The following is a 114,234-nucleotide window of genomic DNA, read 5'->3' on the forward strand; positions in this document are numbered from 1 at the left end:
CTTGTCGATGACCGACCCGATGACCGGGGCGCTGAACCGCCGTGCTTTCAGTATCAGCCTGAAGCAGCAACACAGCATGGCGCAGCGTGGCATGCCTTATGCGCTCTGTGTGCTGGATGTAGACCACTTCAAGCAGATTAACGACCGGCTGGGCCACGCTGCCGGTGACGCTGCCATTGTGCACCTGGTGACGGTATTGCGCAGCGTGTTGCGCGAGCAGGACCTGCTTTGCCGCGCAGGCGGCGAGGAGTTTTGCATACTGCTGCCGGATACCACTGAACACGGTGCAACCGCGGTGGCCAACCGGCTGCGCATCGCGCTGGAGCAAACGCCTTTTGTGTGGGCAGAGACACGTTGGCCGCTTACTGCCAGCTTTGGTCTGGCGGTGTTTACACCGGGCAGCGACGACCCGGAAACGCTGCTACAGCGTGCCGACCGTGCTGTTTATCACGCCAAGGAGCGTGGCCGGAACCAGGTGGTATTACTGTAGTGGCCAGCGCGGCACCATGAAAAAGCCCCCGGCTAGCGGGGGCGTGGCTGCGTTGCTAGGCTGGCTTAGAAGGCAAACTGTTCGTCTTCCAGCGACATCAACGGTTTGGCACCGCCTTTGATGGTGGCTTTCAGGCTTTCTACCTCGGGCAGTAGCTTGGCAAAGTAGAAGCGTGCCGTGGCGATCTTGGCCTTGTAGAAGTCGTCGCTGGCACTGTCCAGCTTGGTATAAGCCACTTCAGCCATGCGTGCCCACAGCCAGGCGTAGGTCAGGTGGCCTACCAGGCGCAGGTAGTCGGTGGCGGCGGCGCCGGCTTCGTCACGGTCTTTCATGGCAGCCATGCCGATGCCCATGGTGACATCACCAACGTCTTTCAGTAGCTTGGCCAGTGGGCCTACGAACTCGGCCAGCTGGGCATTGCCCTCGTTAGCCTGGCAGAACTTGTGGATCTGCTTGGTAAACTTGCGCAGCTTCTGGCCTTGATCCAGCAGCACTTTGCGGCCCAGCAGGTCGATGGCCTGGATGCCGTTGGTGCCTTCGTAAATCTGCGAGATACGGCAGTCGCGTACCAGTTGCTCCATGCCCCATTCGCGGATGAAGCCGTGGCCGCCGAATACCTGCATGCCCAGGTTGGCCGCAGTGTAGCCGTTGTCGGTCATGAAGGCCTTGGCTACCGGGGTCAGCAGGGCTACCAGGTCTGCGGCTTCGGCGCGGGCGTCGGCGTCCGGGTGTTTCTCTTCGATATCCAGCTGCAGCGCCAGCAGGGCGGCCAGGGCGCGGCCTGCTTCGGTGTAGGCTTTTTGCGTCAGCAGCATACGGCGTACGTCCGGATGCACGATGATGGGGTCGGCGGCTTTTTCCGGGAACTTGGCACCGGCCATGGCGCGCATTTGCAGGCGATCGCGGGCGTAGGTCAGCGCGCCCTGGAACGAGGCTTCGCCAATGCCCAGGCCTTGCATGCCGCAACCCAGGCGGGCGGCGTTCATCATGGTGAACATGCAGGCCAAGCCTTTGTTCGGCTCGCCAATCAGATAGCCTTTGGCGTCGTCCAGGTTGATCACGGCAGTGGCGTTGGCCTTGATGCCCATCTTGTGTTCCAGGCTGCCGCAGTACACGGTGTTGCGGCTACCGTCGGCGTGGAATTTGGGCACGATGAACAGCGAGATGCCTTTGACGTCTTTCGGGGCATCCGGCAGGCGCGCCAGCACCAGGTGGATGATGTTGTCGGACATGTCATGCTCGCCGGCCGAGATGAAGATCTTGGTACCGGTTATGTTGTAGCTGCCGTCCCCATTGGGCTCTGCCTTGGTTTTCAGCAAGCCCAGGTCGGTGCCGCAGTGCGGCTCGGTCAGGCACATGGTGCCGGTCCAGCTGCCGTCTACCAGGTGTGGCAGATAGGTTGCTTTCTGCTCGTCGGTACCGTGGGCGTGGATGGCGGAATACGCACCGTGCGACAGACCCGGGTACATCGACCAGGCGACGTTGGCCGAACATTGCATCTCGATGATGGGGAAAGACAGTGTCTTGGGCATGCCCTGGCCACCGTAGGCCGGGTCACAGTCCAGTGCGGTAAAGCCCAGCTCGCAGAACTGCTTGTAGGCTTCCTTGAAGCCTACCGGGGTGGTAACCGACTTGGTGGCCGGGTCGAAGTTGCAGCCTTCTTCATCGGCCTGGCGGTTCAGCGGCGCCAGCTCGTTTTCGCAGAATTGCGCCGCGGCTTCCAGATAAGAGCTGAAGATATCCTGGGTGGCTTCTTCGTAGCCAGGCAGGCCGGGCAACACTTCCTGAACTTTGATCAGCTCGTTCAGGACAAAGTCGAAATCGCGCAGGGGAGCTTTGTAGCTAGGCATGTCGTATCTCCAGTGTTGTCGCAGCCCGCTGGCGGTGCTGCATCCTCGTGTTGGCCGCTTCTGGCCTGTTAGTGTCTTACTGCCACATTCGGGCAAGTGAGGGTGATTATAGAAGCAGTTCAAACGCTTGTTTTAATTTTTTCGGACTTTTTTATTACGCCAGGAAAAAACATGAAAACAGATAAGCCATGTCAAAACTGAAACGCTGGGTGCAGGACAAGATGCAGCACATTCACGGCTGGGTGCAGCAGCCTGGCATGGCGTGGCTGCAGCCTTATCTGGACAGGGATGAGCTGTGGTATGTACAGCGGCGCAAGGTGGCGGGTGCGGTAGCCGTGGGGATGTTTGCCGGCCTGATGCCGGGGCCTACCCAGATGCTCGCCGCGGGCATGCTGGCGTTGTATTTTCGCACCAATCTGCCGCTCGCCTTGTTGTGTACCCTTTATACCAACCCCTTGACCTATCTGCCGCTTTACTTCGTGGCCTACCGTTTGGGCAGGCTCTTACTCGGGCAGACTGACACCGTTACAATGCCTGTCATACCGGATGGGTCGTGGCATGACATCACGGTCTGGGGGCCGCAGCTGCAGGCTTGGCTAGCCGATTACGGCCAGCCTTTGCTGCTGGGCGTGCCGGCCCTGGGTTTGTTGCTGGCGGCCTGCGGCTATGTGCTGGTTATGGTGCTGTGGCGTGCGGCCGTGGCGTGGCAATGGCGTAACAGAAAGAAAACTAGTGGATCTCACCGAAAAGCAGCTCGATAGCGAACAGGTTTTTGAAGGGCGTTTCCTGAAGGTGCGGCGCGACACGGTAAGCCTGCCGGACGGCAAGCAAGCGTATCGCGAGTTTATCCGCCACCCGGGCGCCGTGGCCGTGCTGGCACTGAGTGACAATAACGAGCTGGTGCTGGAGCGCCAGTTCCGCTACCCGGCAGGGCAGGATTTCGTCGAGATTCCGGCCGGTAAAATTGACCCGCAGGAAGACCCGGCCGACACCGCCAAACGCGAGCTGTGGGAAGAAACCGGTTTTATCGCAACGCAATGGCGTTATCTTGGCAAAGCCTACCCGTGTATCGGTTATGCTGACGAGGTGATTCATTACTATCTGGCCACCGGTTTGACGCAAACCCCGCGCCAGCTGGACGAAGGCGAGTTTCTGGAGGTGATGTTGCTGCCCGCCAAAGAAGCGCAAGCCATGTCGCTGGATGGCCGCATTACCGATAGCAAAACCCTGGTCGGCCTGCACTGGTTGGCCGCGTGGCAACAAGGAACCCTGTCAGGTGAAGCCATTTGACACCCACTATCACGACCGCCGCGTAGGCAGGCGCCTGCGCATGGGCTGCCGTGCCAAGATGAAATCGCTGCATACCGGGGAGACGCACTATGGCGAGTGCGTGGACCTGTCGGTAGACGGCATGGCCATACGCTGCATGTATGTGCCGCAGCATGGTGAACGCCTGGAGGTTGTCGTGATTGTGCCGGGTGTGGGCAATATGCCGATGAAGCCACTGGAGGCGGTGGTAGAAGTGCGGCGCTGCAACGAAGTGGAGCGTGGCAAATTGTACGAGATCGGCACGCGTATTCTGGATCGCAAGCCATGACGGGATAATTTGGCAGTAAAAAGCACAAGGCCGGCATCATGCCGGCCTTGTGCTTTTGTGGGGTTGGCGCAAGCAGGGTGGCAGAAAATTAATCTATAAGTTTTTGATATTTAATAGAGTATTGTTTTTTTGATTTTTGCTATGGAATGCCCACTTTGAGCTGATGGCTTTTGTGTATTGGTTTTTGCATAACGATAGTTTTAGATTTTGTACTTGCCTTTTTTTTGCTGTGCTATACCCAAACAAAGAACAGGTTTTCCGCGTCAGCAGACTAATAGGCAAGGGGAAGCAGGGTGCTCCGCACCATGGCGACTTGCTTGCCTCTAACAGGAGGGTCACGCCATGAGCCCGGACATCTTCAGCCACTACGCATCCCGCTACGATCGCACCCGCGAAGAAGAATTCACCATCCAGGAGTACCTGGATATCTGCAAGCGCGAGCCCCTGGCCTACGCCAGTGCGGCGGAACGCATGCTGATGGCCATCGGCGAGCCGGAGGTCATCGACACCCGCCACGATACCCGCCTGTCGCGCATCTTCAGTAACAAGATGATCCGCGTCTACCCGGCCTTCCGCGAGTTTTACGGGATGGAAGAGGTTATCGAGCAAGTAGTGGCCTACTTCCGCCACGCCGCCCAGGGCCTGGAAGAGAAAAAACAGATTCTCTACCTGCTGGGCCCGGTGGGTGGCGGCAAATCGTCCATTGCCGAAAAGCTCAAGGAGCTCACCGAACGCGTGCCGTTCTACGCCATCAAGGGCAGCCCGGTGAACGAGTCACCGCTGGGTCTGTTCAACTTTGAGGAAGACGGCCCTATTCTGGAAGACCAATACGGCATTCCGCGCCGCTACCTGCGCGCCATCCCCAGCCCGTGGGCGGTAAAACGGCTGCACGAGTTTAATGGCGACATCAGCCAGTTCCGGGTGGTGAAACGTTACCCGTCGGTGCTGAAGCAAGTGGGCGTGGCCAAGACCGAGCCGGGCGACGAAAACAACCAGGACATCTCCAGCCTGGTGGGCAAGGTGGACATCCGCAAACTGGAAAGCTACGCCCAGGACGACCCGGACGCCTACAGCTACAGCGGTGGCCTGTGCCTGGCCAACCAGGGCCTGCTGGAATTCGTGGAAATGTTCAAGGCGCCGATCAAGGTGCTGCACCCGCTGCTGACCGCCACCCAGGAAGGCAACTTCAAGGGTACCGAAGGTTTTGGCGCCATTCCGTTTGACGGCATCGTGCTGGCGCACAGCAACGAGAGCGAATGGAAGCAGTTCCGCAACAACAAGAACAACGAGGCCTTCCTCGACCGTATTTATATCGTGAAGGTGCCGTACTGCCTGCGCGTGTCGGACGAGATCAAGATCTACGACAAGCTGGTGCGCAACTCTTCGCTGGGTGGTGCGCCGTGCGCACCGGGCACGCTGAAGATGATGGCGCAGTTTGCCGTGCTGTCGCGGCTGAAAGACCCGGAAAACTCCAGCCTGTACAGCAAGATGCTGGTGTACGACGGTGACAACCTGAAAGACACCGACCCGAAGGCCAAGTCGCACCAGGAATACCGCGACTTTGCCGGCGTGGACGAGGGCATGAACGGCCTGTCTACCCGCTTTGCCTACAAGATCCTGTCCAAGGTGTTCAACTTCGACCACACCGAGGTCGCGGCCAACCCGGTACACCTGATGTACGTGCTGGAGCAGCAAGTAGAGCGCGAGCAGTTTCCGGCAGAGCAGGAGCAGAAATACCTGACCTTCCTGAAAGAGTATCTGGCGCCCAAGTACGTGGAGTTCATCGGCAAGGAAATCCAGACCGCCTACCTGGAAAGCTATAGCGAATACGGCCAGAACATTTTTGACCGCTACGTGACCTTTGCCGACTTCTGGATCCAGGATCAGGAATACCGCGACCCGGACACCGGCGAGAACTTCGACCGTACCTCGCTGAACGCCGAACTGGAGAAAATCGAAAAGCCGGCAGGCATCTCCAATCCGAAAGACTTCCGCAACGAGATCGTGAACTTTGTGCTGCGTGCCCGCGCCAACAATGCCGGCAATAACCCGGCCTGGACCAGCTACGAGAAGCTGCGCACCGTGATCGAGAAAAAAATGTTCTCGAACACCGAAGAGTTGCTGCCGGTGATCAGCTTTAATGCCAAAGCCAGCGCCGACGAGGCCAAAAAGCACGAAGACTTTGTCAACCGCATGGTCACCAAGGGTTACACGCCCAAGCAGGTACGCCTGCTGTGCGAATGGTATCTGCGGGTGCGCAAGTCATCCTGAGCAGTACGCGGCACCAGGTTGGCCGCAGCGTTGCGGCCAACCTGTCACCGTGACCACACGGCTAGGAGGCAAGCATGTCGCACATTATCGACAGAAGACTGAACGGCAAGAACAAATCCGCCGTCAACCGCGAGCGCTTTTTGCGCCGTTTCAAAGCCCAGATCAAGGAAGCCGTCGGCAAGGCCATCAAGGGGCGCAGCATCACCGACATTGAAAGCGGCGAGAACGTATCCATCCCGGTGAAGGACATCTCGGAACCGTCGTTCCACCACGGCCGCGGTGGCGTGGGCGAACACGTGCACCCCGGCAACGAAGAATTTGTGCAGGGCGACCGTATCAAGCGCCCCCAGGGCGGCGGTGGCGGCGGCGGGGGGGGCAAAGCCAGTAATGAAGGCGAGGGGGAAGACGACTTTGCCTTCCAGCTGTCGCGCGAAGAATTCATGAACGTGTTTTTCGAAGACCTGGCGCTGCCCAATCTGGTGAAAACCCAGTTGATGGGCATCGAGGAAATGAAACCGGTGCGCGCCGGCTACACCAACGATGGCACGCCGGCCAATATCAGCATCGTGCGCAGCCTGCGCGGTGCCCTGGCGCGGCGCGTGGCGATGGCGGCGCCCACGCTGGCGCGCCTGCGCGAAGCCGAAGAAGACCTGGACACGCTGCTGGAGTCGGACGACGACAACGCGCTGGAAGTGCGCGAGCGCCGTCGGCATATCCATGCGCTGCGCGAAAAGATCAACCACATCCCGTTCATCGACCCGTTCGACCTGCGCTACAACAACCGCGTCAAGCAGCCCAAACCCACCAGCAAGGCGGTGATGTTCTGCCTGATGGACGTGTCCGGCTCCATGGACGAGGGCAAGAAGGATATGGCCAAGCGCTTTTTCATCCTGTTGTACCTGTTCTTGCAGCGCAATTACGAGAAGATCGAAGTGGTGTTCATCCGCCACCACACCAGCGCGGTAGAAGTGAACGAGCACGACTTCTTTCACTCGCGCGAGTCGGGCGGTACCGTAGTGTCGTCGGCGCTGAACCTGATGGCCGATATCGTGAAGAAACGCTATGCCAACAGCGAATGGAACATCTACGCCGCCCAGGCGTCCGACGGGGATAACTGGGATAGTGATTCGGCCAACTGCGGCAAGATCCTGCAGGAGAACATCCTGCCGTGGTGCCAGTACTACGCGTACATCGAAATCACCGAGGGCGAGCCGCAAAACCTGTGGTACGAGTACCTGCGCGTGGCCGAGCAGCACAAGCACTTCGCCATGCAGAAAATCCGCTCGCCGGCTGATATCTATCCGGTTTTCCGCGAACTGTTCAAGCGGCAGCCGGCCACCCGCTAGGGTTGGCCGCAGGCACAGCAGCAGGAGGGCAGCATCATGACAGCTATCTCCACCGGGTCCGAATGGACCTTCGACCTGATTGACGAATACGACAAAGCCATCCGCGACATTGCGGTGAACGAGTTCCAGCTGGACTGCTACCCCAACCAGCTGGAGGTGATTACCGCCGAGCAGATGATGGATGCCTACTCGTCGGTAGGCATGCCGGTGAACTACCACCACTGGAGCTTTGGCAAGCACTTTGTCAGCACCGAAAAGAGCTACAAGCGCGGCCAGATGGGGCTGGCGTATGAAATCGTGATCAACTCCAACCCCTGCATCGCCTACCTGATGGAAGAAAACTCCATGACGATGCAGGCGCTGGTGATCGCGCACGCCGCCTACGGCCACAACAGCTTCTTCAAGGGCAACTACCTGTTCCGCACCTGGACCGACGCCAGCGCCATCATCGATTACCTGGTGTTTGCCCGGCAGTACATCAGCCGCTGCGAAGAGCGCTACGGCATCGACGCGGTGGAGGAGCTGCTGGATAGCTGCCACGCGCTGATGAACTACGGCGTAGACCGCTACAAGCGGCCGCAAAAACTGTCGCTGGCCGAAGAACAAGCCCGCCTGCACGAACGCGAAGCCTATCTGCAGACGCAGGTCAACGACCTGTGGCGCACCATTCCGCGCCGCGAGCGCGACGACAGCGCCAAGGCCGCGCCGCGCTTTCCGGCCGAGCCGCAGGAAAACCTGCTGTACTTCATCGAGAAGTCGGCGCCGCTGCTGGAACCGTGGCAGCGCGAGATCATCCGCATTGTGCGCAAGGTGGCGCAGTACTTCTACCCGCAGCGCCAGACCCAGGTGATGAACGAGGGCTGGGCCACCTTCTGGCACTACACCTTGCTGAACCGCCTGTACGAGAAGGGCATGGTGACCGACGGCTTCATGATGGAGTTCCTGCAAAGCCACACCAATGTGGTGTACCAGCCGCCGGTTACCGCGCGCTGGTACAACGGCATCAACCCGTACGCGCTGGGTTTTGCCATGTACCAGGACATCAAGCGCATCTGCGAGGCACCTACCGACGAAGACCGCGAGTGGTTCCCCGATATCGCCGGCACGCCGTGGCGCCCGGTGCTGGAGTTTGCGATGAAGAACTTCAAGGACGAAAGCTTCATCTCGCAATACCTGTCGCCCAAGCTGATCCGTGACTTCCGCCTGTTTGCCATTCGCGATGACGACCGCGACGACAAGCTGGAAGTGGCCGCCATCCACGACGAGCGCGGCTACCGCCGTATCCGCCAGATGCTGTCCGAGCAGTACAACCTGGGCTCGCGCGAGCCGAACATCCAGGTGTGGAACGTCAACCTGCGCGGCGACCGCAGCCTCACGTTGCGCCACAGCATGCACAACCGCAAGCCATTGGAGGCCGGCAGTGCGCAGGAGGTACTCAAACACGTAAGCCGGCTATGGGGCTTTGACGTGAAGCTGGAGAGCGTGGACGCCGACGGCAGTATTACCCAGACCTTCAGCTGCAAGCCGGATGTGTCGGCCATGGCCTGAATCCATCGGCCACAGGGTTGGCCGCACAGCCTGGGTTAACGCAAGCGCACCGTGAAAGGTGCGCTTTTTCTATTGTTACGACTTTAAAATCACAGAGGCGCTACCGGCTTGGCCTGTTTCTTGCCAGTAAACAGGCATGACCACGCATACCGAAGCCACCCACACCCCGCCGCAAGCCGTGGTGACTGTCCGCCGCGACTATAACCGCTGGGTGGCCAGCGAAACGCTGGAAGACTACGCGCTGCGTTTTACCCCGCAGCGCTTCCGGCGCTGGTCGGCATGGCGGGTGGCCAATACCGCGGTGGGCGGCGCCGCGTCGTTTCTGGTGCTGGAGGCGGTGGGCGCCACCATGATGGTGGAGGCGGGTTTCCTGAATGCCTTCCTGGCTATTCTGGCTACCGGCCTGATTATCTTTCTGGCCGGCCTGCCCATCAGCCTGTACGCCGCCCGCTATGGCGTGGATATGGACTTGCTTACCCGTGGTGCCGGCTTCGGCTATATCGGCTCCACCATTACCTCGCTGATTTACGCCTCGTTCACCTTTATCTTTTTTGCGCTGGAAGCGGCCATCATGGCCTATGCACTAGAGCTGGGCTTTGGCATCCCGCCGCAGTGGGGCTACCTGCTATGTGCGCTGGTGGTGCTGCCACTGGTCACGCATGGGGTCACTGCCATCAGCCGCTTGCAGGTATGGACGCAGCCACTGTGGCTGTGTTTGCTGGTGTTGCCCTATGTTTTCGTGTTGTGGCACGAGCCGCAGGCGCTGGCCGGCTTGTGGCGCTACGCCGGTGCAAGCCATGCACCGCAGGCGTTTGACCTGCATCTGTTTGGTGCGGCGCTGACGGTGGGCATCGCACTGATTACCCAGATGGGCGAGCAGGCCGACTACTTGCGCTTCATGCCGCCACGCACCGCGGCCAACCGTCGGCAGTGGCTGCTGGCGGTGATGGTGGGCGGGCCGGGCTGGGTGTTGCCTGGCGTACTGAAAATGCTGGGCGGCGCGCTGCTGGCCTGGCTGGCGCTGCGCAACGGCGTGGCGGCCGAGCGTGCGGTGGACCCGAACCAGATGTACCTCATCGGCTTTGCCCACGTCTTTGATAACACCACGCTGGCCGTAGCCGCCACCACGCTGTTCGTGCTGGTGTCGCAGCTGAAAATCAACGTTACCAATGCCTACGCCGGTTCGCTGGCGTGGTCCAATTTCTTTTCGCGCCTGACCCACAGCCACCCCGGCCGCGTGGTGTGGGTGGTGTTCAACCTGGCCATTGCCCTGCTGCTGATGGAGCTGGAAGTGTTCCACGCCCTGGGTCAGGTGCTGGGGCTGTATTCCAATATCGCCATCTCGTGGATCATGGCCGTGGTGGCAGACTTGGTCGTGAGCAAGCCGCTGGGCTTGAGCCCCAAGGGTATCGAGTTCAAGCGCAGCTATCTGTACGACATCAACCCGGTGGGTGTGGGGGCCATGGCTTTGGCATCTTTGCTGTCCATTGCCACCCATGTCGGCGTGTTTGGCGAGCACTGGCAGCCGCTGGCGCCCTTTGTGGCCATGAGCGTGGCATTTGTTAGTGCCCCGCTGATTGCCTGGCTCACCGGCGGGCGCTACTACAGCGCGCGACCAACCTTGGTCGCCAGCGCCAGCCAGTACCGCTGCGTGGTATGCGAGCGCGATTACGAAGCGGAAGACATGGCACCGTGCCCGGCCTACCAGGGCATGATCTGCTCGCTGTGCTGCACGCTGGACGTACGCTGTGGCGATGCCTGCAAGCCGCAGGCGAGGTTGGCCGCACAGTGGTCGGCGCTATTGCATTACCTGTTGCCGCGGGCCTTGCAGCCGTATCTGGCGCACGGGCTGGGGCATTACCTGCTGCTGATGACCAGCATAGGCAGCGTGCTGCTGCTGATACTGGGCTTGCTGTACTACATCGAATGGCAGGGCGCGCTGCAAGGCGGCTATGCAGCCTGGCTGCCGCAGCTGTTCTGGCGGCTGTTTGCCGTACTGTTGCTGGTGAGCGGCGTGGTGGCGTGGTGGATGGTACTCACCGCCAAAAGCCGCGAGGTGGCGCAGCTGGAATCCAACCGCCAGACCGCGCGCCTATTGGCCGAAATCGAGTCGCACCGGCTTACCGACGAGCAACTCAAGCGCGCGCGCGAGGCGGCCGAGCAAGCCAACCAGGCCAAGAGCCGCTACGTGTCTGCCATCAGCCACGAGCTGCGCACCCCGCTGAACAGCATTCTGGGCTATGCGCAGATTCTGGATGGCGACGCCGAGATCCCGCCGTCGCGCCGCCAGGCCATCGAGGTGATACGCCGCAGCGGTGACCACCTGCTGTCGGTGATCGAAGGCAGTATGGATATTGCCCGTATCGAAAGCGGCAAGCTGCAGCTGGCAACCCGCGCCATGGATTTCGACGCGTTTCTCAGCCAGCTGGTGGCCATGTTCGAGCTGCAAGCGCGTAACAAGGGGCTGGATTTTCATTACGAACCCGCCGCCCACCTGCCGCAGGTGGTGCGCGCCGACGAAAAGCGCCTGCGCCAGATATTGATCAACCTGCTGGGTAATGCGGTGAAGTTTACCCGCCGTGGCAGTGTGCGCTTTGCCCTGCAATACCGTGGCGAAATGGCCACTTTCGAGGTGATGGACACCGGGCCGGGGATTGCCGAGGGGGAACTGCTGCGCATTTTCGAGCCGTTCGAGCGCGGCAGTAGCAGCGGCGCCGGCGGCAACGGCCTGGGGCTCACCATCAGCAAGATGCTCACCGACCTGATGGGCGGCGAGCTCACCGTACGCAGCACGCCGGGGCAGGGCAGCCATTTCACCGTGCGCCTGTTTTTGCCGCACGTGCACGCGGCGCTGGCCGAGCGCGAGCTGCCGCGGCGCAACCGGGTGGGTTATGTGGGCGTGCGCCAGCGCATCCTGCTGGTGGACAACGAAGCCATCGACCGTGAAATGCTGGCCAGCGTGCTGGAGGGGCTGGGCTTTGAGGTGGCACAGGCGGCCAGCGGCTACGACTGCCTGGCCATGGTTGGCCGCTTCCAGCCGCATCTGGTGTTCATGGACCTGGCCATGCCGGGCATAGACGGCTGGGAAACGCTGCGCCGCCTGCGCCAGAGCGGCAGCACCGCGCAGTTGGCCGTGATTTCTGCCAATGCTTTTGATAAGGGGCAGGACAACGATGCCGGTATTGCCAGCGAAGATTTCATCCTCAAACCGATACGGGTAGAAGAACTTCTGGACTGGATAGGGCACAAGCTGGGGCTGGCGTGGGTCATTGGGCAGCCCGCCGCCGCGCCGCCGTCGCCGCTACCCGCCGTACACGAGCTGGTGTTGCCCCCGGCCGCCGAGCTGGCCGGCCTGCTGGAAGCGGTGGAGCTGGGCTATGTGCGCGGCCTGCGTAGCGAGCTGGCCAGGTTGGCCGCACTGGATACCGCGTATGCCGAGTTTGCCCGCGTGGCTGGCGAGCATGTGCGCCAGTTCCAGTTTGAAGCCCTGCGCGAGCTGCTGCACCACGGTTTACAGCCGGAGAATAAAGCATGATTACCCCACACCAGCAGCACGTGGTGCTGATCGTAGACGACCAGCCGGACAACCTTACCCTGCTGCACGACGCCCTGGACGACGCTGGCTACACCGTATTGGTGGCTACCGATGGCGAAGCTGCCTTGCAGCGTGCGCGGCTGTCCTTGCCCGATGTCATCCTGCTGGATGCGGTCATGCCGGGGCTGGATGGCTTCGAGGTGGCACGCCGCCTGAAAGCCGCGTTTGCCACCCGTGCCATCCCCATCGTGTTCATGACGGGCCTGACCGAAAGCGAGCACGTGGTCGCCGCCTTTGCCGCAGGCGGCGCCGACTATGTCACCAAGCCGCTGCGCCCGCCCGAGGTGCTGGTGCGCATCGCCGCCCATATCCAGAACGCACGCCAGATGACGCAGGCCAGCAGCGCACTGGATGCCTTTGGCCAGGCCACGGTGGCCATCGCCGCGCGCAGTGGCAGGCTGGTGTGGCAAACCGCGCTGGCCCGGCGTCTGATCGAGCATTATTTTGGCGCGGGCGACCAGGCCCCGCCGGCTTTGCTGGCCTGGACCCAGGCGGCGCAGGCCGCCAGGCTGGCCGGCACCGAGCAACCGGCCCTGTTGCTGGCACAGCAAGGGCGGCGACTGCTGGCCAGTTTTCACGACCAGACGGGCGACGAAGAGTGGCTGGTGGTGCTGCGCGAAGAAAACGATGAAGCCAGCATCAAGACGCTGATGGGGGCCTTCCGCCTGACCCAGCGCGAGGCCGAGGTGTTGCACTGGCTGAGCCTGGGCAAGACCAATCGCGATATCGCCGACATTCTGGGCATGAGCCCGCGCACGGTGAACAAGCACCTGGAGCACGTATTCGACAAGCTGGCTGTCGAAACGCGCACCGCGGCGGCCAGCCTGGCACTAGGCAAGCTGCGCGGCAGTACGGCGTAGTGCGGGGTAGCTAGGGCCTGTTTACGCTATTTTTGATACGGCGGCGCTTGTCAGTCGGTGGCAATGCGCGAAAAACCGGGCGCAGCAGGGCGATCCCTGCCTGCATGGTTTGACAAAGCCTAGTCCAGCGCCAGGCGGCTGGCCAGAAAATCGCGCAGCGCCACGGCCAGGGGGGTAGGCGTGTCGTTGGCCGCCAGGGCGACCAGGGTGAGCGACGGGCATTCCCAGTAGGGTAGTACGGCAACCAGCCGGCCACTACGTACCGCTTCCTGCGTCAGCTGTTTGGGCAGCATGGCGATACCCACGCCTTGCTCCGCCAGTGTACGCATCAGGCCCAGATCATTCAGGCCAACTCGCCCGCCAAGCAAGGGCTGTTGTGGCTTGCCCGCCTGGCGCAGTGTCCATTGCCCCTGCCCGCGCTGGTGCAGACAGTCGTGTGTGGCCAGCTCGGCGGGTGCCAGGGGGGCCATATGCCTTGCCAGATAGGCCGGCGCGGCAAACAGGCCCTGTGTGAGGGTGGCGAGTGCCCACACCTGCCGGCCGGCGGGGCGGCTGCTGCCCTGGCGGATGGTCAGGTCTGGCTGGCAATCGCCTTGCTCGTCTACTGTGCTGTTCAAGTCCAGATCCAGCGTGATATCCGGGTGCAGCCGAGTGAATTCCGCCAGCAGCGGGCCTACCCATAGCACGGCGATATCAGGCGCTATCCGTACGTGCAGTTTCCCCGCCGCCATGGCTTGCTGGCTTTGCAGTAGCGACTCTGCCTGTCTTGCCTCGTCCACCAGTACCGCGCAGCGCTCGAAAAAAGGCCGCGCGCATTCGCTTAGCGCCACGCGGCGCGTGGTGCGCTCCAGCAAGCGCACGCCCAGGCGTTTTTCCATGGCGGCAATACGGCGCGACAGGGTCGCACCGGGCATGTCCAGCAGCTGTGCGGCACGGTGAAAGCTGCCTGTGCGCACCACCTCGACAAACAGAACCATATCGTCCAGAGAGGGAGTGTGGTGAAACTGTCTCTTTTCTTTCATATATGGATAATTTATCTAACTTTGTTCTTTAAATGCAAGAATCGCTTTCACGCACACTGGCCGCAAAACAGCGGATGACTTCCGGAGGAAATATGAAAGCGATCCGAATCTTTGCCTACGGTGGCCCCGAAGTCCTGCAACTGACCGATGTACCCATACCGGACTGCGGCCCTGGCGACCTGCTGGTGCGCGTCGTGGCTGCCGGTATCAACCCGCTGGACTGGAAGCTGCGAGCCGGTGCCATGGCGGGCACGCTGGACAAACCCCTGCCATTTACCCCGGGGCTGGATGCCGCAGGCGTGGTAGTGGCCCTGGGTGGCCGGGTACAAGGCTTTTCGCTGGAGGACCGCGTATGTTTTTACGCTAATACCGTGCAAGACGGTACCTATGCCGAATACGTTGTGGTGCCCGCGACACAGGCGGCATGTATTCCGCCCGGGCTATCGTTTGTCGATGCGGCAGCACTGCCCACACCGGGGCAGGCAGCCTGGACTGCGCTGGTAGACATGGCGCGCCTCCAGCCTGGCAACAGCGTGCTGATACATGGTGCTGCGGGGGCGGTAGGCGGGGTAGCGGTACAGCTGGCCAAGCAGCTTGGTGCCTATGTCGTGGCGATGGCGAGTGCCAACCGTACTGCACGCGTAAAAGCATTAGGCGCTGATGAGGTACTGGATTATCGCGATGGCCGCGCCGCCTTGCCATTGCGAGGCATGGATGTGGTGCTGGATACCATTGGTGGCGAAGTACAGGACGCTTCATGGTGCACCCTGCAGGCCGGGGGGCTGTTACTGGCCACCAGCATGGCGCCCTCGCAGGAGCGTGCGCAGCAGGCAGGCGTGCGTGCCGGGTTGGTCATGACCCAGCCACGTGGCAATGTGTTGGCCACTTTGCTGGCATGCCAGCTACGTGTTGAGGTCGCTCGTACCTTGCCCATGGCTGATGCGGCCGAGGCGCATCGCCTGGGGGAATGGGGGCTGGCGGGGGGCAAGATGGTGCTGCTGATGCCACCGCGGGTGTTGTGAAGCAAGCTGGTCCATTGCCCCACGATGAGGCTGCCACCGGGCTGCCAGGCAGCCATATGCCTATTTGCCGGCCTGTCCGGCTAGCCAAGCAAAAGCCCCCTTAACAACAGGGGGCTTTTGCTTGGCCAATTATGCCTTGGGGAGGCGTGGCCGGTTCGCGGCACATGGCGGCTCAGTAGCGTAGCCGGCGCCATAGTGCCAGCGCCAGCAGGGACGGTACGGTAAAAACCAGCAGAAAGGTGGGTAGCTCCTCCATCAGGCTATGGCCGGCATCTTGTACCCCGGCCCACATATCGTCGGAGGTGATCAGTAGCCAGAGCGGCACAAAATACAAGGCTGCCTGCGTCTGGCTGGTGATGCCGGTAAAACGGGCTAGTAGTTGGCCGCACAGTAGCAAAACCATCCCGCCTGCTATCACCAAAATGGTATGCATGATGTCTCCTTTATTCATGTATGCAACCGTATTGCTGTTGGATAGTACGGTGTTGGATAGTTTCTTTAAAAACAGATATTTATAGATTTTATGGCGAGGTGGTGTCATGCGCGTGTGCATGACGGCACGGTGGTGATGGGTTTATGTTGCATTGCAGCGTGTACGCTATTTGACGTATTCCTGCGTAGCGGGTAGTACCGTAATCTGGCCCTGCACTGCAACAAAACCAACTGTCCATCAGGGAGCTTTGCCATGACCACTCGCCGTCTCGTTCTGAAGTCTTCTGTTCTCACGCTATCGCTGCTGGCCGCTGGTTTCAGCGCGCAGGCTCATGCCGCCGACACCATCAAGGTGGGGGTGCTGCACTCGCTGTCCGGCACCATGGCCATTTCGGAAACCTCGCTCAAGGACATGGCGCTGTTCGCCATCGACGAAATCAACGCCAAGGGCGGCGTGCTGGGCAAGAAGCTGGAGCCGGTGGTGGTAGACCCGGCGTCCAACTGGCCGCTGTTTGCCGAAAAGGCGCGCCAGCTGCTGACCCGCGACAAGGTAGCCGTCACCTTCGGCTGTTGGACCTCGGTATCGCGCAAGTCGGTACTGCCGGTATACGAAGAGCTAAACGGCCTGCTGTTCTACCCGGTGCAGTACGAGGGTGAAGAGCTGTCGCCCAATGTGTTCTACACCGGCGCCGCGCCGAACCAGCAAGCCATCCCGGCGGTGGAATACCTGATGAGCAAGGAAGGCGGGGCCGCCAAGCGCTACTTCCTGCTGGGTACCGACTACGTGTACCCGCGCACCACCAACAAGATCCTGCGTGCCTTCCTCAAATCCAAAGGCGTGAAAGATAGCGACATCCAGGAGGTGTACACCCCGTTCGGCCACAGCGATTACCAGACCATTGTCGGCAACATCAAGAAGTTTGCCGCCGGTGGCAAGACCGCCGTTATCTCCACCATCAACGGCGACTCCAACGTGCCGTTCTACAAGGAACTGGGCAACCAGGGCCTGAAAGCCACCGACGTGCCGGTGGTGGCGTTCTCGGTGGGTGAAGAAGAGCTCAAGGGTATCGACACCAAGCCGCTGCTGGGCCACCTGGCCGCCTGGAACTACTTCATGAGCGTGAAGAACCCGGTGAACAGCAAGTGGATCGCCGCCTACAAGGCCTGGGCTGCCAAGAAGGGCATGAGCGGCGCCGACAAGCTGGTGACCAACGACCCGATGGAAGCCACCTACGTGGGCATCAATATGTGGGCCGAGGCGGTGAAGAAAGCCGGCACCACCGACGTAGCCGCCGTCAGCAAGGCCATGGCCGGCATCAGCTTCAAGGCGCCGTCCGGCTACACGCTGAAGATGGACGAGAAAAACCACCACCTGCACAAGCCGGTGATGATCGGCGAAGTACAGCCCAACGGCCAGTTCTCGGTGGTATGGAAAACCAAAGGCCCGATCCGCGCCCAGCCGTGGAGCCCGTTCATCCCCGGCAACGACAAAAAGCCGGACACCCCGGTGAAAACCAAGTCCTGATCGCCGTAGCTGCTGGCTGGCCACTGCCACTGGCCGGTTGCCAGCCAGGCTGCGGTATTTCCCGGGCTGCCCAGTGCAGCCCGTTTTTTTGCAAGGACCCCCACCATGAACAAGCTCAAGTACCTGATGGCCATACTGGCATGCAGCCTGCTGTGGGCACCGGCTTTTGCCGCCAGCCCCGCCGCCGAGCTGGCGGCTGCCGACCCGGCAGGCCGCGCCGAGTTGATCGCCAGCTGGGCCGCCAACCCCACCGCTGCGCACTCCGCAGCGGTGGCGGCGCTGGAAGAAGGCCGCCTGCTGGCCGACCCGGACGCTACCCGTTTCTTTGTGCAGCAAGGTGAATTGTGGCTGGACGCCGACAGCGGCCAGCCGGTAGACAGCGTGCCCGATGGCACCGACAGCGTGCCGCTGAATAACAGCGTGCGCAGCGCGCTGCAAACCTTCCACGCCGCCAGCGGGCTGAACGCGCTGGATAGCGGCGGACGGCTGAACGCCGTCAAGGCCATCCAGGACGCGGCCAACCCTGCGCTGTTGCCACTGCTGCAAAAGCGGCTGCAGATCGAAACCGACGACAGCGTGCGCGACGCGCTGCGTCTGGCTGCTGCCACGCTGCAACTGGGCGGGCCGTCCACCGCCGACAAGTTGGCCGCCATTGCCGTGCTGGGTGAAGCCAGCGACCCCGGCCTGCTGACGCTGCTGCAGCCGCTGGCGGACAACCCGCAAGAAAACGCCGACGTGCGCCGCGCTGCCGGCGACGCCATCGCCAGCATCAAGGCCACGCAGTTTGGCTACAACCTCATCGGCCACCTGTTCAGCGGTATCAGCCTGGGCTCCATCCTGCTGTTGGCCGCGCTGGGGCTGGCCATTACCTACGGCCTGCTGGGCGTCATCAATATGGCGCACGGCGAGATGCTGATGCTGGGCGCCTATACCACCTGGCTGATGCAGAACCTGTTCCGCAGCCAGTGGCCGGCGGCGTTCGATTACTACCTGCTGGCGGCATTGCCGGCGGCCTTCGTCGTCACCGCTGCGGTAGGCATGCTGCTGGAGCGGCTGGTGATCCGCCACCTGTACGGCCGCCCGCTGGAAACGCTGCTCGCCACCTGGGGTATCAGCCTGATGCTGATGCAGGCGGTACGCGTGGCGTTTGGCGCGCAAAACGTGGAGGTGGCCAACCCGGCGTGGCTGTCCGGCGGCATTGCGCTGTCCACCACGCTGACACTGCCGTACAACCGGCTGGCCATCATCGCTTTTGTGGCCAGCGTGCTGGTGCTGACCTGGCTGCTGCTGAACCGTACCCGGCTGGGCCTGTTCGTGCGCGCTGTTACCCAGAACCGCCGCATGGCCGACAGCGTGGGCGTGCCCACCGGCCGCGTGGACATGCTGGCCTTTGGCCTGGGTTCCGGCATTGCCGGGCTGGGCGGCGTGGCGCTGAGCCAGATCGGCAACGTGGGGCCGGACCTAGGCCAGGGCTACATCATCGACAGCTTCATGGTGGTGGTGCTGGGCGGGGTAGGGCAGCTGGCCGGTACCGTGGCCGGTGCGCTGGGCCTGGGCATGCTGGCCAAGGTGATCGAGCCGTCGCTGGGTGCCGTGCTGGCCAAGATCCTGATCCTGGTGTTCATCATCCTGTTTATCCAGAAGCGTCCGCAGGGCTTGTTTGCCCTGAAGGGCCGCGTGCTTGACTGAGGCCTGCCATGTCACAACCTTACTCTCTCAAGTTGGCCGCAGCGGCCGGGCCGCGTGCCACCACACTGGGCCTGGGCCTGCTGCTGGGCTTGCTGCTGCTGTTGCCGCTGGGGCACTGGGCGCTGCCGGAAGGCCATGCACTGCACGTGTCGGCGTACACGCTCACCCTCACCGGCAAGATCCTGTGCTACGCCATCGTGGCGCTGGCCATGGACCTAGTGTGGGGCTACACTGGCCTGCTCAGCCTGGGTCACGGCCTGTTCTTTGCGCTGGGCGGTTACGGCATGGGCATGTACCTGATGCGCCAGATCGGCCGTGACGGCAATTACCAGAGCGACCTGCCCGATTTCATGGTGTTCCTGGACTGGAAAGAACTGCCGTGGTTCTGGCAGGGCAGCGAGCACTTTGCCTGGGCGCTGCTGGTGATCGTGCTGGTGCCGGGCCTGCTGGCGCTGGTGTTCGGCTGGCTGGCGTTCCGCTCGCGCATCAAGGGCGTGTACTTCTCCATCATGACCCAAGCGCTGACCTTTGCCGCCATGTTGCTGTTCTTCCGCAACGAAACCGGCTTTGGCGGCAACAACGGCTTTACCGACTTCAAGCGCATCCTCGGTTTCGGCATTGCCGAGCCAGCTACTCGCGCCGTGCTGTTTGCTGCCACCGTGCTGCTGCTGGCGCTGGCCTTGTGGGGCGCGTTCTGGCTGGTGCACAGCAAGTTCGGCCGCATCCTCACCGCCATCCGCGATGCCGAAAGCCGGCTGATGTTCTGCGGCTACAACCCGCTGTACTACAAGCTGGCGATCTGGGTGCTGTCGGCAGTGTTGTGCGCGCTGGCCGGTGCCTTGTACGTGCCGCAGGTGGGCATCATCAACCCCAGCGAAATGTCGCCGGGCAACTCCATCGAAATCGCCATCTGGGTGGCGCTGGGCGGGCGCGGCACGCTGGTCGGCCCGGTGCTGGGTGCTGCCATCGTCAACGGCGCCAAGAGCTGGTTCACGGTGGCGTTTCCCGAGTACTGGCTGTTCTTCCTGGGCTTTCTGTTTATCGCTGCCACGCTGCTGTTGCCCAACGGCGTGCTGGGCCTGCTGCGCAAGAAAGGGGACCGCTAATGTCGGCCGCATCTACTACCCAAAGCCAGCGTGAAAACTGGGAAGGCGAGGCCCGTGGCCTGGCGCACCCGGTAGACGGCAAGCTGGACACCCGCCACGGCGCCATCCTGTACCTGGACGACGTGACCGTCAGCTTTGACGGCTTCCGTGCGCTGAACAAACTGACGCTGGACATCGGCGTGGGCGAGCTGCGCTGCATCATCGGCCCCAATGGCGCCGGCAAGACCACCATGATGGACGTCATCACCGGCAAGACCCGCCCCGATAGCGGCAGCGTGTTTTTTGGCCAGACCATCGACCTCACGCGCCATACCGAGCCGGAAATCGCCCAGCTGGGCATCGGCCGCAAGTTCCAGAAACCCACCGTGTTCGAGGCGATGAGCGTGCACGACAACCTGGCGCTGGCGCTGGCCGGCAATAAATCGGTATGGGCCAGCCTGCGCTCGCGGCTCACCGGTACACAGCGCGACCGCATTGGCGAGCTGCTGGCCACCATCCGCCTCACCGACCAGCACCAGCGCCAGGCTGGCCTGCTGTCGCACGGCCAGAAGCAGTGGCTGGAAATCGGCATGCTGCTGGCGCAGGAGCCGCAACTCTTGCTGCTGGACGAGCCGGTGGCCGGCATGACCGACGCCGAGACCGAAAAAACCGCCGAGCTGCTGCTGACGCTGAAAGGCCAGCACTCGCTGATGGTGGTGGAGCACGACATGGACTTTGTCGGCAGCATCGCGCAGAAGGTAACGGTATTGGCCGAAGGCAGCGTGCTGGCTGAGGGCAGCCTGGCGCAGGTGCAGGCCGACGAGCGGGTAATCGAAGTGTATCTGGGGCGCTGAATCATGCTGAAAGTGGACAAACTCAACCAGTTTTACGGCGGCAGCCACATCCTGCGCGACGTGGCGTTCGAGGCGCCGGTTGGCGAGGTCACCTGCATCCTGGGCCGCAACGGCGTGGGCAAGAGCACGCTGCTGCGCTGCCTGATGGGGCAGATCGCCGCCAAGAGCGGCGCGGTAGCGTGGCAGGGCGAGGACATCCAGCGCCTGGCGCCGCACCAGCGCGTGGCGCGCGGCATGGCCTACGTGCCGCAGGGGCGCGAGATCTTTGCCCGGCTCACGGTGGAAGAAAACCTGAAGATGGGGCTGGCGCGCTTTGGCGGCCGCCAGGGGCGCGAGATTCCGGCCAGCGTGTACGAGATGTTTCCGGTGCTGCACGACATGAAGCACCGCCGCGGCGGCGACTTGTCCGGCGGCCAGCAGCAACAGCTGGCCATCGGTCGTGCGCTGGTCAGCCAGCCCAGCCTGCTGATTCTGGACGAGCCGACCGAGGGCATCCAGCCGTCCATCATCAAGGACATCGGCGCCGTGATCAAAAGGTTGGCCGCACGCGGCGACATGGCCATCTTGCTGGTAGAGCAGTACTACGACTTTGCCGAGGCGCTGGCCGACCGCTACGTGGTGATGTCGCGCGGCGAGGTGATCAAGGCCGGGCAGGGCAAGGCCATGCCGCAGGACGGCGTGCGCGAGTTGCTGGCGATCTAGTGCCTCACCCGCCCCGTGTCATGCACTGGCACGGGGCTTGCAATACCGTTATCGATTCGACTTTCCCCCAACCTGCCCGATGAAACCCGACGCTGTTGCCGCGCTGCTTCCCCCGTCCCTGCTGCAAGGCTGGCCTGCCAGCCTGCAGCTGGCTTACGCCCGCGACGGCGCCCGCACCATTCCGGTGCTGCGCCGCCATAGCGGCCCGCTACGGGTGCAGAAGCACTTTATCGGTGCCGACGGCAGCTGTGAACACATCATCGTGCACCCGCCGGGTGGCGTGGCCGGCGGCGATAGCCTGACGCTGGACATCGCGCTGCAGGCCGGCTGCGAGGTACTGCTCACCAGCCCCGGTGCCGCCAAGTGGTACGACGGCTTTGGCCGACAGGCGCGGCAGCACATCAGCATCCGCCAGGCTAGCGGCAGCGTACTGGCGTGGCTGCCGCAGGAAACCATCCTGTTCGATGGTGCCGACGTGCGTTTTGCCAGCTGCGCCCAACTGGCCGGCGATGCCCGCCTGCTGTGGGGCGACGTAGTGTGCCTGGGTCGCCCTGCGGCCAACCTTTTGTACCACTGCGGCTGCTGGCGCCAGCAGGCCGACATCTACCGCGACGGTCGCTTGATCTACAGCGAGCGCACCGTGCTGCCGGCCGACAGCCACCTGCTGCACTCGCCGGTGGGCCTGGCGGGCCATAGCGTAGTGGCCACGCTGTTGTGGGCCGGGCCGGCGCTGCCGGCCGAATTGCACGACGCGGTACTGGCGCTGCCGCTGGCCGGCCAGGCCGCCGCCAGCCAGCTGGACGACGTGTGGCTGGCGCGCTTTGTCGGCGACGGTGCCGAGGCGGCGCTGGCCTGGCTGCGCGCCGCGCGCCACCTGATCCACCCCTTTACCCACGGCCGCCCGGCGCACGCACCGCGCATCTGGGCTACCTGATACCGAGGCAATACAACCATGGAACTGACCCCCCGCGAGAAGGACAAGCTGCTGATCTTTACCGCCGCCTTGCTGGCCGAACGCCGCCGCGCGCGCGGCCTGAAGCTGAACTACCCCGAGGCGGTAGCCTTTATCAGCGCCGCCATCATGGAAGGGGCGCGCGACGGCCAGAGCGTAGCCGCGCTGATGCACTACGGCACCACGCTGCTAACCCGCCACGACGTGATGGACGGCATACCGGAGATGATTCCGGATATCCAGGTAGAAGCTACCTTTCCCGACGGCACCAAGCTGGTGACCGTGCATCAACCCATTGTTTAGGAGCCGCCATGATTCCAGGGGAAACACTCGCCGCTGCCGGCGAGATCGAGCTCAACGTTGGCCGCGCCACGCTGACGCTAACCGTGGCCAATAGCGGCGACCGCCCGGTGCAGGTGGGCTCGCACTACCACTTTGCCGAGGTCAACAACGCGCTGCTGTTCGACCGCGACGCGGCGCGCGGCTTCCGGCTGAACATCGCGGCCGGCACCGCCGTGCGTTTCGAGCCGGGCCAGACGCGCACCGTGGAACTGGTGGCGCTGGCGGGTTTGCGCCGTGTGTACGGCTTTCAGGGCAAGGTAATGGGGGCATTATGAAAATCAGCAGACAGGCATACGCCGAGATGTTCGGCCCCACCACCGGCGACCGCGTGCGGCTGGCCGACACCGGCTTGCTGGCCGAGGTGGAGCACGATTACACCGTGTACGGTGAAGAGGTGAAATTCGGCGGTGGCAAGGTCATCCGTGACGGCATGGGCCAGAGCCAGGCACTGGCGGCCGAGGTGGCCGACACGGTGCTGACCAACGCGCTGATCCTGGACCACTGGGGCATCGTGAAGGCCGATATTGCGCTGAAAAACGGCCGCATCGCCGCCATCGGCAAGGCCGGCAACCCGGACATTCAGCCTGGCGTGGACATCGTGATCGGCGCCTCCACCGAGATCATCGCCGCCGAGGGCATGATCGTCACTGCTGGCGGCATCGACACCCACATCCACTTCATCTGCCCGCAGCAGATCGACGAAGCGCTGATGTCCGGCGTCACCACCATGATTGGCGGCGGCACCGGCCCGGCCACCGGCACCAATGCCACCACCTGCACGCCGGGGCCGTGGCATATGGCGCAGATGCTGAAAGCGGCCGAGGCGTTTCCGATGAACCTAGGCTTTACCGGCAAGGGCAACGCCAGCCTGCCGGAGCCGCTGCGCGAACAGGTACGCGCCGGCGCCATCGGCCTGAAGCTGCACGAAGACTGGGGCACCACGCCGGCCGCCATCGACAACTGCCTGAGCGTGGCCGACGAGATGGACGTGCAGGTGGCCATCCATACCGACACGCTGAACGAAGGCGGCTTTATCGAGGCCACGCTGGCGGCGTTCAAGGGCCGCACCATCCACACCTACCATACCGAAGGCGCCGGCGGCGGCCACGCGCCGGACATCATCAAGGCCTGCGGCCAACGTAACGTACTGCCCAGCTCCACCAACCCGACGCGGCCGTTTACCGTCAACACCATCGACGAGCACCTGGACATGCTGATGGTGTGCCATCACCTGGACCCGGCCATCGCCGAAGACGTGGCCTTTGCCGAAAGCCGCATCCGCCGCGAAACCATCGCCGCCGAAGACATCCTGCACGACCTGGGTGCCTTCGCCATGATGTCGTCCGACAGCCAGGCCATGGGCCGCGTCGGCGAAACCATCCTGCGCTGCTGGCAAACCGCCGACAAGATGAAGCAGCAGCGCGGCCCGCTGCCGGGCGACGGCCCCAGCAACGACAACGCCCGCATCAAACGCTACCTGGCCAAGTACACCATCAACCCGGCCATCACCCACGGCATTGCCCACGAGGTAGGCAGCGTGGAGGTGGGCAAGCTGGCCGACCTGGTGATCTGGCGGCCGGCGTTCTTTGGCGTGAAGCCCAGCCTGATCCTGAAGGGCGGCATCATCGCCGCCGCCGCGATGGGCGACGCCAACGCCAGCATCCCCACGCCGCAGCCGGTGCACTACCGGCCGATGTTCGGTGCCTACGGCGGCGCCATTGCCGCCGGCAGCGTCACCTTTGTGTCGCAGGCGGCGCTGGCCGCCGGCGTGGGCGAGGCGCTGGGGCTGAAAAAGCGGCTGGTGGCGGTGCAGGGCTGCCGCAGCGTGCAGAAAACCGACCTCATCCACAACGACTACCTGCCGGTGATCGAGGTGGACCCGCAAAACTACCAGGTCCGTGCCGACGGCGAATTGCTGTGGTGCGAGCCGGCCAGTGTGCTGCCTATGGCGCAGCGTTACTTTCTGTTCTAGGAGCCCAGCATGCTGGTATTGCGACAACACGCCAGCGGCGGCACGCCTGCCGACCAGCTGGTGCTGGATTTTGACCGACGCTGCAAGACGCGGCTGCTTACCCGCAGCGCCGCCGGCGAAGAGGTAGGCGTGATGCTGCCGCCGGGCAGCCCGCCGCTGCGCGATGGCGACTTGCTGCAGGCCGACGACGGCCGCTGCGTGCGCGTGGTAGCCGCCGCCGAGCCGCTGCTGCACGTGGCCTGCCACGACGCGGTAACGCTGGCGCGCGCGGCCTACCACCTGGGTAACCGCCACGTGAAAGTGGAAGTCGGCGCCGGCTGGCTGCGCCTGCTGCAGGACGACGTGCTGGCCGACATGCTGCAGCAGATGGGCCTGCAGGTGGAAAGGTTGGCCGCAGGCTTTTCGCCGGAGCACGGCGCCTACGGTGGCGGCCATCACCATTCGCACGGCCAGGAAGCGGCGTTCCACTACGCGCCGAAAATCCACCAGTTCGAGGGCCAGCCATGAGCAGCACCGCCACCCGCCTGCAGCTGCTGCGCCTGGCCAGCCCCGGCTTGCCCATTGGCGGCTACAGCTACTCGCAGGGCATGGAAACCGCGCTCGACCTGAGCCTGGTACACGACGAAACCACGGCGCGCCACTGGCTGGCCGACCTGCTGGCCGGCCCGCTGTCACAATTTGATGGCGCCATGTTGGCCGCCTGCTGCCGCGCGGCGGCAATCGGCGACATGGCCGCGTTGCAACGCCTTAACGCGCAGCTGCTGGCCAGCCGCGATAGCCGCGAGCAAGTACTGGAAAGCACGCAGATGGGCTACTCGCTACGCCAGCTGCTGCTGGGCCTGCCCGAAGGCGGCGACGCTGCCCTGTGGCCGGCCGGCGAGGCGCTGAGCCTGCCGGTGGCGTGGGCCTTGGCCGCCCGCTGCCTGCAATTGCCGGGCGAGCAGGCGCTGGAAGCCTGGCTGTGGGGCTGGCTGGAGAACCAGATCATGGTGCTGATGAAGGCCATGCCGATGGGGCAGAGCGCCGGCCAGCGCCTGATCTCCAGCCTGCTGCCGGAGCTCGCCGCCGCCGCCGCCCGTGCCTGGCAGCTGCCGGAAGACGACATCAGCAATTTCGCCCCCCTGTACGCCTGGGTGGCACAGAAACACGAAACCCAATACAGCCGGTTGTTCCGGTCTTGATCAAAAGAGGACACAGCATGAAACAGGCAGCATTACGCGTCGGCATCGGCGGCCCGGTGGGCTCCGGCAAGACCCACCTTACCTGGGCGCTGTGCACGGCGCTGCGCGACAAATACAACGTGGCGGCGGTTACCAACGACATCTACACCCAGGAAGACGCGCAGTTTCTGGTGCGCAACGAAGCGCTGGCGCCAGACCGCATCATCGGCGTGGAAACCGGCGGCTGCCCGCACACCGCCATCCGCGAAGACGCCTCTATCAACCTGGAAGCCGTGGCGAGGCTGAATGCCCGCCACCCTGGCCTGGACGTTATCTTCATCGAAAGCGGCGGCGACAACCTGGCGGCTACCTTCAGCCCCGAGCTGTCCGACCTCACGCTGTACGTGATCGACGTGTCCGCCGGCGACAAGATCCCGCGCAAAGGCGGCCCCGGCATCTGCAAGAGCGACCTGCTGGTGATCAACAAGATCGACCTGGCGCCGCTGGTAGGCGCCTCGCTGGAGGTGATGGACCGCGACGCCAGCAAGATGCGCGGCGAGCGGCCGTTCATCTTCTCCAATCTCAAAAGCGGCCACGGCCTGGCCGACATCATCCGTTTCATCGAAGAAAAAGGCATGCTCACCCTGAATGCCGAAGGAGCCCATCATGCGTAAACCCCTGCTATTTATCCTGTTGGCCGCTGCGGCCAACGTGGCGCAAGCCCACACCGGCCACGGCGCTGACGGTTTTGTCCACGGCTTTGGCCACCCGTTCTCCGGCCTGGACCACCTGCTGGCCATGTTCGCCGTCGGCCTGTGGTCGGCGCAGCTGGGTGGCCACGCGCGCTGGCAAGGCCCGGCGCTGTTCGTGCTGATGCTGGCTGCCGGTGCGGCGCTGGGCGTAGCCGGTATCGCTCTGCCGTGGCTGGAAAGCGGCATCGCACTGTCGGTATTGCTTAGCGGCTTGCTGGTGGCCGCGCTGGCGCGCCCGCCACGCCTATTGGCCATGGCCGCCATCGCCGGCTTTGCGCTGTACCACGGTGTGGCCCACGGCCAGGAAATGCCGGCCGACGCCAGCGGCGCCGCCTACGCCGCCGGCTTCATGCTGGCCAGCGCGCTGCTGCACATTGCTGGCGTGGCAGTCGGCCAGGGCACGCTGCGCAGCGCCATGCTGCTGCGCGCGCTAGGCGCCGCCATCGCCGCCTCGGGCGCACTGCTGTTGGTGGGCACGCTGTAGCAGCCCTGCGGCCAACGTGACGCGTAGTGGGTCGTATCGCGAGCAGGTTAGGTCGATGCCCGAGTCCGGTCTACGCGCAGCGGTAACAACAAGGGCAAGCCTGCGGGCTTGCCATTTTTTTATGGCATGGGGGTATGATGAACGATCTGATGATGTTGGCTGGTGTTGAGCCTAGCGCAGCCCAACATGTGTCGCCTTGTGCGGAAAGGGCAAGGTAGTGTTTGCGTAGGGTGCTGTCAGTGGAGCACCCGGGGATAGAGGGAGCCTAAGGACCGGCTTACATTGATGCTGGAGACAGTTCCAGATATGGCTATCTCTTCTACGAGCTAAAAACTAGACAGTATTTTTATCAATATATTGTATGTAAAATATCAATGGGAGGGTGTGGTTTGAAAAAAAGAAAATCTGCTATTCTTTTTGGGAATGGTTTGAATAGAGTGTCTCCTAATTCTATTAGTTGGGATAAGCTTTTGAATAAAATAAAAGGCGAAGACCATTTTGATGATAATGGCCTCCCAAATACAATGGTGTATGAGAGAATATATCTTGGTAGGAGCAAGGCTAATGATGAGATGTCTATTAAAAAAGGAATTGCATCGGCGCTGAAAGAAGGCTTTGTTGCACAAATCAGCCGTAGGTCGAACTACCCCAATCCCCAGACGGATTTATCCCATACGGACCGTTTGCGGCGTGCCCAGTGCTGTGAAGCGATTCAGAATCGCTGCACAGATTTGAAGCTCCGCTACTTGCCGGTCAAAGTCCCGTGACTTAACCCGATCTGCCAGCAATTTGAAACAGTGCATCTTCGTTTCGACCAAGCTGCGGCGATGGTAGCCACTCCACTTTTTCCAGAGCGCGCGCCCCAGATACTTCACCGCTCGTAGCGACTCATTGCGAGCCTGATTGCCCCGTAAATTCCCTTTCCAGAATTGGCCATTTCGACGTGGGGGAATGATGGCTGCCGCCCCACGCTCTGCAATCGCTGCGTAACATAGGCGTGTGTCGTACGCCCCATCCGTGGTGACGGTTACCAGTCCCTCTCCCGCCGGAATTTGCGATAGCAGCTCTGGCAGCATCGTGGCATCTCCAGTGCGATTGTCGGTCACTTCCATTGCCCGGATTTCCAGCGTTTGCGCATCTATGCCCAGATGCAGCTTGCGCCATTGGCGGCGGTAATCAGCGCCATGCTTTTTCACCTTCCACTCGCCTTCACCCATCATCTTGATGCCGGTGCTATCCACCAAGAGATGCAGACAACCTTGCTTTTTCTGTACCGGGATGCGGACTTGCAGGTCTTTCTGGCGGCGGGAAAGCGTGCTGAAGTCGGGGACGGCCCAGTCAAGGCCAGCCAGGCGCAACATACTTTCGACCATACCTGTGGCTTGCCGTAGCGCCAGGCCAAAGAGGCATTTGATGGTGAGACAGAACTGGATGGCAGCATCAGAAAAAGTTAGCTGCCGTCCCCGCCTGCCGGTAGCCGGTGCCAACCAGTTCATGCCTTTGTCGAGCCAGAGAAGGAGCTGCCCTCGTTGCTTGAGGGACTGGTTGTATGACTGCCAGTTGATGGTTTGGTACTTGGGAGGAAGGGGCTTGCTCATGCGGTCATTCTACCGGACGGACGCAAGCACTGATTTGTGCAACAAAGCCGATTTTAGTGAGACAGACTTGTGGTGGATAATAAATAAGCGCGCCAGAATTGGCATGGAAATAGATCTTATTAATTCAATATATTTTCACGCAAAAGAAGGTGAGTGTCAAAACAAAATGGAATTGTTGTCGAGTTTTGGTGTGGAAGTTAAACCGTATGAATTGATAAATAACAATTATCACGAAATGTATGATAAAATGCTGGATGGTATACGTGTGATGATTGGCGAGTAGCTCGGCTAAGCCAACGGCGCAGCCGGGAATGGTGTGGTGCAAAGCAATTGAGTGATATTGCCACTGGGTATGATGCAAGATGCGGCTATGCCCTATCCGGGCTACGCCCTAAATCACGCTCAGCAGTAACCACGCCAAGTTTATGGCGCCATTTCCCATGAAATGAAAAAAGCCAGCCCTCGGGCTGGCTTTTGCGTAGTGCAGGGTGGCTTAGCGCAGGCCCAGCACGTCTTGCATGTCGAACAGGCCATGCGGCTTGGCGGCCAGCCAGCCGGCGGCGCGTACGGCGCCGTTGGCGAAGGTGGCGCGGCTGCTGGCTTTGTGGGTGATTTCCACGCGTTCGCCCAGGGCGGCAAACAGCACGGTGTGATCGCCCACCACGTCGCCGGCGCGCACGGTGGCGAAGCCGATGGTGCCGGGGTCGCGTTCGCCGGTAACACCTTCACGGCCGTATACGGCGCAGTCTTTCAGGTCGCGGCCCAGCGCGTTGGCTACCACTTCACCCATGCGCAGCGCGGTGCCGGACGGGGCGTCTACCTTGAAGCGGTGGTGCGCTTCGGTGATTTCGATGTCGTAGCCTTCGTTCAGCACGCGGGCGGCCATGTCCAACAGCTTGAAGGTAAGGTTGACGCCCACGCTGAAGTTGGCCGCAAACACGATGCCGATGTGCTCGCTGGCGGCCTGGATGGCGGCTTTGCCGGCGTCGTCGAAACCGGTGGTGCCGATGATCATCTGCACCTTGTGCTGCACGCAGGCCGCCAGGTATTGCAGGGTGGCTTCCGGGCGGGTGAAGTCGATCACCACGTGGGCGCCGTCCAGCGCGGCGGTGAAGTCGCTGCTGATCTTCACGCCGGTGTCACGGCCCATGAACAGGCCGGCGTCCTGGCCGATGAACGGCGATTCGGCGCGGTCGATGGCGGCGTGCAGGCGGGCGCCGGGGGCGGCAAGGACGGATTCGATCAGCGTGCGGCCCATGCGGCCTGCGGCGCCAACGATGACAATGTTCAAGGTGCTCATGCTTTATCTTTGTCCGGCATTAGGGTTGGTGTTATCCAGTGTCGGGCGCAGGGCAGGGAAGGCCTGGCCTTCGATACGGCTGACGACATCCTTGTCAAAGTAGACGGTCAGGCGCTTTTCTTCGGTAGGTTTGCCCTGGCGTTCAATGCGGTAGGCGTAGTCCCAGCGGTCGCCGTGAAAAATATCGGCCAGCAGCGGGGTGCCCAGCAGAAATTTTACCTGGGGGCGGGTCATGCCGGTTTTGACGCGGGAAACGGCATCTTCCGTTACATAATTGCCTTGTTGCACGTCCATACGGTGTGCGGTCAGCCAGGTCGTAGGGTTAAACGAGCTGCAGGCAGACAGGAACAGGACTGCAATAAGGGGGAAAGACTTGAGCATCATAGCCATGGCGCCAGGGTCACTGTTGGGGAATCGGTGAAAAGGTTTTATCATACTGTAAGACCGCCAACCACGATATACATACACCACATGAACAAAGCCAGCCATTTGAAGGGGATCGGCCTGAAAGCCACCGGTCCGCGCCTGCGTATTCTCGACCTGTTCGAGACCAGCGACGATCGGCATATGTCGGCTGAAGACGTCTACAAGAAGCTGATCTCCGAAGACGCCGATATCGGCCTGGCCACCATCTACCGCGTGCTGACGCAGTTCGAGCAGGCGGGCATTCTGATTCGCCATCATTTCGAGTCGGGCAAAGCGGTATACGAGCTGAACCAGGGCGGCCACCACGACCATATGGTGTGCTACCGCTGCGGCAAGGTAACCGAATTTTTCGACCCGGAAATCGAGGCGCTGCAAAACCGCATTGCCGAGCAGCACGGCTTCAAGATCAAGGATCACTCGCTCTACCTCTACGGCGAGTGCAGCGACTGCGCAAACTGCGAGCCTAAATACTTCAAACGATGATCCCGGTACTGGGTACCGCCCATGCCTTTCCGCCGGTAAGCCGTGCGCTGGCAGAGCCCGATGGCCTGCTGGCGGCGGGCGGCGACTTGTCGGCTGACCGCTTGCTGGCGGCCTATCGCAGTGCTGTCTTCCCCTGGTTTTCTCCCGGCGACCCCATCTTGTGGTGGTCGCCATCGCAGCGCATGGTGCTGGAGCCGGAGCGGGTGCGCGTTACCCGCTCGCTGGCCAAGGTGCTGCGTAACCGCGCTTACCACATCACCATCAATCAGGCTTTTGAGCCTGTGATGCGGGCCTGTGCCGCGCCACGCGGTGGCCAGGCCGGTACCTGGATTACCGACGAGATGGTGGCAGCCTATAGCGAGCTGCACCGCCAGGGCTACGCGCATTCTTACGAGTGCTGGCAAGATGGCCAGCTGACCGGCGGGCTGTACGGGGTAGCCGTTGGCCGCATGTTTTACGGCGAGTCCATGTTCCACCGCGCCACCGACGCGTCCAAGATTACCTTTGTCAGTATGGCGCGGCATTTGCATCGCCACGGTTTTGCCATGGTGGATTGCCAGATGTTTACGCCGCACCTGGAAAGCCTGGGCGCGCAGCTGATTTCGCGTGGCGAATTTATTGCTAGACTGGAAAAAGCCATCCATCTACCGCAGCCACCAGGCATGTGGGAGGACGAATTCCGCAATGAGCCACCGCGATGACGCGATTGCCGTTGTGCATTTCTATGCCACGGCACCTTACCCTTGCAGCTATCTGGAAGGCCACCAGGCCCGCTCCCAGGTGGCTATTCCTGCTGATGCGATAGACAGCAGCGTGTACTCGCGCCTGGTGGGCCTGGGTTTTCGCCGCAGTGGCCACTTCACCTATCGCCCGTATTGCGATGACTGCCGTGCCTGTGTGCCGGTGCGCCTGGCTGCCGCCGAGTTCTGCCCCAGCCGTAGCCAGCGCCGTGCTGCCAAGGCGCATGGCCACCTGTCTACCCGCATTTTGCCGCTGGCGTTTTCCGACGAGCACTACCAGCTGTACTACCGTTACCAGCACGCCCGCCACGACGGCGGCGGCATGTCGGACGACGACCCGGTGCAGTACGCCGAATTCATCCTGAAAAGCCGGGTGGATAGCTGGCTGGTGGAGTTTCGCGAAGACGGCGTGCTGCGCATGGTGAGCCTGATCGACCGGCTGGATGATGGCCTGTCCGCGGTGTACACCTTTTTCGACCCCGATGTGCCCGGTGCATCCTACGGTGTGTACAACGTGCTGTGGCAGGTGGAGCAAGCCCGTCAGCTGGGCTTGCCTTATGTGTATCTGGGCTACTGGATCAAGGCGTCGCCCAAGATGGTGTACAAGCAGCATTACAAGCCATTGCAGATGCTGGATAACGGGCGCTGGGTGCCGTTTCGTGACGATGTGTGCTGACGCAACAAAGGTTGGCCGCATAAACAGCAAGGCCCGGCATAGCCGGGCCTTGTGCTTTGCAGCTGCGCCGCTTACTTGCGCTGCAGCGCGTCGGCGCACTCGCTGATCAGCCCCGGGCCGCGGTAGATCAGGCCGGAGTACAGCTGCACCAGCGTGGCGCCGGCGTCGATCTTCTCGCGTGCATCGTCACCGCACAGGATACCGCCCACGCCGATGATGGGCAGGGCGCCGTCCAGCGCGCGCGCCAGGTTGCGGATCAGCGCTGTGGAGCGTTCGCGTACCGGTGCGCCGGACAGGCCGCCCGCTTCGCCGGCCAGCGCGTGGCCGGCGATTTCGCTGCGCGATAGCGTGGTGTTGGTGGCGATCACCGCGTCCAGGCGGTGCTGGGTCAGCAGGCGGGCGATGTCCTCGGTCTGCTCGGCGTCCAGGTCGGGGGCGATTTTCACCGCCAGCGGCACGTAGCGGCCGTACTGGTCGGCCAGGCGCGACTGGCGGTTTTTCAGCGCGCCCAGCAGGTCGGATAGCTCGTCGGCTTGCTGCAGCTGGCGCAGGTTCTTGGTGTTGGGCGAGGAAATATTCACCGTCACGTAGCTGGCGCACTCGTATACGCGGTCCAGGCAGGTCAGGTAGTCGTCTTTGGCGTTTTCGATCGGGGTGGCGGCGTTCTTGCCGATGTTGATGCCCAGAATGCCCTTGAAGCGGCTGTGGCGTACGTTCTCCAGCAGCACGTCTACGCCTTTGTTGTTAAAGCCCATGCGGTTGATGATGCCCTGGTGCTCGGGCACGCGGAACAGGCGCGGCTTTGGGTTGCCGTCTTGCGGGCGCGGGGTGATGGTGCCGATTTCGATGAAACCGAAGCCCAGCGCCGCCAGCGCGTCGATGTGGTCGCCGTTCTTGTCCAGGCCGGCGGCCAGGCCCACCGGGTTCGGGAAAGTCAGACCCATGGCTTTTACCGGGTTGCGGCCAACCTTGCGGGCAATGAGGCCGGTGAGCTGCAACTGGTGGGCGGTATCCAGCATTTTCAGTGTGGTTTCGTGGGCAGACTCGGCATCGGTGCGGAACAGCAAGGGGCGTAGCAGGGGGTAAAGCATAGGGTCTCCGTGGGCGAAAAAACGCCCGGCATTATAACCGGGCGGGGGTGTTTTGGGGCTGCGCCGTGCGCGGGGCTGTGGCGTGGCCGGCGACAAGCCCTAGACGATCTGGCACGCCTCGTCAAAGCCCAGGCGCGGCGAGCGCGGGTAGACCTTGGTGGCGTCGCCGTAGCCCAGGTTGATCAGGAAGTTGGCTTTGACATTGCCTTGCGGGAAGAAGGCGGCTTCCACGGCGGCGGCGTCAAAGCCGGACATCGGGCCGCAGTCCAGCCCCAGTGCGCGGGCGGCCATGATCAGGTAAGCTCCTTGCAGGCTGCTGTTGCGAAAAGCGGTAGCCTGGATGGCGGCGTCGTTGCCGGCAAACCAGCTGCGGGCGTCGGCGTGCGGGAACAGCTTGGGCAGCTGGTCGTAGAACTGCATGTCCATGCCCACGATCACGCATACCGGCGCGGTCATGGTTTTTTCCACATTGCCTTCCATCAGGCAGGGTTTCAGCTTGGCCTTGGCGGCTTCTGACTGCACGAATACAAAACGGGCCGGGCTGCAGTTGGCGCTGGTAGGGGCCATCTTCAGCAGGTCGTACAGCTGGTGCAGGGTGCTGTCGCTGATGGCGCGGTCTTGCCAGGCATTGTGGCTGCGCGCGTTGCTGAACAGTTGTTCCAGGGCAGATTGGCTGATGTGCGTTGTCATGGCGTGTTGTCTCCGTGCTGTAGGTCTTGTCGGGGGCTTACTGCGGTATTTTTACCTCGATGCCGCCAGGCAGGCTGCCCTGGTCAATCGTGGTATTGGAAATAATGGTAATGGCCACGCGGCGGTTTTGCGCGCGCCCTTCCGGGGTATCGTTGTCGGCGCTAGGTTTGGTTTCACCGCGGCCAACGGCTACCAGGCGCTCGGGTGCAATGCCGTTTTCCATGAACAGGCGCACGATGCTGCCGGCGCGGGCGGCAGACAGCTCCCAGTTGGACGGGAAGAAGGCGTTGCGGATCGGCGTGTTGTCGGTAAAGCCTTCTACTTGTACCTGGTTGTCTACCGTGGCCAGCTGGCGCGCTACGTCGGCCAGCAGCGCGGGCGAGGTGCCGTTGGGGGCAGCCTGGCCAGCCGGGAACAGCGCGGTGTCCTTGATCTCGATGTGCACGCCTTCGTCGTCCTGGCGCATCGACAGCTGGCCGCCCTGAATCAGCGGCGCCAGGCTCTTGGCCAGGCCGCTGGACAGCGTTTCCAGCTTGCGCCGCTCTTTCATGCGCGCTTCGCTCTTGATGGCGGTGGCAATCGGCTTGGTATTGGGAATCTCGATCATGGTGTTGGCGCCACCACTGGGGGGCGTTACCTGGATCGCCAGGTTACCGCTGCGGAAGGCGTCGGTCATGGCGCTGGACAGCACGCGGTATTTGCCTTCGTTGACCTGCGAGATGGCGTACATCACCACAAAAAAGGCGAACAGCAGGGTGATGAAGTCGGCGTAGGAAACCAGCCAGCGTTCATGGTTCTCGTGTTCTTCTTCCTCGCGTCGGCGTCGGGCCATGGTGCGCTTCCTGCAAAAAGGTTGGCCGCAAGCTGCGGCCAACGTGGGTTGCTCGGTAGGGTGGCTTAGTGCAGCCGGGTGTCACCCAGCATGGCACGTACACCACCGCTGAACGATACGCCGATGCGGCGTGCTACGCGGCTGGCCAGGTCGTCGTCCGGTGTGAAGTCCACCAGCTCTTCAGCCTTGATCACGTCGCGGGCTACCGAGCCCACCGAGCCCAGGCCGTCTGCCAGGCCCAGCTTGATGCTGCTGCTGCCCAGCCAGACACGGCCGCTGAACAGGTCCGGGTCGTCGGCCAGGCGCTTGCCGCGGCCTTGCTTGACCACGGCAATGAACTGGCCGTGGATTTCGTCCAGCAGCCCCTGGCGGATGGCTTCTTGCTGCGGGTTTTTCGGCGAGAACGGGTCGCCCATGCCCTTGTTGCTGCCGGCGGTGGCCAGGCGGCGTTCGATGCCCAGCTTGTCCATGGCCTTGTCAAAGCCGAAGCCGTCCGAAATCACGCCAATGGAGCCGACGATACTGGCCTTATCAACATAGATGCGGTCGGCAGCGGCGGCAATGTAGTAGCAGCCCGAGGCGCACACTTCTTCTACCACCATGTATACCGGCACCTTGGGGTGCAGCTTTTTCAGGCGCAGGATTTCATCATTGGCCATGCCGGACAGGGCAGGGCTGCCGCCGGGGCTATTGGCGCGGATGATGATGCCGCGGGTGTTGCTGTCTTCGTAGGCGGCGTTCAGGCCGTCCAGCATTTTGGCGGTAACGTTGCTTTCGCTGTCGATGGAGCCATCCAGCGAGACCACGGCCGTATGCGGCTGGCCCATGGCCTTGCTGTTGTTGCGGCTTTCCATGTCGACAAACATCAGGCCGATGAAGCCTGCCAGCACGGCCAGCCAGGTCAGGCGGAAGAAAATTTTCCAGCGGCGGGCGCGGCGTTGTTCTGTGAGGGAGGCGGTAGCCAGTTTTTCGATCAGCTGGCGTTCCCAGGTGCGGTCTTGTTCCACGCTATTCCTTTGTTCTAAGGGGCTGAATCAGGCAGATAGTATACATGCCCGTCGCATTCTTCCGTGCGCAGCTTCTGCAGGCTGCGCCCGGTGCAGGGGCCGCCCACGCACAGGCCGCTGTCGGGCCGGTACAGCGCGCCGTGCAGGCTGCAGATCAGGTACAGGCCGCTGCTGTCGAAAAAGCGGCCATCCTGCCAGTCCAGCTCGGTAGGCACGTGGCGGCAGCGGTTCAGGTAGGCGTGCACTACGCCCTGGTGGCGTACGGCAAAGGCGGCGGCCTGCTCGCCCTGCCACGGCACGGTAAAGCGCACACCCTTGCCGCCGTCGGCCAGCTCGCTACTGCTGGCGATCAGTTGCCGTGCATCAGCCATTGCTGCAGCTCGTGGTAGCTATGGAAGATGGCCTGCGGGCCGCAATCCTGCAGCACCTGCAGCGGGTGGGCGCCGTAGCTGACGCCCGCGCCGTGGGTGCCGGCGTGGCGCGCCATCAAGAGGTCGTGGCTGGTGTCGCCTACCATCAGTGTGCGGGCGGGTTGCATGCCGGTTTGCTCGCAGATCTGCAGCAGCATGTCCGGGTGCGGCTTGCTGTGGCATTCGTCTACTGTGCGGGTGGTGACAAAGCGCGATTGCAGGCCGGTGCTGACCAGGGCGTGGTTCAGGCCGCTGCGGCTCTTGCCGGTAGCCACGGCCAGCAGGTAGCCGGCGTCTTCCAGTGCGGCCAACCCTTCCAGCACGCCATCAAACAGCTCCACGGTTTCTTCCTGATGCACATACTGGTGGCGGTAGGCGTCGGCCATGGCCTGGTGGGTGGCATCTGGCAGCTGCGGGTGGATGTGGCGCATGGCGTCGATCAGCCCCAGGCCGATCACGTGGCTGGCCGCCTCGCGGCTGGGTTCGGGCAGGCCCAGTTGTACGCAGGCGAGCTGGATGCTGCGCACGATATGCGCGGTGGAGTCCATCAGGGTGCCGTCCCAGTCAAAGACGATCAGGTCGTAGGCGTGTCGCATGGCGGTCAAATTTTATCCAGGGTGTCCAGGAAGCGGCTGAGCTCTTTTGGCAGCGGCGCGTGCAGCTGTAGTGGCTCGCCGGTCAGCGGGTGCGGCAGGCTCAGGTTGGCCGCATGCAGGAACATGCGCTTCAGCCCACGGCGTTGCAGCTCGCGGTTGGCGGCGAAGTCGCCGTATTTCTCGTCACCGGCGATGGCGCAGCCATTGGCCTGCATGTGTACGCGGATCTGGTGCGTGCGGCCGGTACGCAGCAGTGCCTCTACCAGCGTGAGGTCGGCGTAGCGTTGCTGCACGGTGAAGATGGTGTGGGCGTAAATGCCCTGGTCTTCGTCCACGCGCACCATGCGTTCGCCGCTAGGGGTGTGGAAGCGGTGCAGTGGCAGCTTGACGTGGCGCACATTGCCCGGCCATTGGCCCAGGCCCAGCGCGAAGTAGCGCTTTTGCGGCACGTCGTTGCGGATCATCTCGTGCAGCTTTACCAGCGCCGAGCGTTTCTTGGCGATCATCAGCAGGCCGGAGGTTTCGCGGTCCAGGCGGTGTACCAGCTCCAGATAGCGCGCATCCGGGCGAGCACGGCGCAGCTGTTCGATCACGCCGAACGACACGCCGCTACCACCGTGCACGGCCACACCGGCCGGCTTGTTGATGACCAGCAGGGCCTCGTCTTCGTACACGATGGGGAATTCGTGCTGCGGAATATGGCTGGTAGCCGCGGCAGGCTTCTCGGCAATGCGGATAGGCGGAATGCGCAGCTCGTCGCCCAGGCTCAGGCGGTGCTGGGCGTCGGCGCGGCCTTTGTTTACGCGCACCTCGCCCGAGCGGATGATGCGGTAAATATGGCTTTTCGGTACGCCTTTGAGCAGGCGCACCAGGTAGTTATCCAGGCGCTGGTCGGCGCCATTTTCGTCTACCTTGTGAAGTGTCACGGAATCTTTGCGAATATCAGTCATATTGCTTATACTTCGTGGGCTTTGTCGCGCAGAAATTGCAGCGGCAGAAAGCACACCGGTTTAGGGTCGCAGAGTTATCAATTGCGGCGCTGCTGCGCTACATCAACCGGCCGGCAGGCTACGCGCCTGACCTGATGCCGTGTCCCCGGTCGCAGCCAAGGTTATCTCGCTCACCCAAAGTAGCGATGTTAATGCATTTACATGCATGACGCACTCACGCCAGTTTCCATTCCGGAACGATCAAGCCCGTTCCGGGGTTCGCAGCAAAATTTGACCCGGCGTGGCCCGCACGCCTCTTTTTCCCGGCCAGGTGCTGGACGGGACAGAACTATCGCAAGTGCGCAGTTGGCACTACAGGGGCCACGTGAAATAACAACAGGAAGTCGGCTTAGCCATCGCAGTCATTTCGCTCTTTACTGAACACTTCTTTCGGCATGCGCCCATCTCAATCACTGGGCCGTCAAATACTTGCTGTACCCCTTCCGTGAGTGCACGCGTAGGGATTGTTATTACATGAAACGCATGCTTTTCAATGCGACGCAGGCAGAAGAACTGCGCGTCGCCATTGTCGATGGGCAAAAACTCATCGACCTCGATATCGAGACAGTAGGTAAAGAACAGCGCAAAGGGAACATCTACAAAGGCACGATCACCCGCATCGAGCCTTCCCTGGAAGCTTGTTTTGTCGATTACGGCACCGAGCGTCACGGTTTCCTCCCTTTCAAAGAAGTTTCCCGTAGCTATTTCCAGAACTACGACGGCGGCCGCCCGCGCATCCAGGATGTGCTGCGCGAAGGCATGGAAGTAGTGGTTCAGGTAGAAAAAGACGAGCGTGGCAACAAGGGCGCCGCCCTGACCACTTACGTCAGCCTGGCTGGCCGCTACGTGGTGCTGATGCCGAACAACCCGCGTGGTGGTGGCGTGTCGCGCCGCATCGAAGGCGAAGAGCGTCAGGAGCTGAAAGACCTGCTGTCGCAGCTGGAAGTGCCCAACGGCATGAGCCTGATCGCCCGTACCGCCGGTATCGGCCGCAGTCTGGAAGAGCTGCAATGGGATCTGAACTACCTGCTGCAACTGTGGCGTGCCGTAGACGGCGCCGCAGGTGCGCAGTCTGCGCCGTTCCTGATTCTGCAGGAAGGCAGCCTGGTGATTCGCGCCATTCGCGATTACTACCAGCCTGACATCGGCGAAATCCTGATCGACACCGAAGAAATCTACGAGCAGGCTCGCCAGTTCATGAGCCACGTGATGCCCAACAACGTTGGCCGCGTGAAACTCTACAAAGACCCGGTGCCGCTGTTCTCGCGTTTCCAGATCGAACACCAGATCGAAACCGCTTTCTCGCGTGCCGTTACCCTGCCGTCCGGCGGTGCCATCGTGATCGACCACACTGAAGCACTGGTGTCGGTTGACGTGAACTCGGCCCGTGCCACCAAGGGTTCTGATATCGAAGACACGGCCTTCCGTACCAACCTGGAAGCCGCCGAAGAAATCGCCCGTCAGCTGCGTCTGCGCGACCTGGGCGGCTTGATCGTGATCGACTTCATCGACATGGAAAGCCAGAAGAACCAGCGTGACGTGGAAAACCGTCTGCGCGAGGTGCTGAAGCACGACCGTGCCCGTGTGCAAATGGGCAAGCTGTCGCGTTTCGGCCTGCTGGAGCTGTCGCGTCAGCGCCTGCAGCCTAGCCTGGGTGAAACCAGCCACGTGCCGTGCCCGCGTTGCCACGGTATCGGCTTCATCCGCGGTATCGAGTCGTCCGCCCTGCACATCCTGCGCATCATCCAGGAAGAGGCGATGAAGGAAAACACCGGTGCGGTACACGCACAGGTGCCTGTGGATGTAGCGACCTTCCTGCTGAACGAGAAGCGTGCCGAGATCTACTCCATTGAAGCCCGTCTCGACGTGGCCGTGGTGCTGATTCCTAACCTTCATCTGGAAACCCCGCATTACAAGATCGTGCGCGTACGCCACGACGACCTGGCTGAAGTCAGCGAGTCGCCAAGCTATCGCCGTGTCGAGCTGCCGGAAGAAGACGCAGCGCACCCGTTTGGCCAGGAAAAGCCGAAGGTAGAGCGCCAGGAAGCCGCGGTGAAAGGTATTACCCCGGCCCAGCCAGCCCCTATGGCGGCTGATCCCGTGCCTGCCGCTGCACCAGCCGCCCCTGTGGCTGCGCCGGTTGCCCGTCGTGACGAGCCAGGCCTGATTGCCAAGATCGTTGGCTGGTTCAAGGGTTTGCTGGGTGAAGAGCCGGCTGTCGCCGCGCCAGCCCCGGTGGCCGAAGTGAAAAAACCGCAGCGCGAAGCGCGCAACCCGCGCCAGCGTAACGATCGTCGCCCGGGTGCCCGCCGTGATCGTGAAGATGGCCGTGGCGGCCGCGACGAGAATCGTGCCAACCGCGAGCCGCGCGAAGAGCGTCAGCCGCGTCAGGCAGACGAGCCGCGTCGTCGTCAGCCTGCCGATATGCCGCAGCGCGAAGAGCGCGAGCCGCGCAGCGAGCAGCAGCCACGCCAGGAGCGCGCACCGCGCCGCGAACGCGAACCGCGTGAGCCACGCGAGCCGCGTGAAAACGTACAGCGTGCCGAGCTGGGCGATGCCGCGCCGAAAGAGCGTGAAACCGCACCGCGTAACGAGCGCCGCCGCGAACGTAACCGTGACGTCTCGCGTGAGGCCAAAGAGCAGGTGCAGGCACCGCAGTTGGCTGAAGAGCTGCAGCCGGTAGCGTTGGTACCCGTTCAGGAAGAAACCGCCGAGGCTGTGGCTGATGCTGCAGTGGTGGCGGGTGACGCAGCCGGTGCCGAGCCGCGTGAGCGCCGTCGTCGCCGTTCCCGTCGTGACCGTCGTGACGATACGGTAGTGGCAGAGCAGGGCGAGGTGGTGGCAGAAGCTGCAGCAGACGCTGTGTCCGAAGTTGCCGAGCAAGTGGTGGCCGCTGTAGCTCAGCCTGTGGCAGAGGCCGCGCCGGTGGCCGTGGAAACTGCTGTTGTCGAGGCTGTAACAGAGCCTGTGGCAGCGGTAGAGCCTGTTGCCGTGGTAGCAGAATCGGCAGTTGTTGAGGTGGTGGAAGAAGTGGCTGCAGCACCAGTGCAGCCGCAGGTCGAGCCGGTGGTGCCTGCTGAGCAGGTGGTGGTAGAGGCTGTAGCCGAAACGCCAGCGCAGGCTAAAGAGGTGGCTGTGATCGCTGTGGTTGAAGCACAACCTGTGGAGCAGGCAGTGGTTGAAGCTGTTGCGGCACCTGAAACAGCTGTGGTTGCCGAGCCGGTAGTGGCAGTGGCAGCCGAGCCAGTAGCTGATCTGGGTGGTTTGGTGTTGGTTACCACACGTCCGGCATCCGAGCTGCCGGTAGTGGAAGTGGCGCCTGTGGAAGTAAAAGGCAAGCGCCGTCGCGAGGTGGTGCGCGAGGTGGCTGAGGTGGCACCGCTGGAGTTGGTGCAGGTACAAACTGCACGCGACGATAGCTAAGTCATTGTTCCGTCGTCAGGCCTGAAAAGTTTATCGATTCAGGCTTGACGAAAAGGCAGGCGCTGCCTACAATGCGCACCTCTCTAAGGCAATTCCCTGATAGCTCAGTCGGTAGAGCGACGGACTGTTAATCCGCAGGTCGCAGGTTCGAGCCCTGCTCGGGGAGCCAAGAAAATTTAGAAGTATTACCTCGGTAGTATTTCAAGCAAGTTGTGTTCCCTGATAGCTCAGTCGGTAGAGCGACGGACTGTTAATCCGCAGGTCGCAGGTTCGAGCCCTGCTCGGGGAGCCAGAAAATTTAGAAGTATTACCCCGGTAGTATTTCAAGCAAGTTGTGTTCCCTGATAGCTCAGTCGGTAGAGCGACGGACTGTTAATCCGCAGGTCGCAGGTTCGAGCCCTGCTCGGGGAGCCAGAAAATTTAGAAGTATTACCTCGGTAGTATTTCAAACAAGTTGTGTTCCCTGATAGCTCAGTCGGTAGAGCGACGGACTGTTAATCCGCAGGTCGCAGGTTCGAGCCCTGCTCGGGGAGCCAAAAAAATTTTGAAGTATTACCCCGGTAGTATTTCAAACAGGTTGTGTTCCCTGATAGCTCAGTCGGTAGAGCGACGGACTGTTAATCCGCAGGTCGCAGGTTCGAGCCCTGCTCGGGGAGCCAGATACAAAGACAAAGCCCGCCTATATGGCGGGTTTTGTCTTTTCTGACTTGTAACAAACTTGCACCAACAAACACCCACTATCGCGCAGTGCTAGGGTTTACTTGCCGGAGGGTTGGCCGCATTGGCGTCTCCCGTGGCCGGCAAGGGCTTGGCGAGCATCTGCTGCAGTATGCGGTCGTGTTCGCCGCTTTGCTGCAGCTGGTGCATGGCATGCCGAAGCTTGCGGATGGTGGCCTCTGGCGTGCCTTTGCTGGCGGCCAGAAACAGTATGCGCGGCGGTGCAATGGCGGCGGCGCGCTGCAATGTGCTGGCTGGCAGGCCGATTTGTTGCAGTGTGGTTTGTATGCGGTAAGGCGAGCCCGCCATATAGGCTACGCTCCCGTTGCGCAGCATGCGCAGGCAGTCGTGATGGCTACCGGTCAGAACCAGTTGCAGGCGGTGTGCGCTGTCCTGTTGGCGCAAGGCTTCTTCGCTGACGTCTTTTCTTACCGTACAAATACTGCAGCAGCGCATGATCGGCTGTAGTGAGGTTTCTGGTTTGAGAGTCGGCGTGTCAAGCCGCCAGAGAAACTGCTGTGTCTGGCTGAGCTTGCCTAGCCAGATAAACTGCTGCTCGCGCGCTGGCGTGCGGGCCACGCTTAATAACAGTGTGTTTGGCCGTGATTGCGCCAGTGCCATGGCACGCGCCCAAGGGTAGACGTTAATCTGCGCCTCCAGGCCGCTTAGTGCCAGTGCGCGCTGCAAGATCAAGGCATGCGCCCCGTCAGCCGTATCGTCATTGCTGAAGGTGTTGTAAGGCGGCCAGGGCTCGGTAACGGCAATCAGTGCGGTGTCGGCCGGCAGCCCGTGTGTGGCGATGCTGGCCAGCAATAGCAGCCCGCCAAGCGGATGGCGTGGCGTGATTCTGGGATGGGGCTTTGGCTGGTGCATGGTTTGTCTTCCTGCTGGCTGCCTCCTTAGTGTGGCTGATACTGGCCGAACTGCAAGCTGTGTCGTGCCCGGCGTGCCTGGCTGCCGATCAATAATGAAAAACACCCCCGGCGTAGTACGCGCGGGGGTGTTTTTTAGGGTGTGGTGCTTACTTGGCCGCTACCCAGTCTTTGGCGCTGGCCAGTGCGGCAGCCAGGTTTTCCGGCTGGGTGCCACCTGCCTGGGCCATGTCAGGGCGGCCACCGCCTTTGCCGCCTACCTGCTGCGCCACGTGGTTTACCAGCTCGCCGGCCTTGAAGCGGCCAGTCAGGTCTTTGGTCACGCCGGCAATCAGCGCTACTTTGCCGTCGGCCTTGCTGCCCAGCACGATCACGGCGGAGCCCAGCTTGTCTTTCAGCTTGTCCAGTGTGTCGCGCAGGGTGGCGTTATCGGCGCCCTCCAGTTCGGCGGCCAGCAGCTTCACGCCGTTGACTTCGCTGGCTTGCTCGGCCAGGCTGTCGCCCGCGCTAGCGGCCAGCTTGCCCTTGATGGCGGCCAGTTCTTTTTCCAGTGCTTTCAGGTCGGCTTGCAGGCTGCCGATCTTGCCCAGCACTTCGTCGTTGCTCTGGGCCTTCAGGTTGGCCGCAGCAGCCTTCAGCAGCGCGTCCTGGGCCTGTACGTAGGCGATGGCGCCTTCGCCGGTTACCGCTTCGATACGACGCACGCCAGCAGCTACGCCGCCTTCAGCCACAATCTTGAAGAAGCCGATGTCGCCGGTGCGCTGTACGTGGGTACCACCGCACAGCTCGGCAGAGAAGTCACCCATGCTCAGTACGCGAACTTCATCGCCGTATTTCTCGCCAAACAGTGCCATGGCACCGGCGCGCACGGCGTCATCGAAGCTCATCAACTGGGCTTTGACTTCGTAGTTGGCCGCAATCACGTGGTTCACCAGGCGTTCGATTTCGGCGATTTGCTCGGCGCTGACCGGCTGGCCGTGGGCAAAGTCGAAGCGGGTACGCTCCGGGTTCACCAGCGAGCCTTTTTGGGCTACATGGGTGCCCAGTACCTTGCGCAGTGCAGCGTGCAGCAGGTGGGTGGCCGAGTGGTTGCGGGTGGTGGCCAGGCGCTGGTGCAGGTCGATGGTGGCTTGTACGGTGTCGCCCACTTTCAGCGCGCCACGAGCCAGGCGGCCGGTGTGGCCGAACACGGCCGCTTTCACTTTCTGCGTGTCGGCCACGTCGAACAGTGCGTCCACGCCGCCAGTCAGCGAGATCTCGCCTACGTCGCCTACCTGGCCACCGCCTTCGGCGTAGAAGGCAGTGTGGTCCAGCACGACCACGCCTTCGTCACCAGCGGCCAAGCAGTCTACCTGCTCGGTGCCCTTGTACAGCGCGACGATGCGGGCATCGGTGCTGGTTTGGGTGTAGCCGTGGAAGGTGGTGTCGCTGCCTTCGTAGCTCAGGCTGCCGGCTACCTTGAAAGCAGATGCGGCACGGGCGCGGGTGCGCTGCGCTTCCATGGCGCGCTCGAAGCCGGCCATGTCCACTTCGATATTGCGCTCGCGGCAGATGTCGGCGGTCAGGTCGACCGGGAAGCCGTAGGTGTCGTACAGCTTGAAGATGGTATCGCCGTCCATGGCGGTTTTGCCGCCGGCCAGCGCGGCGTCAACCAGTGCCATGCCAGTGTCCAGCGTTTCGGCAAACTTAATTTCTTCGGCGCGCAGCGCGTCTTCGATTTCGGCCTGCTTCTGGCGCAGTTCCGGGTAGGCATCGCCCATTTCGGCAGCCAGGTCAGCCACGATCTTGTGGAAGAACAGGCCTTTCTGGCCCAGTTTGTAACCGTGGCGGATAGCGCGGCGGGCGATGCGGCGCAGTACGTAGCCGCGGCCGTCGGCGGATGGCAGGATGCCGTCGGCGATCATGAACGAGCAGGCGCGGATGTGGTCAGCGATCACTTTCAGCGACGGCACATCCTGGCTGTAGGCCACGCCGGTTTCACGCGCAGCGGCGCGTACCAGGCAGGCCAGGGCGTCGGTTTCGTAGTTCGATTTCACGCCTTGCAGCACGGTGGACAGGCGCTCCAGGCCCATGCCGGTGTCCACGGACGGCTTCGGCAGCGGGTGCAGGGTGCCGGTTTCGTCGCGGTTGAACTGCATGAATACGTTGTTCCAGATTTCCATGTAGCGGTCGCCGTCTTCGTCCGGGCTGCCTGGAGGGCCGCCGGCCACGCTTGGGCCGTGGTCATAGAAAATCTCGGTACACGGGCCACACGGGCCGGTATCGCCCATGGTCCAGAAGTTGTCGGACGCGTACGGTGCGCCCTTGTTGTCGCCAATGCGCACGATCTTGTCGGCAGGCACGCCGACTACTTTGTGCCAGATGTCGTACGCTTCGTCATCGCTGGCGTACACGGTCACCATCAGCTTGTCTTTAGGCAGGTTCAGCCACTGTTCGCCGGTGAGGAATTCCCAGGCAAAGGTGATGGCGTCGTGCTTGAAGTAGTCGCCAAAGCTGAAGTTGCCCAGCATTTCGAAGAAGGTGTGGTGACGTGCGGTGTAGCCCACGTTTTCCAGATCGTTGTGCTTGCCGCCGGCGCGCAGGCATTTCTGGCTGGTGGTGGCGCGGGTGTAGTCGCGTTTCTCAAAGCCCAGGAACAAGTCCTTGAACTGCACCATGCCGGCCACGGTAAACATCAGGGTAGGGTCGTTGCCCGGAATCAGGCTGCTGGAGGAGACAACCTGGTGATTTTTGGAAGCGAAAAAGTCCAGAAATTTCTGGCGAATGGCGGAGGTTTTCATGATTTATGGGTCGTATTGGATCGGATTCTGAAAACGGCGACACGCAAGGCGTGAATATCGGTCGATTGTGGCAACTGCGCACCGTGCTGGCAAGCTTTGCGGCCAACCTTGTGCACGCCAGCGCATTTTTTCTGCCCTTGTGTGCGGCGGCTTGGCCGGGTTGGCCGCAGCGGGTGCTTATGGCGATGGCGGCGGTGCGCTAGCTGCCGCTGTCATCGTCGGGCCATTCGTCACAGCCCTTGATGACTTGCCGGATGATGTCCATGCCAAAGCCGCGGCTGGCCAGGAAGCGCATCTGTTTGGCGCGCCCGGCGGCGTCGCTGGCGGGCTGGCCGAATTTGCGCAGCCACTGGCTGCGCGCGGTGGCCATGTCGTTGTGGCCGGATAATGTCTGCTTGATGGTGTCGCTATCTACCCCGCGTTCGCGCATCTCCATGGCGACGCGGCGGCTGCCGTACTTGCGGCTGCGGCTATCGGCAAACTGTTCGGCAAAGCGGGCGTCGCTCTGCCAGCGGCTGGCGGCCAGCTCGTCCAGCAGGGTGTCTACTTGTTCAGCACTTTCTGCAAAAGGCGAAAGCCGCCGCTTCAGCTCCAGCCGCGTGTATTCGCGGCGGGACAGAAGGTCGACGGCTCTTGCCTTCAGGCTTTTGCCCGGTTTTTCCATCAGGCGTCGAAGGTGTCGTCCAGCAGCTCTTCGTCAGCGTCCGGCTTGCCTTCGGTGATTTCTACCTTGATGCCCACGGCTTCGCGGATCTTGCGCTCGATTTCCTGGGCAATGGCCGGGTTGGATTTCAGCCATTCGCGGGTGTTGTCCTTGCCCTGGCCGATTTTCTGGCCGTTATAGGCGTACCAGGCACCGGACTTGTCGATAAAGCCGTGCTCTACGCCCAGCTCGATGATTTCGCCTTCACGGCTGATGCCTTCGCCGTACAGGATGTCAAAACCGGCCTGCTTGAACGGTGGCGATACCTTGTTCTTCACCACTTTCACGCGGGTTTCGTTGCCGATGATTTCTTCACCCTTCTTGATACCGCCGATGCGGCGGATATCCATGCGCACCGAAGCGTAGAATTTCAGCGCGTTACCGCCGGTGGTGGTTTCCGGGCTGCCGAACATCACGCCGATCTTCATACGGATCTGGTTGATGAATACCACCAGGGTGTTGGTACGCTTGATATTGCCGGTGAGTTTGCGCAGTGCCTGGCTCATCAGGCGGGCTTGCAGGCCTACGTGGCTGTCACCCATTTCGCCTTCGATCTCGGCTTTGGGTACCAGGGCGGCAACCGAGTCCACAACGATCACGTCCACGCCGCCGGAGCGTACCAGCATGTCGCAGATTTCCAGTGCCTGCTCTCCGGTATCCGGCTGCGAGATCAGCAGGTCTTCTACCGATACGCCCAGTTTTTGAGCGTATTGCGGGTCCAGTGCGTTTTCGGCGTCGATATAGGCGCAGGTGCCGCCCAGCTTTTGCGCTTCGGCAACCACCTGCAGGCACAGCGTGGTTTTACCGGACGATTCCGGGCCGTAGATTTCTACTACGCGGCCACGCGGCAGGCCACCCACGCCTAGTGCCAGATCCAGACCCAGCGAGCCGGTGCTGATGACTTGCAGGTTCTCGGTGATCTGGTTGTCGCTCATGCGCATGATCGAGCCTTTGCCGAACTGCTTTTCAATTTGCGCCAGCGCTGCACTCAGCGCCTTGCTTTTGTCTTCGGAACGCTCTGCCATGCTTGCTCCATTCATTCAACGGGGTGGATAACGATTCAGATTTTGATTATGTACGTTTTCATCTGCCCTGCCAAATAAAAACTACAGGCAGCGATGCAAACGCACCACAAGGGCGTGGTGGCCATGAATGCAATCAGCGGATTATCGCACAAAAGACGGTGCTACCAAGCCGTCGGCCACGGTGCCATGCCCTGATGCGGCAAAGCCTTTGGCTGGCGGGCAAGCTGTGACAGAATGGCAGCATGCTGAACGATCGCACACAACATTTGCTCAAGGTGCTGGTAGAGCGCTACATCGCCGATGGCCAGCCTGTGGCGTCCAAAACCCTGGCGACGGTATCCGGGCTGGAGCTGTCGTCGGCGTCCATCCGCAATATGCTGGCCGACCTGGAAGGGCTGGGCCTGATTGCCTCGCCGCATACCTCGGCCGGGCGCGTGCCCACGCCGCGCGGCTACCGCCTGTTTGTCGACCGTCTGCTAACGGTGCAACAGCTGGCCGAACCTGCCGTGGCCGAGCTGCGGCATACGCTGCAGCCGGACAGCCCCAAGCGGGTGGTGAAGGCAGCATCGCAGCTGCTAGCCGAGCTGACGCAGTTTGCCGGTGTGGTGATGACACCGCAGCGTGCCGACGCCGCATTTCGCCAGGTGGAGTTTTTGCGCCTGTCCGAGCGGCGTGTGCTGCTGATTCTGGTCACGCTGGAAGGCGACGTGCAAAACCACCTGTTCAACACCGCGCGCGACTACAGCGGTGGCGAGCTGATAGAAGCGGCCAACTTCCTGAACCAGCACTATGCCGGCCAGGCGCTGGGCGGCGTGGCCAGCCGGGTAGGGGAGGAGCTGCAGCGCCTGCGCGGGGATATTTCCGAGCTGATGCAGCTGGCCATCCAGTTTGGCCAGCAAACGCTGCACGGTGGCGACGACCTGGTGATTAGCGGGCAGGGCAAGCTGCTGAATGTGAGCGATTTCTCCGGCGACCTGAACCGCCTGCGCGAGTTGTTTGATACCTTCCAGCGCAAGACCGAGCTGTTGCAGCTGCTGGAGCAAAGCCGCCGCGCCCCCGGCGTGAACCTTTTCATTGGCGACGAGTCCGGCGTGGTGACGCTGGACGATTGCAGCGTGGTGATTGCCCCGTACCGGCTCAATGGCCAGGTAGTGGGTGCACTGGGCGTGGTTGGCCCCACGCGCATGGCCTACGAGCGGGTGATCCCGATTGTGGACATCACCGCGCGCCTGGTATCCAGTGCGCTGAATTTCAACGATTGACCCCTGTGCCGCAGCCTGTCTGTTGCGACCAACCCTGGATGACACCATGAGTTTGCTGAAAAACCTGCTGGCCGCTGCCAGCTTGCTGGCGGCCAGCGTTGCCTATGCCGACGTGGCTTTGCTGATGCGCCCGGATGTGCAGCGCTATATCGACGAGCAGGTAGCAAGCGGCGAGCTGTCGCGTGCCGAGCTGGAAAGCGTGTTTGCCAATGTGGAGCTCAAGCCGAACATTATCGCCATCATGGACAAGCCTTCCACGGCGCGGCCGTGGTACCAGTTTCGTCCCAGTTTTTATAACGATAAGCTGATGCAGGAGGGGGTGGCGTTCTGGCTGCAGCACGAAGCTACCCTGCAAAAAGCGGCAGACACCTACAAAGTGGCGCCGGAAATCATCGTGGCGATTATCGGTATCGAGACGCGCTATGGCCGCAATACCGGTGGCTTCCGTCTGGCCGATGCGCTGTCTACGCTGGCGTTTGACTACCCGCGCCGCGCCGATTTTTTCCGCGCCGAACTATCGGAGTTCTTTCGCCTGGCGCGCAGTGAAAACGTGAACGCGCTTACCCTGAAAGGCAGCTACGCCGGCGCCATGGGTCTGCCACAGTTCATGCCGTCCAGCCACCGCAAGTGGGCAGTGGATTTTGACGGTGACGGTCACAAGGACATCTGGAACAACCCGGTGGACGCCATTGGCAGTGTGGCCAACTATTTCCGCGAGCATGGCTGGCTAGGTGGTGACGACGTGGTGATTCCGGCCGAGCTCGCGCCGGGCACGGTGCCGGACGAGCTGGCCGCTGACAAGTTCAATCTGCACTACACCGTGGCCGAGCTCAAGGCGCGCGGCGTGCTGCCACAAGCCCCGGTGCGTGACGACGCGCTGGCAGTGCTGGTGCCGCTGGAAGTGGCACCGGGTGAAATGCGCTACTGGCTGGGCCTCAATAATTTCTACACCATTACCCGCTACAACAAGAGCACGCTGTACGCCATGGTGACGCACGAGCTGGCGCAGGAAATGCGCGCACGATTCGTGCAGGCGCGCATGGCCGTGCCTGCCGGGCAGTAAGGCGAAAGGCGGCCCGGCCCCCGCATGGCTGGCGATGTGCCAGGTAGCAGGCCGCTGCGCTGAAATAGTCGCCATCCCTGGCGAATCCCTTTAGAATTCCGCGCCATGACCTATCAAGTTCTCGCCCGCAAGTGGCGCCCCAAGCGCTTTGCCGACCTGGTTGGCCAGGAGCACGTGGTACGCGCCCTGTCCAATGCGCTGAAAGAATCCCGCCTGCACCATGCCTACCTGCTGACAGGTACCCGTGGCGTGGGCAAGACCACCATCGCACGTATTCTGGCCAAGAGCCTGAACTGCGAAACCGGTACCACCGCCGAGCCGTGCGGCGTGTGTCAGGCGTGCACCCAGATCGATGCCGGCCGTTTTGTCGACCTGCTGGAGATCGACGCCGCGTCCAATACCGGTATCGACAATATCCGCGAAGTGCTGGAAAACGCCCAGTACACCCCTACTATGGGGCGCTACAAGGTCTACATCATCGATGAAGTGCACATGCTGTCCAAAAGTGCCTTCAACGCCATGCTCAAGACGCTGGAAGAACCACCGGCGCACGTCAAGTTCATCCTGGCCACGACCGACCCGCAAAAAGTGCCGGTGACAGTATTGAGCCGCTGTCTGCAGTTCAGCCTGCGCAACATGACACCGCAGCAGGTGGCCGGCCATCTGGCGCACATGCTGGACGTGGAAGGCATTGCCTACGAAACCCCGGCGCTGGCCTTGCTGGGCCGCGCCGCAGCCGGCTCCATGCGCGATGCGCAGTCGCTGCTGGACCAAGCCATTGCCTACGGCCTGGGCGAGGTCAAGGAAGACGGCGTACGCGCCATGCTGGGCGCGGTGGACAAGCGCTACCTGTTTGCCCTGCTGGACGCGCTGGCCGACGCCGACGGCGCCCGCCTGGTGGCCGAGGTGGAAGCGTTGGCCGCACGCGGTATCGGTTTTGACAGCGCGCTGGCCGAGCTGGCCAGCCTGCTGCACCAGCTGGCGCTGGCGCAAACCGTGCCGGCCGCCATTGCCAGTGACGAGCCCGAGCGTGACGCTATCTTTGCCCTGGCGCAGCGCCTGGCGGCGGAAGACGTACAGCTGTACTACCAGATCGCCCTGCATGGCCGCCGTGACCTGGCGCTGGCGCCGGACGAGCACGCCGGCTTCAGCATGAGCATGCTGCGCATGCTGGCCTTTCACCCGGTAAACGGTGGTGAGAGTGCCGTGCGCCCGCTGCCGGCAGCCCGCCCGCCAGTGCCTGCGGCCAACCCTGGCGCCAGTAGTGCAGCCTTGCCTGCAGGCGTTTCGCCAGCGCGTGCTGCGCTGGCGCAGCTGGGGGGCAAGCCTGCCGAGCGCAGCCCGGCCGCCGCTGAAAAACCGGCCGCGCCCGAGCCGGAACCCGAGCCCGCGCGGCCCGCTGCGCCAGCCCCGGTACCGCAGGCCGCACCGCGTGAGCCTGCACCGTGGGACGAGCAGCCAGCCGCTGTAGCTGCAGCCCCCGCCGCGTCGCCTGCCCGCCCGTCTGTGTCTGCCCGCGTGGAGGAAGCGCCGGAGGAGGCCGATGACGATGCCGAGCCAGAGGTGCTGGATACCGCGGGTGATAGCGACGACGAGCTGCCCGCTTACGCCATGATGATGGAAGAAGACCCGGGCGAGCTGGTGAGCGAAGCGCCGGTGTTCGACGGCGACTGGGCCAGCCTGATCGGCCGCCTGGGTAACAAGCTGGGCGCGGCGCGCATGCTGGCACAAAACGCGGCGCTGAAACAATGGGATGGCAAAGTATTCGAGCTGGCGGTGCCGGAAGGCTTCCGCAATATGGCCACGCGCGATTATCAGGACAAGCTGAAAAGCGTTCTGGGCGAGTATCTCGGCCAGAGCATTGAACTGAGGGTGTCGGTAGAGACCCTCGATATGGAGACCCCCGCCATGCGCGATGCACGCTTCAAGCGTGAGCAGCTGGCCGGTGCGCGTCAACACATGGAAAACGACCCGGTAGTACAGCAGCTGGTGCAGGAAATGGGCGCCATGCTGCTCGCCGAGACAGTACAACCCGTACAGGAGTAGAAACAATGTTTGGTAAAGCCGGTATCGCAGGCCTGATGAAGCAGGCGCAGCAAATGCAGGAAAACATGAAAAAGGCGCAGGAAGAACTGGCGCAGATCGACGTAGAAGGCCAGGCGGGTAACGGCCTGGTAAAAGTGGTGATGAGCTGCGCGCACGTTACCCGCCGTGTCATCATCAGCGACGAGCTGCTGGCCGATGCCAAAGAAGACAAAGACATGCTGGAAGACCTGATCGCTGCCGCGTTCAACGACGCCAGCCGCAAGGCCGAAGCAACCTCGTCCGAGCGCATGTCCGGCTTTACCGCTGGCATGAACCTGCCGGCCGGCATGAAGCTGCCGTTCTGATCGCTTGATGACCTGAAAGGTTGGCCGCAGGCTGCAGCTTGCGGCCAACCTTTTTTACTGGAGCGCCCATGAAGAACCCGCCCTCGCTCGACCAGCTGATCGCGGCGCTGAAAGTGCTGCCCGGCGTTGGCCCCAAATCCGCGCAGCGCATGGCTTTTCACTTGCTGCAAAAAGACCGTGGTGGTGCCGACAAGCTGGCACGGGCGCTGGATCACGCGCTGTTGAATCTGCGCCATTGCCAGCGTTGCCATACCTTTAGCGAAAGCCCGTTGTGCAATGTGTGTGCCGACGCCGAGCGCCGCCAGGACCTGCTGTGCGTGGTGGAAATGCCGGCCGACCTGCTGATGCTGGAGCAGACGCGTTGCTACGACGGCCTGTACTTTGTGCTGATGGGGCGTCTGTCGCCCATGGACGGTATCGGGCCCAAGGACATCGACCTGGAAAAGCTGATTGCCCGTGCCGTGGACGGCGTGGTGCAGGAGGTGATCATTGCCACCAACTTTACTGCCGAGGGCGAGGTAACCGCGCACCTGATCAGCGAGATGCTGCAGGCGCATGGTTTGCGCGTCAGCCGTATCGCGCGCGGCATGCCGGTGGGTGGCGAGCTGGAAAACGTGGACCCGGGTACGCTGGCCCAGGCCATGTACGAGCGGCGTAGCGTGAGCTAGGCCGCAGGCCGGTAAATACGCAGTAAAAAGCCAGCCCCGCGGGGCTGGCTTTTGCGTTGCGGCCGGTGTGGCTTAGCGCAGCAGGGTATGCAGCGTTTTTTCGTAGACGCAGGCCAGCGGCTCGATATCGTCCACGCACACGCATTCGTTCAGTTTGTGGATGCTGGCGTTGATAGGGCCGAACTCTACCAGCTCACGCGCGATGCGCTTGATGAAACGGCCATCGGAGGTGCCGCCGGTGGTGTTCAGCTCCGGCGTCACGCCGCAGGTGTCCACGATGGCCTGGCTGATGGCGTCAGTAAGCGCGCCGGGGGCGGTGATGAACGGGTTGCCTGATAGTACCCAGTGCAGTTCGTAAGCCAGCTGGTGTTTGTCCAGAATGGCGTGCAGGCGGTCTTTCAGCGTTTCTGCCGTGTTTTCGGTAGAAAAACGGAAGTTGAACTTGATCTCGCAGCTGCCCGGAATCACGTTGGTGGCGCCGGTGCCGGCGTGGATATTCGACACCTGCCAGCTGGTGGGCGGGAAGTAGTCGTTGCCGTGGTCCCATACCTCTGCGGCCAACTCGGCCAGCGCCGGGGCCACCAGGTGGATGGGGTTCTTGGCCAGGTGCGGGTAGGCGATATGGCCCTGGATGCCGTGCACGATCAGGTGGCCGGACAGCGAGCCGCGGCGGCCGTTCTTGATGGTGTCGCCAAACACTTGCGACGAGGTGGGCTCGCCCACGATGCAGTAGTCCAGTTGCTGGCCGCGTGCTGCCAGTTCGTCTACCACGCGCACCGTGCCGTCGGCGGCCACGCCTTCTTCATCCGAGGTGATCAGGAAGGCGAGGGTGCCGGCGTGCTCGGGGTTGGCCGCAATAAAGCGTTCGCTGGCGGTGATGAAGGCGGCCAGCGAAGCTTTCATGTCGGCGGCGCCACGGCCGAACAGGTGGCCGTTACGGATGGTGGGTTCGAACGGGTGGCTGTCCCATTTATCCAGTGGGCCGGTGGGTACCACGTCGGTATGGCCGGCAAAGCACAGCACCGGTGCGCCGTGGCCGCGGTGCGCCCAGAAGTTGCTCACGTCGCCAAACGGCATGCGTTCGATGGTGAAGCCCAGGTCTTCCAGGCGGGCGATCATCATGTCCTGGCAACCTTCGTCGCGAGGCGTGATGGAATCCTGGCGGATCAGCGCCCGGGTAAGCTCGAGTGTGCTGCTCATAGGCCGAACTCCGCTGTGTAGTCTGCATCCTTGAAACCGACACGCAGCTTGCCGGCGTTATTCAGCACCGGGCGCTTGATCAGCGACGGCTTGGCCTGCAGTAGCGCAATGGCGCTGTCAGGGTTGGCCGCCAGCGCTTTGTCGGCGTCATCCAGTGCGCGCCAGGTAGTGCCGGCGCGGTTGACCAGTTTGTCCAGGCCAATGCTGGCGATCCAGGTGCGTAGCGTGGTTTCGTCTATGCCCTGTTTCTTGAAGTCGTGGAAGGTGAAATCCAGCCCCTGTTGTGTGAGCCAGGTGCGGGCTTTCTTGACGGTATCGCAGTTGGGAATGCCGTAGAGGGTAATCATGGGTGGGGTCAGTGGTTCAGTGTAAAGCCGGAAAAGGTGGTGTTGTCGCCCTGTTTGCCGCCGGTATTGCTGTTGCTGTCGTGATTGACCAGCCAGAACAGGTTGGTGGGCGAGTCGGCATTTTGCAGGGCTTCGTCCAGCGAAATCAGCCCGTCCTTGTACAGGCGGAACAGCGATTGCTCGAAGGTTTGCGAGCCCTCGCTCATGCTGCTTTCGATGGCTTCCTTGATCTTGTCGATATCGCCGTTACGGATCAGTTCCGACACGTGCGCGGTGTTGAACATGATCTCCATGGCCGGACGGCGTTTGCCGTCCACGGTTTGTACCAGCCGCTGCGATACCACGGCTTTCAGCGTGGCGGCCAGGTCCATCAATAGCGCGGTACGGTTTTCCAGCGGGAAGAAGCTGATGATGCGGTTCAGCGTGTGGTAGCTGTTGTTGCCGTGCAGCGTAGAGATACACAGGTGGCCGGACTGGGCGTAGTTGATGGCGTAGGTCAGCGTTTCGGCATCGCGTATCTCGCCGATCATCAGCACGTCGGGCGCCTCGCGCATGGCGTTTTTCAGCGCATTTTCATAGCTGTGCGTATCCACCCCGATTTCGCGCTGGTTGATGATGGAGCGCTTGTGTTCGAAGATGAATTCCACCGGGTCTTCTACGGTGAGAATGTGCCCGGCCTGGCTCTGGTTGCGGTATTCCAGCATGGCAGCCACGGTAGAGCTTTTGCCGGAGCCGGTGGAGCCCACGATAAAGATCAGGCCGCGGCGCTGGCGGATCAGGTCTTTCAGCGAATCCGGCAGATTCAGGGTGTCCAGGCTGGGGACGGTGGGGGTGATATAGCGTATCACCATGGCCACGTGCCCGCGCTGGCGGAAGATGTTGATACGGTAGTTGCCCAGGCCGTCGATCTGGCGGCCAAAGTTCATTTCCAGCTCGGCTTCGAAGCGGGCAATCTCGTCCTCCCTCATCAGGCTGTAGGCCAGGCGTTTGACGTTTTCTGCGCTCAATGCCTTGTCGTTCACAGGTACGGTTTGCCCGTCTATCTTGATTTGGGGTGGGGTACCGCAGGAAAAAAACAGGTCACTGGCCTTTTTGTCGGCCATGAGTTTGAAAAAAGGCAGCATCAGCATGGTGTGCAGCGCGCTCTCGCAGAGGGTGTCATGGCGCTAGTCTAGCGTGAAATGCCGCCTTGTGGCGTACCGGCTAGCGTGCTGGCCAAGGTTGGCCGCAGCGGGGTGAAGGTGAGGGTGGCAAGCAGGCGTAAAAAACCCGCTTGCGCGGGTTGTTGACGGTTACTGTCAGTGTTTGACTTCGGCATCGCGCAGGGCGCGGCGCAGGATCTTGCCCACGTTGGTCTTGGGCAGCTCCTGGCGGAACTCGACCGACTTGGGCACCTTGTAGCCGGTCAGGTTGGTGCGGCAGTGGCTCAGTACGTCGGCCTCGGTCAGTGCCGAGTCTTTTTTGACCACGAATACCTTCACCACCTCGCCGGATTTCTCGTCTGGAATGCCGATGCATGCTACCTCCAGCACGCCCGGGTGCAGTGCCACCACGTCTTCGATTTCGTTCGGGTACACGTTGAAGCCCGATACCAGAATCATGTCTTTCTTGCGGTCTACCAGTTTGACGTAGCCTTCCGGGGTGACCATGGCCATGTCGCCGGTGGCCAGGAAGCCCTGGCTATCGATGACCTTGGCCGTTTCTTCCGGGCGCTGCCAGTAGCCTTTCATCACTTGCGGGCCGCGGATGCACAGCTCGCCGGATTCGCCCTGGGCGACTTCACTGCCGTCATTGTCGCGGATCTGGATTTCGGTAGACGGAATCGGTACACCAATGGTGCCGTTGTACGCTTTCAGGTCCAGCGGGTTGATGCAGGCGGCCGGGCTGGTTTCGGTCAGGCCGTAGGCTTCGATCAGCGGGGTGCCGGTGATGTCCTTCCACTTGTCGGCTACGGCTTTTTGTACCGCCATGCCACCGCCCAGTGCCAGGCGCCAGGTGGAGAAATCCACGGTCTTGAAGTCCGGGTTGTTCAGCAGGGCATTAAACAGCGTATTGACGCCGGTAATGGCGGTAACCTTGTATTTTTTCAGCTCTTTTACAAAGCCTGGAATGTCGCGCGGGTTGGTGATGAGGATGCTCATCGCGCCCAGCTCGGTAAATACCATCAGGTTCGCGGTAAGCGAGAAGATGTGATACAGCGGCAGCGCGGTAACGATGATTTCCTGGCCTTCGCGCACGGCGTGTTTCACCCACTCGCCAGCTTGCAGCATGTTGGCGATGATATTGGCGTTGGTCAGCATGGCGCCTTTGGAAACACCGGTGGTGCCACCGGTGTACTGCAGGAAGGCGATGTCGTCATGGCCGACATCTACCTTGCGCATTGGCTGGCGCGCGCCTGCCGCCAGCGCATCGTTAAAACCGGTGTGGCGCGCGATGTGCCACGGCGGCACCATTTTCTTGACCTTGCGTACCACGAAGTTGACGATCAGGCGTTTGGGGAAGCCCAGCATGTCGCCAATGCTGGCGATCACCACATTCTTGACTGGCGTGCGCGGCAGAACCTGTTCCAGCACGTTGGCGAAATTTTCCAGAATAACAATGGTTTCGGCGCCGGAATCCTTCAGCTGGTGTTCCAGTTCGCGTGGCGTGTACAGCGGGTTGACGTTGACCACGGTGCAGCCGGCGCGCAGTGTGCCAAACACGGCGATCGGGTACTGCAGCAGGTTGGGCATCATGATGGCCACGCGGCTGCCCTTGGCCAAGCCCAGTGTGTTTTGCAGGTAGGAAGCAAAGTTGGCCGACAGCTGGTCCAGCTCGCCGTAGCTCAGGATCTTGTCCATGCAGGCCAGCGCCGGGCGGTCACGGAACTTGGCGGCGCTGCGCTCGAAAACCTCGGACACCGACTTGAATTCGTTGATGTCGATCTCGGCGGCAACACCTGCCTGGTAATTCTTCAGCCAGATTTTTTCCATGGCGTTCGTCTTCTCCATCGTGTTGGTTCATGGCCCCCAATTTATTGTTGTCGGGTGGCGCGGGGGATCTGCTTGCTGCAGATTCAATATAGATTGTCTTGGCAAACGTTTGTTTCGTAGCCCGTGACAACTCTACCGCATGTCTTATCTGGTGCAAAGCATGTGCTTGGTTTGCGGCCTTAGACCTCAGTTTTCTTTTGTCGCAGAGTGGTTTATAATCGCGGCATTTTAGGGATGGGCGGTTCTTCGCCCATTTTTCTTTTCTGGAATTGGATGCCCATGGATGTACGTTTGCTGCTCGAGAACACGCTGCCCGGTTTGGGGTATGAGCTTGTAGATTTTGAAATGACCCCCGGGGGTGGTTTCCGCGTGTTTATGGATAAACCGGGCGGCATTACCGTAGAAGATTGCGTTAGCGTGAGTAATCACCTGACGCGTCTGTTCATGGTCGAAAATGTTGACTACGAGCGTCTGGAAGTTTCCTCGCCCGGCCTGGACCGTCCGCTGAAGAAAGAAGCGGACTACGTGCGCTTCACCGGTAGCCTTGCCAAGATCCGTACCCGCCTGCCTGTTGAACAGCAGAAGCGGTTTCAGGGTCGTATCGCAGGTATCACCGACGGCGTTGTCAGCCTGGTAGTGGAAGATGGTCGCACCGTGGCCATTCCCCTGGCGAATATCGATAAAGCCCGGCTGGAGCCGGAGTTTTAATTCGCAGGACGTTGGCCGCGAACAAGAATACGGAATTTGGAGGATTGCATGAGTCGCGAGATTTTGCTGTTGGTTGATGCTCTGGCAAGCGAGAAAAACGTTAGCCGCGAGGTGGTTTTTTCCGCGCTGGAGCTGGCACTGGCTTCTGCCACCAAAAAGAAGTTTAACGAAGACGAGCTGGATGTCCGTGTAGAGATCGACCGTCACAATGGCCAGTACCAGACTTTCCGTCGCTGGACCGTGGTGGATGCCGAAGCACTGGAGTATGAAGACCGCGAACTGAGCCTGGAAGAAGCCCGCGAGCGTGACCCGCGTGCCGAGCTGGGTGGCGTGATCGAAGAATCCATGGAAGCCGTAGAGTTTGGCCGTATCGGCGCCCAGGCTGCCAAACAGGTCATCCTGCAGAAAATCCGTGACGCAGAGCGCGAGCAGGTGCTGAACGAGTTCCTGCAGCGTCGCGAAAGCCTGATCACCGGCACCATCAAGCGCATCGAGCGTGGCAACGCCATCGTTGAATGCGGCAAGCTGGAAGCTGTCCTGCCGCGCGACCAGATGATTCCGAAGGAAAACCTGCGCGTGGGTGACCGCGTGAAGGCTTACCTGATGCGCATCGACCGTCTGGGTCGTGGCCCGCAGCTGGTGCTGTCGCGTACTTCGCGCGAGTTCCTGGTGAAGCTGTTCGAGCTGGAAGTGCCGGAAATCGAAGAAGGCATGCTGGAAATCAAGGAAGCCGCCCGTGACCCGGGTATGCGCGCCAAGATGGCCGTCAAGTCCAATGACCCGCGTCTGGACCCGCAAGGTACCTGCATCGGCATGCGCGGTTCCCGCGTTCAGGCCGTAACCCAGGAACTGGCTGGCGAGCGTATCGATATCGTGCTGTGGGCTCCGGAACCGGCGCAGTTCGTGATCAACGCGCTGTCCCCGGCCGAAGTAAACCGCATCATGGTGGACGAAGACAGTCACACCATGGACGTGGTGGTAGAGGAAGAACAGCTGGCGTTGGCGATCGGCCGTGGTGGTCAGAACGTCAAGCTGGCAGCCGAGCTGACCGGCTGGAACCTGAACATCCTGACTGTGACCGAAGCGGAAGAAAAACACCTGGAAGAAGATGCCAAGCTGCGCGAGCACTTCATCCGTCATCTGGGTGTGGATGAAGAAATGGCTGCCCTGCTGGTGCAGGAAGGCTTTGCAACACTGGAAGAAGTGGCCTATGTGCCAATTTCCGAAATGCTGGAAATCGATGGCTTTGACGATGCGCTGGTAAACGAGCTGCGTAGCCGTGCGCGTGATGCCATCCTGACCCTGGCAATTGCTTCGGAAGAAAAAGTGGAAGAAGTGGCCGACGAGCTCAAGGATCTGGAAGGACTGGATGCCGAGCTGGTACGCAAACTGGCCGAAAACGGCGTGACCACCCGTGACGACCTGGCCGATCTCGCCGTTGACGATCTGGTCGACATGACAGGCATGGATGCCGATGCGGCGCGCGCGCTCATCATGAAAGCCCGCGAACACTGGTTCAACTGAGCCAGCCCTGCAAACGGATCGATTGCTAGAAGGAATTAGGAATACGCATGGTTTTAACGAATGTAAAGCAGTTTGCGAGTGAGCTGAACTTGTCCCCGGAACGTCTTCTGGAACAGTTGAAAAACGCAGGTGTAGGCAAGCGTGGTTTTGATGACACGCTGACCGAGCAGGATAAAAAGCAGTTGCTGGACTTTCTGAAAACGTCGCATGGCGCGCGTGATGAAGGCAAGGTAACTCTGACCCGTAAGCAAACCAGCGAAATCCACACTGCCGCTGGCAGCACTGTCAAAGTGGAAACCCGCAAGAAGCGTACTTTTGTTCGCCCGGAAGATCAGCCTGCCGTAGCAGCACCTGCTGCTGAAGCCCCCAAGGCTGCCGAGCCGGTAGCCGAGGCTGCGCCTCAGGTTGCCGCTGCGCCGGTAGTGGAAGCCGCCAAGCCGGCAGCCGCGCCAGTGGCCGCCAAGCCTGCCGAGCCGAAAGCAGAAGAAAAGAAAGTGGAAGAGAAAAAAGTCGAAGCGAAACCTGCTGTTGAAGCTGCTGCGCCGGTTGCCCCGGTGAAACAGCCTACGCTGACTCGTCCGGCACCAACTTCCATTCTGAGCCAGGAAGAAATGGATGCCCGCGCCGCCGAAGAGCGTCGCCAGGCAGAATTCCGAGCTCGCCAGCAAGCACTGCTGCGTGAAAAGCAAGAGCGTGAAGCACGTCGTCTGGCTGCCAAGGCCGAAGCTGCTGCTCCGGCTAAACCGGTAGTGGAAGTGAAGCCAGAACCTAAGGCAGAAGAGCTGCCGCGTTCGGCCAAACCTACCCAGCCGCGCATGCAGCCAGCTGCTGCCGGCCAGCGTACCGATGCACCGCGTGGCGACCGCCCGGCAGGCCAGGGTCAGCGCCCGGCAGGCCAAGGCCAGCGCCCCGGTCAAGGTGGTCAGCAGCGTCCGGCTGGTCAGGGTGCACGTCCTGCAGCAGGTGGTGCAGCCCCGGCGCGTGGCCCGGCTGCAGCGACGACTGCACCGGCGCCTGCTGGTGATGCGCGCCCAGGCGACAAGCGCGGTCCGGCCAAAAAAGGCGGCAACAAGGACTGGAACGACGGCAAAAAAGGCAAAGGCCTGAAAACCCGTGGTGGCGATACCAGCAACGACTGGAAATCGCGCAAGTCCGGCGGTAAGCACAAGAACAGCAATAACCAGCATGCATTCCAGGCTCCAACCGAGCCTATCGTGCACGAAGTGCTGGTGCCGGAAACCATCACCGTTGGCGACCTGGCTCACCGTATGGCCGTGAAGGCTGCCGAGGTGATCAAGGTGCTGATGAAGATGGGCATGATGGTGACCATCAACCAGGTGCTGGATCAGGAAACCGCGCTGATTATCGTGGAAGAAATGGGTCACGTGGGCAAGGCTGCCCAGGCAGATGATCCGGAAGCCTACCTGGCCGATGGTGAAACCATCGAAGTGGCCGAGCAGATTTCCCGTCCGCCAGTGGTAACCGTAATGGGTCACGTTGATCACGGTAAAACCTCGCTGCTGGATTACATCCGTCGCGCCAAAGTGGCAGCTGGCGAAGCCGGTGGCATTACCCAGCATATTGGTGCCTACCACGTAGAAACCGACCGCGGCATGATCACCTTCCTGGATACCCCGGGTCACGAAGCGTTTACCGCCATGCGTGCCCGTGGTGCCAAGGCGACCGATATCGTGGTGCTGGTGGTAGCAGCTGACGACGGCGTAATGCCGCAAACCATCGAAGCGATTCACCACGCCAAAGCGGCCGGTGTGCCTATCGTGGTTGCTGTGAACAAGATCGACAAGCAAGGCGCTAACGCCGAGCGTATCCGCCAGGAACTGGTTGCCCACGAAGTAGTGCCGGAAGACTGGGGTGGCGATACCCAGTTCATCGAAGTGTCGGCCAAAATGGGCCTGAACATTGATGCGCTGCTGGAAGCCATCCTGCTGCAAGCCGAAGTGCTGGAGCTGACTGCTGCGGTAGATGCACCTGCCAAGGGCATTATCGTGGAAGCGCGCCTGGACAAAGGCCGTGGCCCGGTAGCCACCCTGCTGGTACAGTCCGGTACCCTGAAGAAGGGCGACATCGTGCTGGCTGGTACTGCCTTTGGTCGCGTGCGTGCCATGGTGGACGAAAACGGCAAGCCGATCGACGAAGCCGGCCCGGCTATCCCGGTAGAAATCCTGGGTCTGTCCGACGTACCGTCTGCCGGTGAAGACGCCATGGTACTGGCCGACGAGAAAAAGGCGCGTGAAATCGCCCTGTTCCGTGCCGGCAAGTTCCGTGATGTACGCCTGGCCAAGCAGCAAGCTGCCAAGCTGGAAAACATGTTTGCCCAGATGTCCGAAGGCGAAGTGCAGAACCTGCCTATCATTATCAAGGCAGACGTTCAGGGTTCGTACGAAGCACTGGCCGGCAGCCTGCAAAAGCTGTCTACCGAAGAAGTGCGCGTCAACATCCTGCACTCCGGTGTGGGTGGCATTTCCGAGTCCGACATTAACCTGGCGATCGCGTCCAAGGCTATCGTGGTGGGCTTCAATGCCCGCGCTGATGCCGCCGCACGCAAGCTGGCGGAGAGCGAAGGCGTGGAAATCCGTTACTACAACATCATTTACGATGTCGTGGACGACGTGAAAGCCGCCATGTCCGGCATGCTGGCACCAGAGAAGAAAGAGCAGATCATTGGTACCGTGGAAATCCGTCAGGTGATCTCCGTGTCCAAGGTCGGCAACATCGCTGGTTGCATGGTGACCGATGGCATCATCAAGCGTGCTGCCAGCATCCGTCTGATCCGTCACAACGTGGTGGTTCACACTGGCGAGCTGGACTCCTTGAAGCGCTTCAAGGACGACGTGAAAGAAGTGAAGCAAGGCTACGAATGCGGCCTGATGCTGAAGAACTTCAACGATATCCAGGAAGGCGACCAGCTGGAAGTGTTCGAGATCGTGGAAGTCGCACGTTCTCTGTAATGCAGTGATATAGAGGCGGGTGCCAGGTTGGCCGCATGGCCGGCGGGCACTCGCCTTTTCTTGTTTAAGCCACCAAATCCGCATAGGCAGGGCAGTGCGCCATGGCGGGTGGGGTGGCCAGGAGTATCAGATCATGGCTAAAGCCAAAAAAGGTTTTTCCCGCTCGGACCGTATCGCCGAGCAGATCCAGCGCGAGCTGGCCGAGCTGATCCGCAAGGGCCTGAAAGACCCGCGTGTGGGTTGGGTCACCATTACGGCAGTAGACGTTACCCGTGACTACTCGCACGCCAAGGTGTTCTACACCGTGATGGACGAGAACAAGCGCGAGATCACCCAGGAAGCGCTGGAAAGCGCTGCCGGTTACCTGCGCAACGGCATTGGCCGCGTGCTGCAGATCTTTACCACCCCGCAGCTGCATTTTGTTTACGACGACTCCATCGAGCGTGGCGTGTACATGAGCCGCCTGATTGACGAAGTGAACGGCAATGCCACCACCGTCGAGCACGACGATGCGGCCAACCTTGACGCAGAAGAAGGCGACGAGGGCGAAGAGGGTAGCGATAAAGCATGAGTGCACCGCGTCGCGTAAAGCTGCCTATCAATGGTGTGCTGCTGCTGGACAAGCCTTATTTGCTAAGTAGCAACACCGCTTTGCAGCGTGCGCGCTGGCTGTACAGTGCGGCCAAAGGCGGCCATACCGGCGTGCTGGACCCGCTGGCTACCGGCCTGTTGCCGCTGTGTTTTGGCGAGGCGACCAAGTTTTCCTCGTATCTGCTGGATGCCGACAAGGGCTACCGCGCCACCGTCAAGTTTGGTGAAGTCACTACCACCGGGGATATCGAGGGCGAAGTGCTGTTGCAGCGCCCGGTAGCCTTTACGCTGCCGCAGCTGCAGGCCGCCATTGCTGCGCATACCGGCCCTATCAGCCAGGTGCCGCCGATGTATTCGGCGCTGAAGCATCAGGGCAAGGCTCTGTACGAGTACGCGCGTGAGGGGATCGAGATCAAGCGCGAGGCGCGCGATGTCACCATTCACCGCATCGACCTGATCTCGTTCGACGGCACGACTGCCGTGATCGACGTGCTGTGCAGCAAGGGCACCTATATCCGAACGCTAGGGCAGGATATCGGCGAGATGCTGGGTTGTGGCGCACACCTTACCGGGCTGCGCCGCACCACTACAGGCGGTTTCCTGCTGGAAAACGCCATCACGCTGGAGCAGCTGGAAGCCACGCCGCCGGAAGCCCGCGGCCAACTATTGCTGCCGATAGACGTGCTGGTGGCGCATTTTGACGAGCAGACCCTGCCTGCGCGCGACGCCGAGCGTTTTTGTCACGGCCAAGCCGTGCGTGCGCCGGAAAAGTGTGAGACAATGCGCCGTTTTCGTGTATACCGCGAGGCAACGCGAGAATTTCTCGGGCTGGCCGAGGCAAGAGACGACAGTCTGTTGCACCCTGTCCGGGTAACGGCTGCTCCGGCAGCCGCTGTGTGAAGTGTAGGTGGGTTCCGGCTCGCCGCACTTGTCGGGCTTTACCGCCCTAAACCGATATTGGAGTAATTCCTCATGGCAATGAACGCCGAAAAAAAAGCAGTCATCGTTAAAGATTTCCAGCGTAAAGAAAACGACACCGGTTCCAGCGAAGTTCAAGTAGCTCTGCTGACCGCTCGTATCAATGACCTGACTCCGCACTTCAAAGCCAACACCAAAGATCACCACAGCCGTCGTGGCCTGCTGAAACTGGTGAGCCGTCGTCGTCGTCTGCTTGACTACCTCAAGCGCACTGACGCTGAAAGCTACCGCGCTCTGATCGCTCGTCTGGGTCTGCGCAAGTAATCGGTTTGAATTCGAAAAAGTCGCAGCCCGTCTGCGACTTTTTCGTTTCTGCAGTGGCAGTATCTGTAAGTTATTGAGTCAACGGGGGGAGCCTCTATAAATCTGCATCAGGCTGGTGCCGATTCGTAGGGGTTCCCGTTGCATAAAGTACCTAATGAAGGGCACCTCAAGTGTTTAACAAAATTACCAAGTCGTTCCAGTACGGCAAACATACCGTTACCCTGGAAACCGGCGAAGTAGCGCGCCAGGCCTCCGGCGCGGTACTGGTGTCGGTAGAAGATACCGTGGTTCTGGTTTCTGTTGTCGGCTCCAAAAACGTGAAGCCGGGCCAGGACTTCTTCCCGCTGACCGTGGACTACCTGGAGCGTACTTACGCTGCCGGCAAGATCCCGGGCGGTTTCTTCAAGCGTGAAGGCAAACAGTCCGAAAAAGAAATCCTGACCAGCCGCCTGATCGATCGCCCGATTCGCCCGCTGTTCCCGGAAGGCTTCTACCACGACGTACAAATCGTGGCCACCGTGATGTCGCTGAACCCGGAAGTGGATTCCGACGTGCCTGCCATGATCGGTGCCTCCGCTGCGCTGGCCATTTCCGGCCTGCCGTTCAACGGCCCGATCGGTGCGGTTCGCGTAGGTTACGCCAACGGCGAATACATCCTGAACCCGACCAAAACCGAGCTGCTGACCTCGGAAATGGACCTGGTGGTTGCCGGTACCGAGCGTGCCGTGCTGATGGTCGAGTCCGAAGCCAAAGAACTGTCCGAAGCCGTGATGCTGGGTGCCGTGGTATTCGGCCACGAGCAAATGCAGGCTGCCATCACCGCCATCAACGAGTTTGCTGACGAAGTGAACCCGGTAATGTGGGACTGGGAAGCACCGGCCAAGAACGAAGCGCTGATCGCCCAGATCCGTGACATTTCCGGCGAAGCCATTGCCAACGCTTTCCGCATCCGCCAGAAGGGAGCCCGCTCCGAAGCGCTGAACGCTGCCTGGGCTGCCGTGAAGGCCGCACTGATCACCGAAGACACCGACACCCTGGTGGCTAACGAGATCAAAGGCATCTTCAAGTCGCTGGAAGCCGAAATCGTGCGTGGCCAGATCCTGTCCGGCGAGCCGCGCATCGACGGCCGCGACACCCGTACCGTACGCCCGATCGCTATCCGCACCGGCGTGCTGCCACGTGTACACGGCTCCTCGCTGTTCACCCGTGGCGAAACCCAGGCTATCGTGACCACCACGCTGGGCACCAAGCAGGACGAGCAGATCATCGACGCGCTGGCCGGCGAATACACCGACCGCTTCATGCTGCACTACAACTTCCCGCCGTACTCCACCGGTGAAGCTGGCCGCATGGGCCCGCCAAAACGCCGCGAAATCGGCCACGGCCGCCTGGCCAAGCGTGCACTGGCACAAGTACTGCCATCCGAAACCGAATTCGGCTACACCATGCGTGTGGTATCCGAAATCACCGAATCCAACGGCTCCTCGTCGATGGCTTCCGTGTGCGGTGGCTGCCTGGCACTGCTGTCGGCCGGTGTACCGCTGAAAGCCCACGTGGCCGGTATCGCCATGGGTCTGATCCTGGAAGGCAACCGCTTCGCCGTGCTGACCGATATCCTGGGTGACGAAGATCACCTGGGCGATATGGACTTCAAGGTAGCCGGTACCGCCGCTGGCGTGACTGCCCTGCAGATGGATATCAAGATCCAGGGTATCACCAAGGAAATCATGCAGATCGCGCTGGAACAAGCCAAAGACGGCCGCCTGCATATCCTGGGTCACATGAAAGAAGCCATCGAAGGCCCGCAAGAGCTGTCCACTCACGCGCCGCGTCTGTACGTGATGAAGATCAACCCGGAGAAAATCCGCGAAGTGATCGGTAAAGGTGGTGAAACCATCCGCGCCATCACCAAAGATACCGGTTGCGAGATCAATATCGAAGAAGACGGCACCATCACCATCGCCTCCGTATCCAACGAAGGCGCTGAAGCTGCCAAGAAGCGTATCGAAGAAATCACCGCTGAAGTTGAAGTAGGCAAAGTCTACGAAGGCCCGGTAGTGAAGATTCTGGACAACAACGTGGGCGCTATCGTGTCCATCATGCCGGGCAAAGATGGTCTGGTACACATTTCGCAGATCGCTCACGAGCGTATCAAGAACGTGTCCGACTACCTGAAAGAAGGCCAGATCGTGAAAGTAAAAGCCATCGAGATGGACGACCGCGGCCGCGTTCGCCTGTCGATCAAGGCTTTGCTGGACAACCCGGCAGCCCCGGCTGCCCAGGGTGACTTCGGTCTGAAATCCGGCGCCTAAGCCAGATAGCCCTGTTACGGCAGGGTAGATGAACCGCCTGTCAGCGCAAGCTGGCAGGCGGTTTTGCTTTGTGTGCGGGCATGAAAAAGCCACCCCGCAGGGTGGCTGTGCTGGCTTGCGGCCAAGGTTGGCCGCAACCGGTCTGCTTAGTGATTGTGCGCGCCGGCGGCACCGTGGCCGGTTTGTGCGCGTACAAACTGGTCGTCGAAGCGGGCACGCTCGCTAGCCGCAGCCGCACTACGGTCCAGCAGCGACACCACAATGCTCACGGCAAAGGCCAGCGGCATGGAGAACAGCGCCGGGTGCTCATACGGGAAGATGGCGGTTTCGTTGCCCAGCACGGTTACCCATACAGCCTTGGAAAGGATCACCAGCGTCACCGCCGAAATCAGCCCGCTAAAGCCGCCCAGCAGCGCACCGCGGGTGGTCAGGTCTTTCCAGTACATGGACAGGATCAGGATAGGGAAGTTGGTGGATGCTGCCACACCAAAGGTCAGGCCCACCAGAAAGGCCACGTTCTGCTTCTCGAACAGGATGCCCAGCACAATCGCCAGCACGCCGATGGCGACCGCGGCAATGCGCGACACTTTCAGCTCGCTCTTTTCATCCGCCTTGCCTTTTTTGATCACGGTAGCGTACAGGTCGTGCGAGATGGCCGACGCGCCTGCCAGCGCGAGGCCGGCGACCACCGCCAGGATGGTGGCAAAGGCCACGGCAGACAAGAAGCCCAGGAACAGGTTGCCGCCCACGGCTTTGGCCAGATGCATGGCCACCATATTGCCGCCGCCTACCAGCTTGCCACCCAGCTCGCCGTTCACGAAGTACTGCGGGTCTTTACCGATGATCACCACCGCGGCAAAGCCCAGCGTGCACACTACCAGGAAGAAGAAGCCGATAAACCCGGTAGCGTAGAACACCGATTTGCGTGCTTCCTTCGCGTTGGGCACGGTAAAGAAGCGCATCAGGATGTGCGGCAGGCCGGCAATACCGAAGACCAGGCCCAGCGACATCGACGCCACGTTCACCGGGTCGGCCAGCATGCTGCCCGGGCCCATCATGCCCAAACCGTCCTTGTGTACTGTCACGGCTTCGCGCGCCAGCGTTTCGTAGCTGAAGCCGAACTGTGCCATGGCCATGAAGGCCAGGGTGGTGCCGCCAGCCAGCAGCAGCACGGCCTTGATGATCTGCACCCAGGTGGTGGCGATCATGCCGCCAAAGATCACATAAGCCATCATCACCACGCCGACCACCACCACGGCTACCGGGTAGTCCAGGCCAAACAGCAGCTGGATCAGCTGGCCGGCACCCACCATCTGCACGATCAGGTAAAAGCTCACCACGGTCAGCGAGCCAAAGGCGGCAAAGGTGCGGATTTTGGTCTGGTCCAGCCGGTAGCTGGCGATATCGGCAAAGGTGAAGCGGCCCAGGTTACGCAGGCGCTCGGCCATCAGGAAGGTAATGATGGGCCAGCCCACAAAGAAGCCGACGGTGTAGATAAAGCCATCGTAGCCTTTGGCAAACACCATGCTGGACAGACCCAGCAGGGTAGCGGCCGACATGTAGTCGCCGGCAATGGCCAGGCCGTTCTGGAAGCCGGTGATGCCGCCGCCTGCGGTATAGAAGTCGCTGGCGGAGCGGGTGCGGCGCGAAGCCCAGTAGGTAATACCCAGGGTCAGTACCACAAACACCATGAACATGCCGATGGCGGCCATATTCAGCGGCTGTTTTTCCACGGCACCAGCCATGGCAGGGCCGGCCAGGGCCAGCGGGCTGGCAGAGAGTGCCAGCAGGGTAGCGAGGGTACGCATCATGGCTGGCTCTCCTGCAGGATGGTGGCGGTCAGGCGGTCGAATTCGGTATTGGCGCGGTATACGTAATAGCCGGTGAGCGCCCAGGTAAATACGATGATGGCAGCGCCTACCGGTACGCCGACAGACAGCACGCCGCCGCTGTGCAGTGCCTGGTGCAAGGTGTCGGGTGCCAGTGCTACTACCAGCATGTACAGGTAATAGGTACCCAGCGTGAGGGCGGCCAGGGTCCAGGCCAGGGTAGAGCGCTTTTTCACCAGGGTGGCGAATTGCGGGTGTTGCCGGATGGCGTGTGTTGCATTGCCAGTCATGATCTCTCCTGTTTCTCGGTTGTATTACTGCGGGGTGCCGCTCTGTGGCGGCTGCTATCGAGCTTTTGCTCGCTTATGCCTGATGATTCCCTGCCAACCTTGCGCAACTGTGTGTGAAATGTAACGAAACATGAACGCGGCATGTTTGGCCCCCGGGCGAGGTCTGGCAGGGGTTTTTGCTGGCTATGGCCACGTGTGCGGGCCTGTGGGCGTGGCAGCCTTGCAACAAAATGTGGCGGGTAGCAGGGCAAAAAAAATCCCCGCCGAGGCGGGGGTATAAGGGGGAAATGTTCGCAGCGTAGCTACGAGGCCTGCCATGCCGGCACGATGCGGCCAACCAGAACACCCCTGTTGCAGGGTTGGCCGCAGGCGCTGCCGGTGCGGCGGGTTACTGGATGGCAGCGGCAGCGTTGGTTTGCTGGCGCAGCAGAAACTTCTGGATCTTGCCGGTAGAGGTCTTGGGGATGGGCCCGAAGATGATGCGCTTGGGCACTTTGAAGCGTGCCAGGTGGGCGCGGCAGTGTTCGATCACCGCCGCTTCGTCGCCCTCTACGCCTTCGCGCATTTCCAGGAAGGCGCACGGTACCTCGCCCCATTTCGGGTCCGGCAGTGCCACCACGGCGGCAGAAATCACGCCGGGGAAGCGGCACAGCACGTCTTCCACCTCGATGGACGAGATATTCTCGCCACCGGAAATAATGATGTCCTTGGAGCGGTCCTTGATCTTCACGTAGCCGTCGGGCTGGATCACCGCCAGGTCGCCGGTGTGGAACCAGCCGCCGGCCAGCGACTCTTCGGTAGCGCGCGCGTTTTTCAGGTAGCCCTTCATCACCAGGTTGCCGCGGAACATGATCTCGCCCATGGTTTCGCCATCGTGCGGGACTTCGGTCATGGTGGCCGGGTCCATCACCGTCATGCCTTGCTGCATGGTGTAGCGCACGCCCTGGCGGCCATTGCGTTCGGTGCGCCCGCCAATATCCATGTCCGCCCATTCGTCCTGTTTGGCGCATACCGACGCCGGGCCGTAGGTTTCGGTTAGCCCGTATACGTGGGTAATGTTGAAGCCCAGGGTTTCCATGCCCTCGATCACCGCCGATGGTGGCGCGGCGCCCGCCACCAGGCAGTTCACTTGGTGGGCTATGCCCTGTTTGCAGTCATCCGGCGCGTTGATCAGCATATTGTGCACAATCGGTGCGCCGCAGTAGTGGCTTACACGGTGGGTCTTGATCAGCTCGAAAATCAGGCGTGGGTCCACGCGGCGCAGGCAGACATTGGTGCCCACGTTGGCCGCCATGGTCCACGGGAAGCACCAGCCGTTGCAGTGGAACATTGGCAGCGTCCACAGATAGGTGGCGTGGCGCGGCATGCCCCAGTCCAGAATATTGCAGCTGGCGTTCAGGTAGGCGCCACGGTGGTGGTAAACCACGCCCTTGGGGTTGCCCGTGGTGCCGGAGGTGTAGTTCAGCGAGATGGCGTCCCATTCGTTATCCGGCAGCTGCCAGGCGTAGTCGGGGTCGCCGCCGGCGATAAAGGCTTCGTACTCGATGCTGCCCAGGCGTTTGCCCGGGCCGCTGTATTCCGGGTCGTCTACGTCAATCACCAGAATCGGCTTGTCCAGCAGCGCCAGCGCCGGGGCGATGGTGAACGAGAACTCGCGGTCGGTAATCAGTACCCGTGCCTCGCCGTGCTGCAGCATGAAGGCGATGGCCTCCGGGTCCAGCCGGGTGTTCAGCGTGTTCAGCACGGCGCCGCACATCGGCACGCCAAAGTGGCAGTCCAGCATGGCCGGTATGTTTGGCAGCATCACCGCTACGGTATCGCCTTTGCTGATGCCATGGCAGGCCAGGGCACTGGCCAGGCGGCGGCTGCGCTCGTAGGCCTGCTGCCAGCTAAAACGCTGGCTGCCGTGCACGATGGCGGTACGGTGCGGGTATACCGCCGCAGCGCGTTCGATATAGCTCAGCGGCGACAGCGGCACATGGTTGGCCGCAGTTTGGGGCAGGTCTTGCTGGTAGCTGTGCAGGGACATCCGGTCACACTCCTCTGTCTGTGTTGCTGTCATTATCTGCACGATGATTGCCCCCAACTCTTGCGCAAGTTTGTGGCAATTGTAACGAATGATTTCAGTCGCGCTTTTGTGGTGCAAGCTGGCCTAAAATCGTGCTTTGTTCGATAAGACATTGCCATCGGCGGGAGAAAACGTCGTCATGTTGCAACACTCCGAGGCGGGGCTGGACAGCTCGCAGCGCAATGCCATGCTGTTGTACGGGCTGGATCTGCTAGACCAGGGCGTCACCGTGTTTGACGCCCGGCTGCGCCTGCTGGCGTGCAACCAGCGCTTTCTGGATTTGCTGGAGTTTCCGGCCGGGCTGGGGCAGGTGGGGACGCCGTTTGCCGATTACATCCGCTATAACGCCTACCGTGGCGAGTACGGCCCGGGCGACCCCGAGCAGCAGGTAGCCGAGCGTGTGGCGCTGGCCATGCGCTTCGAGCCGCATGATACCGAGCGCATCCGCCCGGACGGCTCGGTGCTGCGCGTGCGTGGCGAGCCGCTACCATCGGGCGGCTTTATTGCGCTGTACACCGACAAAACCCAGCAGCAGGCTTACGAGCGGCTGCAGCAGCAGCAAAAGGCCGACCTGGAATCGCACGTGCGCGCCCGCACCGCCGAGCTGGAGGCCGCCAACCAGCGCCTGCGCGAGGCGCACGCGGCCAACGTGCAGATCACCGCCGCGCTGCAGCGTAGCGAAGAGCGGCTACGGCTGATTACCGACACCATCCCGGCACTGATTGCCTACTTCGATAAAGACCACGTGTACCGCTATGCCAACAAGGGCTATAGCGACTGGTTTGGCCGCCGCAACGAGCACATCGTGGGGCAGCGCATCGAGGCGGCATTGGGCAGCAAGTTTTACGCAGCGGTGGTGAGCTATGTGAACGAAGCGCTCACCGGCAAGCAGGTGACCTACGAATACTCGATGGAGAAAGACGACGGCACGCATATTTTTGCGCGCAGCACGCTGGTGCCGGAGATTGCCCCCGATGGCGAGGTGCTGGGCTGCTTTGTGCTGTCTTTTGACATTACCGAGCAAAAGCAGACCCAGTCGGCGCTGGTGCAGGCGCAAAAAATGGAGGCGGTTGGCCAGCTGTCGGGCGGCCTGGCGCATGACTTCAACAATATGCTCACCGTCGTCATCGGCAACTTGGCCGAGCTGCGCCGGCACGAAGAAAACAACACCGCGCTGCTGGGCTACCTGGACCCGGCGCTGCAGGCGGCCGAGCGTGGCGTGGCGCTGGTGCGCCGCTTGCTGACCTTTGCCCGCCAGCAGCCGCTGCTGCCCAGTGCGGTGGATATTGGCGCGCTGTTGCAGGACATGCTGCAGCTGATACGCCGTTCTCTGCCCGAGAGCATTGCGCTGCAAAACCAGCTGCCACCGGCACCGCTGTTTGCCATGGCCGACCCGCACCAGCTGGAAAGCGCCATCCTGAACCTGGTGCTGAACGCGCGCGATGCCATGGCCGATGGCGGCAGCCTGCAGCTGTCAGCCAGCCTGGCGCAGCTGGGCGAGCGCGAGGCGGCTGAATGGCAGCTGCAGGCGGGCGACTACGTGTGTATCGAGGTAGCCGATACTGGCTGCGGCATGTCGCCGGAGCTGCTGCTGCGTGTGTTCGAGCCCTTCTTTACCACCAAGCGTTTTGGTAGCGGCAGCGGCCTGGGCCTGGCTATGGTGTACAGCTTTGCCCGCCAGTCTGGCGGCGCGGTACACGTGAGCAGCACGCCGGGCAAGGGCACGCGCTTTACCCTGCGCCTGCCGCACACCCAGCCCGCCGCGCAGCCAGCCGGGCGGCTGAACTTTAGCGGCAAGGCCGGCGGGCGCGAGCGGCCGCTTACCCTGCTGGTAGAAGACAACGCCGAAGTGCGCCGCGTGGTGCGCCTGCAGCTCACCAGCCTGGGCTACCCGGTGCTGGAGGCGGAAAGCGGCGACGAAGCGGCATTGATGCTGGAGAACATTCCGGATATCGGCCTGCTGCTCAGTGATATTGTCATGCCCGGCACGCTGGATGGCCGCGCCCTGGCGCAGCTGGCGCGCAGCCTGCTACCGCGTATCCGCGTGGTATTGATGAGTGGCTACGACGATAGCGGCCACCATGCCAGTGGCGGCTTTCCCAAGCTGGAAAAACCCTTCACCCCGGCCGAGTTGGCCGCTTTGCTAGACGAGGTAATGTTGTGCCCACCGCAAGCCTGAGCCCTGCCGAGCCAGCCATTGGCGACAAGCTGGTGTACCTGGTAGAAGACGATCTGTCCATTTCGCGGCTGATTGTCACCATACTGCGCGATTACCAGTTTCGCTGCGAGTCGTTCCGTACCGGCGCATCACTGCTGCAGCGTGTGCGCCAGCAGCCGCCAGACCTGGTGATTGTCGACCTGGGCCTGCCGGACATGGATGGCATGGCCATTGTGCGCCAGGTGCGCGAGCAGCAGCGCTGCGGCGTGATCATCCTCAGTGGCCGTGGCCACGTGGGTGATCGTGTCATGGGGCTGGAAACCGGCGCCGACGACTACATCATGAAGCCGTTCGAGCCGCGCGAGCTGGTGGCGCGCGTGCGCAGTATCCTGCGCCGCTGCGACAAGCCGGCCGAAGGCAATGCGGCCAACCCGCCGCGCTGCGCCTGTTTTGCCGGCTGGCGCTATGAAATGGACAGCTACAAACTGTTGGCCGCAGATGGCAGCGAACGCACGCTTAGCGCCGGTGAGGGCCAGATGCTGCAGCGCTTTCTGGAGCGCCCCAACCGCGTGCTGCCGCGCGAGCAGCTATTGGGCCAGGACGATATTTCACCCTACGACCGCAGCATCGACGTGCGCATCTCGCGCCTGCGCCGCAAGCTGGAAGACGACAGCTACAACCCGCGCCTGATCAAGACGGTGTACGGCGCGGGCTATCTGTTTGTCAGCAAGGTGGACTGGGAGTGATGCCGTGCTGCCGGGCTAGGCGCTGCCAAACCGTGCTGGCAGGGGCCGCCTGCTGCGCCCGGTTTTTTGTGCATCGCCGCCGGCCCAGCGCCGCTGCAGCAAAAATAGCGTTAACAGGCGCTAGCGTACCGGCAGGGTATGGCCCTGGGCCGCGCTGGCGCTGGCCAGCTCGATCAGCTGCATGACATGGATAGCCTGGCTGACGGGCACAGGGTTGGCCGCACCATCCAGAATGGCCGCCGCGACGCCCGCGTAGTAGTGGCGGTAGTCACCTGCCAGCATCGGTACCGCGTGGCCGTGCTCCTGGCCATCTTGCTGTACGTAGTGCAGCCCCGGCAGCGGGTCATGGCCCCAGTCGGCGCAGCCGGGTGCCTCGCCCAGTTTCAGCTGGCTTTCCTGCGTGTCCAGGCCGTATTTCACGTAGCTACCCAGCGTGCCGTGCACGGCAAAGCGCGGCGAGCCGCCGCTTACCAGGCAGCTGGCCGATAGCAGGACGCGCAGGCGCGGGTAGTGCAGGGTGACGTGGAAGTAGTCGGTGGCCACTGCGCCATTGCGCTGCGTGGCCAGGTCGGCGTGCAGCGCGTGCGGCAGGCCGAACAGCTGCAGTGCCTGATCCAGCAGATGCGGCCCCAGGTCGAACCATAGGCCGCCACCGGCTACTGCCGACTCGCGCCAGCGCGCCTGCACTTGCGGGCGGTAGCGCTCGAAGCGCGATTCAAACTGGCTGATCTGCCCCAGGGTGCCGCTATCCAGTAGCTGGCGCAGGGTCAGGAAGTCGGCGTCCCAGCGGCGGTTGTGAAACACCGATAGCAGGCGTTGATGCTGGCTGGCCTGTACTTGCAACTGCCGTGCTTCGGCCAGGGTGGTGGTGAAAGGCTTGTCTACCACCACGTGCTTGCCGGCGCGCAGGGCGGCGTCTGCTTGCGGATAGTGGCAATCGTTGGGGCTGGCAATCACCACCAGGTCGATCTCGGGGGTGGCCAGCGCTTGTGCCGGGTCGCTGACGACCTGTACGCCGGGTTGCTCGGCCAGTAGCTGCTCGCCCTTGCTGCTGACGATGGTATGCAGGCGCAGGCGTGGCTCGGCGTGAATCAGCGGGGCGTGAAAGGTGCGGCCAGCGTAGCCGTAGCCGATCAGGGCAACATTCAGGTGGGTTTTCATGCGCGCTCCACAGTAAGGCAGGCCGTGTGGCCGGCAGCAAAGCTTGCATGAAAAAGCCCGTGTACGCTAGCAAGTACACGGGCTGGTAATGGGTGCGGGGCTTAGCCTTTTTGCATGCCCAGCATTAGCTGGTCGAACAGGCGGCCAACGGCAGTTTGCTGCTCCGGGCTCAGGCCCAGCGTGGCACTGGCGGCCGGTAACTGGCGGCGCAGCTCTACCAGGCTGGCTTGCTGCGCCTGGATGCGGGCTTGCAGGGCAGAGACTTCGCGGTGCAGCTCGTCCAGCCCTTGCGCGCGCGAGGCAGCGACTTCGGCCAGAATCGCCAGGTGGTCGCGCAAGCGCCCGCAGCGGTCTTCATCGTCCAGTGGCATGTCGCGTACCACCAGGCAGCAGTGCGGGTAGTTGAACGAGGTATTGCTGCCCGAGGAGTAGATATGCGTCAGCGTCCGCGCATTGCTGATGATGCTGGCCTCCAGTGGCGTGGCCTGGCCGTCGGTGGCGTGCAGGTGCTCCCCCTGGCTGCCGTATACCTGCATGCAGCCATGCAGGCCGTAAGCCTCCAGTGTAGTGCCAATGGCCTGGGCGATTTCCTGGTAGCTGTCCAGTTTGTTGATGTTGCGGATAAAGTCTACCAGCACCCCCATTTCCGACATGGCGCTCATGGCGGTCATGGCGGCAGAAAAGGCGCTGCGGCCGTTTTCCTGCAGCTGGCGTTGTTCGTCACGCTGGCGTAGTACCAGCGCCAGCTTTAGCAGCAGCTCGCGCGGGTCGATGGGCTTGCACAGAAAATCATTGCCGCCCGCATCGTAGCCTTGCAGGCGCTCTTGTAGCTCGACATGGGCCGAGATGAACAGGATGGGCATGTCCAGCCCTTGCTCGCGTAGCCGGCGGCATACTTCGTAGCCGTCCATTTCCGGCATCTCCACGTCCAGCAGGATCACATCCGGGGTGTCATCCTCTACCTGTGCGAGTGCCTCTTTGCCCTGGGTGGCAAAGCGCGTGTCGTAGTGCCCCTCAAGTACGCTGGCGTAAAAAGCACGCTGGGTTTTACTGTCCTCGACGACCAGCAGCTTTGCTTCAGACATGCCTATCTCCTTGCTTGAATCTGGAATGCGCAGACCTGCCATGGCGGCTGCTTGTCAATTAGCCCGTAACTTTACTGCATCTGTTGTAAAAGTTAGATGTTATTTCGATATTTTGCTGGCCGAATTGTAGTGAATCTGGCTGCTATGGCGTGTCTGTCTGCGCGCGCGTGGGTGGGCTGGCGCGTGCGAAGTGCGCCATGCCAGGGTTGGCCGCAGGGTTTATGGGTGCTTCAGCGCGCAGCGCGGGTGAGCGGCTGCACTGGTTTGGCGTGGCCTAAAAGCGGAAAATGGTGACGCTATTTTGCATTTCGATATTGTAAACTGATGAAATTAAATGACTTTTTAGTCCTGGCATATTGTTGGACAAAGCTGGTAAATGTGTAAGCGCATGTCGCAAAGAGGATATGGTTTGCCGCAGAGATTCGATTAGAATCGTTGCAAGACTGATGTAACAGTGCGCGGCGTACGCAGCGCGGGCTGTGAACAAACAATAATTGCGACAAATTGCAGGAAGGAAGCTATCAATGAGCAACACTGTCACTCGCGACACATTCGACCAGGTCATGGTGCCCAACTACAGCCCGGCCGGTTTTATCCCGGTAAAGGCTGAAGGCTCCCGCGTGTGGGACCAGCAGGGCCGCGAATTCATCGACCTGGCCGGTGGCATTGCCGTGAACTCGCTGGGCCACTGCCACCCGGAAGTGGTGGCTGCCCTGACCGAGCAGGCCGGCAAGCTGTGGCACGTGTCCAATGTGTTTACCAACGAACCGGCCCTGCAGCTGGCCAGCGCCCTGGTAGAAAAGACCTTTGCCGAGCGCGTGTTCTTCTGTAACTCCGGTGCCGAAGCCAACGAAGCGGCCTTCAAGCTGGCGCGTAAATACGCAGCCGACCACTACAGCGCCGACAAGTACGAAATCATCTCCTGCACCAACTCTTTCCACGGCCGTACCGTGTTTACCGTGAACGTAGGCGGCCAGCCCAAGTACGCCGAAGGCTTTGGCCCGAACCCGGCCGGTATCACCCACGTGCCGTTCAACGATATCGATGCACTGAAGGCGGCTATCTCCGACAAGACTTGCGCGGTAGTCATCGAGCCGGTACAGGGCGAAGGTGGTGTGCTGCCGGCCGACCCGGCGTACCTGCAGGCCGCCCGCGAGCTGTGCAATGCCCACAACGCGCTACTGGTGTTTGACGAAGTACAAACCGGCGTTGGCCGCACCGGCTCGCTGTACGCCTACCAGGAATACGGCGTAACGCCGGATATCCTGTCCAGCGCCAAAGGCCTGGGTGGCGGTTTCCCTATCGGTGCCATGCTTACTACTGCTGCCATCGCCAAGAGCCTGGCAGTAGGCACCCACGGCACCACCTACGGCGGCAACCCGCTGGCCTCTGCGGTTGCCGGCAAGGTCGTAGAAATTGTCAGCCGCCCGGAAGTGCTGGCAGGTGTACGCGCCAAGCATCAGCGCTTTGTGGATGGCCTGAACGCCATCAATGCCAAGTACAACGTCTTTAAAGAAGTACGCGGCATGGGCCTGCTGATTGGCGCCGTGGTGTCTGACGAGTTTGCCGGCCGCGCGCGTGACTTCCTGAAAGCAGCCGAAGCCGAGCAGCTGATGGTGCTGGTAGCCGGCCTGTCGGTGGTGCGTTTTGCCCCGTCGCTGGTGATTACCGAGCAGGATATCGACGATGGCCTGGCGCGCTTTGACGCCGCTGTGGCTGCCGTGGTTGCTGCCAGCCGCCACTAAGTCTTACCCAGTCAATACCAATAATGCAAAGGAACACCGCTGCCAGCCTGGCCGCGGTGCGGGGCAGGCTGCGCCTGCCTCATGAATACAACGAGAGAGAGGCTTTCATGCTGATCGTGCGCCCAGTACGCATTCCCGATCTGCCGCTCATTGAAACCATGGCGGTGGAGAGTGGAATCGGCGTTACCAGCTTGCCGAACAATCGGGAAAAGCTTTACGAAAAAATCCAGACCTCGCTGGGGGCTTTCGAACACGAGGCCATCGCCGGCACGGGGCGTGAATACTATATGTTCGTGCTGGAAGACGAAGGCCGGGTAATCGGCACCGCGTCCATCAGCGCGTCCGCCGGCTTTGAAGAGCCGTTTTACAGCTACCGCAGCGAAACCATGGTGCACGCCTCGCGTGCGCTAAAGGTCAATAACCGCATCCACGTGCTGACCATGTGCCACGACCTCACCGGCATGGTGCAGCTGTGCGGTTTCTTCTGTTCGCCGCAGTACCAGCTGCGCGCCTACGAGCTGCTGTCGCGTGCCCGCCTGCTGTATATGGCTGCCGCACGCGAACGCTTTGGCCGTCGCATCCTGGTGGAAATGCAGGGCATGCTGGACGAAAACGACCAGTCGCCGTTCTGGGATGCCATTGGCCGCCGCTTCTTCAATATGGATTTTCCGCAGGTAGAGCAGGCCTTTGCCCAGCGTAGCAAGACCTTTATTGCCGAGCTGATGCCGACTTACCCCATCTACGTGCCCCTGCTGCCGGATGCGGCGCAGAACGCCATTGGCCAGATTCACCCCGACTTCGAGCGCCCGTTCAGCATTTTGTCGCGCGAGGGGTTCGAGGCCGACGACTATATCGACATCTTCGACGGCGGCGCGGTGCTGACTGCCGAAGTAGACCAGCTGTTCTCGCTGCGTCAGCAGGGCCTCTACCAGGTAGAGGTGGCCCCGGTGTTGCCGGCTGGCGCACAGGAAATGCTGCTGTCCAACCACCGCAGTGGCCAGTTTGCTGCCACGCAGGCGCACGCCAGCCTGGTAGACGATGTGATGTTCATTACCCAGGAGACAGCCCGTGCGCTGTCTGTCAGCAGCGGTCAGCGCATTTGCACCGCCCCGTTGCTGCCTGAAGCCGGGAGGGCGCAAGCATGATGGTGATTCGCCCCGTACGGGCAGGGGATCTGCCCGGTTTGATGGACCTGGCGCGTAGCGCCGGGGTAGGGCTCACCAGCCTGCCGGTAAACGAAGACAGGTTGGCCGCACGCATTGCGCGCTCCGAGCGCAGCTTTAGCGGCGAGGCCGAGCTGGCCGAGCGTGGCTACGTGTTTGTGCTGGAAGACACCGATAGCGGCCGCGTTGGCGGCATCTGTGCGCTGGAAGCGGCCGTGGGCCTGAAAGAGCCCTGGTACAACTACCGCGTGGGCAATATCGTGCACGCGTCCGAAGAGCTGGACGTCTACACCCGCCACGAAACACTGTTCCTGTCCAACGACCACACCGGTTACAGCGAGCTGTGCACGCTGTTTTTGCACCCGGATTTCCGCGTCAACAAGAACGGCGGCCTGCTGTCCAAGAGCCGCTTCCTGTTCCTGGCGCAATTCCACCAGCTGTTTGGCAAGGTGGTGGTAGCCGAAATGCGCGGTGTGTCCGACGAGCACGGCAAATCGCCGTTCTGGGAAGCGCTGGGCCGCCATTTCTTCTCGATGGAGTTTGCCGAAGCCGACTACCTGACCGGCGTAGGGCAGAAGTCCTTCGTGGCCGAGCTGATGCCCAAGTTTCCGGTGTACATCGACTTTCTGCCGCAAGCCGCGCAAGACGTTATCGGCCAGACCCACGACAACACCCGCCCCGCGGTGGCCATGCTGCATAGCGAGGGCTTCCGCTACGAAGGCTACGTCGACATTTTCGACGCCGGCCCCACCGTACAAGCCTACGTACAGGACGTGCGTGCCGTGCGCGAAAGCCGCGTGCTGCCGGCCTGTATCGGTAGCCAGCCCGACGGCCAGGCCGATTGGTACCTGGTGGCCAATACCGGCTACGACAGCTTCCGCGTGATTCTGGCCGAGCTGGTACGCGGGCCGGAGGGGGTAACGCTGAGCGCCGAGCAGGCCAGCGCATTGAATATCAAGCAGGGCGACCCCGTGCGTATTGTCACGCTGTCGCCAAAGGAGACTGCATAGTGACTACCCAGTTTATCGATGGCAGCTGGTTCGCCGGCGAAGGCGAGCTGCTGAATAAAACCAACCCGGCCACCGGCGAGGCGATTTGGCAAGGCCAGGCCGCCAGCACCGCGCAAGTTGGCCGCGCCGTGGCCGCCGCCCGCGCTGCTTTCAAAGCCTGGGCGCGCCTGCCGCTGGACGAGCGCCTGGCCATCATCCGCCGCTTTGGCGAACTGCTGGCGGCCAACAAGGCCCAGCTGGCCGAGGTCATTGCCCGCGAAACCGGCAAGCCGATGTGGGAAGCGCAAACCGAAGTCACCACCATGGTGAACAAGGTGGATATCTCCATCAAGGCTTACCACGAGCGCACCGGCGAGCGCGCCGCACCGATGGGCGATGCCCAGGCAGTGCTGCGCCACAAGCCGCACGGCGTGGTGGCGGTGTTTGGCCCGTACAACTTTCCTGGCCACTTGCCTAACGGCCACATCGTGCCTGCGCTGATCGCCGGTAACACCGTGGTGTTCAAACCGTCCGAGCTGACACCGTGGACTGCGCAGGAAACCGTACGCCTGTGGGCCGAAGCCGGCCTGCCGGCTGGCGTGATCAGCCTGCTGCAAGGCGCCAAGGAAACCGGCATTGCGCTGGCCAACCACGACGGTATCGACGGCCTGTTCTTTACCGGCAGCTCTGCCACCGGCAACCTGCTGCACAAGACCTTCGGCGGCCAGCCGGAGAAAATCCTGGCGCTGGAAATGGGGGGCAACAACCCGCTGATCGTGGGCAAGATCGCCGATGTGGATGCCGCCGTGCACCACGTGATCCAGTCGGCCTTTGTGTCGGCCGGCCAGCGCTGTACTTGCGCCCGCCGCTTGCTGGTGGCGGCCGGTGCCGAAGGCGATGCGTTTATCGCGCGCCTGGTGCAAGTTGCGGCCAACCTTAAAGTAGGCCTGTATAACGACGAGCCGCAGCCATTCATGGGTTCTGTGATTTCCAATGCCGCTGCGGAGGCACTGTTGGCCGCACAGGCCAGCTTGCAGGCCAGCGGCGGCAAGGTACTGCTGGAAATGAAACGGCTGTCGGCCAGCGGCGCGCTGCTGAGCCCCGGCATTATCGATACCACCCACGCGCAGCGCCCGGACGACGAGTTCTTCGGTCCGCTGCTGCAAGTCATCCGTTACCACGACTTTGCGCAAGCCATCGATATTGCCAACGACACCCGCTTTGGCCTGGCCGGCGGCGTGCTGTCCGACGACCGCGCGCAGTACGAAGACTATCTGCTGGAAGCCCGCGCCGGCGTGGTGAACTGGAACAAGCCGCTGACCGGCGCCTCCAGCGCGGCCCCGTTTGGCGGTATCGGCGCCTCGGGCAACCATCGCCCCAGCGCTTATTACGCGGCCGATTACTGCGCCTGGCCGGTGGCCTCGCTGGAATGCGACAGCCTGACGGTACCGGCGCAACTTTCCCCGGGGATTACGCTATGAGCCAAGCCTTTGAAGTGAACTTTGACGGCCTGGTAGGCCCGACGCACAACTACAGCGGTCTGTCGTTCGGCAATGTGGCCTCTACCGGCAACCAGCGTGCGGCGTCCAACCCCAAGCTGGCGGCCAAGCAGGGCCTGGCCAAGATGAAAGCGCTGCACGACCTGGGCTTCAAGCAGGGCGTACTCGCCCCGCACGAGCGCCCGGATGTGGCCAGCCTGCGCCAGCTGGGCTTTGGCGGTACTGATGCGCAGGTGATTGCCCGTGCCGCCAAGGAAGCCCCTGCCATTCTGGCTGCGGCTACGTCGGCTTCGTGCATGTGGACAGCCAACGCCGCCACGGTCAGCCCCTCGGGCGATACCGCCGACGGGCGTGTGCACTTTACCCCGGCCAACCTGAACAACAAGTTTCACCGCTCCATCGAGCACCCCACCACGCGCCGCATCCTGCAAGCCATGTTTGCCGATGAAAGCCGTTTTGCCGTGCACGCGTCGCTGCCGGCGCAGATGCACTTTGGCGACGAAGGTGCGGCCAACCATACGCGCTTCTGCCACGAGTACGACGGGGCAGGGGTGGAGTTCTTCGTGTTTGGTGCTTCGGCATTCGATACGCGCTACCCGAAACCGGCGCGTTTCCCGGCGCGCCAAACGCTGGAGGCCTGCCACGCGGTGGCACGCCTGCACGGCCTGAAAGAAGAGGGCGTGGTGTACGCCCAGCAAGACCCTGACACCATCGACGCTGGCGTATTCCACAATGACGTGATTTCGGTGGGCAACCGCAATGTGCTGTTCCATCACGAGAAGTCCTTCCTGCATCAGCAGGACGTGCTGGACGAGCTGGCTCGCAAGTTGGCCGCAGTGGGCGGGCAGTTTGTCCCCATTGAGGTGCCGCAGGCCGAGGTGACGGTAGAGGAGGCGGTGAAGAGCTACCTGTTCAATAGCCAGCTGCTGTCGCGCGCCGATGGCAAGATGATCATTGTGGTGCCGGAAGAGTGCCGCAATATCGAGCGCGTCTGGGCTTATTTGCAGAAACTGGTGCATAGCGGTGGGCCGATTGCCGAAATCCGCGTGTTCGACCTCAAGCAAAGCATGCAAAACGGCGGTGGCCCGGCGTGCCTGCGCCTGCGCGTGGCGCTGTCTGCCAGCGAGATTGCAGCGGTAAACCCGAATGTGATGATGAGCGAGCAGCTGTTTGGCACGCTTAATGCTTGGGTAGACCGGCATTATCGCGACCGCCTGGCACCCGAGGATCTGGCTGATCCACAGCTGCTGGTGGAGTGTCGTACTGCACTGGATGAGCTCACCGGCATTCTGGGGCTTGGCATGGTTTACCCGTTCCAGCTGACCTGATCACTGCCACTTGGCATGAAAAGCCGTAGCCTTCCCGGGCTACGGCTTTTTGCTATCTGGCGGTCAGAAACGAATACGGTAGATTGTATACAGAATGTTGCCGTCACATATTCGCAAAAACGAACCGCATGGTGAACAGTATTGTTCGAAATGGAAAATTAATATCGCCATTTAAGTTGATAAGCGAAAATTTTTAAAACGCCACGTATCTGAAAATAACATTCCAAATGCGTAATATTTTGCACTGCAATATATTGCCACGCCATCGTTTTGACTAAAAAACACTAGTAAAATCAAATACTTGCAAAAATATAAAAAAATGCTGCAAAAAGGTGAAATCCGCCTTTCTTTAAGATTGACAGTCAATTGGATACACCTACATAATCCGCTCGGCTTGTCTTACAGTTGACAGTCTGTGAGATGCGGCCAACAAGATGGCATATAGAGGGTAAACCCCCGGATAAAGCTATCGGGACCATCAATCTAAGGAGATCCCACCGTGGACATTTTTCTGCAACAGATCCTGAATGGACTTGTGCTGGGCAGTATTTATGCCCTTATCGCACTTGGCTATACCATGGTGTACGGGATCATGGGCCTCATCAACTTTGCTCACGGCGAAGTAGTGATGTTTGGCGCTATGGTTACCATCACCGTTATTTCCCTGCTGACTGGTGCAGGCGTGGCTTTGCCAGGCCCTGTGCTGGTGCTCATCGGCCTCTTGGTTGCGATTCCGGCGTGTATGTTGCTGGGCTTCGTGATCGAACGTGTGGCGTATCGCCCGCTGCGTAATGCACCCAAACTGGCGCCGCTGATTACCGCGATCGGCCTGTCCATCGTGCTGCAGCAAGCTGCCATCCTGATCTGGGGTCGTAACTACATCCCGTTCCCGCCAATTCTTGACCACGAAACCATCGACGTATTCGGTGCCACCATCACCCAGCTGCAAGTCGGCATTGTGGTGCTGTGCCTGGCGCTGATGGTAGGCCTGCTGGTGGTGGTTGAAAAAACCAAGCTGGGCCGCGCCATGCGTGCTACCAGCCAGAACCCGGCTGTGGCCGGCCTGATGGGCGTGAACGTTAACACCATCATTTCCGCTACCTTCGTTATCGGCTCGGCACTGGGTGCCATTGCCGGTGTGATGGTGGCCACCAACTACGATCAGGCTCACTACTACATGGGCTTCATGATCGGCCTGAAAGCGTTTACTGCGGCGGTGCTGGGTGGTATCGGCAACCTGGGTGGCGCGGTAGCCGGCGGTATCCTGCTGGGTATCATCGAGAGTCTGGGTGCCGGTTATATCGGTGACCTGACCGGTGGTTTCCTGGGCTCGCACTATCAGGACATCTTTGCCTTCATGGTGCTGATTGCGGTGCTGATTTTCCGTCCTTCTGGCCTGCTGGGCGAGAAGATGGCCGATCGCGCTTAACACGGGGTACGTATGACTATGAATGCCAACAAAAAACTCGGCGTATTCATTGCCTCGGCCATCGTGCTGGCAGTGTTGCCCTTCGTGGTGGGTAGCACCCTGGGTAATTCCTGGGTACGTACCATCGACTTTGCCTTGCTGTACGTGATGCTGGCCCTGGGCCTGAACATCGTGGTGGGCTTTGCCGGCCTGCTGGACCTGGGGTTTATCGCCTTCTACGCTGTGGGTGCTTACACCTTCGCGCTGCTGGGTTCGCCGCACTTCGACATTCACCTGCCGTTCTACATCAGCATCCCGCTGGGTGCCCTGTGCGCTGCCTTGTTCGGCCTGCTGCTGGGTACACCGGTACTGAAGCTGAAGGGCGACTATCTGGCCATCGTGACCCTGGGTTTCGGCGAGATCATCCGTATCTTCATGAACAACCTGAACGCGCCGATCAACATCACCAACGGCCCGCAGGGTATCAACCTGATCGACCCGATCCAGATCGGTGGCTTCTCCATGGGTAAAACCATCGACGTAGCCGGCTTTGCGCTGAACCCGGTACACATGTACTACTACCTGTTCCTGATCCTCACCGTGGGTGTGGTGATCATGGCCTACCGCCTGCAGTACTCGCGTATCGGCCGTGCCTGGGTAGCCATGCGCGAAGACCAGATTGCCGCTTCGGCCATGGGCCTGAACATCCGCAATATCAAACTGCTGGCTTTTGCCCTGGGCGCTTTGTCCGGTGGTGTGGCAGGTGGTCTGTTTGCTTCGTTCCAGGGCTTCATCTCGCCGGAATCCTTCGGCTTGCTGGAATCCATCATGATTCTGGCCATGGTAGTACTGGGTGGCATGGGTCATATCCCTGGCGTCATCCTGGGTGCTGTCGTGCTGACCATTGCGCCGGAAATCCTGCGTGATGTGATTGGCCCGCTGCAAATGCACACGTTCGGCCGGATGATTGTTGACCCGGAAAACGCACGTATGCTGCTGTTCGGTCTGGCCATGGTAATCATGATGCTGACCCGCCCAGAAGGCATGTGGCCGTCCAAGCGCCGCAAAGCCGAGTTTGAAGATGCCAAGAAAGGTTAAGCCATGGCTGAAGTTCTGCTGAAAATCGAAGGCATCCACAAACGCTTTGGCGGCCTTCATGCCCTGAATAATGTTGCCCTGCACATTAACAAAGGCGAAATCTACGGTCTGATCGGCCCGAACGGTGCCGGTAAAACCACCATGTTCAACGTGCTGACCGGCCTGTACACCCCGGACGAAGGTACCTTTACCTTTGACGGCAAAGACCTGTTCCGTGCCCCTCCGCACATCGTGGTAGCCGGTGGTATTGCCCGTACCTTCCAGAATATCCGTCTGTTCCACGAAATGACGGCGCTGGAAAACGTGATGGTTGGCCGCCACATCCGCTCCAAAGCGGGTGCGCTGGGTGCCATCCTGCGTACCAAGGCTGCGCGTGAGGAAGAAGCGGCCATCGAGGCCAAGGCCTGGGAGCTGCTGAAGTACGTAGGTATCGACGATGTGGCGCACGAGCGTGCCCGCAACCTGTCGTACGGCCACCAGCGCCGCCTGGAAATCGCCCGTGCGCTGGCCACCGAGCCCAAGCTGCTGGCGCTGGACGAGCCGGCAGCCGGTATGAACCCGAAAGAAACCGAAGACCTGAAGACGCTGATGGAGAAGATCCGCAACGACGGTGTCACCGTTCTGCTGATCGAACACGACGTGAAGCTGATGATGGGCCTGTGCGACCGTATTGCCGTGCTCGACTACGGCAAGAAAATCGCCGAAGGCGTGCCGGAAGTGGTGCGCAAGGATCCTAAAGTCATTGAAGCTTACCTTGGAGCGGCACACTCATGAGTCTCTTGGAAGTCAAAAACCTGCAAGTGTCCTACGGCGGTATCCAGGCCGTACGTGGCATCGATTTTCACATCAACCAGGGCGAGCTGGTCACGCTGATCGGTGCTAACGGCGCCGGCAAGACCACCACGCTGAAGACCTTGGTGGGCATGGTGAAAAAGTCCGGTGGCTCCATCCATTTCGATGGCAAGGAAACCGACAACATCGCCTCTTTCAACTTTGTGCGTAATGGCCTGGTGATGGTGCCGGAAGGTCGCGGCATCTTTGGCAAGCTGACGGTGGAAGAAAACCTGCAAATGGGTGGCTACCATCGTAACGACAAAGACGGCATCCAGCGTGATATCGAGCGTGGCTACGAGCTGTTCCCGCGCCTGAAAGAGCGCCAGAAGCAGCTGGCCGGTACCCTGTCCGGTGGCGAGCAGCAGATGGTAGCGATGGCGCGTGCCATCATCTCCCAGCCCAAGCTGCTGCTGCTGGACGAGCCGTCCATGGGCCTGGCGCCGCTGATCGTGGAAAAGATCTTCGAGATCATCCAGATGGTGGCCAAGGAAGGCGTGACCATGCTGCTGGTAGAGCAGAACGCCAAGCTGGCGCTGGAAGTGTCGCAGCGTGGCTACGTGATGGAAAGCGGCCGCATCACCATGAGCGGCCCGGCGCAAGAGCTGCTGGCCGACGAGCGTGTGCGTAACGCCTACCTGGGCGAGTAAGCCGGTAGTCAGCCACACCAACCCCCTGTCCTGCGGCAGGGGGTTTTTCTTTGTGCTCGCGCCGGCCTGGCAGCTATCATGCTGCTGCCCTCAGTCCTGGAAACCGTCATGACCGCACAAACCGATAGCATGGTGCTGTTGCACCTGCTGCTGGGCTCGCTGATGCTGCCCCCGCTCAATTACCTGCTACTGGCGCTAGCCGGCTGGCTGCTGCAGCGCCGCCGTCCAAAGCTGGGGCGCAGCCTGGTGCTGTTTGCCGGCCTGTCGGCTTATCTGCTTAGTTTGCCGGTGACCGCCATGTGGCTGAACAGCTGGCTGGAACGCTACCCGCCATTGTCGCTGGCGCAAGCGCGCACGGCGCAGGCCATCGTAGTGCTGGGTGGGGGCGTGAAGCCGGCGCCAGAGTATGCGGCCAACGTGCTGACGGGCGCGGCCAACCAGCGCCTGCAATACGGGGCGTGGCTGGCGCGCCAGACCGGCTTGCCGATACTGGTCAGTGGCGGCGCACCGCTGGGCGGGGAGCCGGAGGCCGCAGTCATGGCGCGGGTACTGCTGCAGAGCTATGGCTTGAGCGTGCGCTGGCAAGAAGGCGCATCGCGCACCACGCTGGAAAACGCCCGCTATAGCCAGGCGTTGCTAGCCAAAGACGGCATACAGCGTGTCGTGCTGGTCACGCAGGCCTGGCATATGCCCAGGGCGCTGCCATTTTTCACCGCACAAGGCCTGCAGGTATTGCCCGCCTCTACCGGCTATAGCCGCTACGACGGGCAGGGTCTGGTGCACTGGCTGCCTAGCGGGACGGCATTGCAAGAATGCCACCAGGCGCTGCGCGAGCTTGTTGGAATGTTGTACTATACAATTCGTCAACAATTAGGAAGCTAGAACCATGAAAACCGGTGCACTGATTATTGGGGACGAGCTGCTGTCCGGCAAACGCCAGGACAAGCATATGCAGTCGCTGATCCGTATGTTGGCCGCACGCGGCATGAAACTGGCGTGGGCAGAATACCTGGGCGATGACCCGGCGCGTATCGAAGCTGCGTTGCGTCGTGCCTTTGCCAGTGGCGACCTGGTGTTCAGCTTTGGCGGTATCGGTGCCACGCCGGACGACCACACCCGCGCTTGCGCCGCCGCCGCGCTGGGCGAGCCGTTGGCCGTGCACCCCGAAGCGCGCGCCTTGATAGAAGGGCGCTTTGGCGACGAAGCCTACCCGCACCGCATCCACATGGGTACCTTTCCAGCCAGTGCCAGTATTATCCCCAACCCCGTGAACCAGATTCCCGGCTTCAGCTGTGGCCATGTGCACTTTGTGCCGGGCTTCCCCAATATGGCCTGGCCTATGGTGGAGTGGGTGTTGGATACGCACTACCGCCAGCTGTTCAGCGATAGCCCGGACATAGAGCGCGGCTGTATTGCGCTGGATGCGCGCGAGGGTGACCTGATCAGCCTGATGCAGGACTTTGTCGCCCGCTACCCGGCGCTGCGCCTGTCCAGCCTGCCCAGCTTCGGCAACGAGCGCATCGCCCAGATGCACATCGAGTTCGGTTTTAGCGGCCAGCCTGCGCTGGTGGATATCGCGCTAAGCGAATGGCAAAAGGCGCTGCAGGCCAAAGGCTATACCGTGCAGCCCAAGGCCTGAGCACAAATTGCCACAAGGTTGGCCGCATGACCTGCGGCCAACCCTGGCGAGCTTGACCGGCAGCCGCCCGCTGCCGATACTGGCACTTCGATAAATACCGCCAAGGAGACCGACATGGAAAAAATGGATCTTGCCATCGTGCCGGTCACCGTCTGAGCGGGTATCACGCCTTTCCCCTGCGCCTAGCGCATTCTGCCTTACCCCCTCATTCCGTGCCGCCGGCCCCAGCCAACCGGTGCCGCAGCCAGCCTGCGGCGATAGCCCTTTACGGGCATGGCCCGCTGATTTTGCATGCGGGCCCGTCACGGATACCGACATGTTCACATTCGATTTTTCCCGTCTGGCCGCCATTGGCCTGACGCCAGTTTTACTGCAAAACCTGTTACAGCAAGCACGGTGCGACGGCAGCCTGTTTCGTGTAAGCGCGGTGCACCGCGATGCCGTCTTGCTGCACGATGGCGAGCAAGAGCGCCGTGGCCGGCTAGCCAGTAGCCAGTGGCAAACCCTGCAGGCCGAAGATGGCCTGGCCGTGGGCGACTGGGTGCTGGCTGCCTGCGACCCCGCCGGCGACTGGTGGCTACAACAGCGCCTGGCACCTGTTAACGCGCTACTGCGGCGTAATAGCCACGGCCAGCGCCAGCGCATTGCCAGCAATATTGATACCGCACTGCTGGTGATGGGGCTGGATGGCGATTTCAATCTGCGCCGGCTGGAGCGCTTTGTCAGTATGGTGCAGGCGGCCGATATTACGCCGGTGATCGTGTTGAGCAAGGCCGACCAGTGTGCCGACCCGCAAGCCAGCATGCAGGCAGTACGCCAGCGCCTGCCTGCCGCCATGACAGTGCTGGCGCTAAATGGCACCGATGCGACAAGCTGCGGCCAACTTGCCCCGTGGCTGGGGCAGGGGCAGACGCTGATTGTGCTGGGCAGCTCGGGTGTGGGTAAATCCACGCTCAGCAATACCTTGCTGGGGGAGGCCTGCCAGCAAACCGGCGCGGTGCGGGCTGACGATAGCCGCGGCCGCCACACCACCACAGCGCGTAGCCTGCACCGGCTGCCAGGCGGTGCCTGCCTGATCGACACCCCAGGTGTGCGCACCTTGCAACCAGACCTGGACGAGGCGGCACTGGCAGACAGCTTTGACGATATCGCTCGTCTGGCAAAACAGTGCCAGTTTCGCGATTGCCAGCATCAGCACGAGCCGGGTTGTGCCGTGCGCCCAGTGGTAGACGCCGACCGTTTGCACAATTATTTCAAGCTATTGCGCGAGGCGCGCCGTGGCGAGGAAAGCTTGCTGCAACGCAAGGCGCAGCAGGCAGTGTGGAAACAGCGCAGCAAGGCCATGCGGCAAAAGCAGAAGCTGCTGCGTGATTGAGCAGTGCACCCGCCAATGAAAAAGCCGGTTATCCATGGATAACCGGCTTTTTTACACGCGCCAGCCAGCTAGGCTGGCATGGCTATATAGCGGATCAGGGCTTGCGCTTGGGCGCGCTGAACAGCGCAGCCTGCTGCTGGCGCGGCTTGCCGCCTTGGCCCTGGCGTGCACCACCTTGACCTTGGCCACGTGGTTGTTGCTGCATGCCGGCGTTTTGCTGGCGTGGTGGCTTGCGGCCGGTGAGCGTACCCATGCTCAGCTCGTGCATGGTCAGCGTAGGCTGGCGTGGGCCGTCGTCGTGGAAGAAGTTACCGTTCGGCTCGCCTTGCGGTTTGCGGGGTTTCTCCTGGCGCGGCTGGCGTGGCTTGTCACCGGCGGCTCTGGGCTGTTGCTGGTTGTCGCTGCGTGGCTTGCCGCCGTTGTTGTTGCGGCGGGCCTCGCCGTTCTGGCCGCCCTGCTTGCGTGCACCCTGCGCGGCTTGTTCGCCGGCCGGTTTGGCCGCGCGTGGTGCGCGTTTTTCCTGCGCTTCGCCGCCTTCACGCTGGGCCGGTTTGGCCTGGCGCGGTTTGCCACCCTGGCCCTGGCGACCGCCCTGGCCGCCGCGGCGGTTGTTACCGCTGCTGCCACCTTTTGGCGTGCTGGTCGGGGTGAGTGCGCCGTGAATATAGCGACCCAGGCCGATTTCGATAGCTTGTGGCTCGGCATTCGGGTCGGCTTCAAAGCCCGGGATGGTGAAACGCTCGACGGTTTGCTTGGTCAGCTTCTCGATATCGCGCAGGAAGCCCAGCTCGTCTACGCATACCAGCGAAATGGCTTCGCCCACGCAGCCGGCACGGCCGGTACGGCCAATGCGGTGTACGTAGTCTTCCGGCACATTGGGCAGCTCGTAGTTCACCACGTGCGGCAGCTCTTCGATATCCAGGCCGCGGGCGGCGATATCGGTAGCCACCAGTACCGGCAGGCTGCCGTCCTTGAAGCCGGCCAGCGCCTTGGTGCGCGCACCCTGGCTCTTGTTGCCGTGGATGGCCATGCTGGCGATGCCGGCTTTTTCCAGCTTCTCGGCCAGGCGGTTGGCGCCGTGCTTGGTGCGGGTGAACACCAGTACCTGGTGCCAGTCACCGCCTTTGATCATGCTGATCAGCAGCTCGGTTTTACGGTCGCGGTCTACCAGGTGCACCTTTTGGGTGATCTGGGCGTTGGTCTGGTTCGGGCGTGCTACTTCTACCAGCTTGGGCTGGTTCAGCAGCTTGTCGGCCAGGGTCTTGATCTCGTTGGAGAAGGTGGCGGAGAACAGCAGGTTCTGGCGTTGCTGCGGCAGCAGGGCCAGTACTTTCTTGATGTCGTGGATAAAGCCCATGTCCAGCATGCGGTCGGCTTCGTCCAGTACCAGGATTTCTACGCCGGACAAATCGACGGTTTTCTGGCCGGCGTGGTCCAGCAGGCGGCCCGGTGTGGCTACCAGGATATCTACCGGCTTGCGCAGCGCGGCAATCTGCGGGTTGATACCCACGCCACCGAACATCACCATGGATTTCAGCGGCAGGTATTTGCCGTACTCGCGTACGGATTCTTCAACCTGAGCCGCCAGTTCACGGGTAGGGGTCAGCACCAGCGCGCGCGGGCGGCCTTTCTGTTTGGCCGGGGCGTCCATCAGGCGGTGCAGCAGCGGCAGGGTGAAACCGGCGGTTTTACCGGTACCGGTCTGGGCTGCGGCCAGCAGGTCGCCACCCAGCAATACCTGGGGAATGGCTTGCGCCTGAATCGGGGTGGGGGTGGTGTAACCGGTGTCGGCCACGGCGCGCAGTAGCGGCTCGGCCAGACCCAGTGCAGCAAAAGTCAGTTCGGACATTTATTGTGCAATCAGGATGTCTGCCCATTGCAATGACAATACCAATCCGGGCGGACAAAACATTAGTTCATGGAGTGGGCCGGCAGGCTGCCTGGCCAGAGAGATAGTCGCGTTGATTGGTGGGGACGCGAAGCCGTAAGTTTACATTGAATAGCGTAACTGTGTTGGTAAACCGGCTGTATTTATAGAAAATATCCGCAATGCAAGCCGCGCCGCCGCCAGGCAGCGTGGCTTGCGGCCGGATTAGTGCTGCTGGAAATGCTGCACGATGCTGGAGAAGTCCAGCTTGCCGTTGCCGGCGGCCACGTGCTGCTCAAACAGCTGTTGCGCTTGGCTGCCCATGGGGTTGGCCGCCTGGCTTTGGCTGGCGGTTTCGCTAGCCAGGCGCAGGTCTTTCAGCATCAGCTCGCTCATGAAGCCGCCGCTATAGCCACGGCTGGCGGGGGCGCTGTCCATCACGCCGGGCCACGGGTTGTAGCGGTCCAATACCCAGTTGCTGCCAGAACTGTTGCCCATGATCTGCGACAGCACGGCCGGGTCCAGCCCGTTTTGCACGCCCAGCGCCAGCGCTTCGGCGGTGCCGGCCATCAGGATGCCCAGCAGCATGTTGTTGCACACCTTGGCGGTCTGGCCGGCACCGGCAGCGCCGGCATGGAACAGGTTCTTGCCCATGCTGGCCAGCAGTGGCCGTGCGGCTTCTACGTTGGCCGCATCGCCGCCGATCATGAAGGTGAGGGTGCCGGCAGCGGCGCCGGCGGTGCCGCCGGATACCGGCGCGTCCAGAAAGCGCAGCCCGGTGCTGGCGGCAGCCTCGGCTACGCCACGCGCAGTATGGGCGGCGATGGTGCTGCAGTCGATCACCAGCGTGCCGGCTGGCAGGCGGGCAAACAGGCCGTCTGCGCCCAGGTACAGGCTTTCTACGTGCTGGCCGGCGGGCAGCATCGATACCACGACTTCGGCGCCGTCCACGGCCTGCTGTACGCTGTCGGCAGGGCGGCCACCGGCGTCGGCGAACTGTTCCAGCGCGGTGGCGGACAAGTCGAAACCATTTACGGTGTAGCCCGCTTTCACCAGGTTGGCCGCCATCGGGCCGCCCATATTGCCCAGGCCGATAAATGCGATATGCGTCATGTTCTGTCCTTGCTTGGGGGGATCAGGCTAGCGCGGCCAGCGGGTGGTCGGCGGCGCGCCAGGGTTGGGTAAAGTAGCCGGCTACGGTGTGGCTGTCCACGTCGGCTAGTGTAGGCCGCGCCCATTTGGGCTGGCGGTCTTTGTCTACCAGCAGCGCCCGTACGCCTTCGCGGAACTCCGGCCCGGCGCAGAAGTTCAGCGATAGTGCCAGCTCCATGCGGAACACCTCGGCCAGCGACAGGTGGCGTGCGCGGCGGAAGATCTCCCAGGTGACGGCGGCGCTGGTGGGGCAGCCGGCCAGGTAGGTTTTGGCGGCGGCAGCCAGCCACGGGTCTTCGAAGGTGGTGTGGCGCAGCGCGTGGTCGATGGCGTGCAGCGAGCCTTTGTTCATCAGCGTATGGATGGTGGGCAGATTGCGTTGCAGCGCGCTGTCGGCAACGGTGTCGACGTTCAGGTTTTCCAGCTCGCCCAGCAGGGCGGTGAGGCGGGCATGGTTGGCCGCAGGGTCAGCCTGCCAGTGGCTGGCGGCCATCGCGGCCAACAGCGTGTCCCAGCCACCTTGCGGCAGGATGTGGTCGGCCAGGTTGGCCAGCAGGGCGTCGCGGGCGTTCAGCGGGGCGCCGGTCAGGCCCAGAAACAGGCCGCTCTTGGCCGGCATGCGCTGCAGGAACCAGCTGCCGGCCACGTCCGGGTACAGGCCGATGGTAATTTCCGGCATGGCGATACGGGTGCTGGCCGTGGCTACGCGGTGGCTAGCGCCGGCCATCAGCCCCAGGCCGCCACCCATGACGATGCCGCTACCCCATACCAGCAGCGGTTTGCGATAGGTGTGGATGCGGTAGTCCAGCGCGTATTCGCGGGTGAAGAAGTCTTCGGCTACCGGGTTGGGGTAGCAGTTGTCTGCCAGTAGTGCATCGCGCAGCGCCCGCACGTCGCCGCCCGCGCAGAAGGCTTTGTCACCCGCGCCGCGCAGCAGTACGGCGGCAATGCCGTCGTCGGCGTCCCAGATTGACAGCCGCGCGTCCAGCAGGCGGATCATGTCGAGGTTCAGCGCGTTGAGCGCCTTGTCGGCGTTCAGCGTGGCCACGCCCAGGCGCATGCCGGCGGTGGTGGCGATTTCGTCAAACAGCACAAGCTCGTTCATGGGGTTCTTTCTTTTTTTGCCACGGAAGGCACGGACAAACACGGACTGGCTGCAGGATCGGCATGCAGGCGGGCCTGTCAGGGTTTATTTCCGTGCATTTCGTGTATTCAGTGGCGAAAAGGGTTTAACGGTTTTTCCACACCGGCGCGCGTTTTTCCAGGAAGGCATTCACGCCTTCGCGCTGGTCTTCGCTATCGAACAGCTGGACGAACAGCTCGCGCTCGTGGATCAGGTTGGCCGCAGGCGGCGCGTAGCGGGCGCGCTGCACCAGCGTCTTGCAGGCGCTGACGGCCACCGGCGACTGGCGGCCAACCTTGTCGGCCAGCGCCAGTGCCGCGTCGCGCGCGGCCCCTTTGGCCACCACTTCTTCTACCAGGCCGATGCGCAGCGCGGTGGCGGCGTCCACCCGCTCGCCGCACAGGATCATGCGTTTGGCCCAGCCTTCGCCCACCAGCCACGGCAGGTTCTGCGTACCGCCGGCGCACGGCAGCAGGCCGACGGCGGCTTCCGGCAGCGCCATCTGCGCCTGCTCTTCGGCAATGCGGATGTCGCAGGCCAGCGCGCACTCCAGCCCGCCGCCCATGGCGTAGCCGTTGATGGCGGCAATGCTCACGCCACGGAAGCCGGATAGCGCCTCGAACGCCGCGCCGAAGGCCATGGCGGCGCTGGCGGCGTGGCCTTTGTTGCCGTCGGCAAACTGCCTGAGGTCGGCGCCGGCACTGAAGAATTTCTCCCCCTTACCCGTGATCACCAGTGCGTAGATGCTGCGGTCGGCGTTCAGGTCGGCCACCAGCTGCTGCAAGGCCTGCAGGCTGTCCAGCGTCCAGGTGTTGGCCGGCGCGTTGGCGATGGTGACCAGCGCGGTGTGGCCGATCTTTTCCACGTTGAGGTTGGTGTAGTTCATGGTGTGGTTTCCTGATTGTTTTGTCGATTCGCTAGCTAAGTAACATCTGATTGTTGGCCACGAACCCCACGAAAAAACACGAAAGGATTCGCTGTGGCTAAGTAAAAGTGCGTTTTTGTTTTTTGCCACGGAATACACCGAAGGCACGGAAAAGGCGGGCCGCTGTTGTGTGATCTGCTCGGCTTGCCATCGTTTTTTCGTGCCATTCGTGTGTTTTCGTGGCCAATCTGTTTTTGCCTTCAACCTTGGTACGGCATCTGATTGTTGGCCACGAACCCCACGAAAAAACACGAAAGGATTCGCTGTGGCTAAGTAAAAGTGCATTTTCTCTTTTGCCACGGAATACACCGAAGGCACGGAAAAGGCGGGCCGCTGTTGTGTGATCTGCCCGGCTTGCCCTCGTTTTTTCGTGCCTTTCGTGTGTTTTTGTGGCCAATCTGTTTTTGTCTTTAGTCCTCGCTAGCGCAGGCTGTCCAGCGCGCCGTCTTGTAACAGGCGGCGGGCGGTGATGACGCGCATGATTTCGTTGGTGCCTTCCAGTATCTGGTGCACGCGGTTGTCGCGCACATAGCGTTCCAGCGGGTACTCCTTGATATAGCCATAACCGCCAAACAGTTGCAGCGCCTCGTTGGCTACCTTGAAGCCGGTGTCGGTGGCCAGGCGCTTGGCCATGGCGCAGTAGGTGGTGGCGTCCGGGCTGCCGTTATCCAGCTGCCAGGCGGCCAGGCGCACCATCTGGCGCGCGGCAATCAGCTCGCAGGCCATGTCGGCGAGGCGGAACTGCACGCTTTGTAGTTCGGCCAGCGGCTGGCCGAACTGCTGCCGTTCCTGCACGTAGCGGGTGGCGGCTTCCAGCGCGGCCTGGGCGGTGCCTACCGAGCAGGTGGCGATGTTGATGCGGCCGCCGTCCAGCCCCTTCATGGCAAAGGTGAAGCCCTGGCCTTCCTGCCCCAGCAGGTTGGCCGCCGGTACCCGTACGTTATCGAAGGTGATGGTGCGCGTGGGCTGGCTGTTCCAGCCCATTTTCTTTTCTTTCTTGCCGTACTGGATGCCGGGCAGGTCGGCCGGTACCACCAGCGCCGAAATGCCTTTGGCGCCCGGCCCGCCGGTGCGCGCCATCACTACCAGCACGTCGGTGCTGCCCGCGCCGCTGATGAAGGCCTTGCTGCCGTTCAGCACGTAGTATTCGCCGTCGCGTTCGGCGCGGGTTCGCAGGTTGGCCGCATCGGAGCCGGCGCCCGGCTCGGTAAGGCAGTAGCTGCCAAACTTGTGCCCGGCGGCCAGCGCCGGTACCCATTCTGCCGCCACGTCGGGGCGGGCAAAGCTGCCTATCATCCAGCTCACCATATTGTGGATGGTGAGGTAGGCGGTGGTGCTGGTGCAGCCGGCAGCCAAGGCCTCGAAGATGATGGCGGCGTCCAGCCGCGGCAGGCCCAGGCCGCCGTATTCGGTAGGGGTGTACAGGCCGCAGAAGCCCATGTCGCCGGCGCGGCGCAGCACGTCCAGCGGGAAGATTTCCTGTTCGTCCCAGTGTGCGGCGTGCGGTGCCAGCTCGCAGCGGGCAAACTCGCGGGCGCTGTCCTGAAAGGCCAGCTGTTCGTCGCTGAGTGCAAAGTCCATACAGAATCCTTTGTCGAGTAGGCCGGGTGAGGGTAGGTACACCCGGCCTTTGGCCACGAAGCGCACGTCAGGCAAAACGGTTCTTGTGCGTTGTCGTGCGTGTCGTGGCTACGCAGGCTTATTTCAGCGAGATGGTGGTTTGTACCTTGCCGCTGCTGGCGTCGTCGTCAAACCAGCGGCTGGTAACGGTCTTGGTCTGGGTATAGAACAGCACCACTTGCTTGCCGTACGGGCCCAGGTCGCCCAGCTTGGACGCGCGCGAGCCGGTAAAACTGAACAGCGGCACCGGCACCGGAATCGGCACGTTGACGCCCACCTGGCCCACGTCGATGTCTTCCTGGAAGCGGCGGGCGGCGGCGCCGCTCTGGGTAAAGATGGCGGTGCCGTTACCGTTGGGGTTGGCGTTGATCAGCTCGATGGCCTCGTCCAGCGTGTCGGCGGCCATCAGGCACAGTACCGGGCCGAAGATCTCTTGCTCGTAGATGCTCATGCCGGGCTGTACACCACTAAAGATGGTGGGGCCCACAAAGTTGCCTGCCGGGTAGCCGGCCACGCTGACATCGCGGCCATCCAGTGCCAGGGTGGCGCCGTCGGCCACGCCGCGTTCGATCAGGCCGTGGATGCGCTCGCGCGCAGCGCAGCTGATTACCGGGCCTAGGTCCGGGTTGTCGATGCCGGCGCCCACGCGCAGGCTTTGTGCCTTGGCCACCAGGTCCGGCAGCCACTGCTGTGCTTCGCCCACCAGAATGGCCACGCTCAGCGCCATGCAGCGCTGGCCGGCGGCGCCAAAGGCGGCACCGGTGAGCTGGTTCAGCGCTTGTTCCTTGTTTGCGTCGGGCATGACTACCGCGTGGTTTTTGGCACCCATCATGCATTGCACGCGTTTGCCGGCCAGGCTGGCACGGTTGTACACGTGGGTGCCCACGCGGGTGGAGCCGACAAAGCTGATGGCCTTGATGTCGGGGTGATCGCACAGCGCGTTCACCACGTCCGGCCCGCCATGCACCACATTCAGCACGCCTGCCGGTACGCCGGCCTGCAGCGCCAGCTCCACCAGCCGCATGGTGACCAGCGGGTCTTGCTCGGATGGCTTCAGCACGAAGGTGTTGCCGGTAGCGATGGCCATGGGGAACATCCACAGCGGAATCATGGCCGGGAAGTTGAACGGGGTAATGCCGGCGCACACGCCCAGCGGCTGCATCACGGTGTAGGTGTCCACGCCGCCGGCCACGTTTTCGGCGTACTCGCCCAGCTGCAGGGTGCCGATGTTGGCCGCATGCTCCACCACCTCCAGCCCGCGGAAGATGTCGCCCTCGGCGTCGGCCAGCGTTTTGCCCTGTTCGGCGGTGAGCAGGGCGGCCAGCTCTTTCATGTGCTCGCGGATCAGCTGCTGTAGCTTCAGGAAGATGCGGGCGCGGGTGCCGATGGGGGTTTTCTTCCAGTGCTTGAACGCGGCCTTGCCGGCTGTAATGGCGGCAGCTACCTCGTCGGCGGTGGCCATCGGCACGCGCGCCAGCGCCTCTTGAGTGGCCGGGTTCACGACCTCACGCCATTCGGTAGTACGCGACTCGACAAATTCGCCGCCGATCAGCAGCTTGACGGTGGGCAGGTGCGACATGGTGTTCTCCTGTGTGGCCGTGTGGGCACGGTTTTAGTGTTCGTTAACGTAAACGTCAATTGAGCATCAAATTAAAGCAAGTGCTTGGTTTTTTCCATCCTGCATGTTGGCCGCACGCGGAAAACACTGTTCTTGTGGCGGTAGTGGTACAGCCGGGGGCGTACTGCAATCGATTGCTCGCCCGGCTTTGATGCGTGGTTACTGCCTGGTGGCAAGGGTGGGGGCGGGCTATGCCGCCCCAGGTGGTTTTCTGCTTAATACGCGTAAAAGCCCTTGCCGCTCTTGCGCCCCAGTTGGCCGGCCGCCACCAGCTGCACCAGTAGCGGGCAGGCGCGGTACTTGGAGTCGCGGAACTCGCGGTACAGGATGTCCATGATGGACAGGCAGGTATCCAGGCCGATCAGGTCGGCCAGCGCCAGCGGGCCGATGGGGTGGTTCATGCCCAGCTTCATTACGGTGTCGATGTCTTCGGCGCTGGCCAGGTTTTCATACAGCACAAAGGCGGCCTCGTTGATCATTGGCATCAGTACACGGTTGGACACAAAGCCGGCGCCGTCTTTTACGGTGACTGGCGTCTTGCCCAGTTCCAGGCTTAGGGCGTGGATGCGGGCGTGGGTGTCGTCGCTGGTTTGCAGGGCGCGGATGATTTCCACCAGCTGCATCACCGGTACCGGGTTCATGAAGTGCATGCCAATCACGCGCTCCGGCTTTTTCACCCACGAGGCGATGGTGGTCAGCGAGATGGACGAGGTATTGGACGCCAGAATGGTGTCGGCGGGTACCGCGTCGGCCAGTTGGCGGAAAATCTGTTCCTTGGTTTGCGCGTTTTCGGTGGCGGCTTCTACCACCAGCTCGCAGCCGGCCAGTTCGGCAAGCTGGGTGCTGCCGCGGATGCGCGACAGTACTGATACCGCCTCGTTGTCGTTGAATACGCCTTTTTTTACCAGCCGGCTGAGGCTGCTGCTGATGGCGGCCAGGCCACGGTCCAGCGCGGCTTGCGATACGTCTGTCAGGATGACGTTAAAGCCTGCCTGGGCAAAAACCTGGGCAATACCGTTACCCATGGTGCCGGCGCCTACCACGCCTACGATGCGGGATGTCATTGCTTGCTCTCCTTGCGGTGTTGCCAATCTGGCGATAAGTTTCAGTTTACGTTAACGTAAACATGTTGACCATGACAAGCAAGCCATGTTTCGGTTTGTTGCGGTGGCTAGCCGGCGGGGTGCTGGCTTGGCGCTGCCGTATTACAATACTGCAACGCTTCATTGGCTATTCCGCCCGTATATCATCAGGAGACGACGTGACTGCAGCAGCAGACCGCACATTCAGTATTTCCGAGTTGGCGCAGGAGTTCGACGTCACTACACGCGCTATCCGCTTTTACGAGTCGGAAGGGCTGCTCACCCCGGAGCGCCAGGGCCAGCGCCGCATCTATTCGCGCCGCGACCGCGTGCGGCTGATGCTGACGCTACGCGGCAAGCGCATCGGCTTGTCGCTGCTGGAAATCCGCGAGCTGTTCGAGCTGTACGATGCGGCCAACAACGACGAGCCGCAGCTCACGAAATTTGTCGATATCCTCACTCGCCGCGAACAGCAGCTGACGCAGCAGATGCAGGATATCCAGCTGGTGTTGCGCGAAATCGGCCAATTGAAGGCGCAGTGCGAGCACTGGATGGAAAAGCGTAGCGGCGGGCTGCCGGAATAAGCCCGCCTGTTTTTGTCGGGCCGGCATGTCAAAAGCCGCAGCGTCTGCTGCGGCTTTTTTACGGTGACAGCCATGGAGCCATGGCTGTTGATGGTCAGCTTTGCTGCTGTTGCCAGTGCTGCATTTCTTGCTCGATAAAGTGATTGACCAGGTCTGAAAACAAGCGTTCGATGGCGTCCGCATTCAGGCCTTCCTGTTCGGCCCACTGTCGACGCTGTGCCAGCATGGCGGCAAAGCGTTCGGGGCGCGTACAGCGGTGGCGGATGTCTTGAACTTGGCCGCTGCCAGAACGTATTGGTAGCGTTGGCCGATAAGGTGAACCACCGCCCGGTCAAGCAAGTCGATTTCGGCGCGGATGTCATCCATATTGCTGCATTGTTCGGGCCTGAGCTTGTTGTCGATTTGCATGCTTTCCCCCTTGCGGCTTTCTGTTTATACGGCTTGATCTTCCGCCTCGTGGCACGCCACGCACAGCTTGTTGCCGTCCGGGTCGCGAAAGTAGGCGCCGTAGTAATGCGGGTGGTAGTGCGGCCGCAGGCCGGGGGCGCCTTCGCAGCGGCCGCCGTGCGCCAGCGCAGCCTGGTGGGCGGCGTCTACCTGGCTGCGAGTGGCCGCCAGCAGGGCGATGGTCTGGCCGTTGCCCGGGGTGGCAGCCTTGCCGTCCAGCGGCTTACCGATCAGTAGCAGCGGGCGCGGGCCGGGTTCGCTTTGCCAGCCTGCCCACGGGCGGGACGGGTCGCAAAAGCGTTCGCGAATGCCCAGCGCCTGCATCAGCGGGCGATAGAAGGCGAGGGCGCGGTCGAAGTCATTGATGCCGATGCAGATATGCGAAAACATGCGGTCTCCTGTATGGCTGGGCGGGTGGGCTGTCTGGCCGGGTGTAGGGTGGTGCGGCCAACTCAGGTCATGATGATGCCATTCATGCTGCGGTGTCTACGCCACAGCGCGCCGTGTCGGGCTTGAAATGACTGCCTTGTTTACGTTAACGTAAACGTTATACAACCGGAGGCGTGAATCATGCACAAGGAAGCGATCGTAATTGTCGGTATGGCCCGTACGGCCATGGGTGGGTTTCAGGGCATGTTTGCCAGCCAGAGCGCCAGCGACCTGGGTGCGGTAGCCATTCGCGCTGCGGTAGAGCGTGCCGGCATTGCCCCCGATACCGTAGAAGAGGTAATCATGGGCTGCGTACTGCCTGCCGGGCAGGGCCAGGCGCCAGCGCGCCAGGCGGCCATCAAGGGCGGGCTGCCACTGGGGGCGGGTGCCACCACCATCAACAAGATGTGCGGCTCCGGCATGAAGGCGCTGATGCTGGCCAATGACCTGTTGAAAGCCGGTGCGGTCAACGTCATGGTGGCCGGTGGCATGGAAAGCATGAGCAATGCCCCGTATGTGATCCCGAAAGCGCGTGGTGGCCTGCGCCTGGGTCACGGCGAGATCAAGGACCATATGTTCCTCGATGGCCTGGAAGACGCCTACGACAAAGGCAAGCTGATGGGTGTGTTTGCCGAGGCTTGTGCTGACAAATACGACTTTAGCCGCGCCGCGCAGGACGAGTACGCCATTACTTCGCTGACCCGCGCGCAGCAGGCTATTACCAGCGGTGCCTTTGCCGGCGAGATTGCGCCTGTCACCATTAGTGGCCGCAAGGGCGACGAGGTCGTGAGCGTGGACGAGCAGCCGCTGAAGGCCAACCTGGACAAGATCCCCACGCTGAAACCGGCTTTCCGCAAGGACGGCACCGTGACACCGGCCAACGCCAGCTCCATTTCCGACGGTGCCGCCGCGCTGGTGCTGATGCGTGAAAGCGATGCGCTGGCGCAGGGCCTGACCCCGCTGGCGCGTATTGTTGGCCACAGCACCCACGCGCATGAGCCGGCGTGGTTCTCTACCGCCCCGGTGGGTGCCATGCAGAAGCTGTTTGCCAAAACCGGCTGGACGGCGGACGACGTAGACCTGTTCGAGATCAACGAAGCCTTTGCCGTGGTGACCATGGCTGCCATGCACGACCTGGGTCTGCCGCACGCAAAAGTCAACGTCAACGGCGGTGCCTGCGCGCTGGGCCACCCGATTGGCGCCTCTGGCGCCCGCATCGTGGTATCGCTGATCGCAGCGCTGCAGGCGCGCGGCGGCAAGCGCGGCGTGGCCAGCCTGTGTATCGGCGGCGGCGAAGCCACCGCCTTGGCGGTAGAGCTGGTTTAACTAGGCGCTGGCCACGGAAGACACGTTAGGCTTTTTTAGCCATGCAATTGACGGAATATGCCGAAGCGGTGGCGTTTGCGTTGGCTTTTCGTCTGTGGTTTTCGTGTTTTTCGTGGCAAACGGGCTTGGCCTTGGCCCGCAAAGGCAGGCTTGGCCGCTATCAGGCATAGATAAGCAAAGGAATCAGCATGTTGCTGACAACAGAACAAGAACAGGTTGTGGACGCGGTACGCCGCTTTGTGGCAAGCGAGGTGGCGCCGCATGCGGCAGCGTGGGACCGTGAGCATACCTTTCCGCGCCAGGCGCTGAGCGGCCTGGGCGAGCTGGGCTGCTTTGGCCTGACCGTGTCGCCAGACTGGGACGGCGCCGGCTTCGATTACCTGACGCTGGCGGCGGTCATCGAAGAAATCGCCGCCGGTGACGGCGCGCTGTCCACCATTATCTCGGTGATCAACTCGGTGGGCTGCGGCCCGATCGAGCGCTTTGGCAACGACTGGCAGAAAGACACCTTTCTGCGCCGCATCGCCCGTGGCGAGTGGGTGTCGGCGTTCTGCCTGACCGAGCCGGACGCAGGGTCTGATGCGGCCAACCTGCGCAGCCGTGCCGTGCGCGACGGCGACGATTACGTCCTCAACGGTGTGAAGCAGTTCATCACCAATGGCAAGCACGCCGACGTCGCCATCGTGTTTGCGGTGACTGACCCGGTAGCCGGCAAGAAGGGTATCAGCGCCTTTCTGGTGCCCACCGCTACGCCAGGCTACACCGTGGCCAAAGTGGAAGACAAAATGGGCCAGCACGCGTCCGATACCTGCCAGATCGTGTTCGATAACGTGCGGGTGCCGGCCAGCCACCGTTTGGGGGCGGAAGGCGAGGGCTACAAGATCGCGCTGGCCAATCTGGAATCCGGCCGCATCGGCATTGCTGCGCAGTGCCTGGGCATGGCGCGGGCAGCGCTGGAGTTTGCCACCCGCTACGCCACCGAGCGCCACACCTTTGGCCAGCCCATCATCCGCCACCAGGCGGTGGGTTTCCGTCTGGCCGAGGCGGCGGCACGGCTGGAGGCGGCCCGCCAGCTGGTGTGGCACGCCGCCGCGCTGAAAGACGCCGGCAAGCCCTGCCTGAAGGAGTCCAGCATGGCCAAGCTGATGGCCTCGGAAATGGCCGAGGCGGTGTGCTCGGCAGCCATCCAGACGCTGGGCGGCTACGGCTACCTGAGCGACTACCCGGTGGAGCGCATCTACCGCGACGTGCGCGTGGCGCAGATTTACGAAGGCACGTCGGACGTGCAGAAGCTGGTGATTGCGCGGGCGCTGGAAGACGCGTTGCGCTAAGCCCCGCGCGGGCGGCCGGGGTTGGCCGCAGGCAGCAGCAAGGGCCGGTGCACGCACCGGCCCTTGTGTCGTTCAGCCCCGGCTACGCTCAGCGGCCAACCTTGTCTAGTGAGGCGGCAAAGTCGCCAGCGTCCTGGTAGCCGATGACTTTGTGCACCAGCTCGCCCTTCGCACTGTACAGCATGATGCCAGGCGGGCCGTACAGGCCAAAACGCTGCAGTAGCGCCTGGTGCTCGGCGTTGTTGGCGGTGACGTCGGCCTGCAGCAGGCGCAGCTTGCCCATGCGGGCGGCAATAGCCGGGTCGCGGAAGGTGGTTTCTTCCATCTCGATGCAGCTCACACACCAGTCGGCGTAGAAGTCCAGCAGTACCGGCTGGCCGGCGGCTTTGGCCTGCGCCAGCGCAGCGTCCAGCTCGGCGCTATTGGCAATGCGCTGGAACGCCGGCTTGGCAGCCAGCTGGCCTTGCCAGATACCGGCCAGCGGCAAGCGTGGTGATGGCGCGCCGGTGGCGGCTCCCACGATTTGTAGCAGCCCGGCCAGCGCCAGCGCGGCAGCGATCAGGCGCACCAGCCAGCGCCCGGCGCCGCGAGGTGTCGGCCGTTGCCGGCTCAGCAGCAGCGACCACGCGCTGCCCAGCGCCAGCGCGGCCCACAGCAGCATGGTCAGCCATACCGGCAGGAAGGGACCGGCCATCCAGATGGCCACGCCCAGCATTACCACGCCGAAGGTGTATTTCACCTGCTGCATCCAGGCGCCGGCGCGCGGCAGGATGTGGCCGCCAAAGGTGCCCACCAGCAGCAGCGGCAGGCCCAGGCCCATTGCCATGGCGTACAGCGCGGCACCACCCAGCACTGCGTCGCCGGTCTGGCCGATGTAGCCCAGCGCCAGCGCCAGTGGTGGCGCCACGCACGGGCCTACCAAGAGTGCCGACAAGGCGCCCATGGTAAACACGCTGGCCAGGCGGCCGCCGCCCAGCTTATTGCTCTGGTTGGCCAGCCGGCTTTGCAGCGCCGACGGCAGCTGGATGGTAATCAGGTCGAACATGCCCAGCGCAAAAACCACCATCAGCGCGCTGGCCGCCAGAATCACCACCGGCTGCTGTAGCCAGACGGTGAGCAGGCTGCCGGTTTTGCCTGCCACAACGCCGACGGCAGTGTAGGTAAGTGCCAGACCCTGCACGTAGGCCAGGGTCAGCACAAAGCCGCGTGTCTTGTTAAGGCGGCTACCCTGGCCGGCCACCATGCTGGAAACAATCGGCAGCAGCGGGTACATGCAGGCGGTAAACGCCATGCCGATACCGGCCAGCAGGAAGGTGAGCAGTGTGCCCAGCCATTGCTGGCGGCTGAGCGTTGGCGCGTTCTCGTCTGAGGTGGCGGCCGGGCTGAGCCAGTCTGCCAGCCGGCCGTCGCCAGGCTTCAGCTTGTGGGTGTAGGGCGGGTAGCACAGGCCGGCGTCGGCACAGCCCTGTATGGTGGCGAGCAGTGTGAAGTTATCTGGCAGGGCGGCCGCCGTGATCGGCACGGTAAAGGTCACACGCTGGTGGTATACCTGTTGCAAGCCAAAGTACGGGTCCTGTTTGGTCTCGCCGGTGGGCAGCTGTGGCGTACCCAGCAGGCCGGCCGGTTCGCTGACAATACGGGTGCGGTCGCGGTACAGGTAGTAGCCTGGTGCAATGTTCACGTGTACCAGCAGCTGCTGGCCTTGTTGCTCCAGCCGGGCGGCAAAGGCTTTTTCGGGGGGGAGCAGGTCGTTCGGGTCCAGTGCGCTGGCCGGCAGGGCGGCAAACAGCAACAGCAAGGGGAACAGCCAGTGAAACAGACGCGACAATGCGGGCATGATGGGCATGGGCAGGCAAGTAAACAAGGGGTAGACCACACCGGTAAGGCGGTGTTCCAGCGGGCTGCAGCTTATCACAGCCACCGTGGTCGCGTGGCGATTGGCATTTAAACGAGTGTTTGCTTATGCTAATGTCGCGTCAGAGGAGAACCTATGGATAAGACCATTCACTTTGCCCACGCCAACAGCTTTCCGGCGCCCATCTATCGCCAGCTGCACGAGGTATGGCAGCAGGCTGGTTACGAGGTGGGCTTTTTGCCGTGCAGCGGCCACGACCCGCGCTACCCGGTAAGCGATGGTTGGCCGCAGCTGGTGGACGAAATGGTCAGCCATATGCGTGCCTGCTATCGCGGCCCGGTACACGGGGTAGGGCATTCGCTGGGGGGCATTTTGCTGTTTTTATCCGCTATTCGCGCCCCCGAGCTGTTTCGCAGCGTGGTGTTGCTGGATTCGCCGCTGCTGTCGCCGCAGCGCGCTTTCGGTATCTGGCTGGCCAAGCGGCTGGGCTTCATCCAGAACGTGACCCCTGGCGGTACCGGCACGCTGAAACGGCGCGATAACTGGGCCAGTGTCGCGTCGGTATACGACTACTTTGCGCGCAAAGCGGCGTTTGCGCGTTGGGCGCCCGAGGTGCTGCACGACTACGCCGAACTGGGCACCGAAGACAATGGGCAGGGCGGCCGTCGTTTGCTGTTCCGCCCACAGGTGGAGCACGACATCTACGGTACGCTGCCGCATCACTACTGGCAGCTGCGCGGCCAACTACAAGTGCTCATGCACTATGTAGCTGGCGAGGGCAGTGATGTGACCCGGCCGTCCGACCTGGCTTTCATGCAGAAGTACTTTGGCGCCCGCATCCACTGGCACCACGGTAGCCATTTGTTCCCGATGGAGCAGCCACAGGACACAGCCGCGTTCGTGCTCAATCTATTGCAGCCGGGCTGACCGCGCAGGACAGTTTCAGCTGGCCAGCAGGTCGCGGCTGTCGATGCGGGCGTAGGCCGAGTGGTTGTGGATGGACTCGAAGTTTTCCGACGACACCACAAAGTGGCGCACGCCGGCCACGCCTTGCAGCGCGGCCGCCACGTCGCGCACCAGGTCTTCCACGAATTTGGGGTTGTCGTAGGCCTGCTCGGTCACCACTTTTTCGTCACTGCGTTTTAGCAGGCCGTACAGCTGGCACGATGCCTGCGCTTCGGCCAGCGCAATCAGCGTTTCTGCGCTCAGGCTATTGTCGGCTTCCGCTTCGATAACAATATGCGAGCGCTGGTTGTGCGCGCCATAGCGCGAAATCTGCTTGGAGCACGGGCACAGGCTGGTTACCGGCACCGTTACCTGCAGCCGGTAGCGGTATTCGCCTTGCGCTACGCTGCCGTCCAGGCATACCTGATAGTCCAGCAGGCTCACCACGCCCGATGCGGGGGCGGTTTTATGCAAAAAGTAGGGGAAGCTCAGGCAGATGCGCGCACCGTCGCTTTCCAGCCGTGTTGCCGTGGCGCGCACCAGCGCCTCGAAGCCCCCGGCGTCCAGCGGTACTTGCTGCTCGTGCATCAGCGCCACAAAGCGCGACATGTGGGTGCCTTTTTGCGTGGCGGGCAGCGCCACGGTGAGCTGGCAGTCGGCAATGGTGTGCTGTACGCCGCCGTCTTGCTGGCGGATGGCCAGCGGGTGGCGCAGGCCTTTGATGCCTACTTCGCGTATGGGGATGCGGCGCAGGTCGGGGTGGTTTTGTACGTCGGGGATGCTTGTCGGGTTCATGCCGGGCTTTGATATGAAATGTTACGGTATAACATATTGCCATCAATAGTCGCCTTCGGTAAACAGGCAAGAAAAAGCCCGCCGTGCGGAGCAGGGCGGGCGAGATGTCGTGGCGTATTGCAGAAAGGCTAGCTTGCGGCCAACCATAGCCCCAGCAGCATGCCCAGCATGGACATGCCCAGCGCCGGCGCGCAGGCACGCGCCAGCGCGCGGCCGCCAATGCTGGCGATCAGCCCGAACTTGAACACGGTATTGCTGAACACCGCCAGCGCCATGGTCACCAATAGCGGCGTGGTGGCCAGCTGTTGCTGGCCAAACAGCTCCAGCGCAGTGAGGCTGATGGCGTCTACATCGTTCAGGCCGGACACCAGTGCCACCACGTACAGGCCGCTTTCGCCAAACAGGTCGCGCAGCCAGGCCGAGCACAGCATGACCACGGCAAACATGGCGGCAAAGCCCAGTGCGATGCTGAGTTTGGCCGGGTTTTTCAGGGTGAGCTCGGGGGCATTTTCTTGCGGTGTTTGCCGTTTGCCCAGGATAAACAAGGTGGCCAGCCCGGCCAGTAGCGCGGGTAGCATCATGCTGGCTACGCTGCGTGCGCTGGCGGGGGCGATGGCCAGTGCCAGCAGGCTGAGGCGTACGAACAGCACCATATTGGCCAGCAGGATCACCCGCGTTGCCAGCCGCAGCGAGCCGGGGTTGGCCGCTGCCTCGCGCGCGTACACCAGGCTGGTGGCGGTGGTGGACACCAGGCCGCCCAGAATGCCCAGCACCGGCGCGCCCACGCGCTCGCCCAATATCTTCACTGCCAGGTAGCCGGCCAGGCCCACACCCACGATCAGCACCACCAGCAGCCAGATGCGGTGCGGGTTGAAGGCCAGATAGGGGCCAAAGCCCTGGTTGGGCAGGATGGGCAGGATGATGAAGGTCAGTGCGGCAAACTGCAGCAGCGATAGCAGGTCTTGCCGCTCCAGCTGGTTGGAAAAATTGGACAGCTCCGGCTTCAGGTACAGCAAGCCGGTGGTGATGATACCCAGCGCAATCGCCAGCTCGGTATTACCCAGCCCCACCATCAGCCCCAGCGTATACGCGACCAGTAGCGCAATCACCGAGGTGGTGCGCGGCTCGGGGCCGGCGCCTTCGTTGCCGCCGTTGCCCAGCGGCAAGAAGCCCAGCATGGCCACCGCCAGCAGCCCGGCCGGCATCAGCCACGGCAGCGTGGTTTGTGCGGCCAACATGGCCAGCATGGTGCCCAGCAGGCTCACCAGCGGGAAGGTACGGATGCCGGCCAGCACGCGGCGCTTGCGTTCGCGCTCCACGCCGATCAGCAGGCCGATGCCCAGGCTGGACAGCAGCATGGGCAGCGCGGCGTAGGGTGTGTTGGCCAGGTGCAGCCAGTGGTGTACGTCCAGGCTTGTCATGGTTTTATCCTGTAGACGATAGGCAAGAAAAAGGCCTGCAGCACGGGGCGGCAGGCCTGTCGGGTGGTGGCAGGCTAGTGTGCGGCCAACCTGGTGGCAATGCTGTGCTGGATGCCGGCGGCGTCCAGACCGCAGTCGCTCAGTAATACAGCCGGGTCCCCATGTTCAACATAGTCATCCGGCAGGCCCAAGTGCAACATCGGCACGCTGATACCGGCGGCAGCCAGTATCTCGGCACAGCCGCTGCCAGCACCGCCCATGATGGCGTTTTCTTCAACCGTTACCAGCAGGCTGTGGCTGGCTGCGAGTTCGCGGATCAGCGCTTCGTCCAGCGGCTTCACAAAGCGCATGTCGGCCACGGCCGCATCCAGCGCTTCGGCGGCGGCCAGTGCCGGCTGCACCATGCTGCCAAACGCCAGTATGGCTACCTTGCCCGCGCCCTGGCGGCGCAGCACGCCCTTGCCTACTGGCAGCGCGGTCATGGTTTGCTCGATGGTGGCGCCCGGCCCGGTGCCGCGCGGGTAGCGTACGGCGGTAGGGCTGTCCAGGCTGAAGGCGGTGTACAGCAGCTGGCGGCACTCGTTTTCGTCCGACGGCGCCATCACCGTCATATTGGGGATGCAGCGCAGATAGGACAGGTCGAAGGAGCCGGCGTGCGTCGGGCCGTCGGCGCCCACCAGGCCGGCGCGGTCGATGGCGAACACCACCGGCAGGTTTTGCAGCGCCACGTCGTGGATCAGCTGGTCGTAACCGCGTTGCAGGAAGGTGGAGTAGATCGCTACCACGGGCTTCAGACCGTCACAGGCCATGCCGGCGGCAAAGGTTACCGCGTGTTGCTCGGCGATGGCCACGTCGAAGTAGCGGTCCGGGTGCTCTTTTTCAAAGCGCACCAGGCCGGAACCCTCGCGCATGGCCGGGGTAATGCCCACCAGGCGTTTGTCCAGCTTGGCCATGTCGCAGATCCAGTCACCGAAAATCTGCGTGTACTGCGGCTTGCCACCGCCTTTGCTGCCGGCCAGGCCACAGGCCGGGTCGAACTTGGTCACGCCGTGGTATTTCACCGGGTCGTTTTCGGCCAGCTTGTAGCCCTGGCCTTTCTTGGTGACGATGTGCAGGAACTGCGGCCCTTTCAGGCTCTTGATGTTCTTGAGCGTGTCGACCAGCACGTCCAGGTCGTGGCCATCGATCGGGCCGATATAGTTGAAGCCGAACTCCTCAAACAGCGTGCCGGGGGTAAAGAAGCCCTTCACGTGTTCTTCCATCTTGCTGGCGATATCGCGCAGTGGCGGCGCAATACCCAGCACTTTGTTGCTGCCTTCTTTTACCGCGGCGTAGAAACGCCCGCTCATCAGCTTGGCCAGGTAGTTGTTCAGCGCGCCTACATTGGGCGAGATCGACATATCGTTATCGTTGAGGATCACCAGGAGGTCGGTGTCCATCGCGCCGGCGTTGTTCAGCGCCTCGAAGGCCTGGCCGGCGGTCATCGAGCCGTCGCCGATGATGGCAATGCTCTTGCGCGGAATATTCTGCAGTTTGGCGGCTACCGCCATGCCCAGCGCGGCGCCGATAGACGTGGACGAGTGGCCCACGCCGAAGGTGTCGTACTCGGACTCGTCACGCTTGGGGAAGCCCGCCAGGCCGCCTTTCTGGCGCATGGTGTGCATCTGTTCGCGGCGACCGGTGAGGATCTTGTGCGGGTAGGTCTGGTGGCCTACGTCCCACACCAGACGGTCGTCCGGCGTATTGAATACGTAATGCAGGGCGATGGTCAGCTCGATGCTGCCCAGGTTGGAGGCAAAGTGGCCGCCGGTTTTGCTAACCGAGCTCACCAGGAAGTCGCGCAGCTCGCGGGCCAGCTGTGGCAGCTTACTGCGGTCCAGGGTTCTGAGGTCGGCCGGACTCTGTATGGTGTCGAGCAGTGTAGTCATGATATTGCTTTTGTTATGGTCAGAACGAGCGTGCCACGATGTAGTCGGCCAGCTGTTTCAGGCGGTCGGCACGGTCGCCAAACGGCGTCAGCGCGGCCAGCGCGTCGTCGTACAGGTCGCGGGCAAACTGTTTTGCCTCGCCCAGGCCCATCAGGCTCACATAAGTAGGCTTGTCGTTGGCCGCATCCTTGCCGGCGGTTTTGCCCAGCGTGGCGGTGTCGGCTTCGCAGTCCAGTACGTCGTCTACCACCTGGAAGGCCAGACCCATGCGCTTGGCAAAGTGGTCCAGCCCGGTTTCTTCCGCTTCGGTCAAAGCTTGGCCGCAGTATGCGCCCAATAGTACGGCGGCGCGAATCAGCGCACCGGTTTTCAGCATGTGCATGAATTCCAGCTCGGGCTGGTTCAGTGCGGTGCCCACGCTGGACAAGTCAATAGCCTGGCCACCCGCCATGCCGGCGTGGCCGCTGGCGTGGGCCAGCAGTTTCACCATGGCCAGCTGGCGCGTAGCGTCTACACCCGGTAGCGGGCTGGCCATCACGTCGAAGGCCAGTGTTTGCAGGGCGTCGCCTACCAGCAGGGCGGTGGCTTCGTCGTACTGCACGTGGCAGGTGGGTTTGCCACGGCGCAGCACGTCGTCGTCCATGCACGGCATGTCGTCGTGCACCAGCGAGTAGGCGTGGATCATCTCCACTGCGCAGGCTACGCGGGCTACGTTGGCCGCATCGGCGCCGGTGAGCTCGCCGGCGGCAAAAGCCAGCAGCGGGCGTACGCGTTTGCCGCCTTGCAGCGTGCTGTAGCGCATGGCTTCGTGCAGCATGTGCGGGGCACGGGCCGGGTTGGGCAGCAATGCCTCCAGCGTGCTTTCCACGGTTTGCTGGGTATGGGTCATCCAGCCGGTAAAGGTGTTATTGGCCATCGGTGAGGTCCAGCGGCTTGAGTTCGTCGTTTTCCAGCACGCGCAGCTGTTGTTCGGCGTCTGCCAGCTTGCCTTGGCAGAACTTGATCAGTTCTATGCCCTGCTTGTACGACGTCAGGGCGGTATCCAGCGGCAAGTCGCCGCCTTCCATCGCCTGGATGATGTCCTCCAGCTGCGCCAGCGCGCTTTCGAAACTGGCTTGGGCTTTGGCGGTTTTGGCCATGGCGCGTGTCCTTCTGCATCTATAACGGTTGGCCGCCATTGTAGGGGTTTTCCGCTGCGCAACAAAGCGGCAACAAAACCGTCGGCATGGCAGCGGTGCAGGTGCCGCAGACAAGACAAACCCCCTTTGGCGGGCAGAAGGGGGTTTGCAAGGCGGCCTGCCGCCAGGCAGCAGGCCGGATGGGTACGCTTAAGCGGCTTTTTTCGGGAACATCAGCGAGGCCACAACCGAGCCAATGATCACCACGAACACCACGCCCAGCGAGATGGCCACCGGGATGTGCACGAACTTCAGGATCAGCAGTTTCACCCCGATGAACGACAGCACGATAGCCAGGCCATAGCGCAGCAGGTGGAAACGGTCTGCCACGTCGGCCAGCAGGAAGAACATGGCGCGCAAGCCCAGGATGGCGAAGATATTGGACGTCAGCACAATGAACGGGTCCATGGTGACGGCAAAGATCGCCGGGATGCTGTCTACCGCAAACACCACGTCCGACAGCTCGACAAACACCAGTACCAGGAACATCGGCGTGGCGTAGCGCATGCCGTTTTTCACGACAAAGAACGCCTCGCCGTGGTAATCGTCGGTCATGCGGATATGCTTGCGCAGGAACTTCAGCAAACCGTTATTGGCCAGGTCTTCTTTTTCCTCTTTTTCCGGCAGCATCATTTTCAGGCCGGTAAACAGCAGGAAAGCACCGAACACGTACAGGATCCAGCTGAACTCTTTCACCAGCGCCGCGCCCAGGAACACCATGACGGTACGCAGGATGATGGCACCGAATACACCGTACAGCAGCACGCGGCGCTGGTATTCGGCAGGTACCTTGAAGAAGGCAAAGATCATCAGGAACACAAAGATGTTGTCTACCGCCAGCGATTTTTCAATCACGTAGCCGGTAAAGAACTCCAGTGCTTTCTGCTTGGCAACGACCTCGCCGTAGGCGGGGTCGTTGGCCAGTGTCCACCACAGCCAGCCGCCAAAGGCGCAGGCTACGGCTACCCATACAGCCGACCAGCCGGCTGCTTCCTTGATGGACACTTTGTGCGAGCCGCTTTGCTTGAGCGCTACCATGTCGATGACGATCATGATCAGTACGGCCACGAAGAACACCGTATAGAAGAAAGGCGATCCGATAGAGGGGAGGGCCTGTTCCATTATGTTGAATACTCCTTGAGTGAAGGCTGTGGTGAGGTTTTGTTATTATCTGCCGGTTTTGTTAGTAAACGTACCGCCCGGCGCGATGTACATATTGTTACATATGCGCCAGTTTGACAGGCATGTCTTTTAACTGGTTCAACCGATGACACAAAAAAACATCCTGATTACCGGCTGCTCCAGCGGCATAGGCCTGGACGTGGCGCGCGGCCTGCAGATGCAGGGCTGGCGTGTGTTTGCCACCGCCCGCAGTGCCGAAGACGTCGCCGCTTTGCAAGCGCAGGGTTTTATCGATGCCCTGCAACTTAATGTAGACGATAGCCACAGCATACGCACGGCGCTGGATGAAGTTCTGCAGCGCAGCGGCGGCACGCTGCACGCCCTGTTCAACAATGCCGGCTACGGCCAGCCCGGTGCAGTAGAAGATATCAGCCGCCAGGCCATGCGCCAGCAGTTTGAAACCAATCTGTTTGGTGCCTGGGAGCTGATGAACGCCGTGTTGCCGGTGATGCGCCGCCAGGGCCATGGCCGCATCCTGTTCAATAGCTCGGTGCTGGGCTTTGCCGCCATGAAATACCGTGGTGCCTACAACGCCAGCAAGTACGCCATGGAAGGCCTGTGCGACACGCTGCGGCTGGAGCTGGCCGGCAGCGGTATTTTTGTCAGCCTGATCGAGCCGGGCCCCATCGAAAGCCGCTTTCGCCCCAATGCCTTGCAAAAATTCCTGCAAAACGTGGATATCCAGGGCAGCGTGCACCGCGACAGCTACGAAAAACAGCTGCAGCGCCTGAAGAAAGAAGGCCACGCCGCGCCGTTTACCTTGCCAGGTACGGCCGTGCTGGCCAAAGTGGAGCAAGCCTTGGCCGCCGCGCACCCGGCGGCGCGCTACCGCGTGACCACGCCCACTCACGTATTCTGGTACCTCAAACGCCTGCTGCCCACGCGCTGGCTGGACTGGGTGTTGAACAAGGCGGCCTAACAGGCTGTATTGACCCATGAAAAAACCCGCACACTGGCGGGTTTTTTTACGACTGTACTGGCTTAGCCGGTGCATACCTGGTTGCGGCCACGGCTCTTGGCCATATACAGGCGCTCGTCGGCCAGCTTCAGCAGGGCGCTGACATCCGGCAGGCCGGCGGCCACGCCAATGCTCAGCGTAAACTGCAAATCACCCTGGCTGGTGGGGAATACCGCGTCGGCTACGCTGGCGCGGAAGGCTTCCATCGCTGCCAGCATGTCCTGTTCGCTGCGGGCCTGCGCCAGAATGA

Annotated in this window: 100 protein-coding genes, 5 tRNA genes and 2 pseudogenes (2 of these 107 only partly in view); 64 read left to right on the plus strand and 43 right to left on the minus strand. The window is 61.9% G+C overall.

Annotated elements, in window-relative coordinates:
* Positions 1-490: the 3' end of a GGDEF domain-containing protein gene (locus LCH97_RS00975; RefSeq protein WP_227302961.1), read on the plus strand. The gene continues 668 nt to the left of window position 1, outside the view; the window shows 490 of its 1,158 coding nt (coding positions 669-1,158); its start codon lies off the left edge, out of view; the stop codon is at positions 488-490.
* A gap of 65 nt (positions 491-555) precedes the next feature.
* Here the strand turns inward: LCH97_RS00975 and LCH97_RS00980 are convergent, their stop codons facing one another.
* Positions 556-2,340: an acyl-CoA dehydrogenase C-terminal domain-containing protein gene (locus tag LCH97_RS00980; protein WP_227302962.1), complete on the minus strand. Its 1,785-nt coding sequence runs from the start codon at positions 2,338-2,340 to the stop codon at positions 556-558.
* Positions 2,341-2,597: 257 nt separating this feature from the next.
* Between LCH97_RS00980 and LCH97_RS00985 the strand changes: the two genes are divergently transcribed.
* The 8 genes from LCH97_RS00985 (at position 2,598) to LCH97_RS01020 (ending at position 13,557) form a co-directional block, all read left to right on the plus strand.
* A complete protein-coding gene (locus LCH97_RS00985; RefSeq protein WP_227302963.1) occupies positions 2,598-3,101 on the plus strand; it encodes a DUF2062 domain-containing protein in 504 nt (167 codons plus the stop codon).
* Complete coding sequence (locus LCH97_RS00990) at positions 3,073-3,630, plus strand: NUDIX domain-containing protein (protein ID WP_227302964.1); 558 nt, start codon at positions 3,073-3,075, stop codon at positions 3,628-3,630. The genes LCH97_RS00985 and LCH97_RS00990 overlap by 29 nt, the downstream gene beginning before the upstream one ends.
* Positions 3,617-3,937 (plus strand): PilZ domain-containing protein, encoded by a 321-nt coding sequence (locus LCH97_RS00995; RefSeq protein WP_227302965.1) that lies wholly within the window; start codon positions 3,617-3,619, stop codon positions 3,935-3,937. The genes LCH97_RS00990 and LCH97_RS00995 overlap by 14 nt, the downstream gene beginning before the upstream one ends.
* A 342-nt stretch (positions 3,938-4,279) precedes the next feature.
* A complete protein-coding gene (locus LCH97_RS01000; protein ID WP_227302966.1) occupies positions 4,280-6,208 on the plus strand; it encodes a PrkA family serine protein kinase in 1,929 nt (642 codons plus the stop codon).
* A 74-nt stretch (positions 6,209-6,282) separates the two neighbouring features.
* A complete protein-coding gene (locus tag LCH97_RS01005; protein ID WP_227302967.1) occupies positions 6,283-7,554 on the plus strand; it encodes a YeaH/YhbH family protein in 1,272 nt (423 codons plus the stop codon).
* 36 nt (positions 7,555-7,590) lie between these two features.
* Positions 7,591-9,102 carry a SpoVR family protein gene (locus LCH97_RS01010; RefSeq protein WP_227302968.1) on the plus strand — a complete coding sequence of 504 codons (1,512 nt, stop codon included), beginning with the start codon at positions 7,591-7,593 and terminating at the stop codon, positions 9,100-9,102.
* Between the two features lie 136 nt (positions 9,103-9,238).
* Positions 9,239-12,637: an ATP-binding protein gene (locus LCH97_RS01015; protein ID WP_227302969.1), complete on the plus strand. Its 3,399-nt coding sequence runs from the start codon at positions 9,239-9,241 to the stop codon at positions 12,635-12,637.
* Entirely contained in the window at positions 12,634-13,557 is a 924-nt protein-coding gene (locus LCH97_RS01020; protein ID WP_227302970.1) for a DNA-binding response regulator, read from the plus strand. The genes LCH97_RS01015 and LCH97_RS01020 overlap by 4 nt, the downstream gene beginning before the upstream one ends.
* Positions 13,558-13,676: 119 nt before the next feature.
* Here LCH97_RS01020 and LCH97_RS01025 read toward each other — a convergent pair whose 3' ends face one another.
* On the minus strand, positions 13,677-14,579 hold the full coding sequence (locus LCH97_RS01025) for a LysR family transcriptional regulator (protein WP_227302971.1): 903 nt from the start codon (positions 14,577-14,579) through the stop codon (positions 13,677-13,679).
* A gap of 92 nt (positions 14,580-14,671) precedes the next feature.
* Here LCH97_RS01025 and LCH97_RS01030 point away from each other — a divergent pair, with 92 nt between their 5' ends.
* Positions 14,672-15,601 carry an NADP-dependent oxidoreductase gene (locus LCH97_RS01030; RefSeq protein ID WP_227302972.1) on the plus strand — a complete coding sequence of 310 codons (930 nt, stop codon included), beginning with the start codon at positions 14,672-14,674 and terminating at the stop codon, positions 15,599-15,601.
* 172 nt (positions 15,602-15,773) lie between these two features.
* On the opposite strand, the gene LCH97_RS01035 is transcribed toward LCH97_RS01030, so the two are convergent.
* Positions 15,774-16,034, minus strand: a complete 261-nt coding sequence (locus LCH97_RS01035; protein ID WP_227302973.1) for a hypothetical protein — start codon at positions 16,032-16,034, stop codon at positions 15,774-15,776.
* Between the two features lie 333 nt (positions 16,035-16,367).
* Between LCH97_RS01035 and urtA the strand changes: the two are divergent.
* The 13 genes and pseudogenes from urtA to LCH97_RS01100 form a co-directional block, all read left to right on the plus strand.
* A pseudogene (urtA, locus tag LCH97_RS01040) lies at positions 16,368-17,558 on the plus strand (urea ABC transporter substrate-binding protein); the annotation flags it as partial.
* A gap of 105 nt (positions 17,559-17,663) precedes the next feature.
* Positions 17,664-19,247 (plus strand): urea ABC transporter permease subunit UrtB, encoded by a 1,584-nt coding sequence (urtB, locus tag LCH97_RS01045; RefSeq protein WP_227302975.1) that lies wholly within the window; start codon positions 17,664-17,666, stop codon positions 19,245-19,247.
* A gap of 8 nt (positions 19,248-19,255) precedes the next feature.
* Positions 19,256-20,353, plus strand: a complete 1,098-nt coding sequence (gene urtC / locus LCH97_RS01050; protein WP_144372011.1) for an urea ABC transporter permease subunit UrtC — start codon at positions 19,256-19,258, stop codon at positions 20,351-20,353.
* Positions 20,353-21,186: an urea ABC transporter ATP-binding protein UrtD gene (gene urtD, locus LCH97_RS01055; RefSeq protein ID WP_227302976.1), complete on the plus strand. Its 834-nt coding sequence runs from the start codon at positions 20,353-20,355 to the stop codon at positions 21,184-21,186. Before urtC ends, urtD begins: the two co-directional genes overlap by 1 nt.
* 3 nt (positions 21,187-21,189) lie before the next feature.
* Positions 21,190-21,888, plus strand: coding sequence for an urea ABC transporter ATP-binding subunit UrtE (urtE, locus tag LCH97_RS01060; RefSeq protein ID WP_144372009.1), 699 nt, complete (start codon positions 21,190-21,192; stop codon positions 21,886-21,888).
* A gap of 79 nt (positions 21,889-21,967) precedes the next feature.
* Complete coding sequence (locus tag LCH97_RS01065; RefSeq protein ID WP_227302977.1) at positions 21,968-22,822, plus strand: urease accessory protein UreD; 855 nt, start codon at positions 21,968-21,970, stop codon at positions 22,820-22,822.
* Between the two features lie 18 nt (positions 22,823-22,840).
* The gene (locus LCH97_RS01070; RefSeq protein ID WP_147685786.1) at positions 22,841-23,143 is read left to right on the plus strand and encodes an urease subunit gamma; all 303 of its coding nucleotides are present in this window, start codon (positions 22,841-22,843) and stop codon (positions 23,141-23,143) included.
* Positions 23,144-23,151: 8 nt separating this feature from the next.
* Complete coding sequence (locus LCH97_RS01075; protein ID WP_227302978.1) at positions 23,152-23,457, plus strand: urease subunit beta; 306 nt, start codon at positions 23,152-23,154, stop codon at positions 23,455-23,457.
* The gene (ureC, locus tag LCH97_RS01080) at positions 23,454-25,154 is read left to right on the plus strand and encodes an urease subunit alpha (protein ID WP_304956723.1); all 1,701 of its coding nucleotides are present in this window, start codon (positions 23,454-23,456) and stop codon (positions 25,152-25,154) included. The genes LCH97_RS01075 and ureC overlap by 4 nt, the downstream gene beginning before the upstream one ends.
* 9 nt (positions 25,155-25,163) lie before the next feature.
* Entirely contained in the window at positions 25,164-25,661 is a 498-nt protein-coding gene (ureE, locus tag LCH97_RS01085; RefSeq protein WP_227302979.1) for an urease accessory protein UreE, read from the plus strand.
* Entirely contained in the window at positions 25,658-26,335 is a 678-nt protein-coding gene (locus tag LCH97_RS01090) for an urease accessory protein UreF (RefSeq protein WP_227302980.1), read from the plus strand. Before ureE ends, LCH97_RS01090 begins: the two co-directional genes overlap by 4 nt.
* Positions 26,336-26,352: 17 nt before the next feature.
* Positions 26,353-26,988: an urease accessory protein UreG gene (ureG, locus tag LCH97_RS01095; RefSeq protein WP_017508886.1), complete on the plus strand. Its 636-nt coding sequence runs from the start codon at positions 26,353-26,355 to the stop codon at positions 26,986-26,988.
* Positions 26,981-27,550: a HupE/UreJ family protein gene (locus LCH97_RS01100; RefSeq protein WP_227302981.1), complete on the plus strand. Its 570-nt coding sequence runs from the start codon at positions 26,981-26,983 to the stop codon at positions 27,548-27,550. The genes ureG and LCH97_RS01100 overlap by 8 nt, the downstream gene beginning before the upstream one ends.
* A gap of 665 nt (positions 27,551-28,215) precedes the next feature.
* Here LCH97_RS01100 and LCH97_RS01105 read toward each other — a convergent pair.
* Positions 28,216-29,148, minus strand: coding sequence for an IS5 family transposase (locus LCH97_RS01105; RefSeq protein ID WP_227301451.1), 933 nt, complete (start codon positions 29,146-29,148; stop codon positions 28,216-28,218).
* Between LCH97_RS01105 and LCH97_RS01110 the strand changes: the two genes are divergently transcribed.
* A complete protein-coding gene (locus LCH97_RS01110) occupies positions 29,147-29,431 on the plus strand; it encodes a hypothetical protein (protein WP_227302982.1) in 285 nt (94 codons plus the stop codon). The two genes, LCH97_RS01105 and LCH97_RS01110, sit on opposite strands and share 2 nt — an antisense overlap.
* Before the next feature lie 210 nt (positions 29,432-29,641).
* Here LCH97_RS01110 and dapB read toward each other — a convergent pair whose 3' ends face one another.
* Positions 29,642-30,448, minus strand: a complete 807-nt coding sequence (dapB, locus tag LCH97_RS01115) for a 4-hydroxy-tetrahydrodipicolinate reductase (RefSeq protein WP_227302983.1) — start codon at positions 30,446-30,448, stop codon at positions 29,642-29,644.
* Between the two features lie 3 nt (positions 30,449-30,451).
* Positions 30,452-30,832: an outer membrane protein assembly factor BamE gene (locus LCH97_RS01120; protein WP_017508890.1), complete on the minus strand. Its 381-nt coding sequence runs from the start codon at positions 30,830-30,832 to the stop codon at positions 30,452-30,454.
* An 87-nt stretch (positions 30,833-30,919) separates the two neighbouring features.
* Here LCH97_RS01120 and fur point away from each other — a divergent pair, with 87 nt between their 5' ends.
* From fur to LCH97_RS01135, 3 genes are read left to right on the plus strand one after another with little or no spacing between them, the layout of a single operon-like run.
* Complete coding sequence (gene fur / locus LCH97_RS01125) at positions 30,920-31,357, plus strand: ferric iron uptake transcriptional regulator (RefSeq protein ID WP_017508891.1); 438 nt, start codon at positions 30,920-30,922, stop codon at positions 31,355-31,357.
* The gene (gene aat, locus LCH97_RS01130) at positions 31,354-32,058 is read left to right on the plus strand and encodes a leucyl/phenylalanyl-tRNA--protein transferase (protein WP_227302984.1); all 705 of its coding nucleotides are present in this window, start codon (positions 31,354-31,356) and stop codon (positions 32,056-32,058) included. Before fur ends, aat begins: the two co-directional genes overlap by 4 nt.
* On the plus strand, positions 32,042-32,773 hold the full coding sequence (locus LCH97_RS01135) for an arginyltransferase (RefSeq protein WP_227302985.1): 732 nt from the start codon (positions 32,042-32,044) through the stop codon (positions 32,771-32,773). The genes aat and LCH97_RS01135 overlap by 17 nt, the downstream gene beginning before the upstream one ends.
* Before the next feature lie 71 nt (positions 32,774-32,844).
* Here LCH97_RS01135 and LCH97_RS01140 read toward each other — a convergent pair whose 3' ends face one another.
* The 7 genes from LCH97_RS01140 to LCH97_RS01170 form a co-directional block, all read right to left on the minus strand.
* Positions 32,845-33,864, minus strand: a complete 1,020-nt coding sequence (locus LCH97_RS01140; RefSeq protein WP_227302986.1) for a quinone-dependent dihydroorotate dehydrogenase — start codon at positions 33,862-33,864, stop codon at positions 32,845-32,847.
* Positions 33,865-33,963: 99 nt separating this feature from the next.
* Entirely contained in the window at positions 33,964-34,554 is a 591-nt protein-coding gene (locus tag LCH97_RS01145; protein WP_227302987.1) for a malonic semialdehyde reductase, read from the minus strand.
* A 37-nt stretch (positions 34,555-34,591) separates the two neighbouring features.
* Positions 34,592-35,386 (minus strand): flagellar motor protein MotD, encoded by a 795-nt coding sequence (motD, locus tag LCH97_RS01150; protein WP_227302988.1) that lies wholly within the window; start codon positions 35,384-35,386, stop codon positions 34,592-34,594.
* A 65-nt stretch (positions 35,387-35,451) separates the two neighbouring features.
* Positions 35,452-36,393, minus strand: a complete 942-nt coding sequence (locus LCH97_RS01155) for a S49 family peptidase (RefSeq protein ID WP_227302989.1) — start codon at positions 36,391-36,393, stop codon at positions 35,452-35,454.
* A gap of 14 nt (positions 36,394-36,407) precedes the next feature.
* Positions 36,408-36,764 (minus strand): Rieske 2Fe-2S domain-containing protein, encoded by a 357-nt coding sequence (locus tag LCH97_RS01160; protein WP_017508898.1) that lies wholly within the window; start codon positions 36,762-36,764, stop codon positions 36,408-36,410.
* Positions 36,743-37,399: an HAD-IIIA family hydrolase gene (locus LCH97_RS01165; RefSeq protein WP_227305221.1), complete on the minus strand. Its 657-nt coding sequence runs from the start codon at positions 37,397-37,399 to the stop codon at positions 36,743-36,745. Before LCH97_RS01165 ends, LCH97_RS01160 begins: the two co-directional genes overlap by 22 nt.
* Before the next feature lie 5 nt (positions 37,400-37,404).
* Positions 37,405-38,349 carry an RluA family pseudouridine synthase gene (locus LCH97_RS01170; RefSeq protein WP_227302990.1) on the minus strand — a complete coding sequence of 315 codons (945 nt, stop codon included), beginning with the start codon at positions 38,347-38,349 and terminating at the stop codon, positions 37,405-37,407.
* Positions 38,350-38,862: 513 nt separating this feature from the next.
* On the opposite strand from LCH97_RS01170, the gene rne reads away from it, so the two are divergent.
* The 6 genes from rne to LCH97_RS01200 all read left to right on the plus strand — a co-directional run bounded on the left by rne (position 38,863) and on the right by LCH97_RS01200 (position 42,470).
* Entirely contained in the window at positions 38,863-41,811 is a 2,949-nt protein-coding gene (gene rne, locus LCH97_RS01175; protein WP_227302991.1) for a ribonuclease E, read from the plus strand.
* A gap of 93 nt (positions 41,812-41,904) precedes the next feature.
* Positions 41,905-41,980, plus strand: a tRNA-Asn gene (locus LCH97_RS01180).
* A 47-nt stretch (positions 41,981-42,027) separates the two neighbouring features.
* Positions 42,028-42,103 (plus strand) — tRNA-Asn (locus LCH97_RS01185).
* 46 nt (positions 42,104-42,149) lie between these two features.
* Positions 42,150-42,225: transfer RNA gene (locus LCH97_RS01190), tRNA-Asn, on the plus strand.
* 46 nt (positions 42,226-42,271) lie between these two features.
* Positions 42,272-42,347: transfer RNA gene (locus LCH97_RS01195), tRNA-Asn, on the plus strand.
* Between the two features lie 47 nt (positions 42,348-42,394).
* Positions 42,395-42,470, plus strand: a tRNA-Asn gene (locus tag LCH97_RS01200).
* 91 nt (positions 42,471-42,561) lie between these two features.
* Here the strand turns inward: LCH97_RS01200 and LCH97_RS01205 are convergent.
* From LCH97_RS01205 to recA, 4 genes are all read right to left on the minus strand, one after another.
* On the minus strand, positions 42,562-43,401 hold the full coding sequence (locus tag LCH97_RS01205) for an ABC transporter substrate-binding protein (protein WP_227302992.1): 840 nt from the start codon (positions 43,399-43,401) through the stop codon (positions 42,562-42,564).
* A 148-nt stretch (positions 43,402-43,549) separates the two neighbouring features.
* Entirely contained in the window at positions 43,550-46,180 is a 2,631-nt protein-coding gene (alaS, locus tag LCH97_RS01210; protein ID WP_227302993.1) for an alanine--tRNA ligase, read from the minus strand.
* A gap of 199 nt (positions 46,181-46,379) precedes the next feature.
* Positions 46,380-46,844, minus strand: coding sequence for a recombination regulator RecX (gene recX / locus LCH97_RS01215; RefSeq protein WP_227302994.1), 465 nt, complete (start codon positions 46,842-46,844; stop codon positions 46,380-46,382).
* The gene (gene recA, locus LCH97_RS01220; protein WP_017510008.1) at positions 46,844-47,908 is read right to left on the minus strand and encodes a recombinase RecA; all 1,065 of its coding nucleotides are present in this window, start codon (positions 47,906-47,908) and stop codon (positions 46,844-46,846) included. Before recA ends, recX begins: the two co-directional genes overlap by 1 nt.
* A gap of 242 nt (positions 47,909-48,150) precedes the next feature.
* Between recA and hrcA the strand changes: the two genes are divergently transcribed.
* The 5 genes from hrcA (at position 48,151) to recR (ending at position 53,291) form a co-directional block, all read left to right on the plus strand.
* Positions 48,151-49,170, plus strand: coding sequence for a heat-inducible transcriptional repressor HrcA (gene hrcA, locus LCH97_RS01225; protein ID WP_227302995.1), 1,020 nt, complete (start codon positions 48,151-48,153; stop codon positions 49,168-49,170).
* Positions 49,171-49,216: 46 nt separating this feature from the next.
* Positions 49,217-50,233 (plus strand): lytic murein transglycosylase B, encoded by a 1,017-nt coding sequence (gene mltB, locus LCH97_RS01230; RefSeq protein WP_227302996.1) that lies wholly within the window; start codon positions 49,217-49,219, stop codon positions 50,231-50,233.
* Between the two features lie 105 nt (positions 50,234-50,338).
* Positions 50,339-52,279: a DNA polymerase III subunit gamma/tau gene (gene dnaX / locus LCH97_RS01235; protein WP_227302997.1), complete on the plus strand. Its 1,941-nt coding sequence runs from the start codon at positions 50,339-50,341 to the stop codon at positions 52,277-52,279.
* 5 nt (positions 52,280-52,284) lie between these two features.
* Positions 52,285-52,623: a YbaB/EbfC family nucleoid-associated protein gene (locus tag LCH97_RS01240; RefSeq protein WP_227302998.1), complete on the plus strand. Its 339-nt coding sequence runs from the start codon at positions 52,285-52,287 to the stop codon at positions 52,621-52,623.
* Between the two features lie 68 nt (positions 52,624-52,691).
* On the plus strand, positions 52,692-53,291 hold the full coding sequence (gene recR / locus LCH97_RS01245; protein WP_227302999.1) for a recombination mediator RecR: 600 nt from the start codon (positions 52,692-52,694) through the stop codon (positions 53,289-53,291).
* Positions 53,292-53,363: 72 nt separating this feature from the next.
* On the opposite strand, the gene dapE is transcribed toward recR, so the two are convergent.
* From dapE to LCH97_RS01265, 4 genes are all read right to left on the minus strand, one after another.
* Positions 53,364-54,491, minus strand: a complete 1,128-nt coding sequence (gene dapE, locus LCH97_RS01250) for a succinyl-diaminopimelate desuccinylase (RefSeq protein WP_227303000.1) — start codon at positions 54,489-54,491, stop codon at positions 53,364-53,366.
* Entirely contained in the window at positions 54,488-54,838 is a 351-nt protein-coding gene (locus LCH97_RS01255) for an ArsC family reductase (protein ID WP_227303001.1), read from the minus strand. The genes dapE and LCH97_RS01255 overlap by 4 nt, the downstream gene beginning before the upstream one ends.
* Positions 54,839-54,846: 8 nt before the next feature.
* The gene (locus LCH97_RS01260) at positions 54,847-55,968 is read right to left on the minus strand and encodes a PilT/PilU family type 4a pilus ATPase (protein ID WP_227303002.1); all 1,122 of its coding nucleotides are present in this window, start codon (positions 55,966-55,968) and stop codon (positions 54,847-54,849) included.
* 168 nt (positions 55,969-56,136) lie between these two features.
* On the minus strand, positions 56,137-57,810 hold the full coding sequence (locus LCH97_RS01265) for a long-chain-fatty-acid--CoA ligase (RefSeq protein WP_227305223.1): 1,674 nt from the start codon (positions 57,808-57,810) through the stop codon (positions 56,137-56,139).
* Between the two features lie 279 nt (positions 57,811-58,089).
* Here LCH97_RS01265 and rimP point away from each other — a divergent pair, with 279 nt between their 5' ends.
* From rimP to pnp, 7 genes are all read left to right on the plus strand, one after another.
* Positions 58,090-58,518, plus strand: coding sequence for a ribosome maturation factor RimP (gene rimP / locus LCH97_RS01270; RefSeq protein WP_017510019.1), 429 nt, complete (start codon positions 58,090-58,092; stop codon positions 58,516-58,518).
* Positions 58,519-58,566: 48 nt separating this feature from the next.
* On the plus strand, positions 58,567-60,042 hold the full coding sequence (gene nusA / locus LCH97_RS01275; protein ID WP_147684567.1) for a transcription termination factor NusA: 1,476 nt from the start codon (positions 58,567-58,569) through the stop codon (positions 60,040-60,042).
* 47 nt (positions 60,043-60,089) lie between these two features.
* Positions 60,090-63,011, plus strand: coding sequence for a translation initiation factor IF-2 (gene infB, locus LCH97_RS01280; RefSeq protein WP_227303003.1), 2,922 nt, complete (start codon positions 60,090-60,092; stop codon positions 63,009-63,011).
* A gap of 133 nt (positions 63,012-63,144) precedes the next feature.
* On the plus strand, positions 63,145-63,582 hold the full coding sequence (gene rbfA, locus LCH97_RS01285) for a 30S ribosome-binding factor RbfA (protein ID WP_227303004.1): 438 nt from the start codon (positions 63,145-63,147) through the stop codon (positions 63,580-63,582).
* Positions 63,579-64,502, plus strand: coding sequence for a tRNA pseudouridine(55) synthase TruB (gene truB, locus LCH97_RS01290; RefSeq protein WP_227303005.1), 924 nt, complete (start codon positions 63,579-63,581; stop codon positions 64,500-64,502). The genes rbfA and truB overlap by 4 nt, the downstream gene beginning before the upstream one ends.
* Positions 64,503-64,574: 72 nt before the next feature.
* Positions 64,575-64,844, plus strand: a complete 270-nt coding sequence (gene rpsO / locus LCH97_RS01295; protein WP_026108156.1) for a 30S ribosomal protein S15 — start codon at positions 64,575-64,577, stop codon at positions 64,842-64,844.
* 170 nt (positions 64,845-65,014) lie between these two features.
* Positions 65,015-67,156, plus strand: a complete 2,142-nt coding sequence (gene pnp, locus LCH97_RS01300; RefSeq protein WP_227303006.1) for a polyribonucleotide nucleotidyltransferase — start codon at positions 65,015-65,017, stop codon at positions 67,154-67,156.
* Between the two features lie 146 nt (positions 67,157-67,302).
* Here pnp and LCH97_RS01305 read toward each other — a convergent pair whose 3' ends face one another.
* From LCH97_RS01305 to LCH97_RS01315, 3 genes are all read right to left on the minus strand, one after another.
* Complete coding sequence (locus tag LCH97_RS01305) at positions 67,303-68,967, minus strand: cation acetate symporter (protein WP_370630714.1); 1,665 nt, start codon at positions 68,965-68,967, stop codon at positions 67,303-67,305.
* On the minus strand, positions 68,964-69,275 hold the full coding sequence (locus tag LCH97_RS01310) for a DUF485 domain-containing protein (RefSeq protein ID WP_227303007.1): 312 nt from the start codon (positions 69,273-69,275) through the stop codon (positions 68,964-68,966). Before LCH97_RS01310 ends, LCH97_RS01305 begins: the two co-directional genes overlap by 4 nt.
* A 388-nt stretch (positions 69,276-69,663) precedes the next feature.
* Complete coding sequence (locus LCH97_RS01315; RefSeq protein WP_227303008.1) at positions 69,664-71,304, minus strand: acyl-CoA synthetase; 1,641 nt, start codon at positions 71,302-71,304, stop codon at positions 69,664-69,666.
* A gap of 178 nt (positions 71,305-71,482) precedes the next feature.
* Between LCH97_RS01315 and LCH97_RS01320 the strand changes: the two genes are divergently transcribed.
* Both LCH97_RS01320 and LCH97_RS01325 read left to right on the plus strand, forming a co-directional pair.
* A complete protein-coding gene (locus tag LCH97_RS01320) occupies positions 71,483-73,522 on the plus strand; it encodes a PAS-domain containing protein (RefSeq protein WP_227303009.1) in 2,040 nt (679 codons plus the stop codon).
* Positions 73,504-74,247, plus strand: coding sequence for a response regulator transcription factor (locus LCH97_RS01325; protein ID WP_227303010.1), 744 nt, complete (start codon positions 73,504-73,506; stop codon positions 74,245-74,247). Before LCH97_RS01320 ends, LCH97_RS01325 begins: the two co-directional genes overlap by 19 nt.
* A gap of 120 nt (positions 74,248-74,367) precedes the next feature.
* Here LCH97_RS01325 and LCH97_RS01330 read toward each other — a convergent pair whose 3' ends face one another.
* Both LCH97_RS01330 and LCH97_RS01335 read right to left on the minus strand, forming a co-directional pair.
* Complete coding sequence (locus tag LCH97_RS01330) at positions 74,368-75,408, minus strand: oxidoreductase (protein WP_227303011.1); 1,041 nt, start codon at positions 75,406-75,408, stop codon at positions 74,368-74,370.
* Between the two features lie 101 nt (positions 75,409-75,509).
* The gene (locus tag LCH97_RS01335; RefSeq protein WP_227303012.1) at positions 75,510-76,493 is read right to left on the minus strand and encodes a response regulator transcription factor; all 984 of its coding nucleotides are present in this window, start codon (positions 76,491-76,493) and stop codon (positions 75,510-75,512) included.
* A gap of 524 nt (positions 76,494-77,017) precedes the next feature.
* On the opposite strand from LCH97_RS01335, the gene LCH97_RS01340 reads away from it, so the two are divergent.
* From LCH97_RS01340 to rsgA, 12 genes are all read left to right on the plus strand, one after another.
* Positions 77,018-78,238 carry an aspartate aminotransferase family protein gene (locus LCH97_RS01340; protein WP_227303013.1) on the plus strand — a complete coding sequence of 407 codons (1,221 nt, stop codon included), beginning with the start codon at positions 77,018-77,020 and terminating at the stop codon, positions 78,236-78,238.
* A gap of 23 nt (positions 78,239-78,261) precedes the next feature.
* The gene (gene aruF, locus LCH97_RS01345; protein ID WP_227303014.1) at positions 78,262-79,383 is read left to right on the plus strand and encodes an arginine/ornithine succinyltransferase subunit alpha; all 1,122 of its coding nucleotides are present in this window, start codon (positions 78,262-78,264) and stop codon (positions 79,381-79,383) included.
* On the plus strand, positions 79,380-80,411 hold the full coding sequence (astA, locus tag LCH97_RS01350; protein ID WP_227303015.1) for an arginine N-succinyltransferase: 1,032 nt from the start codon (positions 79,380-79,382) through the stop codon (positions 80,409-80,411). Before aruF ends, astA begins: the two co-directional genes overlap by 4 nt.
* Positions 80,411-81,871, plus strand: a complete 1,461-nt coding sequence (gene astD / locus LCH97_RS01355; protein WP_227303016.1) for a succinylglutamate-semialdehyde dehydrogenase — start codon at positions 80,411-80,413, stop codon at positions 81,869-81,871. The genes astA and astD overlap by 1 nt, the downstream gene beginning before the upstream one ends.
* Complete coding sequence (gene astB, locus LCH97_RS01360) at positions 81,868-83,217, plus strand: N-succinylarginine dihydrolase (RefSeq protein WP_227303017.1); 1,350 nt, start codon at positions 81,868-81,870, stop codon at positions 83,215-83,217. Before astD ends, astB begins: the two co-directional genes overlap by 4 nt.
* Before the next feature lie 499 nt (positions 83,218-83,716).
* Positions 83,717-84,646, plus strand: a complete 930-nt coding sequence (locus LCH97_RS01365) for a branched-chain amino acid ABC transporter permease (protein ID WP_227303018.1) — start codon at positions 83,717-83,719, stop codon at positions 84,644-84,646.
* A gap of 12 nt (positions 84,647-84,658) precedes the next feature.
* The gene (locus LCH97_RS01370; RefSeq protein WP_227303019.1) at positions 84,659-85,723 is read left to right on the plus strand and encodes an ABC transporter ATP-binding protein; all 1,065 of its coding nucleotides are present in this window, start codon (positions 84,659-84,661) and stop codon (positions 85,721-85,723) included.
* A 3-nt stretch (positions 85,724-85,726) separates the two neighbouring features.
* Positions 85,727-86,497: an ABC transporter ATP-binding protein gene (locus tag LCH97_RS01375; RefSeq protein ID WP_227303020.1), complete on the plus strand. Its 771-nt coding sequence runs from the start codon at positions 85,727-85,729 to the stop codon at positions 86,495-86,497.
* A complete protein-coding gene (locus LCH97_RS01380; RefSeq protein ID WP_017510041.1) occupies positions 86,494-87,204 on the plus strand; it encodes an ABC transporter ATP-binding protein in 711 nt (236 codons plus the stop codon). The genes LCH97_RS01375 and LCH97_RS01380 overlap by 4 nt, the downstream gene beginning before the upstream one ends.
* 108 nt (positions 87,205-87,312) lie before the next feature.
* A complete protein-coding gene (locus tag LCH97_RS01385; protein ID WP_227303021.1) occupies positions 87,313-88,086 on the plus strand; it encodes a YdcF family protein in 774 nt (257 codons plus the stop codon).
* Positions 88,087-88,090: 4 nt separating this feature from the next.
* Positions 88,091-88,843, plus strand: a complete 753-nt coding sequence (locus LCH97_RS01390) for a molybdopterin-binding protein (RefSeq protein WP_227303022.1) — start codon at positions 88,091-88,093, stop codon at positions 88,841-88,843.
* A 316-nt stretch (positions 88,844-89,159) separates the two neighbouring features.
* Entirely contained in the window at positions 89,160-90,218 is a 1,059-nt protein-coding gene (gene rsgA, locus LCH97_RS01395) for a ribosome small subunit-dependent GTPase A (protein ID WP_227303023.1), read from the plus strand.
* A gap of 94 nt (positions 90,219-90,312) precedes the next feature.
* On the opposite strand, the gene LCH97_RS01400 is transcribed toward rsgA, so the two are convergent.
* The 7 genes from LCH97_RS01400 to LCH97_RS01430 form a co-directional block, all read right to left on the minus strand.
* Positions 90,313-92,067, minus strand: a complete 1,755-nt coding sequence (locus tag LCH97_RS01400) for a DEAD/DEAH box helicase (protein ID WP_227303024.1) — start codon at positions 92,065-92,067, stop codon at positions 90,313-90,315.
* Positions 92,068-92,310: 243 nt separating this feature from the next.
* Entirely contained in the window at positions 92,311-93,198 is an 888-nt protein-coding gene (gene mmsB / locus LCH97_RS01405; RefSeq protein ID WP_227303025.1) for a 3-hydroxyisobutyrate dehydrogenase, read from the minus strand.
* Between the two features lie 22 nt (positions 93,199-93,220).
* Positions 93,221-94,342, minus strand: coding sequence for an enoyl-CoA hydratase/isomerase family protein (locus LCH97_RS01410; protein ID WP_227303026.1), 1,122 nt, complete (start codon positions 94,340-94,342; stop codon positions 93,221-93,223).
* 124 nt (positions 94,343-94,466) lie between these two features.
* Complete coding sequence (locus LCH97_RS01415; protein WP_227303027.1) at positions 94,467-95,246, minus strand: enoyl-CoA hydratase; 780 nt, start codon at positions 95,244-95,246, stop codon at positions 94,467-94,469.
* A 459-nt stretch (positions 95,247-95,705) separates the two neighbouring features.
* Positions 95,706-96,866 (minus strand): acyl-CoA dehydrogenase family protein, encoded by a 1,161-nt coding sequence (locus LCH97_RS01420; protein WP_227303028.1) that lies wholly within the window; start codon positions 96,864-96,866, stop codon positions 95,706-95,708.
* Positions 96,867-96,984: 118 nt separating this feature from the next.
* Positions 96,985-98,484 carry a CoA-acylating methylmalonate-semialdehyde dehydrogenase gene (locus tag LCH97_RS01425; protein ID WP_227303029.1) on the minus strand — a complete coding sequence of 500 codons (1,500 nt, stop codon included), beginning with the start codon at positions 98,482-98,484 and terminating at the stop codon, positions 96,985-96,987.
* Between the two features lie 254 nt (positions 98,485-98,738).
* Positions 98,739-99,587, minus strand: coding sequence for a 3-hydroxybutyryl-CoA dehydrogenase (locus LCH97_RS01430; RefSeq protein WP_227303030.1), 849 nt, complete (start codon positions 99,585-99,587; stop codon positions 98,739-98,741).
* A gap of 197 nt (positions 99,588-99,784) precedes the next feature.
* Here LCH97_RS01430 and LCH97_RS01435 point away from each other — a divergent pair, with 197 nt between their 5' ends.
* Complete coding sequence (locus LCH97_RS01435; RefSeq protein WP_227303031.1) at positions 99,785-100,189, plus strand: MerR family DNA-binding transcriptional regulator; 405 nt, start codon at positions 99,785-99,787, stop codon at positions 100,187-100,189.
* Positions 100,190-100,283: 94 nt separating this feature from the next.
* Here LCH97_RS01435 and LCH97_RS01440 read toward each other — a convergent pair.
* Both LCH97_RS01440 and LCH97_RS01445 read right to left on the minus strand, forming a co-directional pair.
* Positions 100,284-100,597 (minus strand): annotated as a pseudogene (locus LCH97_RS01440) (isochorismate lyase).
* A 24-nt stretch (positions 100,598-100,621) separates the two neighbouring features.
* Entirely contained in the window at positions 100,622-101,026 is a 405-nt protein-coding gene (locus LCH97_RS01445; protein WP_227303033.1) for a VOC family protein, read from the minus strand.
* A gap of 180 nt (positions 101,027-101,206) precedes the next feature.
* On the opposite strand from LCH97_RS01445, the gene LCH97_RS01450 reads away from it, so the two are divergent.
* Both LCH97_RS01450 and LCH97_RS01455 read left to right on the plus strand, forming a co-directional pair.
* A complete protein-coding gene (locus LCH97_RS01450) occupies positions 101,207-102,391 on the plus strand; it encodes an acetyl-CoA C-acyltransferase (RefSeq protein ID WP_227303034.1) in 1,185 nt (394 codons plus the stop codon).
* Between the two features lie 188 nt (positions 102,392-102,579).
* Positions 102,580-103,722, plus strand: coding sequence for an acyl-CoA dehydrogenase family protein (locus tag LCH97_RS01455; protein WP_227303035.1), 1,143 nt, complete (start codon positions 102,580-102,582; stop codon positions 103,720-103,722).
* 88 nt (positions 103,723-103,810) lie between these two features.
* Here LCH97_RS01455 and dsbD read toward each other — a convergent pair whose 3' ends face one another.
* Positions 103,811-105,643 (minus strand): protein-disulfide reductase DsbD, encoded by a 1,833-nt coding sequence (gene dsbD / locus LCH97_RS01460; protein ID WP_227303036.1) that lies wholly within the window; start codon positions 105,641-105,643, stop codon positions 103,811-103,813.
* Positions 105,644-105,712: 69 nt separating this feature from the next.
* On the opposite strand from dsbD, the gene LCH97_RS01465 reads away from it, so the two are divergent.
* Complete coding sequence (locus LCH97_RS01465) at positions 105,713-106,504, plus strand: alpha/beta fold hydrolase (RefSeq protein ID WP_227303037.1); 792 nt, start codon at positions 105,713-105,715, stop codon at positions 106,502-106,504.
* Between the two features lie 15 nt (positions 106,505-106,519).
* Here the strand turns inward: LCH97_RS01465 and folE2 are convergent, their stop codons facing one another.
* From folE2 to LCH97_RS01495, 6 genes are all read right to left on the minus strand, one after another.
* Positions 106,520-107,317, minus strand: coding sequence for a GTP cyclohydrolase FolE2 (gene folE2 / locus LCH97_RS01470; RefSeq protein ID WP_227303038.1), 798 nt, complete (start codon positions 107,315-107,317; stop codon positions 106,520-106,522).
* 128 nt (positions 107,318-107,445) lie between these two features.
* The gene (locus LCH97_RS01475) at positions 107,446-108,738 is read right to left on the minus strand and encodes an MgtC/SapB family protein (protein WP_227303039.1); all 1,293 of its coding nucleotides are present in this window, start codon (positions 108,736-108,738) and stop codon (positions 107,446-107,448) included.
* Positions 108,739-108,812: 74 nt separating this feature from the next.
* Entirely contained in the window at positions 108,813-110,666 is a 1,854-nt protein-coding gene (gene dxs, locus LCH97_RS01480) for a 1-deoxy-D-xylulose-5-phosphate synthase (protein ID WP_227303040.1), read from the minus strand.
* Positions 110,667-110,685: 19 nt separating this feature from the next.
* Positions 110,686-111,582 carry a polyprenyl synthetase family protein gene (locus tag LCH97_RS01485; protein WP_227303041.1) on the minus strand — a complete coding sequence of 299 codons (897 nt, stop codon included), beginning with the start codon at positions 111,580-111,582 and terminating at the stop codon, positions 110,686-110,688.
* Positions 111,572-111,805 carry an exodeoxyribonuclease VII small subunit gene (locus LCH97_RS01490; protein WP_144373043.1) on the minus strand — a complete coding sequence of 78 codons (234 nt, stop codon included), beginning with the start codon at positions 111,803-111,805 and terminating at the stop codon, positions 111,572-111,574. The genes LCH97_RS01485 and LCH97_RS01490 overlap by 11 nt, the downstream gene beginning before the upstream one ends.
* Positions 111,806-111,994: 189 nt before the next feature.
* A complete protein-coding gene (locus LCH97_RS01495; protein ID WP_227303042.1) occupies positions 111,995-112,966 on the minus strand; it encodes a TerC family protein in 972 nt (323 codons plus the stop codon).
* 145 nt (positions 112,967-113,111) lie between these two features.
* Here LCH97_RS01495 and LCH97_RS01500 point away from each other — a divergent pair, with 145 nt between their 5' ends.
* Entirely contained in the window at positions 113,112-113,945 is an 834-nt protein-coding gene (locus tag LCH97_RS01500; protein WP_227303043.1) for an SDR family NAD(P)-dependent oxidoreductase, read from the plus strand.
* A 62-nt stretch (positions 113,946-114,007) separates the two neighbouring features.
* Here LCH97_RS01500 and LCH97_RS01505 read toward each other — a convergent pair whose 3' ends face one another.
* Positions 114,008-114,234, minus strand: the final stretch of a protein-coding gene (locus LCH97_RS01505) for a response regulator (protein WP_227303044.1). The gene runs 997 nt beyond the window's last position; only the last 227 of its 1,224 coding nucleotides appear in the window; its start codon lies beyond the right edge, outside the window; the stop codon is at positions 114,008-114,010.

The sequence above is a fragment of the Vogesella sp. XCS3 genome (genome assembly GCF_020616155.1).
Lineage (GTDB): Bacteria > Pseudomonadota > Gammaproteobacteria > Burkholderiales > Chromobacteriaceae > Vogesella.

Bases quoted from the DNA above. Each gene is read 5' to 3' on its own strand.
- LCH97_RS00980 (WP_227302962.1), bottom strand. From the start codon at position 2,340: ATGCCTAGCTACAAAGCTCCCCTGCGCGATTTCGACTTTGTCCTGAAC.
- LCH97_RS00985 (WP_227302963.1), top strand. From the start codon at position 2,598: ATGGCGTGGCTGCAGCCTTATCTGGACAGGGATGAGCTGTGGTATGTA.
- LCH97_RS01000 (WP_227302966.1), top strand. From the start codon at position 4,280: ATGAGCCCGGACATCTTCAGCCACTACGCATCCCGCTACGATCGCACC.
- LCH97_RS01005 (WP_227302967.1), top strand. From the start codon at position 6,283: ATGTCGCACATTATCGACAGAAGACTGAACGGCAAGAACAAATCCGCC.
- LCH97_RS01010 (WP_227302968.1), top strand. From the start codon at position 7,591: ATGACAGCTATCTCCACCGGGTCCGAATGGACCTTCGACCTGATTGAC.
- LCH97_RS01015 (WP_227302969.1), top strand. From the start codon at position 9,239: ATGACCACGCATACCGAAGCCACCCACACCCCGCCGCAAGCCGTGGTG.
- LCH97_RS01020 (WP_227302970.1), top strand. From the start codon at position 12,634: ATGATTACCCCACACCAGCAGCACGTGGTGCTGATCGTAGACGACCAG.
- LCH97_RS01025 (WP_227302971.1), bottom strand. From the start codon at position 14,579: ATGAAAGAAAAGAGACAGTTTCACCACACTCCCTCTCTGGACGATATG.
- LCH97_RS01030 (WP_227302972.1), top strand. From the start codon at position 14,672: ATGAAAGCGATCCGAATCTTTGCCTACGGTGGCCCCGAAGTCCTGCAA.
- LCH97_RS01035 (WP_227302973.1), bottom strand. From the start codon at position 16,034: ATGCATACCATTTTGGTGATAGCAGGCGGGATGGTTTTGCTACTGTGC.
- urtB (WP_227302975.1), top strand. From the start codon at position 17,664: ATGAACAAGCTCAAGTACCTGATGGCCATACTGGCATGCAGCCTGCTG.
- urtC (WP_144372011.1), top strand. From the start codon at position 19,256: ATGTCACAACCTTACTCTCTCAAGTTGGCCGCAGCGGCCGGGCCGCGT.
- urtD (WP_227302976.1), top strand. From the start codon at position 20,353: ATGTCGGCCGCATCTACTACCCAAAGCCAGCGTGAAAACTGGGAAGGC.
- urtE (WP_144372009.1), top strand. From the start codon at position 21,190: ATGCTGAAAGTGGACAAACTCAACCAGTTTTACGGCGGCAGCCACATC.
- LCH97_RS01065 (WP_227302977.1), top strand. From the start codon at position 21,968: ATGAAACCCGACGCTGTTGCCGCGCTGCTTCCCCCGTCCCTGCTGCAA.
- LCH97_RS01070 (WP_147685786.1), top strand. From the start codon at position 22,841: ATGGAACTGACCCCCCGCGAGAAGGACAAGCTGCTGATCTTTACCGCC.
- LCH97_RS01075 (WP_227302978.1), top strand. From the start codon at position 23,152: ATGATTCCAGGGGAAACACTCGCCGCTGCCGGCGAGATCGAGCTCAAC.
- ureC (WP_304956723.1), top strand. From the start codon at position 23,454: ATGAAAATCAGCAGACAGGCATACGCCGAGATGTTCGGCCCCACCACC.
- ureE (WP_227302979.1), top strand. From the start codon at position 25,164: ATGCTGGTATTGCGACAACACGCCAGCGGCGGCACGCCTGCCGACCAG.
- LCH97_RS01090 (WP_227302980.1), top strand. From the start codon at position 25,658: ATGAGCAGCACCGCCACCCGCCTGCAGCTGCTGCGCCTGGCCAGCCCC.
- ureG (WP_017508886.1), top strand. From the start codon at position 26,353: ATGAAACAGGCAGCATTACGCGTCGGCATCGGCGGCCCGGTGGGCTCC.
- LCH97_RS01100 (WP_227302981.1), top strand. From the start codon at position 26,981: ATGCGTAAACCCCTGCTATTTATCCTGTTGGCCGCTGCGGCCAACGTG.
- LCH97_RS01110 (WP_227302982.1), top strand. From the start codon at position 29,147: ATGCGGTCATTCTACCGGACGGACGCAAGCACTGATTTGTGCAACAAA.
- LCH97_RS01105 (WP_227301451.1), bottom strand. From the start codon at position 29,148: ATGAGCAAGCCCCTTCCTCCCAAGTACCAAACCATCAACTGGCAGTCA.
- dapB (WP_227302983.1), bottom strand. From the start codon at position 30,448: ATGAGCACCTTGAACATTGTCATCGTTGGCGCCGCAGGCCGCATGGGC.
- LCH97_RS01120 (WP_017508890.1), bottom strand. From the start codon at position 30,832: ATGATGCTCAAGTCTTTCCCCCTTATTGCAGTCCTGTTCCTGTCTGCC.
- fur (WP_017508891.1), top strand. From the start codon at position 30,920: ATGAACAAAGCCAGCCATTTGAAGGGGATCGGCCTGAAAGCCACCGGT.
- aat (WP_227302984.1), top strand. From the start codon at position 31,354: ATGATCCCGGTACTGGGTACCGCCCATGCCTTTCCGCCGGTAAGCCGT.
- LCH97_RS01135 (WP_227302985.1), top strand. From the start codon at position 32,042: ATGAGCCACCGCGATGACGCGATTGCCGTTGTGCATTTCTATGCCACG.
- LCH97_RS01140 (WP_227302986.1), bottom strand. From the start codon at position 33,864: ATGCTTTACCCCCTGCTACGCCCCTTGCTGTTCCGCACCGATGCCGAG.
- LCH97_RS01145 (WP_227302987.1), bottom strand. From the start codon at position 34,554: ATGACAACGCACATCAGCCAATCTGCCCTGGAACAACTGTTCAGCAAC.
- motD (WP_227302988.1), bottom strand. From the start codon at position 35,386: ATGGCCCGACGCCGACGCGAGGAAGAAGAACACGAGAACCATGAACGC.
- LCH97_RS01160 (WP_017508898.1), bottom strand. From the start codon at position 36,764: ATGGCTGATGCACGGCAACTGATCGCCAGCAGTAGCGAGCTGGCCGAC.
- LCH97_RS01165 (WP_227305221.1), bottom strand. From the start codon at position 37,399: ATGCGACACGCCTACGACCTGATCGTCTTTGACTGGGACGGCACCCTG.
- LCH97_RS01170 (WP_227302990.1), bottom strand. From the start codon at position 38,349: ATGACTGATATTCGCAAAGATTCCGTGACACTTCACAAGGTAGACGAA.
- rne (WP_227302991.1), top strand. From the start codon at position 38,863: ATGAAACGCATGCTTTTCAATGCGACGCAGGCAGAAGAACTGCGCGTC.
- LCH97_RS01205 (WP_227302992.1), bottom strand. From the start codon at position 43,401: ATGCACCAGCCAAAGCCCCATCCCAGAATCACGCCACGCCATCCGCTT.
- alaS (WP_227302993.1), bottom strand. From the start codon at position 46,180: ATGAAAACCTCCGCCATTCGCCAGAAATTTCTGGACTTTTTCGCTTCC.
- recX (WP_227302994.1), bottom strand. From the start codon at position 46,844: ATGGAAAAACCGGGCAAAAGCCTGAAGGCAAGAGCCGTCGACCTTCTG.
- recA (WP_017510008.1), bottom strand. From the start codon at position 47,908: ATGGCAGAGCGTTCCGAAGACAAAAGCAAGGCGCTGAGTGCAGCGCTG.
- hrcA (WP_227302995.1), top strand. From the start codon at position 48,151: ATGCTGAACGATCGCACACAACATTTGCTCAAGGTGCTGGTAGAGCGC.
- mltB (WP_227302996.1), top strand. From the start codon at position 49,217: ATGAGTTTGCTGAAAAACCTGCTGGCCGCTGCCAGCTTGCTGGCGGCC.
- dnaX (WP_227302997.1), top strand. From the start codon at position 50,339: ATGACCTATCAAGTTCTCGCCCGCAAGTGGCGCCCCAAGCGCTTTGCC.
- LCH97_RS01240 (WP_227302998.1), top strand. From the start codon at position 52,285: ATGTTTGGTAAAGCCGGTATCGCAGGCCTGATGAAGCAGGCGCAGCAA.
- recR (WP_227302999.1), top strand. From the start codon at position 52,692: ATGAAGAACCCGCCCTCGCTCGACCAGCTGATCGCGGCGCTGAAAGTG.
- dapE (WP_227303000.1), bottom strand. From the start codon at position 54,491: ATGAGCAGCACACTCGAGCTTACCCGGGCGCTGATCCGCCAGGATTCC.
- LCH97_RS01255 (WP_227303001.1), bottom strand. From the start codon at position 54,838: ATGATTACCCTCTACGGCATTCCCAACTGCGATACCGTCAAGAAAGCC.
- LCH97_RS01260 (WP_227303002.1), bottom strand. From the start codon at position 55,968: ATGCTGATGCTGCCTTTTTTCAAACTCATGGCCGACAAAAAGGCCAGT.
- LCH97_RS01265 (WP_227305223.1), bottom strand. From the start codon at position 57,810: ATGGAAAAAATCTGGCTGAAGAATTACCAGGCAGGTGTTGCCGCCGAG.
- rimP (WP_017510019.1), top strand. From the start codon at position 58,090: ATGGATGTACGTTTGCTGCTCGAGAACACGCTGCCCGGTTTGGGGTAT.
- nusA (WP_147684567.1), top strand. From the start codon at position 58,567: ATGAGTCGCGAGATTTTGCTGTTGGTTGATGCTCTGGCAAGCGAGAAA.
- infB (WP_227303003.1), top strand. From the start codon at position 60,090: ATGGTTTTAACGAATGTAAAGCAGTTTGCGAGTGAGCTGAACTTGTCC.
- rbfA (WP_227303004.1), top strand. From the start codon at position 63,145: ATGGCTAAAGCCAAAAAAGGTTTTTCCCGCTCGGACCGTATCGCCGAG.
- truB (WP_227303005.1), top strand. From the start codon at position 63,579: ATGAGTGCACCGCGTCGCGTAAAGCTGCCTATCAATGGTGTGCTGCTG.
- rpsO (WP_026108156.1), top strand. From the start codon at position 64,575: ATGGCAATGAACGCCGAAAAAAAAGCAGTCATCGTTAAAGATTTCCAG.
- LCH97_RS01305 (WP_370630714.1), bottom strand. From the start codon at position 68,967: ATGATGCGTACCCTCGCTACCCTGCTGGCACTCTCTGCCAGCCCGCTG.
- LCH97_RS01310 (WP_227303007.1), bottom strand. From the start codon at position 69,275: ATGACTGGCAATGCAACACACGCCATCCGGCAACACCCGCAATTCGCC.
- LCH97_RS01315 (WP_227303008.1), bottom strand. From the start codon at position 71,304: ATGTCCCTGCACAGCTACCAGCAAGACCTGCCCCAAACTGCGGCCAAC.
- LCH97_RS01320 (WP_227303009.1), top strand. From the start codon at position 71,483: ATGTTGCAACACTCCGAGGCGGGGCTGGACAGCTCGCAGCGCAATGCC.
- LCH97_RS01330 (WP_227303011.1), bottom strand. From the start codon at position 75,408: ATGAAAACCCACCTGAATGTTGCCCTGATCGGCTACGGCTACGCTGGC.
- LCH97_RS01335 (WP_227303012.1), bottom strand. From the start codon at position 76,493: ATGTCTGAAGCAAAGCTGCTGGTCGTCGAGGACAGTAAAACCCAGCGT.
- LCH97_RS01340 (WP_227303013.1), top strand. From the start codon at position 77,018: ATGAGCAACACTGTCACTCGCGACACATTCGACCAGGTCATGGTGCCC.
- aruF (WP_227303014.1), top strand. From the start codon at position 78,262: ATGCAAAGGAACACCGCTGCCAGCCTGGCCGCGGTGCGGGGCAGGCTG.
- astA (WP_227303015.1), top strand. From the start codon at position 79,380: ATGATGGTGATTCGCCCCGTACGGGCAGGGGATCTGCCCGGTTTGATG.
- astB (WP_227303017.1), top strand. From the start codon at position 81,868: ATGAGCCAAGCCTTTGAAGTGAACTTTGACGGCCTGGTAGGCCCGACG.
- LCH97_RS01370 (WP_227303019.1), top strand. From the start codon at position 84,659: ATGACTATGAATGCCAACAAAAAACTCGGCGTATTCATTGCCTCGGCC.
- LCH97_RS01375 (WP_227303020.1), top strand. From the start codon at position 85,727: ATGGCTGAAGTTCTGCTGAAAATCGAAGGCATCCACAAACGCTTTGGC.
- LCH97_RS01380 (WP_017510041.1), top strand. From the start codon at position 86,494: ATGAGTCTCTTGGAAGTCAAAAACCTGCAAGTGTCCTACGGCGGTATC.
- LCH97_RS01385 (WP_227303021.1), top strand. From the start codon at position 87,313: ATGACCGCACAAACCGATAGCATGGTGCTGTTGCACCTGCTGCTGGGC.
- LCH97_RS01390 (WP_227303022.1), top strand. From the start codon at position 88,091: ATGAAAACCGGTGCACTGATTATTGGGGACGAGCTGCTGTCCGGCAAA.
- rsgA (WP_227303023.1), top strand. From the start codon at position 89,160: ATGTTCACATTCGATTTTTCCCGTCTGGCCGCCATTGGCCTGACGCCA.
- LCH97_RS01400 (WP_227303024.1), bottom strand. From the start codon at position 92,067: ATGTCCGAACTGACTTTTGCTGCACTGGGTCTGGCCGAGCCGCTACTG.
- mmsB (WP_227303025.1), bottom strand. From the start codon at position 93,198: ATGACGCATATCGCATTTATCGGCCTGGGCAATATGGGCGGCCCGATG.
- LCH97_RS01410 (WP_227303026.1), bottom strand. From the start codon at position 94,342: ATGAACGAGCTTGTGCTGTTTGACGAAATCGCCACCACCGCCGGCATG.
- LCH97_RS01415 (WP_227303027.1), bottom strand. From the start codon at position 95,246: ATGAACTACACCAACCTCAACGTGGAAAAGATCGGCCACACCGCGCTG.
- LCH97_RS01420 (WP_227303028.1), bottom strand. From the start codon at position 96,866: ATGGACTTTGCACTCAGCGACGAACAGCTGGCCTTTCAGGACAGCGCC.
- LCH97_RS01425 (WP_227303029.1), bottom strand. From the start codon at position 98,484: ATGTCGCACCTGCCCACCGTCAAGCTGCTGATCGGCGGCGAATTTGTC.
- LCH97_RS01430 (WP_227303030.1), bottom strand. From the start codon at position 99,587: ATGACATCCCGCATCGTAGGCGTGGTAGGCGCCGGCACCATGGGTAAC.
- LCH97_RS01445 (WP_227303033.1), bottom strand. From the start codon at position 101,026: ATGTTTTCGCATATCTGCATCGGCATCAATGACTTCGACCGCGCCCTC.
- LCH97_RS01450 (WP_227303034.1), top strand. From the start codon at position 101,207: ATGCACAAGGAAGCGATCGTAATTGTCGGTATGGCCCGTACGGCCATG.
- LCH97_RS01455 (WP_227303035.1), top strand. From the start codon at position 102,580: ATGTTGCTGACAACAGAACAAGAACAGGTTGTGGACGCGGTACGCCGC.
- LCH97_RS01465 (WP_227303037.1), top strand. From the start codon at position 105,713: ATGGATAAGACCATTCACTTTGCCCACGCCAACAGCTTTCCGGCGCCC.
- folE2 (WP_227303038.1), bottom strand. From the start codon at position 107,317: ATGAACCCGACAAGCATCCCCGACGTACAAAACCACCCCGACCTGCGC.
- LCH97_RS01475 (WP_227303039.1), bottom strand. From the start codon at position 108,738: ATGACAAGCCTGGACGTACACCACTGGCTGCACCTGGCCAACACACCC.
- dxs (WP_227303040.1), bottom strand. From the start codon at position 110,666: ATGACTACACTGCTCGACACCATACAGAGTCCGGCCGACCTCAGAACC.
- LCH97_RS01485 (WP_227303041.1), bottom strand. From the start codon at position 111,582: ATGGCCAATAACACCTTTACCGGCTGGATGACCCATACCCAGCAAACC.
- LCH97_RS01490 (WP_144373043.1), bottom strand. From the start codon at position 111,805: ATGGCCAAAACCGCCAAAGCCCAAGCCAGTTTCGAAAGCGCGCTGGCG.
- LCH97_RS01495 (WP_227303042.1), bottom strand. From the start codon at position 112,966: ATGGAACAGGCCCTCCCCTCTATCGGATCGCCTTTCTTCTATACGGTG.
- LCH97_RS01500 (WP_227303043.1), top strand. From the start codon at position 113,112: ATGACACAAAAAAACATCCTGATTACCGGCTGCTCCAGCGGCATAGGC.